The following is a 113,340-nucleotide window of genomic DNA, read 5'->3' as shown; positions in this document are numbered from 1 at the left end:
GCCGTCGGCCAGGGCCTGCTCCGCGGTGGGCGCGTAGTCGTCGGGGACCCTGGGCACGCCGGGTTCGCCGTAGGGGAGCGGCCTGCCGTACGCGTCGCGCGGCCTGGCGCTGCGCGGCCTGCCCTCGGGATCGCGGTCTCTCATCGGTCGGGCTCCGGATCGGCCAGCCAGCCGAGCAGCTCGGTGTCGAACACGTCGGGGATCTCCTCGTGAGGGAAGTGGCCGGCTCCTTCGAACAGCCGCCACCGGTACGGGGCCGCCACGTAGCGGCTCGAACCCTGCGCCGTACGCGGCAGGAGGCGCGGGTCGAGCGCCCCGTGCAGGTGCAGCGTGGGGGCCTGGATCTCGGTGCGCATGGCCCTGGCGTAGCGGCGGCCGTCGGGGCGCAGCTGGGAGCGGCCGAACCAGCGGTGGTACTCGAGAGCCGAGTGTGCCACGGCGGGGATGCGGAACGCCTCGCGATAGACCCGCGCGGTCTCGGGATCGGGCCACCCCGGGCGTGACCACTGGTCGAGCAGCCGGCCCACCAGAGCCGCGTCGCGGCGCCTGAGCCGGTGTTCCGGCAGCAGCGGCAGCTGGTGGCCGAACGTCTGCCCGCTGGCCTTGAGCTGGCCGAACGGATCGATGAGCAGCGCGTTGCGCAGCCGCAGCGGATGCGCGGCGGACACGGCGACCAGCCGGCGCACGCACTTGGGGTCGAGCACGGCCATCGTCCAGGCCAGCAGCCCGCCCCAGTCGTGCCCGACCACGATCGCCCCGGTCTCGCCCAGCGCCCTGATCAGCCCGGTCGCGTCGGCGGCCAGCGTGGGCAGGTCGTAGCCGCGCGGCGGCTTGTCGCTGCCGCCGTAGCCGCGCAGATCGGCCGCGACCGCCCGGTATCCGGCCTTCGGCAGCGAGACGAGCTGGTTGCGCCAGGTCCACCAGAACTGCGGGAACCCGTGCAGCAGCAGCACCAGCGGTCCCTCGCCGGCCTCGACGACGTGGAAGCGGGTGCCGCCGGCGTGGACCGCGCGGTGTGTCCAGGGCCCCTCGATCTGGACGACCGACTCGTCAGGTGCCATCGCGTGTCACCGGCTCGCGATTGGGGCGGACCGCGGGAAGCGTCTCGTCCTCGGGCGTGGCGATCTCCTTGAGCCCCTTGATCGATCTGGCGGTGCGCTTCATCCCGGCCAATCCCTTGAGCCGTCTGATCCCGTAGAACACCCCTGCACCTGCCAGCAGCAGGTAGATCACCGTCACGATGAGGAAGGCCAGCCAGATCGGCATCACGAGGGCCAGCGCGTAGGCGCCCGCGAAAGAGGCGAGGATCAGGCACAGGTGCGCCATGAAGGCGGCGGCGGCGAAGGCCCCGACTGCCGTCCCGACCCGCTTGGCGTCGAACCTGAACTCGGCCTTGGCGAGCTCGATCTCCGAGCGGACCAGGGACGAGATGTGACTGCTCGCCTGGGCGACCAGCGAGCCCAGGGATTCTTCCTCGGGAGTCTGCGGCATGAACGTCTCCTATCGAGGCCTGGTGGCCGTGTCAAACATCATCCAGCGCAATGCGATGCTTGCGCACCCTCACGTGAAGCAGCACCGCCGCCAGGATCGACGCGATGACGCTGGCCGCGAGGACCCCGGTGGTGACGGCTTCGGCTCGCTGCCGGTCGTCACCGTACGCCAGGTCGCCGATCAGCAGTGAAACCGTGAACCCGATCCCGGCCAGCAACGACACCGCCGTTATGTCCCGCCAATGGAGCTCTTCCGACAGTTTCGCCAGGCCGAGCCGCACCGACAGCCAGGCGCCGCCGAACTTACCGAGCACGAGTCCCGCTATCACTCCCAGAACTACCCGATCGGACAAGATAGCGCCCAGGCTGGATCCGTCCAGCTTCACCCCCGCCGACAGGAACGCGAACACGGGCACCGCCAGACCAGCCGAAATCGGCCGGAAGTAGTGGTCGGCCGCCTCGGCGTTCGCGGTCGTACGGGTCAGCAGGCCCAGTGCCACTCCCACCACGGTGGCGTGCACCCCGCCGGCCTCGACGGCGTACCAGGCGGCCACGCCCAGCGGCACGAGGGTGAGCTTCTGGTGCGGCAGCAGTGCGTACGCGGCCAGCAGGGCGGCGCCCAGGAGCAGCATGAGGACGTCCACGTGGCTCGTGTAGAAGACGGCGCCGTGCTCACCCCAGCTGACCAGCAGGTAGGCGATGGCGGGCACCACCATTCCGGACAGGGACGCGATGATCGGGAGTGCGGCCTTGCGGACGTTCGCCAGCTCGCCGTGGACCAGTTCCGCCTTGACCCCACAAAGGGCGCATATCCCTATATGGGGACATACGCCCTTTGTGTGGGGATCAGTCCTCGGACTTCGCCGACGGGAGCTTCTCCGAGATCAGGTTCATCACCGTACTGTCGGCCAGGGTGGTGACGTCGCCGATGCTGCGGTTCTCCGCCACGTCGCGCAGGAGGCGGCGCATGATCTTGCCGGAGCGGGTCTTGGGCAGCTCGGGCACGACCAGGATCTGGCGCGGCTTGGCGATCGGGCCCAGGGTCTTGGCCACGTGGTTGCGCAGGTCGGCGGCGATGTCGTCGCTCTCCTCCGCCGAGCCGCGCAGGATCACGAACGACACGATCGCCTGGCCCGTCACCGGGTCGGTCGCGCCGACCACGGCCGCCTCGGCCACCTTCGGGTGGCTGACCAGGGCGCTCTCCACCTCCGTGGTGGAGATGTTGTGGCCGGAGACGAGCATGACGTCGTCCACGCGGCCGAGCAGCCACAGGTCGCCGTCCTCGTCCTTCTTGGCGCCGTCGCCGGGGAAGTACATCCCCTCGAACCTGCTCCAGTACGTGTCGATGTAGCGCTGGTCGTCGCCCCAGATCGTGCGCAGCATCGACGGCCACGGGTCGCGGACCACGAGGAAGCCGCCGCCTCCGTCGGGGACGCTGTTGCCCTGGTCGTCGACCACGTCCGCAGTGATGCCCGGGAGCGGGCGCATCGCGGCGCCCGGCTTGCCCGCGGTGACGCCCGGGAGGGGGCTGATCATGATGGCGCCCGTCTCCGTCTGCCACCACGTGTCGACCACGGGGCAGCGGTCGTGGCCGATGTGCTCGCGGTACCAGACGTACGCCTCGGGGTTGATCGGCTCGCCGACGGAGCCCAGGATGCGCAGGCTGGACATGTCGAACTTGGCGGGGATGTCGTCCCCCCACTTCATGAACGTCCTGATCGCCGTGGGCGCCGTGTAGAGGATCGTGATCTTGTACTTCTGCACGATCTCCCAGAACCTGCCACGGTGCGGGGTGTCGGGGGTGCCCTCGTAGATGACGCTCGTGGCGCCGTTGGCCAGGGGGCCGTACACGATGTAGGAGTGGCCCGTCACCCAGCCGATGTCGGCAGTGCACCAGTAGATGTCGGTCTCGGGCTTGAGGTCGAAGACCGCGTTGTGGGTCCAGGCGGTCTGCGTCAGATAGCCGCCGGTGGTGTGCAGGATGCCCTTGGGCTTTCCGGTGGTGCCGCTGGTGTAGAGGATGTACAGCGGGTCCTCGGCGTCGTGGGGCTCGGCGGTGTGCTGGTCGCTCTGCCGGTCGACCACGTCGTGCCACCACACGTCCTTGTCGCCGGTGGCCACGTCCTGGCCGGTGCGGCGTACCACGAGGACGTGCTCGACCTGGGGACACTCGGCGACGGCCGCATCCACCGTGGGCTTGAGCGCCGACGGGTTGCCCCGGCGGTAGCCGCCGTCGGCGGTGATGACGAGCTTGGCGTCGGCGTCGTCGATCCGGCTCTTCAGCGCCGAGGCCGAGAACCCGCCGAACACCACCGAGTGGATCGCCCCGATGCGGGCGCAGGCCAGCATCGCGATCGGCAGCTCGGGGATCATCGGCATGTAGATGGCCACGCGGTCGCCCTTGGCGACGCCGAGCTCCTGGAGGGCGTTGGCGGCCTTGCTGACCTCGCGCTTGAGGTCGTGGTAGGTGAGGGTACGGGTGTCACCCTCGGGCTCGCCCTCCCAGTAGTAGGCGACCTTGTCGCCGCGGCCCTCTTCGACGTGGCGGTCGACGCAGTTGTAGGCCACGTTGAGCTCGCCGCCGATGAACCACTTGGCGAACGGGGGGTTCCACTCGAGCGTCTTCTCCCACCGTTTGGCCCAGGTCAGCCGCTCGGCTGCGCGCTCCCAGAAAGCGAGACGGTCGGCGGCGGCCTCGTCATATGCGGCGGCGGTCACGTTCGCGGCCGCCGCCAGGTCAGCCGGCGGTGCGAACCGGCGGTTCTCCTGCAGCAGGTTGGACAGCGCCTGGGTCTCGTTGCCAGGGGTCTCCGAGGCCACCTCGTGCTCCTTCTATGGCCAGATTGGATACGTCGTGTCCCACTTCACCAGCTCACAGGCTCCACACACAAGAGGTCTAGACAGGTCCGTACCGAGGGGCCCTGCTTATCAGGTCGCCTAACGAACGCTATTGAAATGTTGTCATCCCGAAATCGGGAGGGGACCCATAAAGGCTTGCGGATATTCGATTGGCGGGCTTTACCGGCCTCGCCGCGGCTGTCGGGACGCTGGTACGGTCGGGCCGTACCCGCGGGTAGGGTCGGTTCCCGTGAGTGACCCATTGGCTGTCATCGCGGAGTTGTCCGGCGTGGCCGAGGCCGTGGACTCGGCGCGGCAGGCCGTCGACAGGCTGTATCGCCACCGCGTCCTGCGCCGGGCCAGCCCGGCGGTGTCCGCGGAGTCGTCCCTGCGCGGCGCCCGTGCGTCGGCCTGTCTGGAGGGCGTGGACGTGTCCCTCGACGCCCTGCGCCGGGACGAGGTCCGCGACCCGCTGGTCCAGGGGGCGCTGCGCGCGTCGGCGGAGATGGGCCGGATGGGCTCGACCTGGCGTACGGCGCCCAGGCAGGTGCTCGCCCGCCTGCACGCGGTGGCGGCCGCCGGTCTCGCGCCGCACTCTTCCCTGGGCCGTCCGCGCTCGGCGTCCTTCGACGCGCCGGATCCGCTCGGCCTGGGCCCCGCGCCAGGGGCCGCTGCGGCGGCGGCACGCATGGACGGGCTGTTCGGCCTGCTGGAGGGGGCCGCCAAGGCGCCCGCGATCGTGCTGGCCGCCGTGGTGCACGCCGAGCTGGCCGTGCTGCGGCCCTTCGGCACGGCCGACGGGATCGTGGCGCGTGCGGCTGAGCGGCTGACCCTGGTCGAGTACGGGCTGGACCCGAAGTCGCTGGTGGCCGTAGAGGTAGGGCACCTGGAGGGGGCCTATGCCGATGGGTTGCGGGCGTACCTGAGCGGGACGCCGGAGGGCGTCGCGCAGTGGGTACAACAGTGTGCCTCCGCGGTAACCCTCGGGGTACGCGAGACGACCGCCATCTGCGAGGCCATGCAGAGGGGCTGAGCGCTCGGCGGGCGGGGTGCTCGGCGGGCGGGGTGCTGACATAGCTGACGGCGTCTCAGTCAAGAGACGCCGTCTGCCGGTGCATCACGCCGGGTTACCAAGCGTGCACCTCTATTCGTCGGAGCGGGTCAAGCCCGTCACGACGCGCCTCCCGCGGCTGGTCGCGCGTGGGTGCCCGGCTGATGCACCCGGACAAGGGGTCCGTGACTCCTTTCTATGCCGGATCCGGCCTGATGGGAACCCCTCAGAGCAAGACCTTTACCCGCCTATGAGGCCAGGCCCGGCATATGCCTCCTCCAGCACCTCCGGCCATCTGGTTATCAACCTGTGACGATCACGGAGAGTGATCTCCTTTATGTGATCGTTATGGCAGGGACAAAAAACTTGGCGAAAATGCGAGATTGCTCCTCGACGAAACTCGAGTCGATCGGGCAGCATACGTTGGTATCGCCCGAAACTGGAGCGACTGTGCACGGGGAAGCTTTGCCAGTCCCTTGCCAGGCTCTGGTGAAGTGATGAAAGCTTTCTTCTGAAACGGGACCGGCTCTACCCCCCCGGAGCCGGACCGATCGGCGACCCCCGCTCTCCCCCCCGGCGGGGGTCGCCCCATTTCCGCCCCCCCTCGGCCTTTCCTCCAAGCCGCCCTCGAGCCGGCCGCACCCTTCGCCGTAGCGGCGCCCGGCCACTCCAGCACGACCCGCCCCGCCATTGCACCCGGCTACTGCGGCAGGACCACAGTGGCGCTGCGCCATCGCTCCCGGCCACTGCGGCACCCATCGCAGCGGCGCCCGGCCAGTAGCTCATCGGTCGGCCTCAAAGCACATGGCGTTCCTCGGCCCCTCGGACCGGCAAGCGCGGTTATCCACAGCGGCACCCCACCATCCACCCACAATCCCCAGAACCCCGTTCACCCTCTCACCGCCTCCACCACCTCCAGCAACGTTGGCCTCCCAACCCCACCCCACCAGGGAGCCGGCAATGCACCGTCCGCTCGTCATCACCGAAGATCACGCCCTGCTCGACGACCTCGTCCGCATAGCGGCCGCAGCAGGCGCCCAACTTGACGTGGCGCACGTCCCGGCCCACGCCCGCCCGTTCTGGAACCTGGCCCCGCTGGTCGCGGTGGGCGCCGACCAAGCAGACGCCGTGGCCGCCACCTCACCGCCCACCCGAGACCAGGTCCTCCTCGTCACCCGGGCCGCCGAAGACCCCGACACCTGGCGAAAATGCGTGGCGGTCGGAGCCCAGGCCGTCGTGGCGCTCCCCGACGACGAGCGCCATCTGGTGCAGCGGTTCGCGGACGCCATGGAGCCCGACCCCCGCTCCGGGTCCGTGATCTGCGTGATCGGCGGCCGCGGCGGGGCTGGCGCAAGCGTCCTGTCGGCCTGCCTGGCCCTGCGCGCCTCGGGTGACCACCTCCGCACCCTCCTGGTGGACGCCGACCCGCTGGGCGGCGGCATCGACGCGCTGCTGGGCCAGGAGGAGGCAGCGGGCGCGCGCTGGGGAGATCTGGTGGCCCGCGAGGGCCGGATCAACTCCAGCGCGCTGCAGGCGGCCCTGCCGTCGTTCGGTGACCTGGCGGTCCTCTCGTTCCAGAGGGGCGACATTGCGGCGATCCCGGCCCAGGCCATGCGTTCAGTCCTGGAGGCAGGCCAGCGAGGCTTCGACCTGATCGTGGTCGACCTCCCACGCCATCTGGACGCCGCCGCGATCGAGGCTCTCACCAGGGCGAAAACCGCGTTGGTCGTGGCCACGGCGGACGTACGCGGCATCCTGTCGACCGTCCAGGTGCTGGGCGAAACACGCAAACACACCTCTGACATCCGTGCGGTGCTCAGGCCAGGAGTCCTGGACGACGACACCGCCGCGGGCTCGCTGGGCATCCCGTCCACCGGCACCCTGCCGGACCAGCCAAGGCTCACCGCCACTCTCAACCGTGGCGAGCTGCCCAGACTGGGCCCCCGCACCGTGCTGGGCGCCTTCTGCGCCGGCCTCCTACGAGAGCTTCTCCCGGCATGACCACCCTGCCCTCATCCCAAGGAGCCGTCTCGCCGGAGCTGGTGGAAGCGGTTCGTGTCCGCCTGGCCCGGGCGGGTGTGGAGCCCAGCGCCGCCCAGGTGGCAGTGGCCTTGAGAGCCGAGAAATCCGTGTACGGCGACGCGGAGATCCTCGCGGTGGCCAGAGCCCTCTGCGCCGATCTGATGGGCGCGGGCCCGCTGGAGCCGCTCCTGGCCCGGCCGGACGTGACAGACGTCCTGGTCAACGGACCACGCGAGGTGTGGATAGACGACGGCGGCGGCCTACGCCGCACCCAGGTCGCCTTCACGGACGACGGAGCCGTGCGCAGGCTGGCCCAGCGCCTCGCGGCCGCCGCCGGCAGGAGACTGGACGACGCCTCCCCGTACGTCGACGCCAGGCTCGCGGGAGGCGTCCGCCTGCACGCCGTGCTCCCGCCGGTGGCGTCGGGCGGCACCTGCGTGTCGCTGCGCCTGCCGCCGCGCCGCACGTTCACCCTGGAAGACCTGGTGTCGGCAGGGACAGTCACCCCGTCCGCGATTGAAGTGCTGACCGCCATGGTCACGGCCAGGCTGGCGTTCCTGGTGACGGGCGGCACCGGCACGGGCAAGACCACGCTCCTGTCGGCGTTGCTGTCGCTGGCCGACCCGGCAGAGCGCCTCCTCCTGGTGGAGGACTCCGCCGAGCTGCGCCCCCTCCACCCCCACGTGGTCCGCCTGGAAACCCGCCCGGCGAACCTGGAGGGCGCGGGCGGCGTGGGCCTCCGTGACCTGGTACGCCAAGCGCTGCGTATGCGCCCGGACCGCCTGGTGGTGGGAGAGGTGAGAGGCAGCGAGGTGGTCGACCTGCTGGCCGCGCTCAACACGGGCCACGAGGGCGGCTGCGGCACACTTCACGCGAACACCGCTGCCGACGTGCCACCTCGCCTGGAGGCACTGGGCTGCGCGGCGGGCCTGACCAGGGAAGCCGTGCACAGCCAACTGGCCGCGGCTCTCGACGCGGTCATCCACCTGACCCGCGGCCGCCCGGACGGCCGAAGGCGTATAGCCGAGATCTGCCTGCTCTCCAGAACGTCGACCGGCTTCGTCGAGTCCATCCCCGCCCTGACCTTCGACACACAGGGAAACTCCCGCCCCGGCCCGGGCTACGAGGCCCTGTCGCAAAGAGCACACCCATGAAGCCTCACGCAGCCGAGCCGGAGCACGGGGCCTCACCTGAACCGGACACCGTCCTTGGGGCGCCGACTGGTCCAGGCACCGTCCTCCGTGCGCCGACTGGACCAGACACCGCCCTCCGCGCGCCGACTGGACCGGACACCCACCGTGGCGCCCTCCTTTGGGCGCCGATGCCTAGGCGGCACCTCGGCGAGACCAGGGCGTCCTTGAAACACCTCCCATCGGGCACCACCACCACGCCGATCAGGATTACCCGGTCGGCCAGCTACAGTGCCTCATCCACTTCGAAGGCGGGGCGATGACTGGCGCCCTGGAAACCGCGTTGTGCATGTCGGAGGCGGCGCGATGACTGCCGCCCTTGTAGCCGCGCTGTCCACAGCCTGCGTCGTGTGGTTGTGGACAGCCCCTGACACCCCCACAACCCGCCTGGCCAAACTGACCGTGGGCGGGCAGAAGCCCCAATGGAGCTCCCTGAGCAGGCTGTTCACCCGTCCGACCCCGGCGCGCCGCGCAGAGTCCTGGCGCCGGGCGTCAATAGAGCTATGCCAGGCATTGTCGGCGGAGCTCTCGGCCGGCCGTACCCCCGGCGAGGCATTGACCAGGGCGATAGCCGCAGTGGACCTCCCGACCCCGGAAGCCCTGCGCCCCGTCATCGCGGCGGCAAGGGACGGCGGCGACGTCTCCGCGGCCCTGATCTCGTCAGTGCCACCCCAAGGAGGCGAGGGCCTACACCAACTGGCAGCCTGCTGGGAGGTAGGCGTCACGGTGGGCGCGGGCCTGGCCACGCTGGTCGAGCGGGTCGGTAGCACGTTACGCACAGCCCAAGCCCACCGCCAGGACGTCGCCGCCCAGCTGGCAGGCCCCCGCACCACGGCCAGACTCCTCGCCGTCCTCCCAGGCCTCGGCCTTGTGATGGCCGCGGCCCTGAACATGCACCCCCTGGACTTCCTGTTCGGCAGCCTGCCCGGCCTCATGTGCCTGGTAGCGGGCATCGCCCTGGACGCCTGCGGCCTGTGGTGGACCAACCGCATGGCAGCTCAGGCACAAGCCTGACCCACAGCCGAGTCACATACCGATCTTGATTGGACCTGGCCGATGCTCCAGCTGTTGTCCGCGTTGCTCGCCGGCACGGCCACCTGGCTGTGGTGCTCACCACTAACCCCCACAGAACGCCTGTCCCGACTACGCCCGCCAAACGGACTGCGCCCCGAAAACCAACGAGCGCACATCAGGAACGAAGAGCCACCTCACCCGACCTCGCTGGATCTCCCTCCACCCCGCATCACCCGCAAGACGATCATCATCGCCGGCTGCACAGGGCTGATCCTCGCCCTTCTGATCGGCGGCGTCATCGGAACCCTCGCAGGCATCCTGACCACTCCAGCGGTCGCGATCTTCCTCCACAAGAAGCAACCCCAGCGGCCTCACCACGAGCGCCGGCGAATCGCGGCCGACCTGCCGTTCGCCGCCGATCTGATGACCGCATGCCTCCTGGCCGGCCGCCCGGTGAGCGCCGCCACCGACATGGCCGCCGACGCGATCGGCGGCCCGCTCGGCCAGCGGTTGAAGTGGGTCAGCACCCAGCTACGTCTCGGCGCCGACCCCGAACCCACTTGGGGCGCCCTCGCCAAGGACCCGGCCACGGCCCAGCTCGCACGAGCCATGAGCCGGGCTGCTCAAAGCGGCGCCCCGGTGGCGGACGTCCTGACCCGCCTCGCCGACGACGCCCGCGAAGCCGCCAGAGCCGCCTCCGTGGCCGCGGCCAGAAGCGTCGGCGTCAAAGCAGTGGCCCCCTTGGGCCTGTGCTTCCTACCGGCATTCGTCCTGGTGGGCATCATTCCGGTAATAGCCGGCCTGGCCGCCACAATCGTCATCCCATAAATCCACAGGCTTGGGCGACGGCGACGGATCACCCGGAGAGGGCACTCCGAGCCGCCTCGGCTGCCGATGGCGGGCGGCGGCGGTGCAGCGTGACACGACCACCACAATCCGGGGGCGGTCGCGGGCGGGCGAGGGGGCGAGTGGCGGGCTACCCAAGCATGATCCCACTTCAAGATCAGTCCCGCGGCGTTCCGCCCGGCCGTGCCGGGCCAGCTTGATGTAGTTGGGAAGCTCGTCACACAGCGCGGGACCAGACAGTGGGATTCGACGCCTCGGGGTGAGCGCGCACGCGCGTGGCAAGGTGCGATCGTGGCATGCAGCAAGCCGTGACCCAGCATGGCAGGGCGGTGAGCAAGGCAGGGCCGGGACCCCTCCCGACGGGCGCATCGCACACTTGCGTCCGCTCAACGAGCCAGCTGGGAGGCGGAGAATGCCCAGAAGCGGCATGACCATCACGTCCCTGATCACCAGTCTTGTGCCGACGCTCGCGCTGCTCGCAGCAGGCGTGGGCGCTTTTGGTTCTGCTACGAGGCCGCGCTGGACGACTTTGACCCTTCGCCGGCCTGCGAACCGTCGCCGGATGAGAGCTGCCGCCTGTTCCTTAATGGACACGACGTAGGGCCTGCGCAGACCAGCAACGTGTTCTGGCATTACGGCGAAATGGGGTCCAGGCCGCGGCCGAGAACCCTTCCCGCCAGCAGTCCGGCCAGCCGACCACGAAACGCAACCAACCCAAGCGCCAGTCACGTGCACGACGAAAAAACCGCTTATGAAGGCTGCCAGGATTCAGCGCATGCGTATGGCCTGAGCTGGGATTCCTCCTGCTGAACCAGGCGGCTCGGCGGTACACGTTGATCGCTCCGCCGAGCACGATCCTGCTCCACGCCGCGCCCGCCTGGCTGCTCACCCCTGATTGTGGAAAACCCAACGTCCTCCACAGAACGCCGCTCGGTCCGGCGGCCACCACCCCGCTTCGGCCAACCTAGGGATCCCGCCGGACAAGGCCCCGGCTCCGAGCACCACCTGGAGGCACGATGCACAGTCCCGCCACCACGCCAGACGACATCAAAGCCGCCTCGAAACAGAGCCCCCACACCACGCCAGGCAGAGAGACAACCGGCAAGATCCCTCAGAGTCGCAGCCACGAGCCTCGAAACAACCCGGCAGCACCGCCCAACACGGCAGAATCCGCAAACCCAGCCACCAAGTCGCCAAAGGTGATCACCTCACCATCCAGCGCACGAGATGCATCGCCCACGATCGCTCCGTCCGGCCCCAGCCACGCGCGCAGCAACAAATGGCTCCACCATGCGGCCATCAACCGGCAGCGAGGCATGTCGACGGCTGAATACGCGGTGGGCACCATCGCGGCCTGTGCCTTCGCCGCGCTCCTGTTCAAGGTCGTGAGCAGCCCAGAGGTCCAGGAAATGTTGTCATCACTCATCGATCGAGCACTCAACACCGCCACCGGATGACCCTCCGCCACCCACGGACCTCCATGGGTGAGAAGCGGTCGGCATCGCGGGGGTCGGTCACGGCCGAGACCGCCGCGATGCTGCCCGCGCTCATGGTCGTCCTGGCAGCCGCATTGTGGGCCATCCAAGCCGTCGGCGCCCAGTTCGAATGCGTGGACGCGGCCCGTGCGGCAGCGCGGGCCGCGGCCAGAGGGGAGCCAATGGAGCAGGTCAGCGCGCGAGCCCGCTCAGCCAGCCGCGCGGACGCACAGGTGACCGTAACCCGCGAAACGGAGACCACAAGAGTTGAGATCACGGTAGAAGTACGACCGCCCTGGGCCCAGTCCCTGCCGGCGGTCCGCATATCCGCCACAGCCACAGCCGACACCGAGCCCGGATCTCCCCCTTAGAGCTACCGAGCCCCAAAACCCGATTAGAGCGGGGAAGTGGTGCAGTCCGTTCGCTCTGAGGGTGGTGGTGCAGAGCGTTTTGTCGTGAGAGGGGCGGTGATGCAGGGCGCTCGCACTTAGAGGTGCTGATGCAGTGCGCTCGTCCAGCTGGTGCTGCGGGAGCACAGCTTGGCTGCGGCATCGCACACCGTGCGACGCGGCCGGCCACGGCACGCGGCGTGTTGCGGCTGCGAAGGCGCCGGTGCCCGCTGGCGCCAGGCAGGGCGGCCCGAGGCCGCCGCCGTGTGAGGAGAGAGGCGGCGCGCTGGCGTATGGCGGCGGGCCATGAAGAAACGAGACCCAGGAGAGGGGGGGCACCGATCAATCTCAAGGAAAGAGGCTCAGCCACGATCTGGGGCGTGGCCCTCATGGGCCTCCTGATGACCGTAGCGACCGCGTTCGCCACGGTGGGCTCGGTACGCGTGGCGTCCCACCGGGTGAACAGCGCCGCCGACCTCAGCGCCCTGGCAGCGGCCAAGCTAGCGATGATCAACCCAGCGGACGCATGCGCCAGGGCCGCCGCCCTCGCCACGCAGAACGGCGTCGAGCTCACCCGATGCCAAATCACCAACGAGATCGCCGATGTCTGGACCGCATTGCCGATCTCGCTGCCGTTGTTAGGCAAACGCACGCTGACAGGCAGAGCCCGCGCCGGCCCAGCAGTGACAACACCGTGATCGAGTAACCGCCCAAGCCGCGCGCCGCGGCGCTGAAAGCTACGAGGAATCACCGGGCACGGCGTAGCGGCCCCAAAGCAGAAGAGCACTCATCCCCAAGTAACTCCGGCAACTGGCGTTCAACAGGACTTGTCCGATGGCCGCGTCGCCGCACCCGAGATCCAGCACCCGAAGCCCCGCGACCTTACCCAACTCCTCCAGGAGAGCCGGTTTCCTCCATCACGTGGTTGGGGCTGGGGACGCCGCTGTGCCGGTGCTCGAGATACCGCTCGAAGACCTGAGGCACGTCATAGAAGGAGCCACCACGTCCACTTCCAGTCACGGGCAGGAGTGTAGATGGACAAAATGCACCGCCGAGGTGCTCGCTCCCACAATCCGCTGGCCATGGCTAACCCGACATATGCCTCGAATGGTGTGCAAAAAGCGATGTGGTGGTTGAGGCTTACAGGGTTAGGTCGCGATCCAGTCACGACTACTTAGACGTGGTGTCAAGAGTTGTATATGTCCCGTAAGGTTCCGCTTACCCTCAGTCCATGCCGTATGCGACAGGACATCTGGGAGAGCCGGGACGAAGTCGCTAGGGTGCGGATCCGGGGGCGGTCGGTGACCGTATCGGCCGGGCGGACTGCACTTCCGGTCGTCGCGTGAACGCCCCAAGGCGGTCAGGCGGCGCGAGGCTCTCGATGGAGGAAGCGTCGTGACGGTAGTCGGCAGAGTGATGGCCGCAGGAGTCATCGTGGCGGGGTCCATCGCACTCGGCGGATCCGCTCAGGCTGCCGCGGTGACGTTGCGTGCCGACGGGCAGATCACCTCGCCCTCCGATGGTCAGGTGGTTTCGAACTCGCCTGTGACCGTTTCCGCGCATACGGGCGTGATGCAGCTGAACGTGGGCCTGTACGTCCAAGGCCCCTCCATGCCCAGTCAGAAGGTCGCCGGGGGCGGAGCGAACCAGACGATCTCCGGCACGTTCGACGCCGGCAGCGCCCCCAACGGCACCTTCACCGTGACCCTCAAGGGAGAGATCACCAGCACCACGTACGCGACCAGCACGTTCAAGCTGCAGCGGCCGCCCGAGGTGCCGGGCAACGTGAAGGCCACCAAGCAGGGCACCGCCAAGGTCCTCGTGACCTGGACCAAGGGCTCGGAGCCCGACCTGCAGTCTTACGAGGTCTCCAACAGCCAGTCCGGCATCGTGGGGAGGCTGCCCGTAGACAGCGCGTGCTCCGGATCCTCGTGCCAGGCGGCACTGTCCGTGCCGACCAAGGCCAAGGGGCAGAAGGTGGGGTTCGCGGTCAAGGCGTTCAGGGGTGACGGCGACGGCGGCTCGATCGGATCGGGCAATTCGGCCGCCGCGTACGTCGCCTTCCCGGCGGCGCGGAAACCCAGGAAGACCGCCGATGCCCGGACGCCCAAGACCACCAAGAACGTCGATCCGCTGCCCACCCTCCCGGCCAAGAGGCAGACCCTGCCGACGAGCAGGCCGACGACTCATAAGAGACCGGCCACCAAGCTGCCGGCGATACCCGACACCGACCCCAACGGCAACCTCCCGATCCCGACCGCAGACGCGACGGGAGGTCTCACACCAGCCGATACGAAGAACGGCACGCAGTTCGCTCCCGCGCAGCCCGTTGACGCGACGGCACAGTCGGGCGAGTCGCCGATCGGGAACCTCGGCCAGTACGGCGTCTACGTCGCGGCGGGCATTCTCCTGTTGCTGGTCGGCGCCCACGCGGGAGCCTGGGCGCGGCGGCGCGCGCTCGCCGCGGTCGCGGCAGGCGGCTCCGCGCCCGGTGCGACCGCTGCCGCCGCGACTGTGCCGTCGCCCGGCGGGGCGCAGGTCAAGCAGGGGAGCGACAGCGTTACTGCCGCCACAGCGGCGCCCCGGAGACGGCCCGCTGTGATCCTGGCGGTCGCCAAGACTCGCATCCCCGATCGGTCGGCACAGGCTCGGCAGCCGTTGTCAGCGGAGCGTCCTGACGCGGCGGATTCTGACCGGGCGCCGTCGTCGGCTCTGGATCAGAACCGGACGCCGTCGCCGGCTCTGGATCAGAAGCGCAAGGAAGTGCCCGCCGTGCTTCCGCTCCAGGCTGAGGCGGAGGAGGTGCGAGGCGTCGCGGAGAACCGTAAGGCTCCGGTTCGTATCGCCTTGCCCAGTTCCGCGGTCACGGACGTTCCCGAGTCGGATGCCTCCCCCGACCGGCCCGCCGTACGGATCGAGGATCGCTGGGACGACTACCTGCCGCCGTCGCCCAGGTCCATGGAGGACAGCGGGTTCTGGGAGCGTCCACAGCCGGGGTCTGCCGATTTCTGGTCCGCCGACGATGACAACGCCGACGATGGCAACAAGGAAGCGGCCGAGGAACGCGCTTACGCCGGTCGCCGGCACACGGGTGGCGAGAGCTAGATTTCATCTGATGAATCTTGTCCAGCTATGCCCCGGGGCCTTTATCGAAAGGCCCTGACATGGGCGTAGAGCGTGGTTGCCGGTCGTCCTGAGCCTGAGGGTGAGACGGGTGGTGTCCTCTCGGGTGACCGTGCGACGCTGCAGGTGAGGCAGGGATCTGAAGCTTCGGGGCGACGGGTTGTGCGCCTTGATGAAATGGATTCAGCGGATGGTGGGTGTGACCGTGGCTGGCGCACACGCAGCACGACAGTGGCTTTATTGAGGGTTCAGCAGCGTGTCGAGGAGGCGGACAGCTCCTCGTTTGTCCAGGGGATTGTTGCCGTTGCCGCATTTCGGGGACTGGATGCAGGAAGGGCAGCCGCGTTCGCATTCGCAGGACGTTATGGCTTCGCGCGTGGCGGTCAGCCAGTCCGTCGCGCGGGCGTAGCCGCGTTCGGCGAACCCCGCGCCGCCCTCGTGGCCGTCGTACACGAAGACCGTGAGCAGGCCCGTGTCGGCGTGGAGCTCGGTGGAGACGCCGCCGATGTCCCAGCGGTCGCAGGTGGCGAAGAGGGGGAGCAGGCCGATGGAGGCGTGCTCGGCGGCGTGGGCGGCTCCGCCGAGATCGATGCCCGCCTCTGCGAGGGGGCCACGGCCGAGGCGGGGAGCGTCCACCAGACGGCGCGGGTGCGGAGGGTGCGTGGCGGCAGGTCGAGGGGCTCGTCGCCGAGCATTTCGCCTGATTGGAGGCGTCTCTTGAGGTACGAGACCACTTGCCGGGTCACCTCCACCTCGCCGAAGTGCAGGGTGCCGGTACCCAGGGGGTGGGAGCGTTGGGTGGCGAGGATGGAAATGTCGGTTATGTCGCGAGCGAACGTCGTGAAGTCCGGGTTGGCGCTCGAGACCAGAGCCACTCCGGCCTCCAGATCAAGGAGCTCCACCAGGAATGTCTCGCCCTGATGGAGGTAGACCGCGCCTGTGTGCACCGTGGTGTGGGCGGACGGCTCGTCCACGCTGCCCAGGAGACGGCCGGTCGACGACTCCACGACCTGGATGGGGGCGCCTCCGCCGCCCCGGATGTCGGCGAGGTCGGTGGCGCGCTCCCGCCTGGTCCAGAACCAGCCCGCGGGACGCCTCCTGAGCAACCCCTGGGCGACCAGGTCGTCGAGGACGGTCGAGGTGGTGTCGCCGAAGATGGGCAGGTCGTCGTCGGTCAGCGGGATCTCGGCGGCCGCGGCGCAGAGGTGGGGGCCGAGCACGTACGGGTTGTCGGGATCGAGGACGATCGCCTCCACGGGCTGGCCGAACAGGGCCTGGGGGTGGTGTACGAGGTAGGTGTCCAAGGGGTCGTCCCTGGCGATCAGCACGGCGAGCGCGTCCTGGCCGTCGCGACCCGCCCGGCCCGCCTGCTGCCAGAGCGAGGCGCGGGTGCCCGGCCAGCCTGCGATCAGCACGGCGTCCAGGCCTGAGACGTCCACGCCCAGCTCGAGGGCGTTCGTGGAGGCCAGGCCCATGAGCGTGCCTGCGCGGAGAGCCTTCTCCAGGAGCCTGCGGTCTTCCGCGAGGTAGCCGGCCCGGTAGGCGGCGATCTTGTTGGGGAGGTCGGCCCAGTCCGGATGGGTGGGGGAGTCCGGGATCGCCCAGGTGAGAGAGCTCTCCGCGACCGGCCCGCTCGCTTCGTCGGTCTGGCCGGCGGCACGTCCTCCATGGCGAGTGGCACGTCCGTCCTGGCGCGTGGCGCGTCCGTCCTGGCGGGTGGCGCCCTGTTGCGCCGTGCCGGGCTGGTCGGCGGAAGCGCTCGTCGTTTCAGTCGCGTCGGCTGCGGCTGCCCTTGTGCTGGTGGTTCGGGTTGCGTCGGCTGCGGCTGCCCCTGTGCTTGTCGTCTGGGCTGCGCCAGACGCATGCGTTGAGGTGCCCACTGTCTGGGTGGCACCGGATACGTCGCCGGGAGCGTCCGCCGTCCGGGTGGCGCCGGGTGCGTTCGTCGGAGTCGGTGCCGTCTGGGGCCCGTCGGTTGTGGCAGGCGTCGGTGTGGCCGGCGTACTCGGGAACCGGGCCGAGAGGGAGAAGGCCACGTCGGCGAGTTTGGCGCGGGCCGTCAGGGCGACCGTCTCGGCGCCACGGCGGGAGCGGACGAAGGCGAGCGTGCGGACGTCCGCCAGGACGAGGTCCGCCAGCAGATCCGCCGCCTCCGCCGTAGCCGTACGCCGCACAGGTGCCCCTCCCTCGCCCCGTAGCTCCGTCAGAGGCGGCTCCCACAGCGCGATGGTGGTCGCACCCTTGGGCGAGGCGTCCACGGTCACCTCGTCCATCTCAAGCCCCGTCAGCCTCATCGCGAACGCTCCCGGCTCGCTGGCCGTCGCCGACGCGAGCAGGAACGTGGGGCGCGAGCCGTACCGGGCGCAGACGCGGCGCAGGCGGCGCAGGATCTGGGCGACGTGGGAGCCGAAGACGCCGCGGTAGCCGTGGCACTCGTCCACCACGATCAGGCGCAACCGGCGGAAGAACGACGACCATTGGGCGTGACGAGGGAGGACGCTCCGGTGCAGCATGTCCGGGTTCGTCAGGACGTAGTTGGCGTGCTGGCGCACCCACGTACGTTCCTCGAACGGCGTGTCGCCGTCGAAACAGGCGGCGCGCAGCTGGGTGATGCGCAGTTCGCGCAGGCTGCGCAGCTGGTCGGCGGCCAGGGCCTTGGTCGGCGTGAGGTACAGGATCGTGCCGCCGTCGAGGCAGGTGGCGACCGCGGGGGTCAGGTACGCCAGGGACTTTCCCGAGGCCGTGCCGGTTGAAATGATCACGTTTCGGCCACGAAATGCCAGGTCGGCGGCCTCGTACTGGTGGGGCCAGAGTCCTGTCACCCCGCGGTTCGCCAAGCGCGTAACAAGCACTTCTGGCGTCCATTTGGGCCATTCGGCTTGACCGGCCTGACGTGCTGGAACATGCTCCACATGGGTGACGCGCTCATGACGTGCGGGAACACCAAGCAGGTGGCGGAGGAGTGGACCTGCCTGTTGTGGGGAGGATGCGGAGGAAGTCACTGTTTCCAGTCTTGCATCTGTGGGCAAAGTCGCCGGGAATCGTGATTTCGTATAGACACAAGCCAGACGCATGGTTGAATGCCGCGCGTCAGGGTCGGACGATCTGGGGCCACGCTCCAGGTTGCCAGGCCCAAGAGAGTAGTTTCGCAGGCGAGGCGCTGGAGGATCTGTGGATCTGAAGTTGGATCACCGCACCGAAGACCGACTCACCATCGTGGAGGTCGAGGGTGAGATCGATGTCTACACGGCGCCGAGATTGCGTGAGCTCCTCATTGACCTGGTCAACAAGGGCAACTTCCACCTTCTCGTCAACATGGAGAAGGTGGACTTCCTCGACTCCACGGGCCTCGGTGTCCTGGTCGGGGGGCTCAAGCGGGTTCGTGCACACGACGGCTCGCTCGAGCTGGTGTGCACGCAGGAGCGCATCCTCAAGATCTTCCGGATCACCGGACTGACCAAGGTCTTCGGGATCTACGCTTCGGTCGACGAGGCCAAGGAAGCTCACGGCAAAGACAAGTAGCATGGCTACCGTCGAGCTGACGTTCAGCGCTCTCCCCGCGCATGTGCGGACCGCACGGTTGGTGGCGACGGCGATAGCTCGCCGCACCGGCGTGGCGGAGTCACTGCTGGACGAGGTCAGGCTCGCCGTGGGTGAGGCATGTTCCCGGGCAGTCGAGGCGCACCGCGTCCACTGTCCGGGCGAGCCCATCCGCATCGAGCTGCGTGACGACTCCGGGCGTTTCGAAGTCACGGTCAGCGACCACGCTCCCAGCGATGAGGTCAAGCAAGAGCAGCCCCTCGATCTGGGCATGCTCTCTGACTCGTTCATGTCGGGCTTCGGCATCGCGGTCATCGAAGGTCTGGCCGACGACGTCGAGGTCTTCCCGAGCCCGAAGGGCACGAACATCCGCATGAGCTGGCCCGCCGCCGGCCACGTGGGCTGAGCCGGTCGCCTCGCTTGCCGGGGCTGGGCGCCGCTTTTTGCCGCGCTCAGCCCTGCAAAGCCTTTCCAACTGCTACGGCGGAGCCAAGCCGGCGCCGCCCGTCGCACATGGCTGGGACCTCCAGAGAGACGCCCGCTGACCCGCGCGTGGCGGGCCGCCGTAACGGCGCTGAAGGGGCCGCCCGGGGTGGTGGTCGGTGGGGGTGCCGGTGTTGTGAGGGGGGCGTGGCTTGCCTGGTGGAGCCACTGGCGGCGACCCTTCGGACCACCTCCTCGTCATGGCAGGCGCGTAGCGTGTCCGGAAGTCGGGGAGCGAGATCGCGTAAGAATCCAACTTCCAGATATTGGGACAGGGCGTAAAGGATGCCCTAAACTGACGGCGAACGGGACGCATGAGCGCTGGGGTGCCGAATACCGATGTCCTCTGGGGCGGATGACGATCGCGAAATATTGGCCGCGATCCAGAGCAGGACCACGCAGATGATGCGGGAGCCCTTGGCAGCGCAGGCCCGGATCAGCGCGGTCGTCGGCGTCGGCCGGAGTGACGACGGGCTGCTGGTGGCGAAGGCCGACGCCGGCGGTGCGATTGTTTCGCTCACCCTCGATCCGCGCGTGATGCGACGCGACGCAGATCGCCTTGCCGAGGATGTGACCCTGGTAGCCAAGGCGGCACAGCGGGACTCCTGGCAACAGGCGCTGGAGATCCTGGACGGTGTTTCCTTGCCCCAGGTCACGCCGAAACCGCTCGGCGAGAGCCTGGCGTACGACGGGGCCGGACAGGCGGTGAGCGCGATCCTCCGCCGTGTCGAGGAAATGTACGGCGCTGTCGCCGGTGCGGATCGCGAAGAGCGGGGAATGCACGACTTCATCGAGACGAAGTACGGCGAGTTGGAAGGGATGGCCGGCACCGGCGCGAGCGCGTCAGGGCACGTGACGGCTGTTGCCGACGCGCAGGGAAAGGTCTCCGAGATAACCATCGAGCCCCGTGCCATGCGGCTGGACAGTCACGTGCTGGCGGATGAGATAGTGGCGGCCGTCCGCGACGCCCGGCGTGACGCCGTGTCGAAGGTCGAAGAGAAGATGTTGAACGCCTTCCCGGATCTCGATCCGGCGGCCGACGCAGAATTTCTGTTTCAGGACGGCACTCGGCAAACACGCCGGTGACCGGCCTGCGCCGGGTCTCCGAGAACGTCCCATGAGTCGGAGAGGCGTCGGCGATGCGTTCGGCCCGCATCGTGCGCGGCTTCACCGCGCCGGGTGCCCGGAACGAGGACGGCGCCTCACGCGTATGGCGGTGAGGCGCCGTTCTGCGTTCGCTCACGGGGTCTCATCCGTCTTTGCTGAGCTCCGGGATGATCAGCTGTGCGCCGGGTGACAAATTGCCCTGGTTGATTCCGTCGAGCTGCCAGTTGGCCTGCATGAGGAGTGATGCGTAACGTCCGTCGCCGTACTCCCGCTCGGCGATCCCCCACAGCGTGTCGCCGGACCGCACCGTGTGCGTGGTAGCGCCTACCGGCGGCGTGGCGCTGGACTGCGGCGGCTGAGGCTGGGGATTGTTGTCCCAGTTCCGGTAGTTGGGGACCGTGAGTTCGGGGGCCTCGCTCTGTCCTCGCGGGACCAAGGTGTAGTTGATCGTCCCTGGGAGGAGACCCAGGATACGGCCCTTCCAGAAGGGGTCCATGTTCAGGAAGGCATTAACCGGACCGATCTGCCTTGCCCGGTAGGTGATGCTGTTCTTCGGGACATAGATATCCGAACCGTCGGCCTTCATCTGAGCGAGGCGGGTCCCATTGGGGGTGGCGTAGCGGACGTTCGTCGCCGACATCGGGCGACTCGGGTCGGCGGGCCCGAGTTTCTTCACTCCCCACTTGTCCGCCTTGCGCCAGGCAAGGTGCTTCAGGCCGGTCCCGTTACGGAGAAGTCCGTAGTATCCGGCGCCGAAAACCGCGCTGGTGCCTCCGACGATGAGGCCGTCCTTGAGCGCGGCGTCGAAGCCCTTCTTCTCGAACATCATGCTCAGGGCAGTGGCGGCCCCGGCGTTGATGCCCAGCTCCACCGCCATGTTGAACGCCAGAGGATGACTCTGGGCCAACCTGGTGACCGCGCCGATCCGCTTCAGAAGCCCGAAAGAGCCACCGAGGCCGAACAGGAACAACAGGGTGCCCGCCATACTCGGGGAGATCGATGCGGGATCGTCCACGCCCCGGCCCCAGTTCGCCAGTGCGGAGTTGACGTAGTTCGCGCCGACGACGCCGAAGCCGTTGAAGTTGAACTCACCCAGCACGGGCCTGCGTCCGCCCACGGACTTCGCGAACGCTCGGGCGAGCAGCTTGAGCCTGGCGGCCAGGAGTTTGATCACCCTCACGGCGTGGGTCCGGAGCTGGGTGGCCAGGTTCCGGAGGTAGAGCCGTACCGCCGGGTTCAGCACCATCGCGCCCACCATGAGGGCGCCGATTACTGCGAGCACCTCAAGGGTCGCCTTGACGATGCCCTTGTACTTCTGGGTCTCCTCAACCGCGTTGCCGAGAATCTCGGCGGCCTGGTCCGACCGCCTGGCCCACATTTCCAAGGGCTGGGCCTCGTTCTCCCCCCCAGCCGGATTGATGTATCTCGTCCAGGCCGCGTGGTAGGTCTGGGCGGCGTCTCCGCCCCATCGCGCCTTCCTGACCTCACCTTCGACCGCGTCGACCTCGGGCTGCAGCTGGCGGAGCCGCCTCGCCGTATGCAGGCATGCCTCCTGCATCTCGGTGAGCCGGCGCTCGTAGTCGTCGGAGATGCCCAGCAGGTCCAGAGTCGCGTGGAACATCACGGATCCGGTCCACGGATCCGGCAGTTCGCCGTAGTTCGGACGAGAAGGCGGGTCGGCGGGCGGTTTGAGCTGGTCGGCCCAGCCGTAGTTCTCCGAGGCGTACCTGAGGTTCTTCCCACTGTTCTTCAGGGCGCTGGCCCGCCTGTACATGGAGTCGGACAGGTCGTGGAAGAATTCGTTGTAACTGCTGGCGAGCTCCGCTGCGCCGTCTGCGACCAGGGCATAGGCGTCCACGCTGCCCTCCGCATGGTCCACGAACGTCCTGCGGATCTTCGAGAGATCGTCGGCTGCGTCTTGAGATCTCAGACCCGCTTTCTTGAGATGCCCAAGACCTTCGGGGCCGGCGTAGGTGAAACCACTACTGGCCATGCACTTCCCCAATTGCTAGACGCGTGGCCGTGTGCCGGGATGCCCGTTCTGGCCTTGCGCCGGGCACGCCTCGCTCGACGAGCCGAATCCCTACGAGATCGGTCGTTCGATGCGTGAGCGACACACGAGCCTCCGCCTCTCGATCAGTGAGGCGAAACAAGCCTGGGGCCCGCGGAGGCACCTACAGGCGGCGTCCGCGGACGGCTCCGCTGAGTGGGAGCGGCTTGCTCGGCCCCTTAACCTGCTAGACATTAATTGATCACTAAAGATATGGTCAACATACGTTTGTCGGCACGTAGCGTCTTCTCTCGTGGCAGGCCAACGGACCAGAGGCGGTCCTCGGGCATCCGTTCACTTGCTGAGCGTCCTGCCGCCTGGAGACGTGTCGCCACGTCATGACGGGCCAGCGGATCGTGCAGGTCGGTGGGAGGGGCGACCGGCAGTCTGTCCGGGGTCGGCCGGCGGTTTGCTCGACATCGGGTCTGCGACTCCGCTGACGTCGGTCAGTGGCCACCTGATGGTTGGCTGGCGTGTCGTCCTGGGCCGCCAGGGTTACGGTCAGGATGTATTCAGAGGTTTTCGTGACCGTAAACCGGGGGAAATTTCACCTGCCAGGCCGCAAACCGGCTCGCTGTCAGGGGATTACTAGACGCGCACACAATTAGCCGCCTCGAGAGCCTTCATATCCGTTGAGTGCCTGCGTAGACTCCCGGCACCGGCCAAGGTGATCCGGCGGAACGCCGATTCAACCGGAAGCGGCACCCACAACCCGGATGGTGCCGCAACACCCGCCGAGGAAAACTGCAGCACCGCCCGGGCAGGACGACCGGTCTTGCCGAGGAGAACGATGAGCAGGCACATGCTGGCACTGGAGCCAGCGCCCAATCTGGCCCTGAGTGGAAACAATCTCACCATCGTGATCGTGGTCGCCGCGGTCGCACTGATCGCACTAGCCGTCGCCGGCGGCCTGGTGCGCGAAGTGCTGTCCGCCGGCCAGGGCACGGAGCGCATGCAGAACATCGCGCGCGCCGTACAAGAAGGCGCCGCCGCCTACCTCACACGTCAGTTCCGCACGTTGGCGATCTTCGTCGTCGTGATTCCCTTCCTGTTGCTCCTCCTACCTGCGGAAACGGACGTCCGAATAGGACGTTCGATCTTCTTCGTGGTCGGGGCGGTGTTCTCCGCGCTGACCGGGTTCATGGGCATGTGGCTGGCCGTCCGCGGAAATGTCCGTGTCGCCGCCGCGGCCAACGAAGCGGGAGAGAAGCGCGCCATGCGCATCGCGTTCCGTACCGGCGGCGTGGCCGGGATGTTCACCGTGGGCCTCGGCCTGTTCGGCGCGGCCGTGGTCGTCTTCATCTACCAGGGGAACGCGCCGGGCGTGCTCGAGGGCTTCGGGTTCGGGGCGGCGCTGCTGGCGATGTTCATGCGAGTCGGCGGCGGCATCTTCACCAAGGCCGCCGACGTCGGCGCCGACCTGGTCGGCAAGGTCGAGCAGGGCATCCCGGAGGACGACCCGCGTAACGCCGCGACCATCGCCGACAACGTGGGCGACAACGTCGGTGACTGCGCCGGCATGGCGGCCGACCTGTTCGAGTCGTACGCGGTCATGCTGGTCGCCAGCCTCATCCTGGGCAAGGTGGCCTTCGGCGAGCAGGGGCTGGTCTTCCCCCTGATCGTCCCGATGATCGGCGTGATCACGGCGATCATCGGCATCTTCGTCACCCGGATGCGCGACAGCGACCGCAGCGGCATGGCGGCGATCAACCGCAGCTTCTTCATCTCGGCCGCGATCTCCGCGGTGCTCGTCGCCGGGGCCGCGTACCTGTACCTGCCCAGCAGCTTCGGCGGCCTGACCGGCGGCACCGTGCAGTCCGACGCCGACCCGCGGCTGATCGCCATCGGCGCGGTGCTCATCGGCCTGGTGCTGGCCAGCGCCATCCAGCTGCTGACCGGCTACTTCACCGAGACCAACCGCCGCCCCGTACGCGAGATCGGCGAGAGCTCGGCCACCGGCCCGGCCACCGTCATCCTGTCCGGCATCAGCGTCGGCCTGGAGTCGGCCGTCTACTCCGCCCTGGTCATCGGCGGCGCGGTCTACGGCGCGTTCCTGCTCGGGTTCGGGAACGTGACGATCGCGCTGTTCGCGGTGGCCCTGGCCGGCACCGGCCTGCTGACCACGGTCGGCGTCATCGTGTCCATGGACACGTTCGGCCCGGTCTCCGACAACGCCCAGGGCATCGCCGAGATGTCGGGCGACGTCGAGGGCGAGGGCGCCCGCGTGCTCACCAGCCTGGACGCCGTCGGCAACACCACCAAGGCCATCACCAAGGGCATCGCCATCGCCACGGCCGTGCTGGCGGCGACCGCGCTGTTCGGCGCCTTCCGCACCGCGGTGGAGGGCGAGCTGGCCAAGGCGACCGCGGACATCAAGTCCGCGCTCGGCGGCTTCTCCACCTTCACCCTCGGCGTCGACCAGCCGAACGTCCTGGTGGGCCTGATCGTCGGGGCCGCGGTCGTGTTCCTCTTCGCAGGGCTCGCGATCATGGCGGTCGGACGGGCCGCGATGCGCGTGGTCTTCGAGGTACGCGACCAGTTCCGCAACAAGCCGGGCATCATGGACGGCTCGGAGACGCCGGAGTACGGCCGCGTCGTGGACATCTGCACCCGCGACTCGCTCCGTGAGCTGGCCACGCCCGGCCTGCTGGCGGTCATGACGCCGATCGCGGTCGGGTTCGCACTCGGGTACGCGCCGCTGGGCGCCTATCTCGCCGGCGCCATCGCGTGCGGCACGCTGATGGCCGTCTTCCTGGCGAACTCGGGTGGCGCCTGGGACAACGCCAAGAAGCTGGTGGAGGACGGTCACCACGGCGGCAAGGGCTCGGATGCCCACGCCGCCACGGTCATCGGCGACACGGTCGGCGACCCGTTCAAGGACACCGCCGGTCCTGCCATCAACCCGCTGATCAAGGTGATGAACCTGGTGGCGCTGCTGGTCGCCCCGGCCGTCGTGCTGTACGCGGGCAACCCGGCCATCCGCATCACCGTCACGGTGGTGGCGGTGGCCGTGGTGGTGGGGGCCATCGTGGTGTCGAAGCGGCGGTCCGTGACGACCGAACCGGCCAACAACGACAACCGGGAGCACGCCCCGGTCGCCTCATAGCCCGGCGAACATTTTCCAGACGCCCGCCCCACTGCGTAGGGGCGGGCGTCCCGCTTTCCCGGCTCCAGATTCCGCCCCTTGGCCCCGGCTTCCCACTGCCGATGGAGCTCTGGGCGTCCGGGCGGTGGTGGCGGTTGGACGTGGTGCGATGGTGTCCAGCGCGACGTGTACGGGGAGGCCGAGGTCGAAGGCGGGAGTGAAGGCGAGGCCCCTCGGTGGGAAACTGGGCGCGTGACAGGTGACAAGCAGCCCAGCGGCGGAAAGACCCTGGGTTTCATTCTGCTGGCGATGCTCGCCATCCTGGCCGTGATCGTCGTGCTGGCCGTCTGGGCCTCGAAGACAGGGTGATCTGGTGCGGACCTTGATTGTGCTGCGGCACGCGAAAGCCGACCACATCCCCGGGCTGGCCGATCGGGAACGGCCGCTGACCGGGCGGGGCGAGCGGGATGCCAAGCGGGCAGGCGACGAGATCAGGACGGCCGGGCTCAACCCGGACATCGTGCTCTGCTCACCGGCGCTCAGGACCAAGCGCACCGCCGAGATCGCCTTCCCCGAGGTGGAGATCAGCTACGAGCGGGACATCTACGAGGCGTACCCGGAGGAGCTGCTCGAGGTGGTCCGCCGGACGGATCCCGAGCTGAGCACCGTGGTGCTGTGCGGGCACAATCCGGGCGTGCACGAGCTGGCCCTGGGGCTGGCCGGAGGCGACTACGTCTTCCGGCCTGGGGCGTTCGCGGTGATCGAGGTGGAGTCCGCCTGGGAGGACCTCTGGCCGGGCGAGGGGCGCCTGGTCACGCACTGGGACCCCAAGGAGAGCTGACCAAGGGGGTCACATCGTCAGTGCGCCGTCCTCCGCGTCGGCCGCCTCGACCTCGTCCCGGGAGATCCCCAGCAGGTAGAGGATCGAGTCCAGGTAGGGCGTGTTGACCGCCGTGTCGGCCGCCTGCCGCACCACGGGCTTGGCGTTGAAGGCCACGCCCAGCCCGGCGGCCGCGATCATGTCCAGGTCGTTGGCGCCGTCACCGATGGCCACGGTCTGCGAGATCGGCAGGCCGGCCTCGCGCGCGAACCTCTCCAGCGCCCGCGCCTTCCCGGGCCGGTCCACGATCTCGCCCACGACCTTGCCGGTCAGCCGCCCGTCGATGACCTCGAGGACGTTCGCCGCCGAGTAGTCGATCCCGAGCTCCTCCACCAGCCCGTCGGTGATCTGCGTGAACCCCCCGCTGACGATGGCGAAGCGGTAGTCGAGCCGCTTCAGCGTACGCACCAGCGTGCGGGCGCCGGGCGTGAGCACGACCTCCTTGCGGACGTCCTCGAACACCTCGGCGGGCAGCCCTTCGAGCAGCGCCACCCGGCGCCGCAGGGACTCGGCGAAGTCCAGCTCGCCGCGCATGGCCTGCTCCGTGACCCTGGCCACCTCGTCCAGGCAGCCGGCGTGGGCCGCGAGCAGCTCGATGACCTCGCCCTGGATGAGCGTCGAGTCGACGTCCATGACGATCAGCCGCTTGGCCCGCCGCGACAGGCCGGTGCGCTGGACGGCCACGTCCACCTCTTGGATCGCCGCCTCCGCCGCCAGCTCGACCCGCAAGGAGTCGGGGTCGGCGCCGGACACGGACAGCTCGATGCAGGTGACGGGCCACTGGGCGAGGCGTTCGATGCGGTCGATGTTCGCGCCGGCGGCGGCGATGCGCCCGGCGATGCCCGCGATGGCCGCGGGCTGGAGCGTGGCGCCCAGCACGCTGACCGACAGGCGGCCGCGGCGGCGCTGCTCCTTGGCCTGGGAGCCGGTGGAGAGCTCCACCTCCATGCCGAGGTCCTCGGCCACGCGCTCGACGGCGGTCCACATGGCACCGAGGGTGGTGCCGGTGCCGGTCGAGGGGCCGCCCGCGTACGCGACGAGCACGCCGAGCGTGAGCCGACCACGGATGACGACCTGCTCGATGTCTGCCACTGTCACAGGAAAGCCGGACAAAACGGAGAAAAGACGCGAAGTAACGCCTGGCCGGTCGGGACCGGTCAGGGTGATGAGGAGGGTGCGCTGGTCCACATCGAGCCACGGTACTGCGCCCGGCCCGATGCTCGCGAAGCAGGTCGGGCATTCGGGCGCAGGTGTGGCGGTGAACATTCCGTAAACGCCCGGAGCCGCGGCGCCCCAGGTGAACGTCTGGTGAACGCAGTGGACCGCGTCCCCGGGGACGCGGCCCGAAACGTTCCAGAGCTAGCGGACGACCTTGGTCTTGACCGTCTTGGCGTAGCCGTGCTCGGGGACGCCGAGCCGCTCCAGCTCTTCCTTGCTCATGTTGTCCATGCCGGTCTGGAGGTCGTAGGAGACCACGCCGAGCGTGGCCTGCTGGGTGCCCGTGGCGGTCTTCTTCACCTTGGCCTCGAAGGTCATGGTGATGGAGTCACCCTTCTCCAGGATCACCGGCAGGAGGCAGAAGAACGCACGGCCTTCGAGACCGCACTCGGTGTCCTTGACACTCGTGGAGTACATGATCCGCTTGAGGTCGACGCCCTTGGGGAACGCGCCGCCGACGAACCAGGCGTCAGCCTCGTGGGGCCCCTTGTTGGTGGCGACGATGGAGTACTTGATCTTGCCGCCGGGCTTGACCGTCTTCGACGCCTTCACTTTGACGTCGAAGACCGAGAACGGTTCGTCGGCGACAGTCGTGGCGGAAGCGGGGACAGCCGGGGCGAGCAGGGCGCCTGCCAGCAATGCCAGCGACGCGACCTTGGTCAGATTACGCATTAAACGTCTCCGGTGAGGAAGTGGGCACGGGGACGCACACGCACAAAGCCCCCGTTAAATGCCCGCTGTTCCTATCACGACGGCAAAATCTATGTAAAGACTATTTCTTCAGAATCAGGTGGGTGTCACCGAACTCGTGCCACAGATATCCGTTCCGTAGCGCCTCCTCGTATGCCCGCGCCAGCGCTTTCTCGCCCGCTATCGCGGTCAGCATCAGCAGGTGGCTGGAGCGCGGCTCGTGCAGCCCGGTGATCAGCCCCGTGACGACCCGTACGCCGCTCTCAGGGGTGACGACGTGCCGGGTCCAGCCGGCCGCGGGGGCCACCCGCCCGTCCCCGCCCGCGGCCGTCTCCAGAGCCCGTACGGCGGTCGTCCCCGCGGCCACCACCCGGTTGCCGCTCTCGAGCGCCAGGTTGACCAGCCGCGCCGTGGTCGCCGGCACCTCGTACCGCTCGGCGTAGGGCGGCTCGTCCTTCTCCGGCGAGGCCACCCCCGTGTGCAGCGTGATCGGCGCGATCCCGACCCCGCGCGACACGAGCGCCGTCACCAGCTCCGTGGTGAACGGCCGCGCGGCGCTCGGCATCTCCGCGCTCCCCGGCACGGTCGCGAACACGGTCTGGTACGACTCGATCGGCCAGTCCCTGCTCACGTACGAGTAGCGGATCGGCACCCCGTGCACCCGCAGGTACGCCTCCACGTCCCGGTCGAGCGAGGCCCGCCACAACCGCGGCGTCTCCCGCTCGATCAGCCGCAACGTGGCCCGCCCCGGCAGCGGGAGCCACTCGCCCGGCTCGCCCCCGCCGTAGGGCTCGGAGGCCGCGGCGGTACGGCGGCGCAGCTCGACCAGCCAGGTGCCGTCCTCCCTGGCGGTGGAGAAGTGCACCGACAGCCGGTCGAGCCGGACGGCCGCGGGCAGGGTCGCCGAGTTGTTCACCACGATCAGGTCCCCGGGTTCGAGCAGCCCAGGCAGGTCGCTGAAGTGGTGGTGTGAGGGCTCCAGGTCGCCGCGCGAGACCATGAGGCGTACCGCGTCCCTGGACATCCCCCTCGCCTCGGGAGGCTCGCCCGCGGACAGCCCGGGCGGCAGCGCGAAGTCGAGCGCGAGACTCATTGCAGGCTCACTTTTCCGCTGGCCGGACGGGCCTTGACGAGGTCGTGCAGCGCCGCGGCCACCTTGGCGGGGTCCGCGGCGGCCGCGGCCTCCTCGGCGCCCACGGCGTCGGCGAGCATGCGGGTGTTCATCTCGCCCGGATCGACCCACCAGACCCGTACCTCGGGCTCCTCGGCCGACAGCACGTTGGAGAGCTGCTCCAGGGCGGCCTTGGTGGCGCCGTAGCCGCCCCAGCCCTCGTACGCGCCCGTGGCGGCGTCCGAGGTGATGTTGACGACGGCTCCGCGCGCCGTGCGCAGGGCGGGCAGTGTGGCCTGGACGAGGGCGAGCGGAGCGGTCACGTTGGTCTCCAGCAGCACCCTGAACGCCTCCAGCGGGTAGCCAGCCAGCGGCGGCACCGGCGTGACCCCGAGGTCGCCGGCGTTGTTCACCAGCAGGTCCAGCTCGGGCACCGCCTGGGCCAGCCGCTGAACGTGCTCGGGCTCGGTCACGTCGCCGGGGATCGCGGTCGCGCCCAGCTCGGCCGCGGCCCGTTCGAGGTCGTCCGCGCCGCGGGCGGTGAGGACGAGGTTCCAGCCCGCGCCTGCCAGCGACCTCGCCAGGGCGAGGCCGAGGCCGCGGGAAGCGCCGGTGATGAGTGCGGTGTTCGTCATGCTCCCGACGCTAGAAACGCGGCGGGCGGCGTACATCGGGCTGAGGGCCCGCCGCCGCATGGGCACATCGTCCTAGGACCATAAGCTGGGAGCCGTGTCCCCCGACCGAGACGAGATCCTGCAGGCGGTGAGCTCGGCGGTGCTCGCCGTCACCCGCCACCTGTCGGTCCGCGAGGTGCTGCAGGTCATCGTACGCTCGGCGCAGCGGCTCCTCGACGCCCGCTACGCCGCGCTGGGCGTGCCCGACGAGGACGGGTCGTTCGCCGAGTTCGTCGCCGAGGGCATCACCGACAAGCAGTGGGACGCGATCGGGCCGCTGCCCAGACAGCACGGCATGCTCGGCGCGATGCTCCGCGACGGCACCCCCGTCAGGCTGCCCGACGTGCGCAAGGACCCGAGGTTCGAGTGGTGGCCGAAGGCCCACCCGGTCATGAAGGACTTCCTCGGGGTGCCGATCCGCGATGGCGAGCAGGTGCTCGGCATCATCTTCCTGGCCAACAAACGCACGCTCGGCGGCTTCACCGAGGCGGACCAGGACCTGCTCACGCTGTTCGCCGCGCACGCCGCCATCGCGCTCACCAACGCCAGGCTGTACGAGCGCGGTCGCGAGCTGGCCATGCTGGAGGAGCGCAACCGGGTGGCACGGGAGCTGCACGACGCGGTGACGCAGAAGCTGTTCTCGCTCAGGCTCACCGCGCAGGCCGCCTCCGCGATGCTCGACCGGGCGCCCGAGAAGGCCGCTCAGGAGCTCGAACGTGTCCAGCGTCTGGCCGGGGAGGCCCTGTCCGAGCTGCGGGCCGTGATCGTCGAGCTGCGACCGGCCGAGCTCGACCGGCACGGCCTCGCCGAGACGCTGCGCAAGCACGTGCGCATGCTCGACCGGCTCCAGCCGTCCCTGGTCACGTTCGAGTGCGCGGAGCTGCCGGAGGTCGCCTCCGCGGTCGAGGTGGCGGTGCTGAGGGTGGCCCAGGAGGCGCTGCACAACGCGCTGAGACACTCGGAGGCCGGAAGCGTATCCGTGCGCCTGGCATACGAGAACGGCAAGCTGGCGTTGACCGTACGCGACGACGGCAGGGGTTTCGAGCAGGCGGAGTCACGCGGCCTGGGGCTGGTGTCGATGCGCGACAGGGCGGAGTCCGTCGGCGGGGTCATGACCGTCGAGTCGGCCCGGGGCAGCGGGACCACGGTACACATGGAGGTGGGCGTTTGATCCGGGTGCTGATCGCCGACGATCACCCAGTGGTACGGCAGGGGCTGCGTACGTTCCTCGACCTGCACGACGACATCACAGTCGTCGGCGAGGCGGGCGACGGGGCGCAGGCCGTCGAGCTGGTCGCGGAGCTGGCGCCCGACGTGCTGCTGCTGGATCTGAAGATGCCGGTGCTCGACGGGCTCGGCGCGCTCGAGCGCCTGACCGGGTCGGCGACCAAGGTGGTCGTGCTGACGTCGGTGAGCGACCGCTCCGACGTGGGCCCGGCGATGCGGGCTGGGGCTTCGGGATTCCTCTACAAGGACGTCGATCCGCCGGCGCTGGTCCAGGCCGTGCGGGCCGTGCACGGAGGGCAGGTGCTCCTGGCGCCGGAGGCGGCCGAGGCGATGTGGTCGCCGCAGAACGACCCGCCGGGGCCCGTGCAGCTGACCGAGCGCGAGCGTGAGGTGCTCGCGCTCATCGCGGCCGGCCGGTCCAACCGGGAGATCGCCAGGAGCCTCGCCGTCGCCGAGAAGACGGTCAAGACCCACGTCTCCAACGTGCTGATGAAGCTGGGCGTACAGGACCGCACCCAGGCCGCGCTCTATGCGGTGCGGCACGGCCTGGGGTAGTGGGGCTCAGGTGTCCTTCTTCTTGTTCGTTTCCTCGTGGCTGGCGGGCGGGTTGTACGTCTTGACCGGGGGAGGCGGCGTCCACGTCCGGCCCGGCCGCCGCGGCGGGGTGACGATCTGGGTCTTGACCGTCTTGAGCCACAGGTAGCCCTTGATGCCGAGGCGCTTGAGCTCTTCCTCGTCGATGTTCTCCATGCCCTGGTCGACGTCGAACGACATCACGCCGACCTTGGCCGCGACCGTGCCCCTGGTGCCCTTCTTCAGGGTCAGCTGGAAGTTGAGCCAGTCGGTCTTGCCCTTCTCAAGCCGCAGCGGTCCCCAGCACCAGAACCACTGGCCCTCCCAGGTGCACTTGGTGCCCTTCGGGCCGCCCCAGCGCAGGGTGGGCCGGACGCCCTTGGGCAGCTTGCCGCCCATCCAGTAATAGTCGGCGTAGTAGGGGCCCAGGTTCTTCGCCCGGACGTAATATGTGATCTTTCCGCCGCGCTTGGTGCGGGTGGTGTGCTTGACGGAGATCTTGAATTTCGAGAACGGCTTCGACTGCGTGACCGCCGCGGCGGTGGGCGCGGTGGTGGTGGCGGCGCTCGCCTGGGCGGGCACGGCCAGTGGCGCGGCGGCCAGACCACCGGCTAAGAACAAGCTGACGCTTCTGCGCATGGAACGGCTCCCCGTACGGTGCTGGAAATCCCCGATCATCTCCACGATTATTGCGAAGGGCAAATTTTTCGCAAAGAGCGTTGATCTTTCGTGACCTGGGATGGCTTGCGGGTGTTCGCCCGGGCCTATCACGCTTGATCGGGGGGTCTAGCACGACGGGGAGGGCCAGGTGCCGGAAACGCACCCCTTACAGCCGACCGATCCGCGGACACTGGGCGACTACCGGCTGATCGGCCGGCTGGGCAAGGGGGCGCAGGGGATCGTTTTCGCAGCCGAGTCGCCTGACGGGCGGCGGGTGGCGATCAAGTTGCTCAACACCCGGTTGGACAAGCCGGGCCTGGACTCCGAGCGGTTCATGCGCGAGGTGGCCGCCGCGCGCCGGGTCGCCCAGTTCTGCACCGCCCAGGTCCTCGGGGCGCACATGGACGGCGAGCAGCCGTACATCGTCAGCGAGCTGGTGGACGGGGTCTCGCTGCAGGCGGTGGTGCAGCGGGCGGGGCCGCGTACGGGCGGCGCGCTCTACCGCCTGGCCGTCGGCACGGTCACCGCCCTGGCCGCCATCCACCGCGCCGGGGTCGTGCACAGGGACTTCAAGCCCAGCAACGTGCTGCTCGGGACCGACGGGCCACGGGTGATCGACTTCGGCATCGCACGGGCGCTGGACTCGTCCATGACGCTCAGCAGCGGGATCGTGGGGACACCCGCGTACATGTCGCCCGAGCAAGTCTCGGGTGAGCGGGTGGGGCCGGCCAGCGACCTGTTCAGCTGGGCCCTGACCATGGTGTTCGCGGCCACGGGGCGGCCCGCGTTCGGCGAGGACAGCCTGCCCGCGGTCGTCTACCGGGTGATTCACGACGAGCCCGACCTCTCCGCGCTGCCGGACGATCTGCGGCCGATCGTGCAGGCGTGCCTTCGCAAGCGGGCCGGCGAGCGGCCCACGGCGGCGGAGGCCCTGTTCGCGCTGCTGGCGAACCAGGGGGAGTCGCCGGGGTCCGACGGCGAGGTCGCGCTCAACACGGGGTCCCAGCTCGCCGCCGGACGCACTCCTCCAGACCCGCCACCACTCGCGGTGAACTGGGGCACGCCCCCCTCCGGCCCGAACGCGTCTCCCGCGGGGAACGGCTGGGCGAGTCCCGACGGTCGGCCGTCCGGGTGGGCGCGTCCGTCGGGAAGCGGATATCCGCCCCCGCAGACGCCTTCGGCCGGGCCGCCTGCCACGCCGTACGTGCCGCCGCAACACGGACCCGCGCCCGGTCATGGTGCCATGCCGGGACAGCGGCAGGCGCCGCCGCCCTATCCGATGAACGCGGCGCCTCCATCAGCCGTGTCCCCTTCGGTGCCTCCGCCGGCCGCGCCCCCTTCGGCGGCGCCCCGGCAGAAAGCATCTGGGGCCGGGGCGCCGGTGGACAACGACGCGTTCTTCAGGCACGCGCCGGTCGAGGAGCAGCCAGGTGAGGCCAAGGCCAGGCGCAGGCGGGCGGCCATGGTGTCCGGCGCGCTCGTCGTGGCGCTCGCTCTGGCCGGAGGGGTGCTGTTCTTCGGGCCGACGATGTTCGGGACCGGTCAGCGAACCGGCGAGGACTGGCCGCAGCCGACCACCTCCGCCAGCGCGAACCCCGTACCGACCCAGACCCAGACCCAGGCCCAGCCCCAGAGCCAGACCCCGGCCCCGACCGAGACGGCGGCCCCCGTCACCACACCGACCCCCACCCCGACCGTCGCCCCCACGCAGGCGGTCGTCCCCGTGCTCGGCAAGCAGGACGGGAAGGCGTTCAAGGGCCACACCAAGGGTGTGCAGACGCTCTCCGCCCTGTCGGCGGGCGGCAAGACGTGGCTGGTCACCGGGGGTCAGGACGGCCGGGTGCGCCTGTGGGACCTGGCCAGGCACAAGTCGCTGGCCACGATGAAGGGCCACAGCGAGGAGGTGTACGCGGTCGCCTGCGTGATGGTGGGCAAGACCCCCATGGCCGTCTCCGGCGGCTACGACGGCAGCGTGCGCCTGTGGAACCTCAAGACCCACAAGGGCAAGGTCCTCGGCTGGCACGGCGAAGCCGTGTACGCGGTCGCGGTGACCAAGGTGAAGGGCAAGTACGTCGCGGTCACCGGCGACGCCGACGGCTACCTGAGGTTCTGGGACCTGAAGAAGCGCAAGGCCACCGGAAAGATCATCAGAGCCCACCGCAAGCCGGTCAACTGGCTCAACGCCACCCACATCGGCGACCGGGCCGTCGCCATCTCGGCCGGCGAGGACGAGACGGTCCGGATGTGGGACATGTCCAAGCACAAGGCGTACGGGAAGACGTACAAGGGTCATTCCAGGGGCGTCTACTCGGTCGCCGTCGGCAACGTGGACGGGAAGACGGTCCTAGCATCGGGCGGTAAAGACGGAAAAATCCGGATCTGGGATCCGAAGAGCCGCAAGACCATCGCCACCCTGTCCGGGCACAAGAAGATCGTTTACTCGCTCTCCTTCGGCACCCTCGACGGCCGGACGGTGCTGCTGTCCGGCAGCACCGACGGCACGATCAGGCTCTGGGACCCCGAGACCCGCAAGACACTCGGCAAGCCGGTCAAGGCGCACAAGAAGGGTGTGTACGCCGTGGCCATCGTCCCCTTCGACGAGGGCGCGGCCATCGTGTCCGCGGGCAAGGACAAGGTGGTCAGGCTGTGGAAGATCAGTTCCTGAGCGGCTCGAAGATCGCGTGATGGGCGGCCACGAGCGCACGGCGTACCGCGCGGTCCAGCTCGCGCAGGGCCGCGGCGCGGGCGGCGATCTGCCCCGACGTGAGGCCGCGCTCGTCGGCCAGCCGCAACATGCCGGCCAGGCGGGTGGCGAGGGCGGAGACGCGGCGCGCCCGCGCGGGATAGCCGGGCGCCAGCTCCCCGCCCCGGCGCTCCACGTCCGAGGGGCGGGCCTGCATGGGGCCCTCGACGGAGGACAGCGCCTCGGTGGCCGAGCGCATGGCCTCCGACAGCTCCCGTTCGGCCTCCGAGAGCGTCGGCAGATCATGGCGTACGGGCCCGGAGTCATGCACTTCCAGGCGTACCCCGACATAGGAGGACCCGCGAAGATCCGGCGTGGGCACCAGGCCGAGGTTGCGGTCCTCGAGCACCGCGATGGCGGCCTCACCGGCGTCCACCGCGGCCGAGTTGAACGGCGCGGGCCCCGACAGCCCCAGCGGATCGCCGGGGGCGGGCAGGGCGAGCCGGAGCTCCCGCAGCCCGTCGGAACGCAGGTTTGCGAGGTATTTACGCAACGGGACGTCCCCAGCGACGGCGGGGCCGCCGGTGGCTTCCACGTGGTCAGCCGCCTCGTCGAGGCCGACGTGACCGGCGAGCCACGCGTTGCCCCAGGCGACCAGGGAGGGACAGACAGGCGATTCAGGGCGCACCGATCCACGATAAGCGCTCGCCCTGCAATAGGTTTGTCCCGAGCGTGACTCCTAAGGAGGTATCGGGGATGGGTGGTCAGGTGCTGCGGCTACAGGACGTCGCCGTCAGGCGCGACGGAGCCGCCCTGCTGCGCGGCATCGACTGGACGGTCAACGCGGACGAACGATGGGTCGTCGTCGGGCCCAACGGTGCGGGCAAGACCACGTTGCTGCAGGTCGCGGGCACGTTGTTGTATCCGAGTGAAGGATTGGTCGAGGTTCTCGGGGAGCGGCTCGGGCAGGCGGACGTGTTCGACCTGCGGCCGCGGATCGGGCTGGCGAGCGCCGCGCTGGCCGAGCGCATCCCGCCCGAGGAGAAGGTCATCGACCTGGTGCTGACGGCCTCGTACGGCATCATGGGCCGCTGGACGGAGGAGTACGACTCCAACGACGTGACCAGGGCCGTCGAGCTGATCGACATGATGGGCGCGGCCCACCTGATCAGGCGGCGGTTCGGGACGCTGTCGGAGGGGGAGCGCAAGCGGGTGCAGATCGCCCGCGCGCTCATGCCCGACCCCGAGATGCTCCTGCTCGACGAGCCCGCGGCCGGGCTCGACCTGGGCGGGCGCGAAGACCTGGTGCGGCGGCTGTCGGTGCTGGCGGGCGACTACCGCTCGCCGACGCTCGTGCTGGTGACGCACCACGTCGAGGAGGTGCCGAGCGGGTTCACGCACGGGCTGCTGCTGCGGCACGGCTCGGTGGTGGCGCAGGGGCCGCTGGAGCACGTGATGACGCCCGACAACCTCTCGCAGACGTTCGGGGTGCCGCTCTCGCTGGAGCGCAGCGCCGAGGGCCGCTGGTACGCCCGCGCCTACTAGATCACCATTTATGCATATAAAAGCCGCCCTGGGCTGAAACGAAATAGGATCTACGGAGTCGGTTCCCTCGACTTCGGAGCGTCGCCATGTCCGTCGAGCAGCTCATCGTCGCCCTGGTCGTGGTCGCGGCGGTGGGCTTCGGGGTGGCCCGCACTGTGCGCATCATCCCGCAGGCCACGGCCGCCATCATCGAGCGGCTCGGCCGCTACCACAGGACGCTGAGCCCGGGGCTCAACCTCGTGGTGCCGTTCATCGACCGCATCAAGGACATGATCGACCTGCGGGAGCAGGTGGTGTCGTTCCCGCCGCAGCCGGTCATCACCTCCGACAACCTCGTCGTGTCCATCGACACCGTCATCTACTTCCAGGTGACCAATCCGAAGGCGGCCACGTACGAGATCGCGAACTTCCTGGTCGGCGTCGAGCAGCTCACGGTCACGACGCTGCGCAACGTGGTCGGCGGCATGGACCTGGAGCGCACGCTGACCTCGCGCGAGGACATCAACACCGCGCTGCGCGGCGTGCTCGACGAGGCGACCGGCAAGTGGGGCATCCGCGTCAACCGGGTCGAGCTCAAGGCCATCGACCCGCCCGCCTCCATCCAGGACTCGATGGAGAAGCAGATGCGCGCCGACCGCGACAAGCGCGCCGCCGTGCTGACCGCCGAGGGGCAGCGGCAGGCGGCGATCCTGCAGGCGGAGGGCGAGAAGCAGGCGTCGGTGCTGCGGGCCCGCGGTGAGGCGGAGGCGGCCGTGCTGCGTGCCCAGGCGGAGGCCGAGGCCCAGGCCATGCGTGCCAAGGGCCAGGCGGACGCGATCGGCATGGTGTTCAGGGCCATCCACGAGGGAAAGCCGGACCAGCAGCTGCTCGCCTACCAGTACCTGCAGACCCTGCCCGAGATCGCCAAGGGCGACGCCAATAAGATCTGGATCGTCCCGTCGGAGATGGGCAAGGTCCTGGAGAACCTCGGCGGCCTCTTCGCGCCCCCCAAGAGCCCGGACACGTAAGGAGGGTTCGTGACGGGGTGGGAGCTGGCCGCGGTCTGGGCGGCCGGTGCGATGGCCGGTGCGATCAACGCCGTCGTCGGGTCCGGCTCGCTGATCACGTTCCCCACGCTGATCGCCGTGGGCGTCGATCCCGTCACCGCCAACGTCTCCAACACCATCGGCCTCGTGCCGGGCTCGTTCACGGCCGCGCACGGCTACCGTCCCGAGCTCGAGGGGCAGCGCGAGCGCCTGCTGCGGCTGGGCCTGGCCTCGGGGCTCGGGGCGCTGATCGGCGGGATCCTGCTGCTGTTCCTGGATCCCGCCGTGTTCCGTGTGGTCGTCGTCGCGCTGATCGCGCTGGCCTGCGTGCTGGTCCTGGTGCAGCCCATGCTGAACCGGTGGCTGGCCGAGCGGCGCGAGCACGCGCACCCCCACGGGGGCGTGGCGCTGTGGCTCGGGGTGCTGGCCGCGGGTGTCTACGGCGGGTACTTCGGGGCGGCCCAGGGCGTGCTGCTGATCGGGCTGCTCGGCAGCTTCCTCGACGACCACCTCCAGCGGGTGAATGCCGCCAAGAACGTGCTCGCGCTGATCGTGAACGCCGTGGCCGCGGTGCTGTTCGTGCTGGTCGCGCACGTGGACTGGCCGGCCGTGGCCGGGGTCGCGCTGGGGGCGGTGACGGGCGGGTTCCTGGGCGCCAGGCTGGGCCGGCGCATCCCGGCGCCCTTGCTGCGAGGGATCATCGTCTGTGTGGGCATCGCGGCAATTTTCGTACTGGTGTACGGGTAATTCCAGACCTATATGGGTATGAATCCGTGCATGAAGGGTGATCGGGTGGAGATCGTCATCGATGCCGGTGGAACACCGCGTACTTACGAGATCAGGGCCACCCGCGCCGGCCGGCGGGTCGAGGTGACCACCCGGCGGGGGCTCGTCGAGGTGAGCGAGGTCACCCGCGGCGGGACGCCGGTGCGTACGGCCAGGTTCATGTCCAGCCGCATCCTCGCCCTCGTGGAGCACCCCGCGGGCGAGATCAACTGAAGTCCGCGGCGTGGTCCCGCGCCCACTCCCCGAACGTCAGCGCGGGCCTGCCGAGCAGCCGCTCCACGGTGTGGGTGACCTGCTCCGGAGCCGTCACGAGGCCCGCCCACGCCTGCAGCGCGCTGTCCACGAAGCCCGGGTCGCCCCAGGCCGCCAGGAGCTGCTCGCGGGCCACGTCCACCGGCAGCTCCGCCCAGCGCACCTCGCGCCCGACCGCCTCGCCGATCACGCGTACCTGCTCGGCCTGGGTCAGCTGTTCGGGGCCGCTGAGCACGTACGTGGCGCCGTTGTGGCCCGCCGAGGTGAGCACGTGCACGGCCACCGCCGCGATGTCCCTCTCGTGGATCAAGGACCTCGCGGCCTGCCCGTACGGCCAGCGCACCACGCCCTGCCTGATCTGGTCCGCCCAGCCCAGCGTGTTGGTCGCGAAGCCGCCGGGCCGCAGGAACGTCCAGCCCAGCCCCGAATGCCGGATCAGCCGCTCGATCTCGTGGTAGTGCATCACCGGCTCGTCCGGCACGTTCGCCGACAGATACACCACGCGCCGCGCGTGCCCGGCGACGGCCGTGACCACCTCTGCCGCATGGTCGGCCGTGAAGGACGGCCAGAGCAGGAACACACTTTCCACGTCTTTCAGCGCGGGTTCCAGCGTCTCGGGCGCGGTCAGGTCGCCGCGTACCACCTCGGCCCGTTCCGGCAACCGCGCGCGCTCCGGGTCCCTGACGAGTGCCCGCACCTCCAGCCCCGCCTGCGCGAGCTGGGAGACCACATGCCTGCCGACGTTGCCGGTCGCGCCGGTCACAAGAATTGTGCTCATGGGCCGACGGTAAAACCTCAAGCGAACTTCAGGTCAAGCCGGGCCGTACCTGGATCGTGCCGTCACGCCGGATCCGCGTCTCGAACATGGGCGCGGGCGCGGTTGCGGGGCCGTGCCGCACAGAGCCGTCGTCCAGCCTGAACGTGCTGCCGTGCCACGGGCAGACCACGCACGCCTCCCCGTTCTCGATGACCAGCCTGCCCTGGTGCAGCGGACCGGCCAGGTGGGGGCAGCGGTCGGCGAGCACGGTCACGGCCTCGCCCTGGCGCAGCACGAAGAGCTGGATGTAGCCGAGCCGCCGCGCCACGGGGCGGCCGTCCGGCAGGTCCCTGAGCAGGCACAGGTCGTGCCAGCCCAGCGGCACGAGGTGGGAGATCTGCGGGGCGTGGTTCGCCCCGGCCGCCTGCCGGTAGGCCATGTGGCCGCCGAGATAGCCGCCGAGCCCGGCCATCCCGAGCCCGGCCATGGTCAGGGCGCGGCCCGCCCGCTCGCGCCCGCGGAGCCGGGCCAGCAGGGAGGCGGAGAACAGGCCGAGCGCGGTCAGGTTGGACAGCATGTGGACGAAGCCCACCCGCTGCTGCTCGCGGTGGAGAGAGGACCAGTCGGTCAGCCCGGCCGCCGCCGTCGGCAGCGCGTTGGCGATACCCGTGGCCAGCAGCACGCGCGTGGCCTTGGTGTCGCCCTCGGCCACGTCGAGCACGGCCGCCGAGAGCCAGCAGCCCAGGCTGACATTGGCCAGGGGCGGGTGCAGCGGGCTGCCCATGGGGACGCCGTGCAGCAGATCGCGTAGCAGACCCGGGCGGATGCGCCGGCGCACGGCCTTGGCCAGGACTCTGACCGGCGTGTCGAAGGTCTTGGTCTTCTCGAGCTGATCTGCGAGGGCGACCGGCCCGGCAAGACCCCGCAGCTGCCGACGTTTCGCTCGCACTTCCTCTTTCACGACAAGTCCCCTACCCCGCCCATGTGGGGATCACTCGGACAGGTGTCCCCTGGCCACGGAGAGTTCGACCAGCTCCAGGGCGTACGCGCCGAGCGACGGCGAGCCCTCCTCGATGATCCGCACCTTCTCCCTGACCTGGGCGGCCTTGACCTTGAACAGCGGCCACGTGCCGCCCTCGGTGTGGTGGTTGGCCAGGATCGGGGCGAAGCGGTCGAGCGCCTTGGCGAATCTGGCCTCCGGTGTCTTCCTGGCCTCGAACTCGTCCCAGAGCTCCCGCACCCACATGCCCTGGTCGGGAGGCAGCAGGCCGAAAATGCGGTCGGCGGCGGCGCGCTCGGCCTCGGCCTGCGCGGCCACCTCCACCGGGTCGTAGATGAACGTGTCACCGGCGTCGATCTCGACCAGGTCGTGCACCAGCAACATGGCGACAACCCGCTGGAGATCGGTCCCCGGCGGGGCATGCTCGCCGAGGACCATCGCCAGCGTGCCCACATACCAGGAGTGCTCAGCGGTGTTCTCCCGCCGCGAGCCGTCTATCAGGTGGTTCCGGCGGATGATCCGCTTCAACTTGTCGATCTCGATGGCGAAGGCGATCTGGGCGTTCAGGCGGTCCTCTTCTGGCGCGATAGTCACGCGCGACACCTTAATGTGCGATGATCACCCCAGTTGGTGAAATCGTGACCGGAACTCCGTTGAACACCGCGTTACCACTTGGAACGTCGATGGCGGATTCGTCCGTGAGCGTGTTGACACTGACCCCGGCGTGCCCGGCGGCCACGCTCTGCGCGCTGCCCGCGTGACCCCATCCGTGCGGCAGGCTGACCACGCCCGGCATGATCGTGTCGGTCGGCTCGAGCGGCACCGTGATCTCCCCTGTGGCGGAGCGGACCACCGCCTCGCCGTCCAGCCCGAGCCTGGCCACGTCGGCCGGGTTGATCTGCAGCGTGCAGGCGTTGCTGCCGCCGACCAGCGGGCCGACGTTGTGCAGCCAGCTGTTGTTGGAGCGCAGGTGGCGCCGGCCGATCAGGACGATCTCCGGCGGCTCCTCGTCCAGCTTGCCGCGCAGCCGTTCGACGTCCTCGATGAGCTGCGGCGGCGCCAGCTCGATCAGCCCCGAGTGGGTCTTCAGCACCTCGCCGAGCCGGGGCTCCAGCGGGCCCAGGTCCAGGCCGTGCGGGTTGTCGAGCAGCTTGCGCAGCGACAGGTCTCCCTTGCCGGCCCACTCGCCGTAGGGGCCGAGCTTGAGCATGAGGTCGAGCCGGCGCTCGCTGCCCGTCTCGCCGTCCAGCGCGGCACGCAGCTCTGCCACGTCCCGCCCCTCGACGCCCGAGCCGGGCGTCTCGGTGGCCTTGCGCAGCGTCTCACCGATGACGAACTCGTCCAGGTCCCCTTCCAGCCCCGAGGCGATCATGGCCAGCCTGGCCAGGATCTCGGCCTCGGACGGCTGCCCGTCCAGCGGCAGCAGCGGCGGTGAGTAGCGCGCGTAGTTGCGTACCGCGAGCCCGAGCAGCGCGAAGTCGTAGTGGCCCGACTGCAGCATGCGCGGCGGCGGCAGGATGACGTTCGCGTGCTTGGTGGTCTCGTTGAGGTACGGGTCCACGCTCACCATGAAGTCGAGCCGGGCGAAGGCCGCGTCGAGCCTGTCCCCGTGGGGCGCCGACAGCACGGGGTTGCCCGCCACCGTGATCAGGGCCCTGACCTGCCCCTCGCCAGGCGTCTCGATCTCGTCGGCCAGTGTGGCCACGGGCAGCTCGCCGTTGGTCTCGGGCAGCCCCCTGACACGGCTCTTCCACCTTCCGACCGTGTACGGCCGCCGCCGGCCCCCCGACTCCGTCGCGGGCTTGGGGAACATGGCCCCGCCCGGCCGGTCGAGGTTGTCGGTGAGCACGTTCAGCACGTCCACGAGCCACTGGGCCAGCGTGCCGAACTCGGCCGTGCAGGTGCCGATCCTGGCGTAGACGGCCGCCGTACGCGCTCCCGCCAGCTCCCTGGCCAGCCGCACGATCACCGCGGCGGGCACCCCGGTGCGCCGGGAGACCGGCTCCGGCGGGAAGCGCTTGGCCGCCTCGCGGACCTCGGCCAGCCCGTTGACCTGGTGCCTGAGCGTCACAAGTTCCTCGGCGAACAGCACATTCACGATGCCGAACAGCAGGTAGGCGTCCGTCCCCGGGCGGACGAAGACGTGCTCGTCGGCCAGCGAGGCGGTCCGGGTGCGGCGCGGGTCGACCACCACGAGCCGGCCGCCGCGACGGCGCAGGGCCTTCAGCCGTCCGGGGAAGTCGGGTGCCGTGCACACGGAGCCGTTGGACTCCAGCGGGTTGGCCCCCAGCATCAGCAGGTAGTCGGTCCTGTCCAGGTCGGGGACCGCGATGGTCAGCGGATGCCCGAACATGAGCCCGCTCGCGACGTGCTTGGGCATCTGGTCGGCGGTGCTGGCGGTGTAGACGTTGCGGGTGCCGAGCGACTTGATCAGCGGCGCGCTGTACAGGGCGCCCGCCATGGTGTGCGCGTTCGGGTTGCCGAGGTAGACCGCGACCGAGCGGCGGTCGGCGACCCGGTCGAGGCCCGCCCTCACGGCGGCGAACGCCTCCTCCCAGCCGACCTCGCGCCACAGGTCGCCCTCCCTGATCAGCGGCTTGCGCAGCCGGTCGGGGTCCTCGTCGAGCCGGCCGAGGCTGGCGCCCTTCGGGCAGATGAACCCTTTGCTGAACGGATCGTCCTTGTCACCGCGGACGCTGGTCACGTGCCCGCCCTCGTCGAGGGTGAGCGTGAGGCCGCAGACTGCCTCGCAGAGGGGACAAGTCCGGTGGACGGTCGACGTCATCACGACTCCTGAGTTCGCCAGATGAACTCATCTTGGCCCGTACCGGGCACATGGGGAAGCCCCGGAGCCCCCGCGGTCTCCGGGGCTTCCCGCCCAGGGGAATGTCCCGGATTCCCCCAGGTCCCTAGCCGGCCTGCGGCAGCGCGACCTTTTCCCGCAGATCAGGCGGCTCCTCGAGATCGGGTCTCACCGAGACCCAGGCTCGTCTGCCGTACAGCCGGTCCAGGCCGGGAGAGACCGCGCCGGGGACCTCGTCGCGCCTGACGATCTCCACGATCACGAACTGGGCCCGGCGGCGGTGCCGGTAGACGTTCGCGCTCCTGGCCCAGCAGGCCGCCGCGATCTCCTCGCTGTACGCCTCGAACTCCTCGGCGCAGATGCCGGCCCTGGTCAGGATCAGCGCTTTCTCGCCCGCGGTCGTCGGCGTGATCCAGAGCACCAGCGGGATCCGCCCCGCCCTGGTGTGCATCGTGGTCTCCAGGCACACCCGGTGCAGGCGGTGCCTGGAGACCACGCACCAGAAGTGGGCGGCCACCCAGTTGCGTCCCGTCCTGGTGACGGCCGGCACCGAGACGGCGCTCGTCAGCAGGACGAACGGCCACCACCGGCCCTCCTGCGTGGCGCCGTGCAGAGTCAGCGCCAGCAGCGCCAGCGCGGAGAGCAGCATCAGCTCGGTACGGATGCGCCAGAGCCGGACCAGCGGCCCGCCGCGCCCGGCGCCGGGAAGCTCCTCGCCGGCGGGGTAGATCTGGTTGCGCGGGTTCCTCGGCACGTCAGGACACCTCCTCTGTCACGCGGTGTGGCACGCTGAGCTGGTCGAAGCGTGGGTCGCGGTAGCGCCGGGAGCCGAACCCCGTCCTGGTCACGGTCCAGCCGATGCGGTGCGCGAACTCATCCGGCTCCATGCAGATTTCGCGATCGGTCCATGCGATGAGTTCCCGGATTCGGGACTTGATTCGGGCGAGTCCCTTGGTACCTTGTGAGTACATGTAGAAGACCCCTTTCGCGGCATTTTCAGAGGTGGCTTCTTCGCCGGTCCGACGGCTGATGACCGGCATCACCGCAGGGTGGCAGCCCAAATGCGGTGCGCTGGTGATCAGCCGCGGCCCGGTTTTTTCATGCTCGAATGAGCGGACTGTCGCTGAGTTCTTCAGGCGATTCTGAGATCCTTCCGGCAAGTGGCCTCCCTGGCGCAGAGTTTCGTTTCCGGGACGGCGACGTTGCCGGCGAGGCGGCCCGCGCGGGGCCGCGCAATCATCGACGGAAGGCCCGATGCGTACGGCCGTGTCGTCATCCGCGGCCTCCTCACACCCGAGAACCCTCCTGGAACCGATCGTCCCCCGAGGTGAGCGATGCTGCAATACATTCAGCAAGGGAAGATTTAATTTTCTTCACGCTTGCCGTGCAACTTGCACCGGAACTGTCGCGTCGGCCCGCGGCGGGAGAAGTTCCGTCTTCACTCACCCCTACCTGGAGTTCATCTTGCCCCTAGGCCCTCCCCGTGAAAGCCTTCTGGGCAAGGCTGTGCGACACGCCACGTGCAACTTGCAGTGTAAGATTGGGCGCGAACGGCCCCAGAAAGCCGGGCCCTAAACGCCCCCTTCCCGCCACATCTTCATCCCGACAAGGAGAGTGGACGGTGCCATCGCAGCAGGGCAGTCCGACAGTACGCAGGCTCCGGCTAGGCCAGGAGCTGCGCCTTCTCCGGGAGCGAAGGGCGCTCACCGGGGCCAGAGCGGCCAAGGAGCTCGGCTGGTCCCCGAGCAAGGTCAGCCGGATCGAGGCGGCCAAGACCATGCCGAGCGCCGACGACATCAAGGCCATGGCGGAGCTCTACCACCTCGATGGACCAAAACTTGACGAGCTCTTCGGCCTGTTGCGGGACGCGGAGCAGCGGGGGTGGTGGGAAGATTACGAAGACGCCCTGCCTGAGGAGTACACAAGATTCCTCGGGCTGGAGGCAGAGGCCACGCATCAGCGCAACTGGGAACCCCAGGTCGTGCCCGGCCTGCTGCAGACCGAGGACTACGCCAGAGAAGTGATCCTGGCGACTCGCGGCATCTCGCGTATCACGCACAGCGGGGTCAGGAGCCGGGTCGAGGCCCGGCTCGACAGACAGCAGCGCGTGCTCCACAGGACCGACGCGTGCGCCATGAACGTGGTGCTCGACGAGTCGGCGCTGATGCGAAGGTTCGGCGAACCGGCGGTGATGCGCGAGCAGATGGAGCATCTCCTGGAGATCTCACTTCTGCCGCACGTCAGTGTCCAAGTCCTCACTTTGGACGCACTTCATCCGGTTAACACCGGTGCGTTTATCCACCTGAAGTTTGCCGCGTTTGATGATGTTGTGTACCTGGAACAGTTGTATACTGCTAACTTCGTCGAAGACCTCGAACGAGTGGCTGGATACGAGACGGCTTTCGATAACATCCGGTCGGAAGCCTTGGATGAGGACGAATCGCGAGTCCTTATACAAAGAAAAGCCATGCTATGGCGACGTTAGCGACGAAACCTCAAAAGGGGCAATGGAGCCCCTTTGCGCATTTGGGGAGAAAATGTACGACCACACTACGACGGCAGCCTGGCGGAAGAGCACTTTCTGCAACGGCGCATCGACGTGCGTTGAGGTTGCCCCCTTGGCCGACGGCAACGTCGCGCTGAGGGACAGCAAAGACCAGGACGGACCCGTCCTGGTCTTCACCCCGGCAGAGTGGGCCGCCTTCACCGCCGGGGTCCGTGAGGGTGAATTTGATGCGGACACACTAGCGGTCAGCGCGTGACGAACGGCCCTGGTGTCTTGTGCCAGCAAGTCGACCAGGGCCGCTCCCTTGATCGAGGCCACGCGTCCCATGCCGTCACATTTCCCTTATTGCTCTCCGGCTTTGACCAGGAGATGGCATGGAAAAATGGACTCTCCCCGACCGTGACTCGCAAATCGCTGCCTGCTCCAGATCGCGCGGTTTTTGAACACGGTGCCAGACGCGTCGTATGACGTGGAAATCGAAATCGATGGCCCACGGGTTATTCCGTGCGCGAATCTGCCCAGCGCTCTCGAGGACGACCAGGCGCGAAACGTCGTGCTGATATCGCGGCCGACGGACAATGGCCGCCCGGCCGCCGGTCAAGGGGTGGTGCGTTCCCCCGTGAAGGGGGACGCGCCGTTCAGGCACGTGCCGGTACGCGGCGCCGGACGAGGAAGATCGAGCTCAGCCCCGCGATCACGGCCAGGCCGGCCATGGCGATGGAGGCCATCAGGGAGGCGGAGACCGTGCCGTGGCCCTGGCTCAGCGTGATGAACAGCGTTCCCACCGTGGAGACGCCGATGACCTGCCCGAGCTGCATCACGGTGAGCAGCGCGCCACTCGCGTCCGCCGCGTACGCGCCGTCCACCTGCTCGGTCGCCATGTTGGTCACCGCGACCTGCACGCCGAGCCCGGCGCCGACGAGAGCGCTCATGATCGCGTACGGGAGACCGCCCCCGGCGGCGAGCCCGAGACCCAGGTAGGCGGGCGCGGCCACCACGTAGCCGAAGGGCACCAGCGGGCGCTGCAGGCGCACCGGCAGCTTGGGCCAGCCGAGCCCGACGAGGCCGAAGGCCAGCGCGCACGGCACCAGCATCATGCCGGAGGCCAGCGGCGTCAGGTGCAGCTCGCCCTGCAGGTGCAGGGCCGAGGTGAACAGGAACGCGCCCCAGGTCGCCGGACCGAACAGCAGGATCGCCAGCCCAGGCCGCATGCCGGGCGCGCGCAGCACCCGGGCGTCCACCAGCGGACGCCCGCCACGTACGGTCACCCACCGCTCGATGCGAACGAACGCCGCGAACGTCACCACGCTCAGCGCCATCGAGATCCAGCCCCACAGCGGCCACCCGAGCTCGCGGCCCAGCACCATCGGCACCACGAGCAGGAGCACGGCGGCCGACAGCGTCACCAGGCCCCACGGGTCGAGGCCCGTCCTGCCGCCGCCCTCGTCGGCCGGCAGCACCTTCAAACCGGCACCCAGCAGCAGCGCGCCGATCGGGACCAGCACCAGGAACACGATCCGCCAGCCCGCGCCCATGCCCAGCAGGATCCCGCCGAGCGCTTGGCCGATCACGATGCCACCGCTGATCACCAGCGACCACAGGCCGATCGCCCGGCCTCTGGCCGCGCCCTGGTAGTTACGCTGGATCAACGTCAGGACCTGCGGCATCATCATCGCCGCCCCGGCGCCCTGCAGCAGGCGGGCGGCCACCAGCCAGCCCGTCGAGGGCGCCAGGCCCGCGCCGAGCGTGGTGAGGGTGAAGAAGGCGAGCCCGCCCAGGAAGGCGTTGCGGTAGCCGAACAGGTCGCCGATCCGGGCTCCGGTGATGAGCAGGACGGCATAGACAATGGTGTATCCAGCGACGATCATCTGCAGCCCGGCGCCCGAAGAGTGCAGGTCGGACTCGATGGTCGGGGTGGCCACGTTGACGATGTTGACGTTCAGGATGGCCAGGAACTGCCCCACGAGGATGATCGCAAGGAGCAGGCCGCTGGCTCCGGTTCCTTCCGGTGGCTTTGTGGCCGCAGAAGGGGTGATAGCGGCAGTTTGCGTCATGTGGAGGAGTCTGCCGGGAATTCAGTACCAGTAACGAGAGCCCATTTATACTGGTACTGGCGGTAACTGGATAAGATCTGCCGCTCGCTCCATAGTGTGGAGGTATGAGCGTGACAGAAGCAAGGCGCACCGATCTGTCGGCGTTCCTGCGTACTCGTCGCGAGCGGATCACCCCGGAGATGGTCGACCTCGCGCCCGGCCCGCGCAGGCGGACTCCCGGTCTCCGGCGCGAGGAGGTCGCCCAGCTCGCGGGCGTGGGCGTGACCTGGTACACGTGGCTGGAGCAGGGCCGCCCGATCAACGCCAGCACCCAGGTGCTGGACGCCGTCGCCCGCACGCTACGGCTCGACAGCGCCGAACGGCAGCACCTCTACCGGCTGGCGGGGCACGCGGAGACGGCCGGCGGCGACACGGGGCACGTGACGCCCGAGATGCAGCAGATCCTCGACCGGCTCGGCGACATGCCCGCCGTCGTGGCCAACAGCCGGTGCGACGCCCTGGCCTGGAACGCCGCCTACGCCGCCCTGTTCCCTGAGCTGGTCGACGCGCCCCAGGGCGAGCGCAACTCGCTCTGGTACACGTGCCTCAATCCCGATCCCACGACCTTGCTGCTCAACCGCGACCCGGAGCTGGCCCGGGCTGTGGCGGTCTTCAGGGGCGCGTACAGCCGCCACGCGGACGACCCGTGCTGGCAGGACTTCGTACGCCGGCTCAGCGCGGAGAGCGCGGAGTTCGCTCGCCTGTGGGCCAGGCAGGACGTGGCCGAGCCCGGGCCGAGGGAGAAGGCGTTCAAGCACGTGGAGGTGGGGGAGCTGCGCTTCAGCACCACCAGCCTGACGGCCGTCCCCGAGGTCCGGCTGATCGTCTACACGCCGATGGACGACCGGACTTGTGATGCAATGCGTAGATTGATGGATAAGTAACCGCCTGCGCGGTGATCCGCCCTTCATGGCATGCTCGATCCCGGAATGACAGGATTCGAGCGGAAGTGGCGGCAGATGAGATTCCCCCGTGCCCTCCCGTTGTTCGCTGTCGCCGTGTCGCTGGCGGCCTGCTCCTCGGCACCCGAGAAGGAGCCGCAGAGCAAACAGGTGGACCACCAGGCGGCGGCGTCGCCGTCGGCCAAGCCGACGCGGGAGCGGCGGCCGTACACGATCTCCTTCGGCGGGGACGTGCACTTCGAGGGAATGTTGCGGGCGCGGCTGTCGAGTCCGGCCACGGCGCTCGGGCCGATCGCCGGCGTGCTGCGCAAGGCCGACTTATCGATGGTGAACCTCGAGACGGCGATCACCACAGGGGGGACGCCCGCGCCGGGGAAGCAGTTCACGTTCAGGGCGCCGCCGACCGCGTTCGGCGCGTTGAAGGCCGCCGGGGTCGATGTCGTGTCCATGGCCAACAACCACGGCATGGACTACATGGAGACCGGGCTGGCTGACTCGCTGGCGGCCATCAGGCGCAGCAGGTTCCCGGTGGTGGGGATTGGGAAGGACGCGGCGCAGGCGTACAAGCCGTTCCGCAAGATCGTGAACGGGAACCGGGTGGCGATCATCGGGGCCACTCAGGTGCTCGACGCGGAGTTCATCCAGTCGTGGACGGCCACCGCGGACAAGGGCGGGCTCGCCTCGGCCAAGGACGAGGTCAGCCTGCTGCGGGCGGTACGGCAGGCACGCAAGAACTCGGACACCGTGATCGTCCACCTGCACTGGGGCACCGAGATGCAGAAGTGCCCGAACCCGGCACAGCTCTCGCTGGCCCCCAAGCTGGTCCAGGCGGGCGCCGACGTGGTGGTCGGCGGACACGCGCACATCCTGCTCGGGTCCGGATATCTCGGCAAGGCGTACGTCAACTACGGCATGGGCAACTTCGTCTTCTACAACTCCACCCCTGGCACCACCGGCAGGACCGGCGTGCTGACGCTGACCATCAACGGGCGGAAGGTGCTGAAGGACAGCTGGACCCCGGCCACCATCCAGGGCGGCATTCCCATCCCGATGACGGGACCCGCGCGGACGCAGGCCATCACGGACTGGAAGGCGCTGCGCACCTGCGCCAGGCTGGCCGCGCGCCCCTGATCGATCTATGCTGCTGGACTAGACGTCCAATAGGAGGTCGCGATGCGGCGGGTTGAGTCAGGTGCGGCCTTCGAGGGGCGGCTGGTGGTCGTCACGGGGGCAGGGTCCGGGATCGGGCTGGCGACCGCGCGGGCGTTCGCGGCCCACGGGGCCGAGGTGGTGTGTGCGGACATCGACGCCGACGCCGCGGCGCGGGCTGCCGGCGCCGTCGCCAAGGACCTCGGGGGTACGGGGCACGCGGCGCAGGTCGACGTCTCCAACAGCGATCAAATGGGAGATTTTTCGCGAAATATCATCTCCGAATATGGCGTGCCGGACATTGTGGTGAACAATGCGGGGATCGCCGTCGCCGGGCCATTTCTTGATCATGCGGTGGACGACTGGCGCAGGACCATCGACGTCAATCTGTGGGGTGTCATCCACGGGTGCCGGCTGTTCGGCGCCGCCATGGTCGAGCGTGGCAAGGGTGGGCACATCGTCAACGTCGCCTCTCTGGCCGCGTTCGCGCCGTCGCGGCTGTTGCCCGCGTACTCGGTCTCCAAGGCGGCCGTGAAGATGCTCAGCGACTGCCTCAGGGCCGAGCTGGCCGGGCGCGGGATCGGGGTCAGCGTCATCTGTCCGGGGTTCGTCTCCACGCCGATCGCGAGCAACGCCACGTACGTGGGTCCGGACGTGCGCGAGGCGGCCGTGCGGGGGCTGGCGCGGCGCGGGTATCCGGCCGAGCGGGTGGCCGCCCACATTCTGCGGGCCGTACACAGAAATCAAGCGGTTGTTCCGGTCAACCTGGAAGGGAAAATCGGATATGTCCTATCCCGGATTTCGCCGGCGGCGATGCGCGGGCTCGCGCGATGGAGCGGGATCATGAGAAATCGAGGAATCGGGAGGTAAGGATCGTCCACACGGGAGAAGATGAATCCGTGTCCTCGCCGCAAATAGATGATGATTGCGCCCAGCCCAAAGCACTCAGGCGGCAGCCGGCGCAGCGCCGCAGCGCCCGGCGCGTGGAGCGGATGCTCGACGCGTGCGCGCAGCTGCTCGACGAGATCGGATACGACGCGCTGTCCACCACCCGCATAGCCGAGCGGGCCGGCGTGGCGATCGGGTCGATCTACCAGTTCTTCCCTGACAAGAGGGCCATCACCCAGGAGCTCACCCGGCGCAACGTCGAGGAGTTCGTCCGCAGGGTGGACCGCCGGTTCCTGGCGGAGGAATATCGCGGCTGGTGGGAGGCCATCGACGCGATCATCGACGAGTACGTCGACATGCACAGGACCGTTCCAGGCTTCAGGAGCCTCCGCTTCGGCGACGTCGTGGACCTCAACCTGCTCGACTCCGACTCCGACAACAACACGGTGATCGCGGGTCGGCTGCGCGGGCTGTTGCTGAAGGAGTTCGGGCTGGCCGACAGCCCGGAGCTGGACCTGGCCGTGCTGGTGGCGGTCGAGGCGGGCGACGCCGTGCTCAAGCTGGCCTTCCGCCGCGATCCCGACGGCTCAACGGAGATCATCGAAGCGGCGAAAAAGCTGATCCGAGGCTTCCTGTCCCGGCAGCTGAAAGCCTGGTCGCTGGCTAATCCCGCTCGAAGTCCCCGACTTCCCTGAGCAGCCCGGCCAGCCACTCCGGCAAGTGCCTCCGGTACTCGCCGAGTGCGGACGCGGGCACCTGCTGGAACCGCGGGGTGGCCGGCGTACGCAGGCATGGCCCGGGGAACGAGACGGGGCGCGTGTCTCGTGCCTCGCGGGTATGCAGCCGGGCCTCCAGGGCCTGCAGGTTGCGCTCGGCTGCTTCGATGGCCTCCAGGCGGGCCGACAGATAGCCCGCCACACCGGGAACAAGGGCCGACAACACGACGACACAGGCCAGTGTGAAGGTCATCTGCTTGGACATGCCCATCACAGCCCCCTTGCTCGCGTAGCAGCAAAGCGAGTCGTATATGCCCTGCCACCTGCATAGACACGCACATCGTGAGCAGTAATGGACGTGGGGTTACCGAATTTGTGACTGACCGGCGATACGCATTGACCGGGCAAAGGGCCGGGCGGCTCGGTAGTCTCGCGGTGTGGCGCATGTGACCCGAGAGCACCTTGATCGTCTGCTTGAGCAGGCCCTACTGGCCGACGACCACAGTTCCCTGGCCAGTCGGCTATACGACGTCGCGCTCGGCTACTCGTCCGGCGACGTCTCCCGGGCGTCCATCCTGGTCCTCGCCGCCGAGGAGTGGCGAGCGGCAGGCCAGCCGGCGCGCGCTATGGAGTGTTTCCAGCTCGCGGTCGAGGACGGCGGCGAGGCGGGCTTCGACCCGCGTGCCGGCATCGCAGACACGCTCTTCGAGCTGGACAGGCCCAATGAGGCGAGGGAGGTCATCGAGACGATACGCGCGGAGGGCGGCGTCTCCACGGCGACCGCTCACACGATCGCCGAGACGCTGGTCGCCTACGGGGACCTCCAGGGAGGGCTCGACTGGGCCACCCAGGCGGTCCTGGGATGCGACGAGAACGATCCCGAGCAGGTGGCGGTCCTACGCACCCGCTACCGCATCCGGGTCGACCTCGGGCTCCCTGAGGACGAACTGGACGAGCTCGTCCACTGACCCGCCCGGGTCCCGGTTCCTGACCCGTCCGGCTCCTGACCAGGCGCGGCCGCCAACGAGACGGTCCCTCTGACCTGAGGGCCCGTCTCGTGGCGGCCCGCTCTCACAGCGGCTCGCCACCCGGGCGGTGGCCGTCCGCGTGCGGCGGCGGCGCGGCGAAGAGGCCGCGGCCGCGGGTGGCCGCGGCCTCTTCGGTTAGGGAATGCCGGGCGCGGCAGGCACGGTCCGCGCCCGGACAAGGTGGCTCAGCGCAGCCCCAGCTCCGGCACCACCCCGGAGAAACCCGCCACCGTGGTCTCGCCGCCCGCCAGCACCGAGGCGTCGTTGAGGCTCTGCACCGTCTTGGGCAGCAGGACGTCGACCACCTCGGCCCTGACCTCCTCCACCGGCTTCCCCAGATCCGTCTGCGGCTGAATGCCGGAGCCCGCGACTCGGTTGCGGTAGGGGGAGTCCCCGAGCGAGATCTCGGGCAGCTTGGCCTCCAGCGGCCTCGGCGGCACCTGGGGGAGGGCGGGCAGCGCGGGGACCCGGGCCATGGTCGACAGATCCTGCATGTCCACCGTTCCGGGGAGCTTGGGGAGCAGCGCAGGGGAGGGCATGCCCCAGGTCGCCGCCACCCCGCCCATGTCGGCCGCGCCCAGCGCCTCGCGCGCGGTCGCGAGCCCGGTCAGGCCGAGCTGCGCGGCCATCGCGCCGGCCGCCATGGCCAGCTTGTCGCTCTCGTCGGTGACCATCCGGTCGCTGCCGAGCCCGCCGTCATCCACAGCGCTCTTACCGCAGTACGAGGTCGCCTGGTGCGAAAGGCCCTTGCAGGAGTCCGCCGCCGAGGGGGCCGCGGCGAGCCAGGTGACGCCCGCGGCCAGCGTCGCCACCGCGATGATGCTCCGGATCTTCTGAGATGACACTTCAGGTCCCCTGATCGAGTTCGGTGATCTGACGAACGCTGAACGTAGTCACACATCCGGCCGCGAGAGTGCGGCTTGTCCGAAGAGTGGGCCGGACCTTACCGAAGACCAGCAGGAATGACCGAGCCATGACATGCCGGGAGCCCGGAGACCGCGCGGATCCCCGGGCTCCCGATGCGTGGTCAGGCGCGCTGGATGAGGAGCTCGTCGTCCCCGAGCTCGACCTTGACCTTGTCGCCGTCCACGACCTCCCCCGACAGCACCGCCTTGGCGAGCTTGTCGCCGATGGCCGACTGGACCAAGCGGCGCAGCGGGCGGGCGCCGTACAGCGGGTCGTAGCCCGTCAACGCCAGCCACTCGCGGGCCGCGGCCGTGACCTCCAGCGTCAGCCGGCGGTCGGCCAGGCGCCGCGCCAGCCGCTCGACCTGCAGGTCGACGATCTGCGCCAGCTCCTCCGTGCCCAGCGCGTCGAAGAGGATCACCTCGTCGAGCCGGTTGAGGAACTCCGGCTTGAACGAGTTCCGCACCGCCGTCATGACGGCCTCGCGCTTGGCGCCGTTCTCCAGCTTGGGGTCGATGAGGAACTGCGACCCGATGTTGGAGGTGAGGATCAGGATCGTGTTGCGGAAGTCGACCGTGCGTCCCTGCCCGTCGGTCAGCCGCCCGTCGTCGAGCACCTGGAGGAGGATGTCGAAGACCTCGGGGTGGGCCTTCTCCACCTCGTCCAGCAGCACGACGGTGTACGGGCGCCGCCTGACGGCCTCGGTGAGCTGGCCGCCCTCCTCGTAGCCGACGTAGCCGGGAGGCGCGCCGACGAGCCTGGCCACGCTGTGCTTCTCGGAGTATTCGCTCATGTCGATCCGGGTCATCGCCCGTTCTTCGTCGAACAGGAACTCCGCCAGCGCCTTGGCCAGCTCGGTCTTGCCCACGCCCGTGGGCCCGAGGAAGAGGAACGAGCCCGTCGGCCGGTCGATGTCGGCGATGCCGGCCCGGCTCCGGCGTACGGCGTCGGAAACGGCCTGTACGGCCTGCTGCTGCCCGATCAGCCGCTTGCCCAGCTCCTGCTCCATGCGCAGCAGCTTGGCCGTCTCGGCCTCCAGGAGGCGCCCGGCGGGGATGCCGGTCCAGGACGAGATCACCTCGGCGATGTCGTCGGCGCCCACCTCCTCCTTGACCATGGCGTTGTCCGGCGGCGCGGCGTCGGAGGCGACCTTCAGCGCCTGCTCCAGCCTGGGCACCTCGGCGTACATGAGCCTGGACGCGCTCTCGAAGTCGCCGTCGCGCTGCGCCCGCTCGGCGGCGCCGCGCGCCTCGTCGAGCTGCTTCTTCAGCTCGCCGACCTTGTTGAGCCCGGCCTTCTCGTGCTCCCAGCGGCCGACGAGGGCGTTGAGCTCCTCCTGGCGGTCGGCCAGCTCCTGGCGGAGGCGTTCGAGCCGCTGGACGGAGGCTTCGTCGGTCTCCTTGGACAGAGCCAGCTCCTCCATCTTGAGCCGGTCGACGCTGCGCTGGAGCTGGTCGATCTCCACGGGACGGGAGTCGATCTCCATGCGCAGCCGCGAGGCGGCCTCGTCGACCAGGTCGATGGCCTTGTCGGGGAGGAAGCGGCTGGTGATGTAGCGGTCGGACAGCGCGGCGGCGGCCACCAGCGCGCTGTCGGCGATCTGCACCTGGTGGTGGGCCTCGTAGCGGCTCTTCAGCCCGCGCAGGATCGCGATGGTGTCCTCGACCGTGGGCTCGCCCACGTAGACCTGCTGGAAGCGCCGCTCGAGCGCGGGGTCCTTCTCGATGCGCTCGCGGTATTCGTCGAGCGTGGTCGCGCCGATCATGCGCAGCTCGCCGCGGGCCAGCATCGGCTTGAGCATGTTGCCCGCGTCCATCGCGCCCTCGGCGGCGCCCGCGCCGACGACGGTGTGCAGCTCGTCGATGAACGTCACGATCTGCCCGTTGCTCTCCTTGATCTCGGAGAGCACGGCCTTGAGCCGTTCCTCGAACTCGCCGCGGTATTTCGCGCCGGCCACCATCGCGCCCAGATCGAGCGAGATCAGCCGCTTGTTGCGCAGCGACTCGGGCACGTCGCCGGCCACGATGCGCTGGGCCAGGCCCTCGACCACCGCGGTCTTGCCGACGCCGGGCTCGCCGATGAGCACGGGGTTGTTCTTGGTGCGCCGGCTGAGCACCTGGACGACGCGGCGGATCTCGGAGTCGCGGCCGATGACCGGGTCGAGCTGGCCGGAGCGGGCCCGCTCGGTCAGGTCGACGCCGTACTTCTGCAGCGCCTGGTAGGTGTCTTCAGGGGTCTCGCTGGTGACGCGGGCGTGGCCGCGTACCTTCTCGAACGCGTCGAGCAGCGCCTGCGGCGTCGCGCCCTGCGACTTGAGCAGCTCGGCCACCTGGCCGCCGTCGGCGGCCAGGCCGACCAACAGGTGCTCGGTCGAGACGTAGAGGTCTTCGAGCCGGTTGGCGTGCTGGGCGGCGGTGTTCATCACCGTGAGGAGCTGGCGGGAGCTGGAGGGCGCCCCCACCGTCGCGCCCTGCGCCTTGGGCAGCGCCGCGAGCAGCTCCTCCGCCCTGGCCCGCAGCGTGCGCCAGTCGGCGCCGACGGCCTCCAGCAGGGGCACGGCGGTGCCGCCCGTCTGCGAGAGCAACGTGGTCAGCAGGTGAGCCGGAGAGATCTCCGGGTTGCCCTCCGCGGCGGCACGCCGCATGGCACCCGAGAGCGCTTCCTGGCTCTTCTGGGTGAGCTTGTAGTCCATTCTTTCTAGGCCCCCGGTGGCAGCTCGTAGCGGATCAGCGCTCTGACCATGCGCATCTCGGCGCGCAGGCGGTGAACCTCCTCACGCAGCCGCAGAGCTTCGTTCTCGAGCTCGAGGATCCGCTTGATGCCCGCGAGGTTGATGCCCTCCTCCTGGGAGAGCCGCTGCACCTCGCGGAGCTGGATGATGTCTCTCGTGGAGTAGAGGCGGCCGCGCCCGGCCGTCCGGCCAGGACTGACCAGGCCCAGCCGGTCGTACTGGCGCAGGGTCTGCGGGTGCAGCCCCGACAGCTGCGCGGCCACCGAGATCACATAGACCGGTGTGTCGTCTGACAGGTCGAAGTAGTTGGCGTCCATCGGCTACTCGCTTCTGGCTCGCTGTATTAGCTCAGCGCGCGGGTCCTCACCCGCGGTCGCCGTGTTGAACTCGCTGAGGAGCTCCCGTGACTTGTCGTCGAGCGTCTTCGGCACCACGACCTCGACGGTGGCGAGCAGGTCGCCCTTGGTGCCGTCTTTGCGGGTGGCGCCCCTGCCGCGCACGCGGAACGTGCGCCCGTTGGGCGTGCCCGCGGGGATGCGCAGCGTGACCGGCATGCCCTTGAGGATCGGCACCTTGATCTCAGCGCCGAGCGCGGCCTCCGTGAACGTCACCGGAACGGTGATCGTCAGGTTGTCGCCCGACCTGCCGAAGACGGCGTGTGGTTTGACGTGCGTCAGGATGTAGAGGTCTCCCGCGGGGCCGCCGTTCTCACCCGGCGCCCCCTTGGCCTTGAGCTTGACCCGCTGGCCGTCGGCCACGCCGGCGGGGATGCGGGCCTGGATGGTACGGGTGCTCTTGGCCCGGCCGCTGCCCTCGCACACGGGGCAGGGGTCGTCCACGATCAGCCCGCGGCCCTTGCAGTCGCGGCAGGGCTCGGAGAAGGCGAAATTACCCAGGTTTCGGCTGGCTGCGCCGGTGCCGTCGCAGGTGGGGCAGACCCTGGGGGTCGTGCCCGCCCTGGCGCCGGTGCCGGTGCACGCGGCGCAGGCGGCAGAGCTGGTCAGCCTGAGCGACACCGTGGTGCCCTCAGCCGCTTCGGTGAACGTCAGCGTGACCTCGGACTCGATGTCCTGGCCGCGCCTCGGCCTGGACGTGGTGGTGGTGCGGCCGGCGCCGCCCCCACGGTTGAACAGCCCGCCGAACAGGTCGCCGAGCCGCTCGCCCGCACCGCCGCCCGTGCTCTGCCCGGTGCCGCCGAACAGGTCACCGAAGTCGAACGAGAAACCGCCACCACCGGGGCGCTGGCCGCCCACCCCGGACCCGAACAACGTGCGCGCCTCGTCGTACTCCTTGCGGCGCTTGGTGTCGGACAGGACGTCGTACGCCTCGGAGACCTCCTTGAACTTGGCCTCCTTGGACGGGTCGCCCTGGTTGCTGTCGGGGTGGTACTGCCTGGCCAGCTTCCGATATGCCTTCTTGATCTCTTCGGCGGTGGCGGTCTTGGGCACACCAAGGACGGCGTAGTAGTCCTTCTCCAGGTAGTCCTTGGTGCTCATCTACGGCCCTTCGTCCTCGTGTCAGTTTTCGTCGTCGTCATTGGACGCGGGAGTGGCGTCCCCGGGCTCCGCGACGGCCACCCGCGCCGGACGCAGCACCCTGTCACCCAACCGGTATCCAGGCTGCAGCACCTCGATCGCGGTCGGCTCGGTCACGTCCGGCGAGTAGCTGTGCATCAGCGCCTCGTGGACGGTCGGGTCGAACGGCTCGCCCTTCTGTCCGAAGGAGCTGAGGCCCAGCTTGGTGAGCGCCGACTCCAGCGACTCCGCCACCTTCGCGAAGCCCCCGGTCAGCTCGCCGTGGTCGCGGGCCCTGCCGATGTCGTCGAGCACGGGCAGCAGCTCTGTCAGTGTCCCGGCGACGGCCTGCTCGCGAACCGCGACGCGGTCGCGCTCGACCCGCTTGCGATAGTTCACGTATTCGGCCTGGAGCCGCTGCAGGTCTGCGGTCCGCTCGGCGAGCTGGGCCGCCAGCTCGCCGTCGGGGCCGGCCGCCGCCGCAGGCGGCTGCTCGGCCACCTGGTCGGCGACGGCGGCATCCCTGACCTGCCCCGTCTCCGGGTCGATCTTGCGGTTGTCGCGGATCACCGGCTGCTCTTGCCCGTTTTCACGCGGCGGCATCACTTGTCCTTCTTCGGCTCGTCGTCGACGATCTCGGCCTCGACCACGTCCTCGTCGGCCTTCTGGCCGTCACCGGCGGCGGCGTCCTGCGGAGCGCCCTGGTCACCGGCCTGCTGGCCCTGGCTCGCGGCGTAGATCGCCGAACCCATCTTCTGGCTGACGGTGGCGAGCTTCTCCGCCGAGGTGCGGATGACGTCGGTGTCGGTGCCCTCCAGAGCCTTCTTCAGCTCGGACAGGGCGTCGTTGACCTCGGTCTTGATCTCGCCGGGGACCTTGTCGTCGTTCTCGCGGAGGAACTTCTCCGTCTGGTAGGCCAGACCGTCCGCGTTGTTGCGGACCTCGGCCTCCTCGCGGCGCTTCTTGTCCTCCTCGGCGTACGACTCGGCCTCGCGCATCATGCGCTCGATGTCGTCCTTCGGCAGCGCGGAGCCGCCGGTGATCGTCATCGTCTGCTCCTTGCCCGTGCCCAGGTCCTTGGCGGAGACGTTGACGATGCCGTTGGCGTCGATGTCGAAGGTGACCTCGATCTGCGGGATGCCGCGCGGAGCCGGCGCGATGCCGGTCAGCTCGAAGGTCGCCAGCTTCTTGTTGTACGAGGCGATCTCGCGCTCGCCCTGGAAGACCTGGATCTGCACCGACGGCTGGTTGTCCTCGGCCGTGGTGAAGACCTCGGAGCGCTTGGTCGGGATCGTCGTGTTGCGCTCGATGATCTTGGTGAAGATGCCGCCCTTGGTCTCGATGCCCAGCGACAGCGGGGTCACGTCGAGCAGCAGGACGTCCTTGACCTCACCCTTGAGCACACCGGCCTGCAGGGCGGCGCCGATGGCGACGACCTCGTCCGGGTTGACGCCCTTGTTGGGCTCCTTGCCGCCGGTCAGCTCGCGGACGAGCTCGGTCACGGCGGGCATACGGGTCGAGCCGCCGACGAGCACCACGTGGGCGATGTCGGAGACCTTGATGCCGGCGTCCTTGATGACCTGGTGGAACGGGCCCTTCGTCCGCTCGAGCAGGTCGGCCGTCAGCCGCTGGAACTCGGAGCGGGTCAGCTTCTCGTCGAGGTGCAGCGGGCCCTCGGACGAGGCCGTGATGTAGGGCAGGTTGATGTTGGTCTCGGACTGGCTGGACAGCTCGATCTTGGCCTTCTCGGCCGCCTCGCGCAGGCGCTGGAGCGCCATCTTGTCCTTGGACAGGTCGACGCCGTGCGCGTTCTGGAAGCGCTTGACGAGCTCGTCGACGATGCGCTGGTCCCAGTCGTCACCACCGAGGTGGTTGTCACCGGAGGTGGCCTTGACCTCGACGAAGCCGTGGCCGTCCTCCTGGCCGACGTCGAGCAGCGACACGTCGAAGGTGCCGCCACCGAGGTCGAAGACCAGGATGGTCTGGTCCTGCTCCTTGTCGAGCCCGTAGGCGAGGGCCGCCGCGGTCGGCTCGTTGATGATGCGGAGCACGTTGAGACCCGCCACCGTGCCGGCCTCCTTGGTGGCCTGGCGCTGGGCGTCGTTGAAGTAGGCCGGGACCGTGACCACCGCGTCGGTGATCTTCTCGCCGAGGTAGGCCTCCGCGTCCTGCTTGAGCTTCTGCAGGACGAAGGCGCTGATCTGCTGGGGCGAGAACTTCTTGCCGTCGATCTCCTGGGACCAGTTGGTGCCCATCTCCCGCTTGACTGAGCGGATCGTGCGGTCCACATTGGTGACGGCCTGCCGCTTGGCCACCTCACCGACGAGAACCTCGCCGTTCTTCGCGAAGGCGACCACGGACGGCGTGGTCCGCGAGCCCTGCGCGTTGGCGATGACGGTGGGCTCACCGCCCTCGAGGATCGAGACGACGGAGTTGGTCGTCCCCAGGTCGATACCTACCGCACGTGCCATGAGTACGTCCTTGTAGTCAAAGTTGAGTCTGCTGGACTCAAGCTACGAATGCCAGTCGGCTTTGTCAAACGACTTGAGCCTACTCGACTCAACCCTCGTGAGCGCGCAGGCATTCCCTCTAACGGAGGCGACTCCCAGGAAGGTTCCTGGCGCAGAGCGGACCCCGGCACGGTGGGCACGCGCCGGGGTCCACGTGGGTGATGGCCGTCAACTGACGGGCGCGTTCATGTCGTTCTGGATCTCGGCGGCAGTGAGTGCGCGGTTGTAGACGCGGACGTCGTCGATGAGGCCGTTGAAGTACTCGCCCCAGAGGCTGCTGCCGCCGATGCGCAGGGGTTGGGTGTCGCCGCGGATGCTGCCGGTGACGGCTTTGGAGGCGACTTGGGTGCCGTTGGTGTAGAGGCGCAGGGTGGTGCCGTCGTAGGTGGCCGTCACGTGGGTCCACGTGTTCAACGGGAGACTCGCGGTGCCAAGGAGGCCCTGGTCGCTACTCGTGACGATTTCGGTGTAAGGGCGGTTGTCGTCGGCGTTGGCCCACAGGGCGTAGGCGATGCCGCTGGCGTGCTGTTTGATCAGGGCAGTGCGGTAGCCGGTGCCCGTGGCGGGGTTGAGCCAGGCTTCGAGGGTCATGCCGGTGGTCAGGCGCAGTGTCGTCGAGTCGGGGATGTTGACGTAGGCGTCGGTGCCGTTGAAGGAGAGCGCCTTGCCGTACTTGCCGGAGTTGCTCCAGGTCGCATTGGACAGGGTGCCGGTGTTCGACTTGCCGGAGGAGTCGGCGACGGTGGCGCCGGTGCCCTCGTTCATCCCGTACGCCGCCACGAGACCCGTGTTCGGCGGCGGCGCGGTGACGGCGGCCGTGGCCTCGTTCGAGGCCGGGCCCGACAGGTTGGCCGCGTCGAAGGCGATCACCTTGTAGTGGTACGTGCCCGCGGGCACGCCCGAGTCCGTGAACGAGGTGCCGGTCGTCGAGCCGACCTGGTTGGCTCCCGACGGGGTGAAGCCCGCCGTGGTGGCGCGGTGGACGTTGTAGCCGACGACGCCCACGTTGTCGGTCGAGGCCGTCCAGGAGAGCTGGGCGCTGCCCTGGCCGCCGGTCGCGGTGAGCGAGCCCGGCGCCGTCGGCGGCTGCGTGTCGGGCGGGCCGGCCGGGCCGACCGGGGTGTTCATGTCGTTCTGGATCTCGGCGGCGGTGAGTGCGCGGTTGTAGACGCGGACGTCGTCGATGAGGCCGTTGAAGTACTCGCCCCAGAGGCTGCTGCCGCCGATGCGCAGGGGTTGGGCGTCGGCGCGGATGCTGCCGGTGACGGCTTTGGAGGCGACTTGGGTGCCGTTGGTGTAGAGGCGCAGGGTGGTGCCGTCGTAGGTGGCCGTCAGGTGGGTCCAGGTGTTGACCGGCAGGCTCGCCGTGCCAAGGAGGCCCTGGTCGGTGCCGGTGACGATCTCGGTGTAAGGGCGGTTGTTGTCGGCGTTGGCCCACAGGGCGTAGGCGATGCCGCTGGCGTGCTGCTTGATCAGGGCGGTGCGGTAGCCGGTGCCCGTGGCGGGGTTGAGCCACGCCTCCAGGGTCATGCCGGTGGTCAGGCGGAGGGTGCTGGAGTCAGGAACGTTGACGTAGGCGTCGGTGCCGTTGAACGACAGCGCCTTGCCGTACTTGCCGGAGTTGCTCCAGGTCGGGCCGGACAGGGTGCCGGTGTTCGACTTGCCCGAAGCGTCGCCGACCGTGATGCCGGCGCCCTCGTTCATGCCGTACCCGGCCACCAGGCCCGTATCGGCCGGTGTCTGCGTGAAGGCCGCCGTGTACGTGGTCGCCGTCGCGGGCGCCGCGACGTTGTGACTGGCCGCGCCCCCGTCCGACCAGGAGCCGAACGAGTAGCTCTGGCCCGACGAGGTCTGCGGCGACGGGGCCGAGATCGAGTTCCCCGACCCGGCGATGACCGTACGCGTGAACGGCGTGGTCGTCTGCTCGCTGTTGAACCCCACCTGCAGGCCCGGCGGCGAGGACTGGAACGTCAGGTTCACCGTGCGCGGCTGCAGCACCACGCTCTTGGTGTCCGTCAGGCCCTGGGCGTCCGTCACCGTCAGGCGGAGCTCCAGATGTGACGGGTAGTCGTGGTCAGGCGCCTGGAAGGAGCCGCTCGCGCCCGTGAACGTGGTGATCTCGTGCTCGTGGCACGTGCTCGGGCAGTGCTGCAGGATCAGGGTCCACTTCATGCGCGTGCCCGGGACCGTGCCGTCCTGGGCGTCCGTGCCCGTGCCGGAGAAGTTGATCGTCTGGCCCACGGCCCAGGTCGTCGCGGCGGTGGGGGAGTTGATCGTGGCGGTGGGCGGGGTGTTGTTCACGTTGACCGTGACCGAGGCGTCGCCCTGGCCGCCCCGGCCGTCGCCGACCCGCAGCCGCACGACGTACGAGCCGCCCTGCGCGTAGGTGAACGACGGGGTGGCCGAGGTGGAGTCGTCCAGCTCACCGTCGCCGTCGAGGTCCCAGGCGTACGTGAGGGGGTCGCGGTCGGCGTCCGTGGACGAGGCGCCGGAGAACGTCACGGCCAGCGGCGCGTTGCCGGACGTGGCGCTCGGGTTGATCACGGCCGTGGGCGGGGTGTTGTCGTAGATGTAGCGGACGATCGTGCCGTGCTCGTAGTCCACCGCGAACAGGTCGCCGCCCGGGCCGATCTCCAGCTCCACCGCGGGCATGCCGGAGTCGAAGTTCTGGATGGTAGCCGGGTCGGGCAGGCCGTTCGCGCCCTTGGTCATCACCCACACGCACTGGCGGCTGAAGTCGGAGAAGAACAGCGCGCCGTCGTACGCGTCCGGGTACGCGCCGCCGTTGTAGAACGCCACACCGCTGGACGACGAGCCGCCCGACGGGCACGGGTCGTTCGGGGCGGGGCGGGAGTTGTGGTTCCAGGCGTAGTACGGCTGGGCGTGCGCCGAGGCGCCCTGCGCGTAGAGGTTCTCGCACAGGGTGAGGTTGAGGTTGTCGTAGCCGCCCTGCCTGCCGGTGCCCTCGTAGCAGGGCCAGCCGAAGTTCGACACGCCCGAGGTCGGGGCGGCGACCCTGTTGATCTCCTCGAACGTGTTCCAGCCGACCTCGCCGAGCCAGATCTCCTGCGTGCCCGGCCTGTTGGTGATGCGGAACGGGTTGCGCAGGCCGTTCGCGACGATCCTGGCGGCGTTGGGGTCGGTGCTGCCGGCGTTCGGGTTGCCGGCGGCGGCCGCCCCCGTGTCCGGATTTATCCGGATCAAGGTTCCGTCGAGGCCGGCCGGGTCTGCGCTGGTCCGCACGTCCTGCGAGCGCAGCGCGCCGCCCTCCGCGCCGGGCGGCGTCAGCGCGGTGCCGACCTGTGCCGGCGGGTCGCCGCACGGGTTGTCGGGGGTCACGTCGGAGCTGGTCAGGTTGTCCTGGCCGTAGTCGGCGAAGTTGAAGCTGGCGCCGTCGCCGCCGGTGGCGTACAGCATGCCGTCGGGGCCGAACTGCAGGTCGCCGACGGAGTGGCTGGGGTGCTGCTGGCACCAGTCGGTGATCAGCGGGGTCTCGGCGCCGGTCGGGGAGATCACCGACAGGCGCCCGGTGATGAGGCAGCCGTCGCCGGTCGCGCCGGGCGGCGTGGGGCAGGGGTCGTCGGTGCCTCCCGCCGTGCCCCAGCGCGGCGCCGTCCCGCCGGGCACGGCGTCGTGGGCGTACAGGACGTAGATGCGCGGGTCGGCGGGGAAGTTCGGGTGCAGGGCCAGCCCGAGCAGGCCGCGGTCCCAGAAGTTGTGCACCTTGGTGCGCAGGTCCGCGTACGTCGACGGCGTCGTGTCCGTGAGCGAGTCGAAGACCTTGATCAGCCCGCTCTTCTCCGCCACGAACACGCGCCCGTCCGAGGCGAACTCGATGTTCGCCGGATGGTTCAGCCCGCTTAACACGGTCTGTTTCTGGAACGCCGCGGGCAGGGCCTGGGCGCTCGGGCCGGCCAGGGCCACCAGGCCGGCGCAGATGAGCAGGATCGAGGACAAGGCGCGGCTCAGCCGTCTCAACGGAACCCCCAGTGATGCGCAGCGTCACCCTCGACGCCCCCGCGCCCTCGGTGCCTGATCGATGTATCGCGCCAAATCGATCAGTTGTCACCAGGGGTGTCCGTTGTTGGACACGCTATTTTGCGCCGTCCACGATCTTCCGCTTGCCGAGCGGGTTCTTGAGCTTGACCGTCGTGGTCTTCTCGATCGCGATCATGATGCACGACACGTTCCTGGCCTTGGGCGAGGTGCCCTCGTACAGGGTGATCGTGACGCGCTTGGCCGTCTCCTTGACCTTCACCCGGTCGAGGACCGTGCACGGGGCGACGCCCGACCACCAGGTGAGCTGGATCTTCCTGCCCTTGGACACCGGCTTGGCCTTGGTCCAGCGGACCTTGTGGACGTTGATGGCGTCGCCGGTCGGTTTGGTCGGCTCGGGCCCCTTCGTGGGAGAGGTGGTGACCGGGTTCGCCACGACGGGTGGCTGTTGCGGGACCGTGGAGCCGGCCCGCTCGGCGGTCGGGGCCGCACCACAGCTCGTCGCGAGCACGAGACATCCGGCCAGGGCAGTCGCTGTCATTGCACGCATACCTATTCGACGGATGGAGCGGGTCCCCGGTTCATCTGTCGGAAGTTAGTGTGGTTCGCGTGCTCCGTCAGGCTCTGCTCGGGATCTCCAAGAGCGAACGCGCCGAGCGCGTCATCTCCACCTCGCGGCTGACCGCCGACGTGGTCAGGCGCTATGTCGCGGACGACGTCGCCGCCGTGATCGGGGAGCTGACCCGCAAGGGGCTGCTCGTCACCGTAGACCATCTCGGCGAGGAGGTGACGGAGCAGGCGCAGGCCGAGGCGGCGGTCACCGAATACCTGCGGCTGCTCGGGCTGCTGCCCGCGGGCGCCGACGTGTCGGTCAAGCTCACCGCGCTCGGGCTGCGGCTGTCGGAGGGGCTCGCGCTCGACCACGCCGCCGCGATCTGCCGGGCCGCCGCGGCCAGGGACGTCACGGTGACGCTCGACGCCGAGGAGCACGACACGATCCCCGGGCTGCACTCCGTGCACGCCGCCCTGCGCAGGCGGCATCCCGACGTGGGCGTGGTGGTGCAGGCGTACCTGCCGGACGCGCTGGAGCGCTGTGAGAGCCTCGGCGGGGCCCGCGTGCGCCTGTGCAAGGGCGCGTACACCGCGCCTGGGGCCTACACCAGGCCGGCCGACATCGACCGCTCGTTCGTACGGTGCCTGAGGGTCCTGATGGCGGGCACCGCGTACCCCATGGTCGCCACCCACGACCCCAGGATGGTGCGCATCGCCTCCACGCTGGCCGTGCTCGAGGGCCGCGACGCGACCGGATACGAGCACCAGATGCTGTACGGCGTGCGCCCCGACGAGCAGCTCCGCCTGGCGGGCCAGGGCGCGAGGATGCGCGTCTACGTCCCCTACGGCTCCGACTGGTACGCCTACCTCATGCGCCGCCTGGCCGAGCGCCCCCGTAACCTGGCCTTCTTCCTCAGGTCACTGGTGTCGCGACGATAGGCTGCTGGCGTGATTGCGATTCTGGGCACGGGAAAGATGGGCGAGGCCCTGCTGTCCGGGCTGCTGCGCGCCGGGCTCAAGCCGGGCGACATCATGGTGACCACCCGCAGGGCCGAGCGGGCGCAGGCGCTGCGCGAGACGTACGGCGTGCGCACCGTCTCCAACTCCGAGGCCGCCAAGGCCGCCGACACGCTCATCCTGGCCGTCAAGCCGCAGGACATGGCCACGCTGCTGGCCGAGATCGCCCCCTACGTGCCCGCGGACCGCCTGGTGATCACGGCCGCGGCCGGCATCACGACGGCGTTCGTGGAGCAGCGGCTCGGCGTGGACGTGCCCGTGGTGCGGGTGATGTCCAACACGCCGATCAGGTTCGACGAGGCGATGAGCGTGATCTCGGCGGGCGCGCACGCGGGCGAGGAGCACCTCGAGCTCACCGAGGGTCTGCTCAGCCCGGTCGGCAAGGTGCTGCGCATCCCCGAGTCCCAGCAGGACGCCGCCACCGCGCTCTCCGGCAGCGGCCCGGCCTACTTCTTCTACCTGGTCGAGGCCATGGTCGACGCGGGCATCCTGCTCGGCATGCCGCGCGCCGCCGCGCTCGACATGGTCATCCAGTCCATCGTCGGGGCCGCCGTGATGCTGCGCGACTCCGGCGAGCACCCGGTGATCCTGCGCGAGGCCGTCACCTCGCCGGGCGGCACGACGATCGCCGCCATCGCCGAGCTGGAGCGGCACAGCGTGCGTGCCGCGTTCCTGGCCGCCATCGAGGCCGCCCGCGACCGGGGGCGCCAGCTCGCCTCCGGCTGAGGTCGGGCGAGACCGTACGCGTCGGCAGGGTCGAGGCGTTCGTCACGGTGATCGGCACCGACCAGAACCTCGTCAACATCTTCGACCGTCCCCTGGGCAAGGGGCGCCCGCTGAGCGAGACCGACGTGGACACCCGGCGCAGGGTGGCGGTGCTGGGATCGCAGGTGGCCGACCGGCTGTTCGGCGACCTGGACCCGATCGGGCGGCAGGTGACGGTGGCCGGGGCCAGGTTCCGGGTGGTGGGCGTGTACGCCGAGGTCGGGCAGACGTTCGGGCTCTCGCGCGACCAGGAGATCCACATCCCGGTGACGACGGCTCAGCGGCTGCTCGGAATCGAGCGGATCAACGGGCTCGCGGTTGGCGCGTCCGGGCCCGACGAGATCGACCCGCTCTCGGAGAGGGTGACGGCGGCGCTGCGGGCGCGCTATCCGGGCGAGCAGTTCTCGGCGGTCACGCAGACCGCGCTGCTCGGCACGATCGGCAGCGTGCTCGGCATGCTCACCGGCGTGCTGGCCGCCATCGCGGGCATCTCGCTGCTGGTCGGCGGCGTCGGCGTGTCGAACATCATGCTGGTCAGCGTGCGCGAGCGCACCCGTGAGATCGGGCTGCGCGAGGCGCTGGGGGCCAGGCAGCGCGACATCCTGGCCCAGTTCCTCATCGAGGCGGTGCTGCTGACCACGATCGGCGGGCTCGTCGGGATCGCGCTCGGGGTGGGCGGTGCGGTGGCCGTCGAGGCGTTCACGGAGGTGCCCGCGTCGATCACGTGGTGGTCGATCGTGCTGGCGTTCGGGGTGTCGGCGGCGGTCGGGGTGTTCTTCGGTGTGGCCCCGGCGCGGAGGGCGGGCAGACTGGACCCCGTCATCGCCCTCCGCGCCGAGTGACCTCAGGCGTCCCGCTTCTGCATCAGCACGGCGCCCGCGATCATGGCGATGGCGACCCAGGCGAGGTAGACGCCGAACCCGCTCCACGGATCGAGCGAGTTGTCCCCTCTGTCCATCACGATCAGCGAGCCCGCGTTGGTGGTGAAGTAGTCGGACACGGTCTTGCCCCACTGCCCGGGCAGCGCGGTGGTCAGCTGGGGCAGCACCAGCATCAGCGCGATGGCCGAGACGATCGCGCCCGGCGTGTGCCGGACGAGCGTGCCGAGCCCGAGCCCGAACAGGCCGCACGCGGTCAGGTACAGGCCGCCCCCGGCCACCGCCTGCACCACCGCGCCCGTCTCGAGCGACGGCGGCTGCGTGATCACCAGGCTGACGAGGAGCGAGGCGGCGGACGCGACCGTGCAGACGATCAGGGACACCGCCGTGAACACCGTGATCTTGCCGGTCAGCAGGTTCATGCGCTTGGGCACGGCCATCAGCGACGTGCGGATGCCGCCCGTGCGGTACTCGCTGGAGATCACCAGGACGCCCAGCGTGGCCATGGACAACGCGGCGAACATGGTGCCGATCAGGCCCATCGCGATCGCGTTGTCGGCGGGGACGGGCCCGTCGGCCGAGCCCTTGGCGGAGGCGCTGATGAGCGTGGCGATGCCGAGCATCAGCAGCGCGGTGACGCCCAGCGTCCACATGGTGGAGCGGACAGAGCGGATCTTGGTCCATTCGGACCTCAGGATGTCGATCATGACGAGAACTCCAGGCTGTCCTTGGTCAGCTCCATGTAGGCCGCTTCGAGCGACGGCTGCACGAACGTCAGCTCCTCCAGCGGGATCCCGGCGCGAGCGGTGAGCGTGCCGATCTCGAGCGTGCTCAGCGCGGTGACACGCAGGTGGTCGGGGTGCAGCTCGCCCACCTTGACCAGCTCCGCCACCTCGGCCAGCCGGGGCGAGCGCACCCGTACGTACCCTTGCGAGCTGCGCCCGATGAACTCCTGCACGCTCGTGTCGGCGATGAGCCGTCCCTTGCCGATCACGATCAGGTGGTCGGCGGTCTGCGCCATCTCGCTCATCAGGTGGCTGGAGACGAACACCGTCCGGCCCTCCGCGGCCAGCTTGCGCATGAGCGTGCGGATCCACAGGATGCCGTCGGGGTCGAGCCCGTTGACGGGCTCGTCGAAGATCAGGATCCCGGGGTCTCCCAGCAGCGCGGCGGCGATGCCGAGCCGCTGCGACATGCCCAGCGAGAAGCCGCCGACCCGCCGCTTGCGCACCTCGCGCAGGCCCACGGTCTCCAGCACCTCGCCCACGCGGCTCGCGGGGATGCCGTTGCTCTGCGCGATGGCCAGCAGGTGGTTGTACGCGCTGCGCCCGCCGTGCACGGCCTTGGCGTCCAGCAGCGCGCCGACCTTGCGCAGGGGATGCCGCAACTCCGCGTACGGCCGGCCGTCCACCAGAACGGAGCCGCCGGACGGCCGGTCGAGGCCGAGGATCATGCGCATGGTCGTGGATTTGCCGGCTCCGTTCGGGCCCAGGAAGCCGGTCACCTGACCGGGCTCGACGTCGAACGACAGGTCTGACACGGCGGGGGTGGCGCCGTAGCGTTTGCTCAGGTTCGTTGCGCGGATCGCGGTCATGAGCTCAGCGTGCCGCCGGCCGCGCCCGGTTTCTTCCTGCCCGGGGACCGTTTCCCGGGAGGCGATCTAGGAGCCTGGTCCTACTCTCCTGGGCGGATCAGCCCCGCCTCGTAGGCCACGATCACCGCCTGCGCCCGGTCCCTGGCGCCGATCTTGGCGAACAGGTTGGTCACGTGGTTCTTGACGGTCGAGGGGGAGACGGACAGCTCCGCGGCGATCTCGGTGTTCGACCGGCCGCGGGCGATGAGCACGAGGATCTCCCGCTCGCGCCCGGTCAGCCCGGCCAGCTCGGCGGGCACGGAGCTTGTGCGGGAGTCCCGTACGAACGTGCCGATCAGCCGGCTCAGCAGGCGCGGCGCGACGGCGGACTCGCCCCGGTGCACCACGCGCACGCCCTCGATCAGCTCCTCGGGGGAGACGTCCTTGGGCAGGAACCCGCCGGCGCCCGCCCTGAGCGCCGCGACCACGTTCTCGTCCAGGTCGAACGTGCTCAGCGCGAGCACCCGCACCTCCGGCAGCTCCGCGGTGATCAGCTCGGTCGCCCGCACCCCGTCGAGGCCCGGCATGTGCAGGTCCATCAGCACCACGTCGGGCCGCAGGCGCCTGCTCAGCTCCACCGCCTCCACGCCGTCCCCGGCCTCGCCGACCACCCGGAGGTCCGGCTGCGCGTCGAGCATCAGCTTGAATCCCTTGCGGACCAGCTCGTGATCGTCCGCCAGCAACACCTTGATCACGTCGCCGCCAAGGGGATGCGGGCGTGCACGCGGAAACCGCCTTCTGGGCGCGGGCCGGTCGAGAGCTGGCCGCCGCATAACGCCACCCGTTCGGCCATGCCGCCCAGCCCGAACCCCGGCGCGCCGCCCCCTGCCGCCAGCCCGTCGTCCACCACCTCGACCTCCACGGCCGAGGGCTCGTACGTCAGCCGCACGCTCGCCCTGGCACTGACCGCGTGCTTACGGGTGTTCGTGAGCGCCTCCTGCACGATCCGGTAGACGGCGTGGTCCACGGCAGCGGGCAGCTCGACGGGCTCTCCCGTCACGGTCAGGCTGGCCGGCAGCCCCGCCGACTTCGCCTCTTTGATCAGCGTGGGTAGCCGGTCCGCGCCCACCCCCGTCGCGGCGTCGGGTCCCTCGCTGCCGTCGGCCCTGAGCACGTCGAGCAGGCGGCGCATCTCGGACATGGCCTGGCGGGCGGTCTGCTCGGCGCTCTCCAGCGCGTCCCTGGTGACCTCCTGCCCGGGCGGCAGCGTGGCGCGCGCGCCGCCGACCAGGGCGTTGATGACGGTGATGTGGTGGGCGACCACGTCGTGCAGCTCCCTGGCGATGCGCCGCCGCTCGGCGCGCACGGCGGCGTCGGCGATCTCGCGCCTGCCGCGCTCGGCCAGTTCGGCCCTGAGCCGCACGATCAGGCCGATGCCCACGGGCACGCCGACGAGGAACACCGCCGCTACCCAATTGTTGGTGTCCGGCCTGCTCAGCTGCAGTGTCACCGCGTACGCCACGCACGCCGCGCTCGTCGTGATCGCGGTCGTGCGCCCCGCCGTGTAGCGGCCCACGCTGTACAACGCGATGGCCGCGGGCACATTGGCGGTCGCCGCCAGCCCCGTCGGGATGCTCGCGGCGTCGATCGCGGCCACCAGTCCGATGGTCAAGATGGGCCGCCGACGGCGCATGAGCAGGGCCGCCATGCCTGCCAGGTAGGGCACCGAGCTCAGGGCCGCCGACGTGTCGCCCACCACGATCATGACCGGTACCGCGAACAAGGCGGGGAGGGAGAGCACGATCACAAACGTCGTGTCGAAGACCCTGGGGCGTCTGAAGAAGCGCACGGTCTTGAGGAAGGTTCGCCGCACGCTCAAGACACTAAGCCACGAAATTTGCGGATCACCGCCTACAACGACGCGTGTGCGCTGCGGTAACGTCGGCGCCAAGGCGAGGGCACGTGGAGGGGTTGGGGATGAGTCGGTCGGCACGGGTGATCTGGGACGACGCTCTCACCTCCTACAACTTCGGTCCGAGCCATCCGCTCGCCCCCGTGCGGGTGGAGCTGACCATGGCACTCGCCCGCGCGCTCGGCGTGCTCGACAAGGTCGAGATGGCCGGCTGCGTGCCCGCGAGCGACGCCGAGCTGTCCATGGTCCACGACCCGGGCTACATCGAGGCCGTCAAACGCGTCTCCGTCTCCGGGGCGCCCGACCTCGCCTGCGGGCTCGGCACGCCGGACAACCCCGCGTTCAAGGGCGTGCACGAGGCCTCCGCGCTGATCGCCGGAGCGTCGCTGGCCGCCGCCCGCTCGGTCTGGGAGGGCACGGCCGAGCACGCGGTCAATGTCGCCGGCGGCCTGCACCACGCGATGTCCGCCACGGCCAGCGGGTTCTGCGTCTACAACGATCCCGCGCTGGCCATCGCGTGGCTGCTGAGGCAGGGGGCGGGCCGCATCGCGTACGTGGACGTGGACGTCCACCACGGCGACGGCGTGCAGGCGGCCTTCTTCGACGACCCCAGGGTCCTGACGATCAGCCTGCACGAGAGCCCGCGCACGCTCTTCCCCGGCACCGGGTTTCCCGAGGAGACCGGCGCGGAGGGCACGGCCGTCAACGTCGCGCTCCCGGCGGAGACCGGCGACGCCGGGTGGCTGCGGGCCTTCCACGCGGTCGTGCCGCCGCTGCTGCACGAGTTCAGGCCGGAGATCCTGGTCACCCAGCACGGTTGTGACAGCCACGCGCTCGACCCGCTGGCCAACCTGATGCTCAGCGTCGACGGCCAGCGGGCCGCGTACGCCGCCCTGCACCGCCTGGCCCACGAGACGGCCGGCGGCCGGTGGATCGCGACCGGCGGCGGGGGCTACGAGCTGGTGCAGGTGGTGCCGCGGGCGTGGACCCATCTCATCGCCGAGCTGGCGGGCCATCCGGTCGATCCGGACACCCCCACGAGCCAGAGCTGGCGCCAGTTCGTCAGGGAACGTACGGGCGAGACGCCGCCGCTGACGATGACAGATGGTCGCAATCCGGAATTTCGCGACCTATCTGGTGGTTATGACCCAGCGGACCCCATTGACCGTGCGATCATGGCGACCCGACATGCGGTCTTCCCCCTGCACGGCCTCGATCCAATGCCCTAACGAGGAAGAAGCTGTGCTGAGCCGCGACGAACTCCGAGAGCATCTTGTCCACACGCGAATAGCCGGCGACGTCGCGACTCCACGAGAGAACAATCTCGACCACTACAGCTCGCTCGCCAACGGCGACCCGTACTACAGGCTGGGCCTGACCTTCGACCAGCCGTGGTCGTACCGCGACATCCTGGCGCTGATGGCCAAGTCGGCGGGCGTGGTGCCCGATCCCGACCACCGCTGGGGCCAGGACACCATCGACCCCGACCTGACGATCGACGCGCTCGACGACATGGCCGAGTCCATCGCCGCCGTCCTGTCGCGGGAGAGCCCGCGCGTCCTGTTCGCCACCGGCCACCCGACCGGGCTGCTCGCCGTGCACCTGCCGCTGGCGCGCCTGTGCGCCGAGCGCGGGGCCGAACTGCTCACGCCGGGCGAGGGATGGACCTATTCCGGATCGAATTTCGGACGCCGGCGCAAGATCCGTTATCTCCAGGACATCGCAATGCTCGACGACCGGGGCGCATTCGTGCACACCCACGACGCGGTCCCCATGCGCCACATGATCGAGCAGCTCGGTGGGGAGCTTCCCGACCTCGTGATCGCCGACCACGGCTGGGCGGGAGCGGCGGGAGAGGCGGGTGCGCACACCGTGGCGTTCGCCGACTGCAACGACCCCGGTCTGTTCCTCGGCGAGGCCGAGGGCAAGATTGACGTGGTCGTGCCGCTTGATGACAATGTGCTACCACGCTTTTACGCTCCGCTGACGGAGCGGCTCGTCACTCAGGTCTCACGAGCCCTTTGAGTCGAATTCGGCCCTCCCGATACCGTCTTTTCGCGCCTGCATTCCAAGGGGCTCGCTGTCCCTTTGCCAACTTTTGATGGCGCTCCGGCGACTCTTATGTGTGGCAACTTGGACAGTTCCAACGTCCAAGTGAGGTGCTCGGCCCGGCTGCTGGCCAGCGATTTCGCTGGTTCGGCTGACAGGTGGCTCCGGCAACTGAGAAACTAGGGGGTTTGCGCACCCGGAGTCCCGACTTACGCTGACGGCAGTACACGTGCGTGAGCAATGGCACCAGTGGGGATAACCCGGAAACACGTGCGGAAGAGGCGTCCGATGGCTGCAGGCGAAAGACCTCTCAGCGAGGTGAAGTTCCTGACCGTGGCGGAAGTGGCGACGGTCATGAGGGTGTCCAAGATGACGGTGTACCGGCTCGTCCACTCCGGCGAGTTGCCGGCCATCCGTGTCGGCCGCTCGTTCAGGGTGCCTGAGCAGGCGGTACACGACTATCTACGGGAGGCCTACATCGAGGCAGGTTGAAGTAGCGACGTGACCAGTCATGTCGTGAATGCTGTCGAGGGGGGCCCGGCCGTCAAAACGACGCGACCGGGCTCTCACCCCCCGGTGGGGCGATCTACCGTCCATCGCCGGTAGTCTGTGAGCCGGTGTGCGCTCGCACTCCGTCAAGACTTGCTACCAGCACCTGGGGGTCCCGTGGGCTCTGTGATCAAGAAGCGCCGCAAGCGGATGGCTAAGAAGAAGCACCGCAAGCTGCTGAAGAAGACGCGCATCCAGCGGCGTAACAAGAAGTAACGTACGCAGCTGCGAGGCGCTGATGACCCACACCGTGCTTGTCACCGGGGTCTCGCGCCACATAGGCGCCCGGGTGGCGAGCGTTCTGTCTTCCGACCCGGACATCAGCCGCGTCATTGGAGTTGACACCGTGCCGCCCCCCTCGCTGACGCGGGACGGTGGCATCTCTCTCGGCCGGACTGAGTTCGTCCGGGTGGATCTGCGCAGCCCTGACATCGCTCAGGTGATCGCGGCTGCGGACATCGACACCGTTGTGCACATGAGCCTGGTCAGTGCTCCTTCGCGGAGCAGTGGCAGGGCCGCGATGAAAGAGCACAACGTCATCGGCACCATGCAGCTGCTTGGTGCCTGCCAGCGGTCGGCGACCGTGCGGCGCGTGGTGGTGCGCTCCACCACCGCCGTCTACGGCTCGTCGCCCCGGGATCCCGCGGTGTTCACCGAGGACCTGGAGCCGCAGGACGGCCCGACCCACGGCTACGCCAAGGACGCGGCCGAGGTCGAGGGCTATGTGCGGGGCTTCGCGCGGCGCCGCCCCGACGTGACTGTGTCGATGCTGCGTTTCGTCAACTTCATGGGGCCCGGCGTCGACTCACCGCTGACGCGTTACTTCACCCAACCGGTGCTGCCGACCGTGTTCGGCTTCGACCCCCGGCTGCAGTTCGTCCATGAGGACGACGCGGTCGAGGTGCTGCGCCGGATGGCGACCGAAGACCACCCCGGCACGTTCAACGTGGCCGGGGCAGGCGTGCTGCTGCTGTCGCAGTGCGCCAGGCGGGCGGGGCGGCTGTCGCTGCCGCTGTTCTCACCCGCCTTCAAGGTGCTGGGCAACACCGCACGCAGGATCGGGCTGGTCGAATACTCGCCCGAGCAGGTCAGGCTGCTGTGCCATGGCCGCGCGGTCGACACCTCCGCGCTGGAGGCTGCGCTCGGCTGGAAGCCCAAGTTCACGACAGGGGCGGCGTTCGACGACTTCCTGCGATCGCGCGGCCTCCACTCGTTCGGAGGTGTGCGGAGTTGAGCGTTGCGCATGAGGACGCCCGCGTGATCCCGATCAGCGCGGCGCCGTCCTACGAGGAGCCCGACCGGGTGGCCAGCATGCTGGCCTTCCTTCGCCGGCGTGTCGAGGGCGACTACGAGGTCGACGAGTTCGGCTATGACGCCGAGCTGACCGACAAGGTGATCCTCGAGCTGATCAGGCCGCTCTACAACGACTGGTTCAGGGTCGAGACGGTCGGGCTGAAGAACATCTCCGACGAGGGCGGGGCGCTGGTCGTCGCCAACCACTCGGGCACGCTGCCGCTCGACGCGCTGATGCTGCAGGTGGCCATGCACGACGAGGCCGGCAGGCCGCTGCGGCTGCTCGGCGCCGACCTGGTCTACCAGCTCCCGGTGCTCAGCCACCTGGCCAGAAAGACCGGCCACACGCTGGCCTGCCGCGAGGACGCCGACCGGCTGCTGCGCAAGGGCGAGCTGGTCGGGGTGTTCCCCGAGGGCTTCAAGGGCGTGGGCAAGCCGTTCTCCGACCGCTACAAGCTGCAGCGGTTCGGCCGCGGCGGCTTCGTGGCCTCGGCGATCCGCGCCGGGGTGCCGATCGTGCCCATCGCGATCGTGGGGGCGGAGGAGATCTATCCCAAGATCGGCGATCTGAAGTCCCTGGCCAGGCTGCTCGGGCTGCCCTACCTGCCGATCACGCCGTTCTTCCCGCTGCTGGGGCCGCTCGGGCTGGTGCCGCTGCCGTCCAAGTGGATGATCGAGTTCGGCGAGCCGATCCGCACCGACGAGTACGAACCGTCGGCGGCCGACGACCCCATGCTGGTGTTCAACCTCACCGACCACGTACGCGAGGTCATCCAGCAGATGCTGAACGAGCTGCGGCTGCGCAGAGGACACGCCTTCCCGCCCCTCCTGTGAAACCGGCGCGGGGCCTTCGGTGTTCAAAGGGCGATTCGCTTGCCGAACACCGAAAGGAATCCCCATGGATCTTCAGCTCTCCGGCCGCGTCGCCGTCGTCACCGGCGCGTCCAAGGGCATCGGACTCGCCGTCGCGCGCACCCTGGCCGAGGAGGGCGCGCACGTCGTGGCCGTCTCGCGGACCCGTACGGACGAATGGCCCGACAAGGTCGTGCACGCCGCCGCCGACCTGATGGACCCCGAGGCGCCCGCGCGGGTCGTGGCCCGGGCCGTGGCGGAGTTCGGCGGGGTGGACATCCTGGTCAACAACGCCGGCGGCCCGCCGCCCGGGGTGACGCTGCCGCGGGTGGGTTTCATGACTCCCGGCGACGGCGACTGGCGCGCGATGTTCGAGTTCAACCTCTTCTCCGCCGTACGCATGATCCGTGCCGCCGTGCCCCTCATGCTCGAGCGGGGCGGCGGCTCGATCGTCAACGTCTCCTCCACCATGGGCAGGCAGCCCGGCGCCATGAACGTCGACTACGGGGCCGCGAAGGCGGCCCTGAGCCATGTCGGCAAGGCCGTCTCCGAGGAGTACGGCTCCCAGGGCGTCAGGGTCAACACGGTGACGCCCGGCGCGGTGCTCACCGACTGGTGGACCAAGGAGGGCGGCGCGGCCGAGGTCATGGCGGGCATGGTCGGCTCCGACAAGGAGAGCGTGATCTCCGAGGTCGCCCCTGCCATGATGAAGCTCGCCACCGGGCGGCTCATCCACCCGCAGGAGATCGCCGACGCGGTCGCCCTGCTCGTGTCGCCCCGCTCGGGCAGCACGACCGGCGCCGAGTTCGTGATCGACGGAGGCCAGCTCAAGGAGCTCTGACGCCTCCCGCGTGAACCCTGACGGCGGGTTGCGGCAAGACATCCGTGACCGATCCCCCACAGAAGGGCGGAGATGATCACGCAACCCGCCACCAGGGGTGCGGACTCGGAGCTTGTGAGCGCCTCGTGGACCGAACCCGAGGCGTTCGCTGAGCTCTTCGACCGCTACTCCGCCATGCTCTACCGGTACGTCTCCAAACGGCTCGGCCCGGAGCCCGCCGAGGACCTCGTCGGAGAGACGTTCCTGGTCGCGTTCTCGCGCAGGAAGAGCTACGACCTGGCGTACCCGGACGCCCGGCCGTGGCTCTTTGGCATTCTCACCAAGCTCATCTCCCGGCACCACCGCAAGGAGGCCGCCCGCTACCGCGCCCTCCTGCGTGCCCCTGTCGACTCCGACGTCGAGTCGCCCGCCGACCGGGTGGCCGCCGGGGTCACCGCCCAGGCCGTCCGGTCGGAGCTGGCCGGCGCTCTCGCGGCGCTGCCCGCCAAGGACCGCGACGTGCTGCTGCTGATCGCCTGGGGCGATCTCACGTATGAGGAGGTCGGGCGGGCGCTCGGCATCCCCGTCGGAACCGTGCGCTCCCGCCTCAACAGGGGCAGGCGGAAGGTACGGGCCGCGCTCGGCGACACCAACCCCATGGAGGAGGAGTGACGATGGACGACCTGAAGCTGCTCCGGGACCTCGGAGGGGAGCTGGGGCACGAGCCGCCCGCGACGCTCGTCCGCCAGCGCGAGCGCCTGCTGCGCGCCCGTCCGCGGCGCCGGTGGACGGGCTGGTGGACGGCCGGCCTGGTGGCCGTCGCCACGGCCGCCGCGGTCGCCGTGCCCACCGTCCTGATCGCCGACCGCCACACGGCCGCGCCACCCGCCGGGTCCCAGACCGTGGACATGAGCGGGGCCAGGAACGTGCTGGTGATCGGCTCTGACACCCGGGAGGGGGCGGGGAACGCCAAGTACGGGCCCATGCTGGCCAGGCAGGGAGTGGGGCAGCGCTCCGACACGATCCTGATCGTCCACGTCCCCGCCGACCGCGGGAAGGCCACCGCGGTCAGCGTCCCGCGCGACTCCATGGTCGAGATCCCGGCGTGCGGCTCGTCGCCCGCCAGGCGCGACATGATCAATTCGGCGTACAACACCGGCGGGGCCGACTGCCTCAAGCGGACGTTGGAGTCCCTGACCGGGCTGCGGATCCAGCACTCGGTGGAGGTGGACTTCACCGGCTTCAAGGGCATGGTCGACGCGCTCGGGGGCGTGGAGGTCATGCTGCCCGCGCCCGTGGACGACAACAAGTCCAAGCTCAAGCTGCCCGCGGGGAAGAGCATGCTGAACGGGGAGGCCGCGTTGGGGTACGTGCGGCTGCGCCATTACGGCGACGGATCTGACGTCCAGCGGATCAAGCGGCAGCAGGGGCTCGTGCTGGCGATGCTCAAGAAGGCCCGGTCGGGGTTGTCCTCGCCCGACCGGCTCAAGTCCTTCCTGGGCGAGGTGCGCAAGTCGGTCAAGACGGATTTGAGCCTGGAATCCATGTACGAGCTGGCCACGGAGCTGTCCCGGACCAAGCTGTCCTTCGTAACGGTGCCGTGGATGCCGGACCCGGAGGACAAGAACCGGGTGAAGTGGAAGCAACCGCAGGCCGGCCAGCTGTTCAAACGCCTCCGCTGACGACCTGGGGTCACGCCTGGCCGCGATAGTGGCGGCGCAGGGCGATGCCGGCCGCGACGCCCCCCGCGACCGCGCCCACGCCGGCGGCGATGGGCAGGGCGGTGAGGGTGGCCTTGCGGCCGGTGCGGAAGTCCTTGATCGGCCACTCGTGCTTCCTCGCGTGCTCGCGCAGCTCGCTGTCCGGGTTGATGGCCACCGCCTGCCCCACCAGCGAGAGCATGGGCAGGTCGTTGGCCGAGTCGCTGTAGGCCGCGCAGCGGGTCAGGTCGAGGCCCTCGCGGCGGGCCAGCGCGCGCACCGCCTCGGCCTTGGCCGGCCCGTGCAGCAGGTCGCCCACCAGTCGCCCCGTGTAGACCCCGTCCTGGGTCTCCGCGACCGTCCCGAGCGCGCCCGTCAGGCCGAGCCGCTGCGCGATGACCCGGGCCAGCTCCACGGGCGTGGCGGTCACGAGCCAGACGCGCTGGCCCGCGTCCAGGTGGCTCTGGGCGAGCGCTCTGGTGCCGCCCCAGATGCGGTCGGCCATGACCTCGTCGTAGATCTCCTCGCCGAGGTGTACGACGTCGTCGACCTTGGCCCCCGCGACGAACGCCAGCGCCGTCTCCCTGGCCACCGCGATGTGCTCGGGGTTCTCGTTGCCCCGCAGCCTGAACACCGCCTGCCCGACCGCGAACTTCAGCAGGTCGGACGTCGTGAACATGCCACGCGTGGCCAGCCCCCTGGCGAAGTGGTAGATCGAGGCCCCGCGCATCATCGTGTTGTCGACGTCGAAGAAGGCCGCCGCCTGGAGGTCCGGCTCGACAGGGGCGACCGTGACCGCCGCCCGCGCCGCGGCCTCGCCGGCGGCCTCTGGCTCCACCTGGTGTCGTCGAAATAGCCGCCACATGGGCCTCAGCTTACTTACCTACTCAGGGGCGGCCAGACCCTCGATGTAGTCAAGGTATCCCTCTGCTTGGGCCAGTTGAGAGTCGTCGAGCTCCTTGACCATGGGCCCGACCACCTTCTTCTGGTCTTGCGCGAAAGTCTTGATCTTCGACGAGCGCGGCTCCGCCCGTTCGAGGCGGCTGATGCCCGAGCGCGTGGACGCCTCCATGTCCTTCAGCGTCTTGCTGACGAGCGGGCCGTCCTCGGCCGAGCCGAGCAGGCTGGCGACCTCCCTGGCCCGGGTCTTGGCCAGGTCGAGCTCGCGCTCGCCGCGTTCGGCGTCGTCGCTGCTGAGACGTACGAGCGTGCTCTCCGCGGCGCGCTTGAGCGGGTAGAGGGAGTCTCCCGGCATCGACTCGTACGTGGCGAACGCGGAGACCATCATGGCCGCCGCCAGCCCTACCGCGGCCAGCTGCGACAGCAGCGGCCGGTGGCGACGCGTGTGCTCGGCGGCCTTCGGCTCCTCGGCGGGGAGCACGCCGGAGACGAGCTGCGCCCGCAGGCGCTCGCGGAAGGCGGGCTCGGGGGCGCCCCCGAGAGGCAGGCTGCGCAGCTCCGCGAGGTGCTCGAGCACGCGCTCCCGCCGAATGCGCGCCCTACCCATGACAGCTCCCTGACGGATCCGGTAGTGACATCTGCTTAACGAGGTGCGGATGGGGGAGGTTACGCCAGGTCGTGCTTGAGTGCCCTGGCCAGCGCCCGAACGGCACGGAACTGCAGCGCTTTGATCGCTCCACTCTTCTTCCCCATGATCAGCGCGGTTTCCGCGAGCGAGAGACCGTGCAGGAAGCGCAGCACGACGCATTCCTGCTGTTCGGGATTGAGATCTCGGACGGCGCGCAGCACACGGTCGTTGATGATGGCGTTGACCACGGCGTTCTCGGGAATGTGCGAGCCGTCGAGCGGGACGTCGATGATCTCGCCCGTCGGGATCTCCAGCCGGTAGCGCCCTGACTTGAAGTGGTCGGTGACGAGGTTTCTCGCGATGGTCACGAGCCATGCGCCGAAGTCGCGCCCCTGCCACGTGAAGTCGCCGATCCTGCGCAACGCCCGCAGGAAGGTCTCGCTGGTGAGGTCCTCGGCTAATTGGTGCGATCCCACCCGGAAATAGATGTAGCGGTAGACGAGGTCCACGTAGCGGTCGTAGAGCGTGCCAAAAGAATCCGTGGATCCGCTCTTGGCTTCCAGCACCAGCGTACGGATGTCGTCTGGCACTTCTTCGCGCACGGCGGGCTCGCCCGTCCGGGCAGGCGCAGCGATCGCTGGCGCAAGCAGCCCGGCGAACGGCGACGAGTCAGGCATCCGGTATCCCTAGGGGTAAGGGGTGCGGCGTGCTCGAACACTCTAGAAATCAACCGGAAATTCCACAATCCACAGCTTGCTGGCATGACTAGGCGTAATCGCCGGATACGGTGTCATCCGGCCCCTTCCCTCTTCGGCTACCGGCTTGGAGGCATAGTCCGGCAGCATTGGAGTCACCATGGAGATCCTCGTTGCTGTCATAGCTTTCGCCGGTGCGCTCATGGCGGCGGTCGCCGCCGGCGCCCTGATCCAACGGCTTCGCGACGAGTCCGAGGGGTGGTTGATCGCCTGGACCGTTTCAGTCGCGTCGCTGTGCCTTTCACTGGGTGTGATCGGCATCGGATACATCTTCGGGTTCGGCGAGGTGACGTTCCGCCTCTACCAGGTGACGGGGTCGCTGCTGGTGCCGCTCTGGCTGGCGGTCGGCCTGGTCCAGCTGCTGGTGGAGCAGGTGCCGCCGAGGTTCCTGTCGTGGTTGTTCGGCATCGCGCTGACCATCGTCGCCGGCACGATCATGATCTTCGACCCGCTCAAGACCGAGGTGGCGGGCAAGACGCTGCCCGCGGGCGCGAACTTCTGGGGGATCTTCCCGAGCTACCTGCTGATCGGCGTGCACTCCGTCGCCGTGCTGGTCATGCTGGCCATGCTCGTGGTCGCCGGGCTCAAGTGGCGTGAGGGCGACGAGTACGACACCGACAACCTGCACGCGGCCGCGGTCATCGTCCCCTCGGGGCTGGCGCTCGTGGGCGCGATGAGGTTCACGGTGGCCGCGCTGTTCACCACCGCGCTGCTCGTCGTCGCCGGGGCGGCCGTCTGGTACACCGTGCTGCGGCCCCTGGCGCCGTACGAGGACGACGACGAGGACGACTTCGGCCCTGACCGCGACCAGAGCGCCCCGCGCCGGGACGATCGCTCTCAGCGCCGCGAGGAGCGTGCGCAGCATCGCGACGAGCGCGCGCAGCATCGCGAGGAGCGGCCCATGCCCCGCGAGCAAGGACCCGCGCAGCCTCAGCCGGTCCCCAGGGGCATGCCGGAGCCCGTGCCCGGCGCTCCCGGCCTGCCGCCCTCGCCGCCGCGCAGGTCGTCGGGGCTCGGCGATCTGGTGGCCGAATATCGCGCGGGCGACCAGGAGGTCGACTACGCCGCGCGCATGGCGCCGCCGCCCGACTCAGGACCCGCGACCGGCTACATCATGAACGGCGGGTCGCCCGCCGGACCGGCGCAGGCCCAGCGTCCCGACCACGCCATGCCGGCGACGGGGGCGGTCTATCCGGGCGCCGAGATGTTCTCGCCCGCGCAGCAGCAGCAGCCGGGCTCCGGCAAGCCGTCCCCGAACATCTACGGCCTGCTCACCGTCTTCACGCTCATGGACGGCGCCGGGGAGGCGTTCGACCGGCTGGCCGAGGCGACCGTCGAGGCCGTCCGCCGCGGCGAGCCCGACACCCTCGTGTACGCCTGCCACGCGGTGAAGTCGGCGCCCCTGCAGCGCATCGTCTACGAGCTCTACCGCGACGAGGTCGCCTACCGCGACCACCAGCGCCAGCCGCACGTCGAGAGATTCATCAACGAGCGGCAGTCGATGGTGCTGGCCACCAACGTCATCGAGCTCAACGTCAACGCCGCGAAGGTGGTGCCGCTGCCGACGGCTATGTACTGAGGGCCTTCCTCAGCCGGGCCTCGTCCACCCGCCAGAAGTCGTGCTGCACACCGTCGATCAGCGTGACGGGGATCATCTCCCAGTACTTCTCCTGGAGCTCCTCGGAGGACTCGATGCTGACCTCCTCCCAGGGCACGCCGAGCTCGCCCGCCACCCTGGCGATGACCTCACGCGCGTCCTCACAGAGGTGACAGCCGGGCTTGCCGAGCAAGGTGATGCGATGCATACCGCACAAGGTACCCCTGCATACGCGGACAGCACCCCTACGACTTTGTGCATCGGTTCACAAAGGGATTAACCTGAAAGACGGTTCGATTCCGTTCACGCGGCCCCCACGCCGCCCGTCCCCTGGAGCTCCGGCACGTGAAGAGCCCGTCCCAATCCCGTGACCGCGGCATCCCCGAGGCGACGGTCGCCAGGCTTCCGTTGTACCTCCGGGCGCTGCACGGGATGGCCGAGCGGGGCATCGCGACCGTCAGCTCCGAGGACCTCGCCGTGGCGGCGGGGGTCAATTCCGCTAAATTGCGCAAAGACCTGTCACACCTGGGCTCATACGGCACCCGGGGCGTAGGGTATGACGTCGAGTACCTCGTCTACCAGATCTCCCGTGAGCTCGGCCTGACGCAAGACTGGGCGGTCGCGATCGTCGGAGTCGGTAACCTCGGCCGCGCGCTGGCCAACTACGGCGGTTTCGTCTCCCGAGGCTTCCGGGTCGCGGCGCTCGTGGACGCCGACCCCGAAGTCGTGGGCGACACCATCGCGGGGTTGAATGTTGAACACATCGACGAACTGGAAGCCGTCATCAAGCGGCGTGGAGTCTCGATCGTGGTTCTGGCGACACCGGCGGCAGCGGCGCAGGAAGTGTGCGATCGCGTGATTTCCGTGGGCGTGACCAGCATCCTAAACTTCGCCCCGGTTGTGCTTTCCGTGCCGGAAGGCGTCGATGTCCGTAAGGTCGACCTATCTATCGAACTGCAGATTCTCGCGTTCCACGAGCAACGCAAGGCTGGGGGGCCACTCATGGCGATGGACAGTCAATGAGTGTTCTGGCTATCGGACTCAGCCACCGGACAGCTCCGGTGGCCCTGCTGGAGCGCGTCTCGGTGTCGGGCGACGCGCTCGCCAAGCTGCTGCACGACGTGCAGCAGGATCCCTGCGTCGCGGAGGCCATGGTGGTCTCGACCTGCAACAGGGTCGAGGTCTACGTCACGGTCGACCGCTTCCACGCCGCCGTCACCGCTGTGACCGGCCTGCTGGGCGTCCACTCGGGCGTACCGGTCGAGGAGCTGACGCCGCACCTCTACGTGCACTACGAGGAGCAGGCCGTCGAGCACCTGTTCTCCGTGGTGTGCGGGCTCGACTCCATGGTCGTGGGCGAGGGCCAGATCCTCGGCCAGGTCCGCCAGGCGCTCAAGCTGGCGCAGCGCCACGGCACCGTCGGCGCCACCCTCAACGAGCTGGTCCAGCAGGCGCTGCGGGTCGGCAAGCGGGCGCACCACGAGACCGGCATCGACCAGGCCGGCGCCTCCCTCGTCTCCGCCGGGCTGGCCCTGGCGGGCGACCTGGCCGGCCGGCGGGCGCTGGTGGTCGGCGCGGGCTCCATGAGCTCGCTGGCCGCCGTCACGCTGGCGCGCGCCGGCGTCACCGACATCGTGGTCGCCAACCGTACGTTCGAGCGCGGCGCCCGGCTCGCCGAGTCGGTCGGCGGCAGAGCCGTGGCCTTCTCCGCCGTGGCCGACGAACTCCCCGGCGCCGACATCGTCATCACCTGCACCGGCGCAGGCCGCCACATCATCACCCCCGGCATGCTGAACGGGCCCGCCTTCCTCCTGGACCTGGCGCTGCCCCACGACATCGACCCGGCCGTGCGCGCCGTGCCCGGCGTCACGCTGGTGGACCTGGAGACGATCAAGGAGTCCGGCATCGGCGCCCGCGAGGGCGACTCCGTGGCCTCCGTACGCGGGCTCGTCACCGAGGAGCTGCGGGCCTACCTCGACGCCGAGCGGGCCGCCAAGGTCACCCCGACCGTGGTGGCGCTGCGCACCAAGGCGGCGAGCGTGGTCGAGTCGGAGCTCGGGCGCCTCCTCATGCGCGTGCCGAACCTCGACGAGCGGGCGCGGGACGAGGTCGCCATGACCGTGCAGCGAGTCGTCGACAAACTGCTTCACGAGCCCACTGTGCGTGTCAAGCAGCTCGCCACCTGCCCAGGAGGCGATCATTATGCGGAAGCGCTGCGTGAGCTGTTCAATCTCGATCCCAAGATGCCCGAGGCCGTGAGGGAGGTGGAGCTGTGACGTCGGGAGCTCTGCGGCTGGGGACCCGCCGCAGCCTGCTGGCGACCACGCAGTCGCAGATGGTGGCCGACGCCTACATCAAGCGCACAGGACGCGCGGTCGAACTGGTCGGCGTCACGACGTTCGGCGACGTCACCAAGGCCCACCTCGCGCAGCTCGGCGGGACGGGCGTGTTCGTCACCGCGCTGCGCGACAAGCTCATCGAGGACGAGGTCGACTTCGCCGTCCACTCGCTGAAGGACCTGCCGACCACGCAGGACCCCCGCTTCACGCTGGCCGCCATCCCCGCCCGCCACGACCACCGTGACGCGCTGGTCGGCCCGCACAAGTTCGCCGACCTGGCGCCGGGGGCCAGGGTCGGCACCGGCTCGCCGCGCAGGATCGCCATGCTCAGGGCGCTCCGCCCCGACCTGGAGTACGTCCCGATCCGCGGCAACGCCGACACCCGTATCGGCAAGGTAACCTCAGGTGAGCTCGACGCGGTCGTGCTGGCCTCGGCCGGCCTGACCAGGATCGGTCGCGAGGCCGACATCGCGCAGATCTTCGAGGTGGAGGAGCTGCTGCCCGCTCCCGGTCAGGGCGCGCTGGCCGTGGAGTGCAGGTCCGACAGGACCGACCTCATCGAGTTCCTGAGTGTGCTTGACGACCCGCGCACGCGCTCCGCGGTGACCGCCGAGCGAGCCGTGCTGTCGGCTCTCGAGGCTGGTTGCGCAGCTCCGGTGGGTGCTTTCGCGGCCGATGACGGGCACACTCTGAACCTGACCGCCGTGGTCGTCTCCATCGACGGCCGCGAGGCGGTCCGCAAGTCCGCCGCCGGCTCTCCTTCGGAGGCTGTAAACCTAGGTCGCCGCCTGGCGGCCGAGATGATCGCCGAAGGAGCCGACAGATTGATGGGGGAGCATTCCCATTGAGCTCCGATAGTCCAACCTCCGGTTTCGTCGCATTCGTGGGCGCGGGGCCCGGCGATCCCAACCTGCTCACGCTCCGTGCCGCCGAGTTGCTCTCCAAAGCCGACGCCGTGCTGCTCGGCGACGAAACGCACCGCCCGCTGCTGCGCCACTGCCGCGAAGGCGTCGAGGTCGTCGAGGACGACCTGGTCAAGCGCGCCAAGCACGGGCAGCTCGTGGTGCGCCTGTGCGAGGGCGACCCGATGCTGTTCTCCTCGATCACCGAGGAGGTCGCGGCCTGCGCCGCGGCGGAGGTGGACTTCGAGATCGTGCCCGGCGTGCCGCCCGCGACCGCCGTGCTCACGTACGCGGGCATCCCCGCGGCGACCGCCGTGCCCGAGTTCCGCGTCGTGGACGCCGCACAGGAGCAGGACTGGCCCGCCCACGCCGCCTGCCGCGGCACGCTGGTGATCTACAACGGCATCTCCGACGCCGTGGCCATCGGCAAGGCGCTCATCGCGGGCGGCAAGCCCGACAGCACGCCCGTCGCGGTCAGCAGCGGCGGCACCACCACCGAGCAGTACACCGTGGTGTCCTCGCTCGGCCGGCTCCAGGCCGACCTCAAGCACGCCGGGTTCACCGAGCCGGCGCTCATCGTGGTCGGCGAGGCCGTGGGGCTGCGTGACAAGTTGTCGTGGTTCGAGACCAAGCCGCTGTTCGGGTGGCGGGTGCTGGTGCCCCGTACCAAGGAGCAGTCCCGCAGCCTGTCCGAGCAGCTCATCGCGTACGGCGCGGTGCCCGAGGAGGTGCCGACCATCTCGGTCGAGCCGCCCCGCACGCCGCAGCAGATGGACCGCGCCATCAAGGGGCTCGTCACCGGCCGCTACGAGTGGGTGGCCTTCACCAGCGCCAACGCGGTCAAGGCCGTGCGCGAGAAGTTCGAGGAGTACGGGCTCGACGCGCGGGCCTTCGCCGGGCTCAAGGTGGCGGCCGTGGGCGACGCGACCGCGCGGGCCCTGGTCGAGTTCGGGGTCAAGCCAGACCTGTTGCCGTCGGGGGAGCAGTCCTCCGAAGGGCTGGTGGCCGAGTGGCCGCCCTATGACTCGATGCTCGACCCGATCAACCGCGTGCTGCTGCCACGGGCCGACATCTCCACGGACACGCTGGTGGCCGGGCTCACCGAGCTGGGCTGGGAGTGCGACGACGTCACCGCGTACCGCACCGTGCGGGCCGCGCCGCCGCCCGCGCCCATCCGCGAGGCGATCAAGGGCGGCGGCTTCGACGCCGTGCTCTTCACGTCCTCGTCCACCGTGCGCAACCTGGTGGGCATCGCCGGCAAACCGCACAACGTGACAGTGATCGCGGTCATCGGGCCGCAGACCGCGAAGACGGCCGAGGAGTTCGGGCTCCGCGTGGACGTCATGGCCGACAAGCCGTCCGCGTCCGCCCTGGCGGCCGCGGTGGCCGAGTACGGAGCCAAGCAGCGCCAGGCGGCACTGGCGGCGGGCGACACTCCGCGCAAGCCCTCACAGAACCGCCGGGGCGCCAGGAGGAGAGGCAAATGAGCGCTGAATACCCCATCGCGCGGCCGCGGCGGCTGCGGCGCAGCCCCGCCCTGCGGCGGATGGTGGCGGGCACCAGGCTGCACGCCGCCGACCTGATCCTGCCCCTGTTCGTCAAGGAAGGCATCACCGAGCCGCAGCCCGTGGCCTCGATGCCGGGCGTCGTCCAGCACACCCGCGACTCGCTGCGCAAGGCCGCGCATGAGGCGGCGGAGGCGGGCGTGGGCGGGCTCATCCTGTTCGGCATCCCCGCGGTGAAGGACGCGCGCGGCTCGGCCGCCGACGATCCCGACGGCATCCTGCAGGTGGCGCTGCGCGACGTGAACGCCGAGGTCGGCGACGCGATCGTGGTCATGGCCGACACATGCCTCGACGAGTTCACCGACCACGGGCACTGCGGGATCCTCACCCCGTCCGGCGACGTCGACAACGACGCCACGCTGGAGCGGTACGCCTCGATCGCGGTGGCCCAGGCCGCCGCCGGGTCGCAGATGGTGGCGCCGAGCGGGATGATGGACGGCCAGGTCGGGGCCATCCGGTCGGCTCTGGACGGGGCCGGTTACGGCAACGTCCCGATCTTGGCCTATTCGGTGAAATACGCGTCCGCCTTCTTCGGGCCCTTCCGCGAGGCCGCCGAGTGCGCGCCGCAGTTCGGCGACCGCAGCACCCACCAGCAGGACCCCGCGGGGCCGCTGAACGAGGCGCTGCGCGAGGTCCGGCTCGACCTCGCCGAGGGCGCCGACGCCGTCATGGTCAAGCCGGCGCTGGCCTACCTCGACGTCATCACCCGCGTCCGCGACGAGGTGGACGTGCCGGTGGCGGCCTACCAGGTGAGCGGCGAGTACGCCATGATCGAGGCGGCCGCGGCCAACGGGTGGGTCGACCGGGATCGGATGATCATGGAATCGCTGGTCGCGATCAAGCGCGCCGGGGCCGATCTGATCCTCACGTACTGGGCAACGGAAGTGGCACGAGGTCTCTAACCTTGGGGTTTCCCGTCGACTCCTGAGGCGTGTGCGTTAGAGTGCGATAACAAGTGCTGGTGTGTCCCGCGTGGTGCGTACTGCTGCCCCGGAGCCGGGATCTCCTCAGGCGCTGGACTCGACGGGAGACACCATGGTGGGGGTACCACTGGCTCGGCGTACCAGAAAACGGTCGCGGCCGACACGCATCGGCGCCGTGCTCGAATACGCCGCCATGGGCTGGCCCGTCGTGCCGGGCGCCTACCCGCTGCGCCACGGCGCGCGCGCCTGTTCCTGTGACCGCCTCGGCTGTCCCGACCCGGGTGCCCATCCGCTGTCGCCTGCCTGGCACATGCAGGCCACGACGGACAGCGCGCAGCTGACGCGCTGGTGGCGGGCCGAGCCAGAGGCCAACGTGATTCTGCCCACCGGACGCGTGTTCGACGTCTTCGACGTACCGCTCGCCCTCGGCCTGTCGGCCCTCACCAGGATCGACAACGCCGGAGCGGACCCCGGCCCGGTCGCCGCCAACGGCGACCGGGTCTTGTTTTACGTGGCCACCCGCGGCAATCCCGAGGACGAGGACGAATGGTGGTCGTGTCACCTCGACTGCGACCCGGGAACGATCGAGGACACGCCCGGGCTGCGGTGGCACTGCCGCGACAGCTACGTGCTCGCGCCGCCTTCGACCTTGCCCACCGGCCAACCCGTCTCCTGGCTCCGCCCCCCGAACGGCCGGCCGCTGCCCGACCCGCTGCGCATCCTGGAGTGGCTGGCCGACTGACGGCCCTTCGGCCCGCCTTTCGCGGCTCCGGCGTTCCTATATCGGCGCCAGCGCCCGGCTGGGCGCCGTTGATGAGCGCCGGGCTCCGGTACTGCGTCTCGCCGTTGCGGCGCTTTGGGGTTCGGGGCGGGGCGGGGGCGTTAGACGCGCCTTCGTGTCTGGGTCTCTTGTGACATCGCCTACGAACGGGTCAAACCCTCTACGCCACCCAGCAGCAGCAAACCAGGCCCACCTCCGCGAGAAACTCGGCCGGCCCGGCACGGCGCCTGGGCAACGGCCCGTTCGCCTGGCCCCTCGTGATCGCCGTCGCCTGTCTAGCTGCCGCCATCACCCTGCTGGCCGTAGCGCCTGCTCGACGGCGGTGCCCTCCCACACCGTCCTGGGAGCCACCTGGACCGTAGTGGCCGCCTGGTTCGCCACCACACGCGATCTCCTCCGGCATCACCCCCAAGGGGTGGAGTTTCACATCTTCAGTTTGGCGGCGATGTCCCCGGTCGGGGGAACCTCGCCGGCTCGGTGGTTGTACTGCCAGGAGCGCGCGAACGGTAGCGCGTAGACCGCGGTGGAGGCGGGGGGAGCCAGGTAGTTCGTTTTCGCGTTGGTCTGGCCGTCGCGGTCCGTATATGAGTACATCGAAATACCGATCCTCTGTTTCCCGTCCGGATACAGCTTGCCGTGCTTGTCGGCCCGGTAGCCCACGAAGCCGAACGAAACGAGCGTGTTGGTCAACGGGAGCTGCCTTGCCTGCCTTCGGAAGCTGGCGGCGTAGTGACGCCAGGTGAGCTGCACCCCGTCCGCCACCCCGGCGTCCTGTCGGACAATTCCCAGGGAGTACCTTGCGCCGTAGGGGTACTGAATGTTCTTCTGGCCCCAGGACGAGCCCTGTAGCAAGGTGAACGCCCGCCGCTTGCTGTCGACGAGCGCGGCGATGGCCCGCCTCATCAGCACGGCCAGCCGCCTGAAGAGCGCCGTCGCGTTGTCGATCATCGCTCCCACTCGGGAGGCGGAGTCGGCCGAGGCCGCGCTGATCTCCCTGGCGGCGACCACCATGGATTGGCCGCCGGTCGGACCTGCCAGCATCGAGGCGTAAAACCAGTTCTTGACCGCCCAGGTGATGAGGCCGTTGACCGTCTCCCGGATGATGCCTTCGACGGTGCCGATGATCGCGGATGCTAGCTGGAGCTTCGCGGCGACCTTGTCGGCCAGATCGCCGGTCTCCGCGATCCCCTCGTGGAACGCCGTGAGTCGCGCCCGCGCCGCCTCGCTTACGGCGCCCTGCCACTCGCCTTCCTTGAAGGCGGCGTCGAGCGCCTGTTCGAAGCCTCGGGCAAGGCCGCGAAGGCTCGTGGCCATGCTGTCGAAGTTGTATGCGGCCTGCCCGGTGGCGATCGGGTCTCCAGTGACCCAGTCCACTGCCCACTTCACCCAGTACATGGCGTTGATCAGGAACTTGGCGCCATTGTTCAGGAGGTACCCGAGCGGATCGGCTCTGATCGTCGACGGCCCGGTTCGCAGGCCGAAGAAGGTGCTGATGGCGCTCTGCGTCAACAGGGCGATGTCGGAGCCGAGGTTGAACCGGTCGTCGCTGGTGGCATCGCCGTAGGTACGCACGCCGAGCAGGGCAGTCATGCCGAGCTGTCCCAAGGGATAGGGCAGGGCCTCGATGATGCCGTTGAGCAGGCGGTGGTCCCGGTAGAAGCGGGAGGCGGGGTTGAGCTCGCGGATGGCCTCCGGCTCGACCTCCTTCCTGGCTGCGGCCGCGGCCAGGACTCTCAGCAGGGCCTCATCGTCCTCGGCATAGTTGATCGAAGTGTTGCGCAGGCGTTCGCCCACGTCATCGAGAGACTTTCTCATGGTGTCCAACAACCCCGAGAACTCTGTCATCAGGGCCGTGCAGTCACCGCGCAACTCGATCTCGCCGAGCATGCCCCACGGGTGAAAGCGGAACAGCTCGGCATTGGCCTGGTCGGCGAGTTTCCGGATCCCGTCCACCCGGTCAGTCAGCGAGGCCACCCCTTGAGAGGCATGAGCGACCCTCTCCGCCCGCACCCCGAATCCGGTCGCGGTTTCACCCAGCCACTGGCTCATCGGGTGGGGCGCCGGTTGACGTCCACGAACGGCGCATCCGCGAACGGCGCCATGATCTCACGCATCCGGCCAGCCGTCTGATCGGCGGCGGAGTTCGCCGCCTCCATGATCGCCGCTGCCAGCGCGTGGGAGCCGAGCCGCAGCGCCCGCGGGTCGAGACGCAGATCGAGCAGCCGGCCATCGGCCCCCACGCGCACAGTCACCAGACCCTTGGCGCCCTCGCCCCGGCCGTCGACCTCCGCCAGCTTGGCCTGAACGTCGTCTAACTCCTGGTTGACCTTGGCCAGCTCGGCATCGATGTCGATTCCCGCGTCCCACGCCTGGTCTTCCACGCCCTCTCCGTCCAGCAAAGTAGTGATCGAGGTATACGGCTCAACAGTAACCCTCCGACTTTGCTCGTAAACCTACCTAAAAGCTCAGTGATCAAGAAGCGGCGACATGCGGCTGCTACGGCGACGCGGTGCCGCAGGCGGACCTTGGACGGCCACGCAGACCGGGCCGCGTCACGAATGGGTGATGGCCTTGCGGGGATAAACGGCAGCCAGACCTCCCGGACCGGCGACGGAGCCCCCGCCGGCACGACCTTGCGCACCGGCAGGACGCTTGGTGTCAGGCTGAAACCCCATAGGTTAGGCGCGCCTCTCGTGATGGAGCCTCTGACGGCGTTCCCGTGACGGCGGTGACGGCGGCTGGGTGGCGGTGGCGGCTGGAAGGGCGTGTGCTCGCGAGTGCGACGCGGAGTGCGGGCAGGGACGCCTGTGGAGGGGGCCGCTTGCACCCCGTGCCCGGTGGGGGATGCGCCTCGGCGGCGTTGATGTGCCCGTGTGGAAAGGGGCGGGTGGGGGTGGGACTAACCTGGGTCGGGTGAGCCGTACACAGAACTCCGAGGACCTGTTCGCCCGCGCCCGCCGGATCGTGCCCGGGGGCGTCAACTCTCCGGTGCGTGCGTTCGGCGCGGTCGGCGGGACGCCGCGTTTCATGGTCTCCGGCCAGGGGCCCTACATCACCGACGCGGACGGCAACCGGTACGTCGACCTGGTGTGCTCCTGGGGGCCCATGATCCTCGGGCACCGCCACCCCGCGGTCGTCGAGGCCGTGTCAGGGGCGGTCGCCAACGGGTTCTCCTACGGCACCGCCACGCCGGGCGAGGTGGAGCTGGCAGAGGAGATCGTCGCCAGGGTCGCCCCGGTCGAGAAGGTGCGCCTGGTCAGCTCGGGCACCGAGGCGACGATGAGCGCCGTGCGCCTGGCCAGGGGGTTCACCGGGCGGTCAAAGGTGATCAAGTTCGCGGGGTGCTACCACGGGCACGTCGACGCGTTGCTGGCCGCGGCCGGGTCCGGGGTGGCGACGTTCGGGCTGCCCGACACGCCGGGCGTGACGGGAGCGTCGGCGGCGGACACGATCGTGCTGCCGTACAACTCCATCGAGGCCGTCGAGGCGGCCTTCGCGGAGGTCGAGGTCGCGTGCGTGATCACCGAGGCCTGCCCCGCGAACATGGGGATCGTCCCGCCGAAGGACGGCTTCAACACGCGGCTGCGCGAGCTGTGCACGGCCAACGGCGCGCTGCTCATCCTCGACGAGGTGCTGACGGGCTTCCGCGTCTCGTCCGCGGGCTGGTACGGCCTGGACCCGGTGGACGCCGACCTGATGACGTTCGGGAAGGTCATGGGCGGCGGCCTGCCTGCCGCGGCCTTCGGCGGACGGGCCGACGTCATGGCCCAGCTCGCGCCCGAGGGGCCGGTCTACCAGGCGGGGACGCTGTCCGGTAACCCGCTGGCCTGCGCGGCCGGGCTGGCCACGCTGCGTGCCCTGGACGCCGAGGCGTACGAGCGGGTGGACGCCGCCGCGCTCGCCGTCGGCGACGCCGCCGCAGAGGCGCTCTCCGCGGCGGGGGTGCCGCACCGGCTGCAGCGGGCGGGCAGCCTGTTCTCGATCTTCTTCACGGACGCAGAGGTGACGAACTTCGCCGAGGCCAAGGCGCAGGACACGGCCGTGTTCACCGCCTTCTTCCACGCCATGCTCGACCAGGGCGTCTACCTGCCGCCCTCGGCGTACGAGGCCTGGTTCCTGTCGGCGGCCCACGACGACGAGGCGCTCAACCGCGTCGCCGACGCTCTTCCGGCTGCCGCGAAGGCGGCCGCGGCCGTTCTCTGACCCCGTCTCCCGCACATGCCGCCGCGGCTCAGCGGCCGGCCGTGGAGAGCGGGGCCGGTGCGCGGCGGGGCTTGGTGCCCGCGTACAGGACGCCCGAGACGATCAGGGCCGCCGCCACCAGCTTCAGCCAGGAGATCGGCTCGCCGGTCATCAGCGCGGCCGACGACATGCCGAACACCGGGATCAGCAGCGTGTACGGCGCCACCGTCGAAGCGTCGTACCGGCGCAGGAGCAGGCCCCAGACGCCGAAGCCGCCGAGCGTGGAGATGAACGCCACGTACACCAGTGACAGCCAGCCCTCCACGGACGGGCTCAAGGCGGGCACGCCCTCCAGCCAGAGCGACAGGAGCAGGAGCGGGGGCGCGGAGAAGGCGCTGACCCAGACCATGAAACGCAGCGAGTCGGGCGGCGCGGCCCTGCGCTGGATCACGTTGCCGAGGCCCCAGGCGGCCGCGGCGCCCAGGCAGAGGACGAAGGCGCCGAGCGGGCCCGACACCCCGAAGTCGAGTGTGACCAGGGCCAGGCCGCCGAGGGCGACGGCCAGTCCGAGCACGCGGCGGGCGGTGAGCCGCTCCTTGAGCAGCGTCACCGCGAACAACACGGTGAACAGCACCTGCGTCTGCAGGACGAGAGAGGCCAGCCCGGCCGGTACGCCCGCTCGCATGCCCACGAGCAGGAGACCGAACTGGCCGACCCCGACAGCGGCCGCCACCCCGGCGACCCACCGCCACGGGACCCCTGGACGCCCCACGAACAGCAGGGCGGGGAACGCGGCCATCGTGAACCTGATGCCCGCGTACAGGAGGGGCGGGAAGTGCCGCAGCCCGACCTGCATGACCAGGAAGTTGAAGCCCCATACGGCCGCGAGGCCGACGGCTAGGGCGAGGTGGCGGGGCCGCACTCAGCGAGCGGGCTTCTGGTAGCGGATGCGCTGCTCGCGAGCCTGCTCGGCGAGCACCTTCAGGTACGAAACCGAACCGGACTGCTGCTTCTTCGTCTTAAGGATTCTCATGCATCTATTTTCAAACGCTACAGATTGAAGGACAAGCGAGACTTTCTACGCTAAACCGTTTAGGCTGGCTTACATGTTGGACTTGAACCGGCTCAAGGCCCTTCACGCAGTTCACGTCTACGGGTCGGTCGGAGCGGCGGCCGACGCGCTCATGGTCACCCCGTCGGCGGTGTCCCAGCAGATCGCCAAGCTGGAGCGGGAGACCGGGGCCAGGCTCATGGAGCGCAACGGGCGCGGCGTGCGGCTGACGGACGCGGCCGGGCTGCTCGCCGAGCACGCCGAGCGCATCCTCGCCCTGGTCGAGACCGCGGAGGCGGACTTCGAGGCGCTGCGCGGCGAGGTCGTCGGCCGCCTGAACATCGCCGCCTTCCCCACCGCCGTGCGCGGCCTCATGCCCGGCGCGCTCGTCGCGCTCCGGGATCGCCATCCCGACCTGTGGATCACGCTCAACGAGCGCGAGCCGGAGCGGGTGGTACGCGAGGTGGCCAGGGGCGAGCTGGACCTGGGCGTGATCCAGGACTGGCTCAACCGGCCCATGGCCCTGCCCGACGGCCTGTCCAGGGCCACGCTGCTCGACGACGTGGCCGACGTCGCGGTGCCCGCCGACCACCCGCTGGCGGACAGCAAGGAACTGGAGCTGGCGCAGTTGCGCGGCGAGCGGTGGATCAGCGGGAGTCCCGGCACGGTCTGCCACGACTGGCTTGTCTTCACGCTGCGCAACGCCTCGGTGGAGCCCGAGATCGCGTGCATGGCCGACGAGTACCCGACCCAGCTCGCGCTGGTGGCGGGCGGGCTGGGCTGCGCGATCGTGCCGCGGCTCGGCCGGGACTGCGTGCCGGGCGGCGTGCGGCTCGTGCCGATCAGGCCACGCCAGACGCGGCGCATCTACGCGGTGTGGCGAGCGGACGCGGCCCGCCGCCCGGCGATCAGGGCCACGGTGGAGGCGCTGGCCGAAGCGAGCAGGACGCAGGAGAACGCCTGGGCCGTCAACTGAGCCTCCGCCGGGTCCCAGCCGGGTGGTGAAGTGGAGCGGATAAGCTGTGCCACACCATGGCTGAAACCACCGTCGTCCACCTGCTGCGCCACGGAGAGGTGCACAATCCCGCCGGCGTCCTGTACGGCCGGCTGCCCGGTTACCACCTGTCCGAGACGGGTCAGCTCATGGCCGAGACGGTCGCCAAGACCGTGGGCGGCCGTGACATCGTCGCGCTCTACAGCTCGCCGCTGGAGCGCGCGCTGGAGACCGCGGCGCCCCTCGCCGACAAGCTCGGCCTCGGCGTCGTCCAGGACGAGCGGCTGATCGAGGCGGGCAACCTGTTCGAAGGCCGCGCGGTGGGCCAGGGCCTGACAATCCTGCGAAACCCGCGTAACTACCGCTATTTCTGGAATCCGCTGCGCCCGTCCTGGGGCGAGCCGTACCCGGCCATCGTCCGGCGCATGAAGTCGATGATCGACGACGCCAGGGCCGCGGCACGCGGGCACGAGACGGTGCTCGTCAGCCACCAGCTCCCGATCTGGACGATCAGGATGGCCGCCGAGGGCCGCAGGCTCTGGCACGACCCGCGGCGCAGGCAGTGCGCGCTGGCCAGCCTCACCTCGTTCACCTTCAACGGCGACCGCCTGGTCAGCGTCGGCTACAGCGAGCCCGCGGGATCGGTTGAGACGGGTCCGTCCATTCCCGGGGCCTGATGTCCGGAGCGCGCGGCCTCACCGGTAGAGTTGCAAGCTCTACCGGTTGTAGTACAAGGAGATCTTCCTCCGTGCGCGCCAAGTCCATCTTCCTCGTTCTCCTGGGCCTGCTGGTCGCGGGCTGCGCCGGCAACCAGGGCGGCCAGCCGCAGGCGGGCGACACCCGGTTCGTCGCGGGCGACGGGAAGATGCAGGTGTTCGGCGCGAGCGAGCGCAAGCCGGCGCCCGCGATCCAGGGGCCGACCCTCGACGGGGCCACCGCCTCGCTCGCCGCGCACAAGGGCAAGGTCGTGGTGCTCAACTTCTGGGCGTCGTGGTGCGGCCCGTGCCGCGCCGAGGCGCCGGTGCTCAAGGAGGTCGCGGCCCAGACCAAGGCCAGCGGCGTGGAGTTCATCGGCATCGACTTCAAGGACCGCCAGGCCGACGCGCTGGCGTTCGAGCGCAACGAGAAGACCGGCTACCCGCACATCTTCGACCAGCCGGGCAAGGTGGCGCTGGCCTTCCAGGGCACGGTGCCGCCCGCGGCCATCCCGTCCACGCTGATCATCGACAAGCAGGGCAGGGTCGCCGCCAGAGCGCTCGGCGCGGTCAAGTACACCGACCTGATGAACACCGTGACCAAGGTGCGCGATGAGTGACGTCGTGGCCTCGGGCTCGCTGCTGCTCGCCGTGCCGATTGCGGTGCTGGCCGGGGTCGTGTCGTTCCTGTCGCCGTGCGTGCTGCCGCTGGTGCCCGGCTACCTGTCGTATGTGACCGGCATGAGCGCCGACCCCAGGCGGGGGCGGCTGGTGCTGGGCACGGCGCTGTTCGTGAGCGGGTTCGGGCTGGTGTTCGTGCTCAGCGGCGCGCTGTTCGGTGGGCTCGGCTCGGTCATGCTGGGCCACGCCGAGATCATCACGCGGGTGCTCGGCGTGCTGACCATCCTGCTCGGGCTGGCGTTCCTGGGCGCCGTCCCCGGGCTGATGCGTGACGTGCGCATCCACAAGGTGCCGGCCGCGGGACTGGCGGGCGCGCCGCTGCTCGGGGTGGTGTTCGGGCTGGGGTGGACGCCGTGCATCGGGCCCACGCTCGCCGTGGTGCTGGCGCTCGGGCTCAACGAGGGCAGCGCCGCGCGTGGCGCCCTCCTGGCCGTCGCGTACGCCCTGGGCCTCGGGCTGCCGTTCGTGGGCGCGGCGCTCGCGTACAGCAAGGCCCTGCGCACGTTCCGGGCCATCCGTAAGCACTCGCGCCTGATCACCAGGATCGGCGGCGGCCTGATGGTGGCCGTCGGAGTGCTGCTCGTGACCGGGCTGTGGGGACAGATGATCGCTGCCATGCAGGGTCTGATCGGCGCTTTCGAGCCGGTGATCTGATGACTGTTCAGGAGCTGGCGACGGAGCAGGAGCCCAAGCACGTCAAGCTCGGGCTGGTCGGCTGGCTGCGGTGGGGCTGGCGCACGCTCACCTCGATGAAGACGGCGCTGATCCTGCTCTTCCTGCTGGCGCTCGCCTCGGTGCCCGGCTCGCTCGTCCCGCAGCGCGGTGTCGACCCCGACAAGGTGGCCCGGCTCTACGAGCAGAGCCCCACGCTGGCCGAGTGGTACGACAGGTTCCAGCTCTTCGAGGTGTTCACCTCGGTCTGGTTCGCGGCGATCTACCTGCTGCTGTTCACCTCGCTGGTCGGCTGCATCATCCCGCGCGTCACGACGTACGCGCGCGAGCTGCGCCGCAAGCCGCCTGACGCGCCCAAGCGCCTGACGCGCCTGCCCCAGTCCGCCTCCTTCGAGGGCGACCTCGACGTCGGTGAGGCCGCGCGGCGGCTGCGCAAGCTGCGCTTCCGCGTCGTGACCGGCGACGGCTGGGTCTCCGCGGAGAAGGGCTACCTGCGCGAGACCGGCAACCTGCTCTTCCACGTCGCCCTGCTGGGCATCCTGCTCGCGGTGGGCTTCGGCTCCCTGTTCGGCTACCGCGGCAACGTCCTGGTCGTGGAGGGCGACGGGTTCGCCAACACGGTGGCCGCCTACGACCGGTTCATCCCCGGCAGCCAGGTCTCGGCCGAGTCGCTGGAGCCGTTCTCCTTCCAGCTCGCCGACTTCAAGGTCGCCTACCAGGTCACGGGCGACAAGAAGGGTCAGGCGCTCGACTACACCGCCCACCTGAAGGTCAACGACTCGCCCGGCTCGCCCACCCGCGACTACGACCTCAAGGTCAACGACCCGTTGGAGATCGACGGCACGCAGACCTACCTGATCGGCAACGGCTACGCCCCCGTCTTCAAGGTCACCGACGGCAAGGGGCAGGTGGCCTTCGAGGGCCCGGTGCCGTGCCTGATCGAGTCCAAGGCCACGATGGCCTCGGGATGCGTGGTCAAGGTGCCCGACGCGCAGCCGGCGCAGCTCGGGTTCCTGCTGCAGTTCCTGCCCACCAGCGTGCCGCTGACCGACGGCACGTACGCCTCCGCCTTCCCCGGCGAGCTCAACCCCGAGGTGCAGCTCATCGGTGCCTTCACCGGCGACCTCGGCCTGCGCTCCGGCCAGCCCCAGTCGGTCTACGAGCTGGCGCCGCCCGAGGTACTGAAGAAGCTCACCCCGCTCGTCATGGGCACGAACGTGCCCAAGCCGCTCGCGGTCGGCCAGTCGATCGAGCTGCCGAAGGGTGCGGGCAAGCTGGAGTTCACCGGGGTCAAGGAGTGGATCACGCTGCAGACCGCCTACGACCCCGGCCGCGTGCCCGCGCTGATCGCCGCCGCCGCGGCGGTCGTGGGCATCGCGCTGTCGCTGCAGATCCGCCGGCGCAGGGTGTTCGTACGGGTCGACAAGGGCGTGGTCGAGGTGGGCGGGCTGACCCGCACAGAGGGCTCCGCGGCGGGCTTCGCCGAGGAGTTCGCCGACATCGTCAAGGTTCTATCAGCAGGAGAAAAGGATGTCCGCTGAGCAACTCGCCGGGCTGAGCGACCTTTTCGTCGTCGCCGCCGTCCTCCTCTACGTCTTCGCCATGGTCGCCTTCGCGATCGAGCTCGCCTTCGGAAAGGGCGTCCCCGGCACGGCGGCCGTCGCCGAGCGGTCGGAGGCCAAACAGCCTGTGGCGGTCGGAGCGGCCGCCGGCGGCGTGGTCGGGACGCCTCCCGGCGAAGGCGGCGTGGTCGGGACGCCTCCCGGCGAAGGCGCCGTGGAAGCCGGGAAGCCCGCTGCCAAGGGCCTCGGGGCGGTCTGGGCCGGCAGGGCGGCTCTGGTGCTCGCCTGGGTGGGCTGGGCCGCCCACCTCACCGCCATCGCCACCCGCGGCCTGGCGGTGGACCGGTGGCCGTGGGGCAACATGTACGAGTTCGTGGTGGCGATCTGCTTCGCCGCCGTGACCGCGTTCCTCGGCAGCCAGCTCCGCTACAACGTGCGGTTCCTCGGCGCCTTCGTGATGGTCGCGGCCGCCCTCGGCCTCGGCCTGGCGGTCAAGTTCTTCTACACGGCCGCGGGGCCGGTGGTGCCCGCGCTGGACTCGTACTGGATCGCCATCCACGTCACCGCCGCGATCGTCGCCAGCGGCCTGTTCACGATGGCGGGCGTGTCCGGCATCCTCTACCTGGTGCGCGGCGACGGGGTGTCGCGTCTACCGTCCCGCGCCGACCTGGAGCGGGTGGCGCACCGGGCGATCGTGTTCGCGTTCCCGGTGTGGACGTTCGCGGTGATCGCGGGGGCGCTCTGGGCGGACCGGGCGTGGGGCCGCTACTGGGGCTGGGACCCCAAGGAGGTCTGGTCGTTCATCACCTGGGTGGCCTACGCCGCCTACCTGCACGCCAAGGTGACGGCCGGATGGCGGGGCAGGGCCGCGACGATCGTGCAGCTCGTGGCGTTCGCCTGCCTGCTGTTCAACCTGATCGGCGTCAACATCCTCATCAGCGGGCTGCACAGCTACGCCGACGTCTGATCGGCTCAGGCGTCGTCGCCGCGCATGCGGCGGTCGAGGTCGCGCAGGAAGTCGGGGTCGTCGTCCGGCCCCTTCGGCGCACCCGGACCCGGGGGCACGGGCCAGGCGGCGCGCGGAGCACGTGGTCGCCCGCGCGCCATCCAGACGAGACCGCCGAGCAGCGGGATCAGGACGACGATCAGGATCCACAGGGCTTTTGGTACGTTCCGAACCTCATCCTCCGGTGTGGTTACCACGTCGAACAGCGAGAAGAGCCAGAAGGCCAGCAGCGCCAGGCCGATCAGTACACCTGCCATGCCCGAACTGTAAGCCATCCGCGACGTGATCGTGCTTCCCGTTGTCCCATTTCGGGTGACTAGGGGAAGATCCGCGTCGTACCGTGGAAGCCGATGCGGCGCTCTCGCCGGACTCCACAGGCGTTGAGAGGTGCGATGGCCTTTTCTAACTCCAAGGTGTCTGGCGACAAGGGGAGACACCGGCGCGGTCGTTGGTGGCGGCGCGGGTCGTACCTGTTCTCGCGCCGCGGCGAGGCGCCCCCCGACGCCGACCGCTCGTTCTGGTCCAACGTCTCCGAGAAGCACAAGGAGGCCCGTCCAGACGCCAAGGCACGCAAGGACCGCCGGGCGGCCACAGACGCGCCCAGCGGGCGTCCTGAGCGGATGACATGGCCGGGCGAGGAGGCAGGGCGCCCCTGGGACGGGTTCGCGGTGCGCGAACGCCGCGAGAGGCTGCCCGCCGCCGTGGTCGAGCGCCCCCGCTACACCTGGTACGACTTCGAGCTCGACGAGCAGCCAAGGGCCCAGCCCAACCGGCCCGGCGTGCCGTCCATGGGCGACGGCCTGCGCCACTGCGGCAAGCTGGAGAGCATCCTGCACCGCCAGTGGGACGCCAGGCAGGGCCCGCCCTCGGCCGACGTCGTACGCGCCGTGGAGAGCCTTGCCAGGCTGCCCGACCGCCTCAAGGAGAAGCTCGCGGCCGGCCTGGAGGGCATCTACGTCGGCCGCGGCGGCGTCCCCGACCTCGACGACATGGGCTACTTACGCGGCGCCCCGCTCCCGTCGGGCCGCGCGACGTGGGACATCTGCGCGGGCGCGTACGGCGACCGCAAGATCGTCGTGGGCGACCGTCCCTCGCCCACCCCGGACGTGATGATGCACGAGGTCGGCCACGCCATCGACGACATCGACTCGCCTTACGGCGACTGGGTCTCCGATTCGCCGGAGTTCGTCCGCCTCTACAACACGGCCCTGCCGCTGCTGTCCTCCACCTTCCACCGCCAGGGAGGGGGGCTGGGCCGCAAGGAGTTCTTCGCCGACGCCTTCGCCGCCATCGCCTCCCGCCAGCGTCCGGCCCTCGTGGACATGCTCGGGGGAGACACGCGGATGGCGCTCGACATCATGCTCTTCTTCAACCGGCGCTACGGAATCTAGGTGATCGGACATGTACGTCATCCGGCTCGCGGACGGGACCCTGTGCGTGCCGCAGAGCCTGACCAGCGAAGACGGGCGTCTGATCGGCAACGCGTACGTGGAGGTGCGGCCCGGTGACCCCGACTACGAACAGTGGTTGCCCGAGGCGCTGACGGAGGAGGAGGCGGCTGAGCGCCGCAAGCGCTGGGAAGCGGAGAACGACGACCTCGAGCGGGAGTTCCTGGCGTTCAAGGCGGCGCAGGAGGAAGCCTGAACAGGTAGCAGCCGGACAGGCGCCAGCCACGATCGGCGGTTGGCGCCGCTCCATGCTTGCCGTGCGGAAATATGGCCGGGAAGCACGCGAACAGTGCGTTGCGCCGGCGGTGATCCTGCCGTCGCAGGATCACCGTCTGCACGGTCAGACGCGCGGGGACTCACCTGCCGGCCTGTCGGCCGTCAAAACGTCCTCGCCTCGGAGAAGGGCGTGGACTTCCGACTCGCGGAAGCGCCGGTGCCCTCCGGGGGTGCGGATACTGCTGATGCGGCCTGCCGCAGCCCAGCGCGTAACCGTCTTTGGGTCTACCCGGAAGAGGGCGGCAACCTCTCCTGGGGTCAGCAGACGCTCGCTGCTACTCTCCACCAATCTCTCCCCCTCGCATCCCGCTTCCTGCCAGCGGGCGGACAGGTAACCAGTGTGTCGAGCGAAGCCTGATTTATCCGTGGTTTTCGACAAAGATCACGGGTTGTTATCAGCTGACTGCCCGATTGTTATATGATAGAGCCTCTTTGGGGCTCTCGTGGGTGTTTCTTTACGAAACTCCCTGACTGGGAACAGTAGCAGCGCTCGCGTCCGATGCGAAGAGCGACCGGTCCACGGGTCCGAGTAACCTCGAACCTGTGCGTCCCGTTCTCGTTTACACCTTGTCGCGGATCGGCCTGTTTGCGGTGACCCTCGTGGTGCTCTTGCTGCTCGGCCTGCAAAACCCGCTGGTGCTGATCGTCGTGTCTTTCTTGATCAGCGGCATAGCCAGCTACGTCCTGCTCAGCAAGCAGCGCGACGCCATGAGCGAACGTATCAGCAACAAGATCGACCGGCCGAAGCCCGAGGACGACTAGGGCTGAGGGAACATGCCAATCCGGGCATGGTACTCCCGTCCGAGTCGGGTTGTGTCGCTACCGACAAGTAGTCCGCTGGGATGCGCGTAAAACGCCTTCACGCCGATGCCCCGCTCCCGCGTCGGATTCCAACTCAGGGCCTTACCCGTGGTCGGATGAATGGCCCCAATGCCGGGCCGTGACACCGCCCCCGGGCCTGCCGAGTCGCGGCCCCGCGGATTGTCCAACCAGCGCTGATGCCCGCCGACGTAGACCGCCGCGCCCGTCACGCAAACCGAGTAGAGCGAGTCGCCGCCCGTGCTGTTGACCCAGGTGGGCTTGACCCGGGTGCCCTTAGCGTACGTCTCGAATCTGGCGGTCGTGTCGCACATGCCGCCCTTGGGGCCCCCTGTGGTGACGACCGCGAAATAACGCCCGTCGGGCGAGAAATCCAGGCCGCGCACGTACGAGGGGAATGCCGCCATGCACCGGGCCGCGTACGCCTCGGTCCGCCAGGGGGCGACCTTGGCGGTGGGGCCGCTGATGTCGATCAGCCCGAGCTGCGGCCTGGAGTGGCCGCCGAGCGTGGTGAACGAGCCGTCCACGGCGAGCCGATGACGGGTGGCGGCGATCGCGTGGACCTTGACGCTGTCCGCGAGCGGCCCGCCCGGTGTGATGGCGAACGCCGGGTCGGCCGCGCCCGTGGTCGCGTCGAGCCTGGCCAGCGCGGTGCGCGGGCTGATGAAGTCGCCGCCGACGTAAAGCTGCGAGCCCTGTCTGACCAGCGCGTTCACCATGCCGCCGCCGATGCGGGGCGCGAACCCGGTCACGAGCGCGCCGTCGGAGAGCTTGAGCCTGGCCAGCGACCTGGACCGCGTGTTGTTGACGCCGGTGAACTCGCCGCCGACGTAGACGGTGCCGCTGTCGCCGGCGGCCAGGCCGTACACGGGGCCCGGGACGATCGGCGCGAAATCCTGCAGGACGCGGCCTGTGGTCAGGTCGTAGGCGAACAGGTTGGCGCGCGGGTACGTCGTGGTGCGCGCGGCGTCGCTCACCTCGCTGAACGAGCCGCCGACCACGACGGTCCGGCCCACGACCGTGATGGCGTTGACGATGCCGTCGAGTACGTGCGGGGTGCTGTCGACCGGGTCGGCGGAGACCACGTGAACATGCGGCGTGGGGGCCGAGGCGAGAATCGCGGCAAGGGCGACACGGGCAAGCATTCGCCAATTGTTAGCAGACATTCGGTAGTCGGGTGACTACTTTTTGTGTCTGCGGCCTCCACCTGCTGGTGGATGTGGCCTCCCAATAGGCTTTGCCTATGACGCGCGCTCAATTGGACAAACAGCCGGACGAGGTCGCCGCGATGTTCGATCGCACCGCCCGGCGCTACGACCTGGTCAATGACGTGATCTCCCTCGGGCAGGTCAGGCTCTGGCGCAAGGCGGTGGCCGCGGCCATCGACGCGGGGCCGGGCGAGCTCGTGCTCGACCTGGGAGCCGGCACCGGCACGTCCACCGACGCGTTCACCACGCTGGGCGCGCGGGCCATCGCGTCCGACTTCTCGCTCGGCATGCTGCGCACCGGCGTACGGCGCCACGGCGGCAACGCGCTGTCGGGCGACGGGGTGCCGTTCATCGCGGGCGACGCGATGCGGCTGCCGTTCGCCGACGACTCCTTCGACGCGGTGACGATCTCGGTGGCGCTGCGCAACGTGCACGACACCGCGCAGGCGCTGCGCGAGATGCTGCGCGTGACGAAGCCCGGCGGCCGGCTGGTGGTGCTGGAGTTCTCGCATGTCGCCTTCGCGCCGTTCGATCTGGTCTATCGCGAATATCTGATGAGGCTGCTGCCGAAAGTGGCCAAGGTGTTCGGGTCCAATGACGATTCCTACGAATATCTGGCGGAGTCGATCAGGGATTGGCCCGACCAGCGAACGCTGGCCCGGACGATTCAGGAGGCCGGCTGGGAGCGGGTGGCGTGGCGCAATCTCACGATGGGGATCGTGGCCATGCACAGAGGGTTCAAGCCGCAGTGAGACCACATGCGACACGCCGTTCCTCTTGGATCACGGAACGGCCCCCCGACTGCCACTATGTACTGGAAAAGCAGTAGACTGCAGGCCGACAAGTTTGTGAAGGGGTTCACAAAGGAACGAAGGCGGCACACCCCCGAGGCCTTCGAAGGACAGGACAGTCCAGTGACGGTGCCATCAGCCAAGCAGGTAGACGCCGACGTCATCGTCGTCGGCGCCGGTCCCGCAGGTTCCGCAACCGCCTTTTACCTCGCTCGATCCGGGCTAGACGTGCTGCTCCTGGAGAAGACCAGGTTCCCCCGTGAGAAGGTCTGCGGCGACGGCCTCACCCCGCGCGCGGTCAAGCAGCTGCTCAACATGGGCGTCGACGTCGACGCGCCCGGCTGGGTCAGGAACAAGGGCCTGCGCGTCGTCGGCGGTGGCCTGCGGTTCGACCTCGACTGGCCCCAGCTCGAGCGCTTCCCCGACTTCGGGCTCGTACGCACCCGCCAGGACTTCGACGAGATCCTCGCCGCCAACGCGGTCAAGAACGGCGTGCGGATGATGGAGGGCGTCACCGTGACGGGGCCCATCCTCGACGACCGCAGCGGCCACATCGTCGGCGTGACGACCAAGGACGGGCGCGAATACCGCAGCCGCCTGGTGGTGGCCGCCGACGGCAACAGCACCCGTCTCGCCGTGGGCATGGGGCTGCACAAGCGGGAAGACCGGCCGATGGGCGTGGCCGTGCGGACGTACTTCGAGAGCCCGCGCCACGACGACGACTACCTCGAGATCTGGCTGGAGCTGTGGGCGGAGGACAAGCTGCTGCCCGGCTACGGCTGGATCTTCGGCGTCGGCGACGGCACCGCCAACGTGGGGCTCGGGCTGCTCAACACGAGCGCCGAGTTCAAGAACATCGACTACCGGGACCTGCTGCGGCGCTGGTGCAAGGCCATGCCCGCCGAGTGGGAGTTCACCGAGGAGAACATGACGGCCCCCATCCGCGGCGCCGCGCTCCCGATGGCCTTCAACCGGCAGCCGCACTACTCGCGCGGCCTGATGCTCGTGGGCGACTCGGGCGGGTCGATCAACCCGTTCAACGGCGAGGGCATCGCCTACGCCATGGAGACCGGCGAGATCGCCGCCGAGGTCATCGTGAAGGCCCTCAAGGGCACCACCCCCGCGCAGCGCGAACGCACCCTGCGGACCTATCCTCAGGTGCTGAAGGACGCGTACGGCGGATATTTCACGCTCGGCAGGTTGTTCGTCGAGGCAATTGGGAAGCCGGGTGTGATGAGCTTTGGCACCAGGCACGGGCTCCCTCACCCGAGGCTGATGCGCTTCGCCATCAAACTCCTTGGTAATCTCACCGACCGGCGAGGCGATGCGTCCGACATGATCATTAACGCACTCTCAAAGGTCGCCCCACCAGCATGAATCTCAGAACTAACAGATCCGGCTGCGCGCCCGCGCGCGCGGCGACTCCGGAGGAGGCGTAGCGATGGACCTTTACGTGCCCATCCTGGTGCTCGCCGTTCTCGCGGGGGGCTTCGCGATCTTCTCGGTCGCCATCGCTCCCTTCACCGGTCCCAAGCGCTGGAACCGCGCCAAGCTCGACGCCTATGAATGCGGTATCGAGCCGACGCCCCAGCCTGTCGGTGGTGGACGGTTCCCGCTCAAATACATGATCACCGCGATGCTCTTCATCGTGTTCGACATCGAGATCATCTTCCTTTACCCGTGGGCGGTCTCGTTCACGCCGCAGACGAACGACGCGGGCCAGGTGCTCTCCTCAGGCCTGGGGCTGTTCGCGCTCGTGGAGATGCTGCTGTTCATCGTCACCGTGCTCGTGGCCTACGCGTACGTGTGGCGCCGCAAGGGTCTGGACTGGGACTGAAAATGGGACTTGAAGAGAAACTCCCCAGCGGGTTCATCCTCAGCACGGTCGAGGCGGCCGCCGGATGGGCGCGTAAAAACTCCGTGTGGCCGGCCACGTTCGGGCTCGCCTGTTGCGCCATCGAGCTGATGGCCACCGGTGGCCCCCACTACGACCTCGCGCGCTTCGGCATGGAGCGCGCTTCGGCGTCTCCCCGGCAGGCCGACCTGATGATCGTCGCCGGGCGCGTCTCGCAGAAGATGGCCCCCGTGCTGCGGCAGATCTACGACCAGATGGCCGAGCCGAAGTGGGTCATCTCCATGGGCGTGTGCGCCTCCAGCGGCGGCATGTTCAACAACTACGCGATCGTCCAGGGCGTCGACCACGTCGTGCCCGTCGACATCTACCTGCCGGGCTGCCCGCCGCGGCCCGAGATGCTGATCGACGCGATCGTGAAGCTGCACGACAAGATCCAGAACATGAAGTTCGGCGCGCACCGGGCCAAGCAGATCGAGGAGCTCGAGCTCCAGGCGCTGCGCCCGCTGCCGCTGATCGACCAGGGGGCCGCGAAGTGACTTCGCCCGACAACCTCCCCGGCAGCCCGGACAGCGGCGAGACCCCCGAGGTCCCGGTTCCCGCAGTGCCGGAATCGCCGATCGCCAGGCACGGCATGTTCGGCGCCCAGGACTCCGGCGACACCTCCGGCTACGGCGGCCTCGTCGTGCGCCGGGCGCCGCAGCTGTCCACGCCCCGCCCGTACGGCGGCTACTTCGACGAGATCGTCGACGCCCTCGGGCTCGACGACGCCATCGAGCGCGTGGTGGTCGACCGCGGTGAGTTGACCCTGCACGTCAAGCGCGAGCGGCTGGTCGAGGTCTGCCAGAAGCTGCGCGACGACCCCGCGCTGCGTTTCGAGCTCTCGCTCGGCGTGTCCGGCGTGCACTACCCGCACCTGGCGGGCGAGGAGCTGCGCGCGGTCATCCACCTGTGCTCGGTCACCTACAACCGGCGCGTGCGCGTCGAGGCCAGCGCACCCGACGCCGACCCGCACATTCCATCGACCGTCGGCGTTTACCCTGGTCACGACTGGCATGAGCGCGAGACGTACGACTTCTTCGGGATCATCTTCGACGGTCACCCCGCGCTCACCCGGATCATGATGCCGGACGACTGGGACGGACACCCCCAGCGGAAGGACTACCCGCTCGGCGGCATCCCGGTCGAATACCGGGGCGCCACCATTCCCTCGCCGGACCAGAGGAGGTCTTACTCGTGAGCACGGCTTACGACGAGGCGACCGAGGGCAAGGTCTACTCGGTCAACGGCGGCGACTGGGACCAGGTCGTCACCGGGGCGCGCGACACCGAGGAAGAGCGCCTGGTCGTCAACATGGGCCCCCAGCATCCGTCCACGCACGGCGTGCTCCGCCTGGTCCTGACGCTCGACGGTGAGACGGTGACCGAGGCGCGCAGCGTCATCGGCTACCTGCACACCGGCATCGAGAAGAACATGGAGTTCCGGACGTGGACGCAGGGCACCACGTTCGTGACCCGCATGGACTACCTCTCGCCGATCTTCAACGAGACGGCGTACTGCCTGGGCGTGGAGAAGCTGCTCGGCATCGAGGACCGCATCCCGGACCGGGCGCAGGCCATCCGCGTGATGATGATGGAGCTCAACCGCATCTCCTCGCACCTGGTCGCGATGGGCACGTTCGGCATGGAGCTGGGCGCGACCACGCCGTTCCTGTTCGGCTACCGCGACCGTGAAATGATCATGGACCTGTTCGAGTACATCACAGGTCTGCGCATGAACCACGCCTACATCCGGCCGGGCGGCGTGAGCGTCGACCTGCCCGCGGGCGCGGTCGACAAGATCGGTGAGTTCCTCAAGGAGATGCCCAAGCGGATCAAGGACATCCGCAAGCTCCTCGACGAGAACCCCGTCTACCTGCGCCGCACCAGGGACGTGGGCTACCTCGACCTGACCGGCTGCATGGCCCTGGGCATCACCGGGCCGATCCTGCGCGCCGCCGGTCTGCCGTGGGACCTGCGCAAGTCGCAGCCGTACTGCGGCTACGAGACGTACGAGTTCGACGTCGCCACCGAGCGCGGCTGTGACGTCTACTCGCGCTACCTCGTGCGCATGAAGGAGATGGAAGAGTCCCTCAAGATCGTCGAGCAGGCCCTGGACCGCATCGCGGGTCCGCTCAAGGGTGACCCGGTGATGATCGAGGACAAGAAGATCGGCTGGCCCGCGCAGCTCGCGCTCGGCCCCGACGGGTTCGGCAACTCGCCCGACCACATCGCCCACATCATGGGCACCTCGATGGAGGCGCTCATCCACCACTTCAAGCTGGTGACCGAGGGCTTCCGGGTGCCGGCCGGGCAGGCGTACGCCAGCATCGAGTCGCCCAAGGGCGAGCTCGGCGCCCACGTGGTCAGCGACGGCGGCACCCGCCCCTACCGCGTGCACTTCCGCGAGCCGTCCTTCTGCAACCTGCAGGGCTTCCCCGCGATGGCCGAGGGCGGCCAGGTCGCCGACGTGATCGCCGCGGTGGCTTCTATCGACCCCGTCATGGGAGGTGTGGACCGGTGACCTACTCACCGGATGTCCGTGAGCGTCTTGAGAAGGACGCCAAGGAGATCATCGGGCGCTACCCGAAGACGCGGTCCGCCCTGCTGCCGCTGCTCCACCTCGTGCAGTCGGAGGACGGCTACGTCTCCGACGACGGGCAGGAGTTCTGTGCGGAGCTGCTCGGCATCAGCAAGGCCGAGGTCACGGGCGTCGCGACCTTCTACACCATGTACAAGCGCAAGCCCGCCGGCGACTATCACGTCGGCGTGTGCATCAACGCGCTGTGCGCGGTCATGGGCGGCGACCAGATCTGGGACGAGCTGTCCGAGCACGTCGGCGTCGGTCACGAGGAGACGACCTCCGACGGCAAGGTCTCGCTGGAGCGCCTCGAGTGCAACGCGGCCTGCGACTTCGCCCCGGTCATGATGGTCAACTGGGAGTTCTTCGACAACCAGACCCCCGAGTCGGCCAAGCAGCTCATCGACGACCTGCGTGACGGCAAGGACGTGCGGCCGACCCGCGGCCCGAAGAAGCTGTGCACCTTCAAGGAGGCCTCGCGCGTGCTCGCCGGCCTGCCCGACGAGCTGGCGGGCGACGGCCCGTCGGCCGCCGGCGCCTCGCTCGAGGGCCTGAAGGTCGCCAAGGCCAACGGATGGAAGGCCCCCGAGGCATGAGCACGACTTTGACACCGGTCCTGACAGCGAACTGGGACCAGCCCAACTCCTTCAGCATCGACGTCTACGGCGAGTACGAGGCGGCGAAGAAGGCGCTGGGCATGGACCCCGACGCCGTCATCCAGGCCGTCAAGGACTCCGGCCTGCGCGGCCGCGGCGGCGCGGGCTTCCCGACCGGCATGAAGTGGGGCTTCATCCCGCAGGGCGACGGCAAGCCGCACTATCTCGTCGTCAACGCCGACGAGTCGGAGCCGGGCACCTGCAAGGACATCCCGCTGATGATGGCCAACCCGCACGCGCTGGTCGAGGGCATCATCATCACCTCGTACGCGATCCGGGCCAACCACGCCTTCATCTACGTGCGCGGCGAGGTGCTCCACGTCATCCGGCGGCTGCACGCGGCCGTGCGGGAGGCGTACGAGAAGGGCTACCTCGGCACCGACATCTTCGGCTCCGGCTTCGACCTCGAACTGGTCGTGCACAGCGGCGCGGGCGCCTACATCTGCGGCGAGGAGACGGCGCTGCTCGACTCGCTCGAGGGCTTCAGAGGTCAACCGCGACTCAAGCCCCCGTTCCCCGCCGTGGCGGGCCTGTACGCCTCGCCTACTGTCGTGAACAACGTCGAGTCGATCGCCAGTGTTCCCTCGATCATCGGCAACGGCGCGGACTGGTTCGCCGGGATGGGCACCGAGAAGTCCAAGGGCTTCGGCATCTTCTCGCTGAGCGGCCACGTCACCAGGCCCGGCCAGTACGAGGCGCCGCTCGGCATCACGCTGCGCGAGCTCCTCGACATGGCGGGCGGCATCAGGGCCGGCCACCAGATCAAGTTCTGGACCCCGGGCGGCTCCTCCACGCCGATCTTCACCGACGAGCACCTCGACGTGCCGCTCGACTTCGAGGCGGTCGGCGCCAAGGGCTCCATGCTCGGCACCCGCGCCCTGCAGATCTTCGACGAGACCACCTGCGTGGTCCGCACGGTGCTGCGCTGGACCGAGTTCTACGCCCACGAGTCCTGCGGCAAGTGCACGCCCTGCCGCGAGGGCACGTACTGGCTCAAGCAGGTGCTCAAGCGCCTGGAGAAGGGCCAGGGCACCGAGGATGACCTGGCCACGATCACCGACATCGCGGACAACATCCTGGGCCGCTCGTTCTGCGCCCTGGGCGACGGCGCGACCAGCCCGATCCACTCCTCCGTGAAGTACTTCCGCGACGAGTACCTCAAGCACTTCGAGATCGGCGGCTGTCCGTTCGACCCGAAGAAGTCCACTCTCTGGGGTGAGCAGTGACAGTCGTAGAGACCGAGACGAACCTGGTGACCCTGACCATCGACGGGTTCCAGGTCAGTGTCCCCAAGGGCACGTTGATCATCAGGGCAGCCGAGCTGCTGGGCATCCAGATCCCCAGGTTCTGTGACCACCCGCTGCTCGACCCGGCGGCCAACTGCCGCCAGTGCCTCGTCGACATCCCCGACGCGGGCAACGGCCGCGGCTTCCCCAAGCCGCAGCCGTCGTGCGCGATCGAGGTGGCCGAGGGCATGGTCGTGCAGACGCAGCTCACCTCGCCGGTCGCCGAGAAGGCGCAGCGCGGGGCCATGGAGCTGCTGCTGATGAACCACCCGCTCGACTGCCCGGTCTGCGACAAGGGCGGCGAGTGCCCCCTGCAGAACCAGGCCATGTCCAACGGCCAGGGCGAGTCCAGGTTCCAGGAGCAGAAGCGGACCTTCCCCAAGCCGCTGCCGCTGTCCACGCAGGTGCTGCTCGACCGCGAGCGCTGCGTCCAGTGCGCCCGGTGCATCCGCTTCTCCGACCAGATCGCCGGTGACCCGCTCATCGAGTTCTTCGAGCGCGGGGCCAAGGAGCAGGTGCGGGTCGCCGACGGCAAGCCGTTCAACTCCTACTTCTCCGGCAACACGGTGCAGATCTGCCCGGTCGGCGCGCTGACCGGCGCCGCCTACCGGTTCAGGGCCCGCCCGTTCGACCTCGTCTCCACGCCGAGCGCGTGCGAGCACTGCGCCTCCGGCTGCGCCCAGCGCACCGACCACCGGCGCGGCCGGGTCACCCGCCGCCTGGCGGGCAACGACCCGCAGGTGAACGAGGAGTGGAACTGTGACAAGGGCCGCTGGGCCTTCACCTACGCCCAGCAGCCCGACCGGCTCAAGACGCCGCTGGTCCGCAACGAGGAGGGCGTGCTGGTGCCGGCCTCGTGGCCGGAGGCGCTGACGGTGGCGGCCGAGGGCCTGGCCAAGGCGCGCGGCAAGGCCGGCGTGCTGGTCGGCGGCCGGGTCACGGTCGAGGACGCGTACGCGTACGCGAAGTTCGCCCGGATCGCCCTGCACAGCAACGACATCGACTTCCGCGCCAGGCCGCACTCCACGGAGGAGGCGCAGTTCCTGGCCCACGCGGTGGCCGGCAAGGGCATCGAGATCAGCTACACCGACCTCGAGAAGGCGCCCCACGTGCTGCTCGTCGGGTTCGAGCCCGAGGAGGAGTCGCCGATCGTCTTCCTGCGTCTTCGCAAGGCGTGGAAGAAGAAGGGGCTCAAGGTCACCTCGATCGCCCCGTTCGCCTCCCCCGGGCTGGAGAAGATGGGCGGCACGCTCATCCGCACCGCGCCGGGCGGCGAGGCGGACGCCATCGGGGACCTGGTCGGCACGCTGGCCGAGGGCACGGTCGTGCTCGCGGGAGAGCGCCTCGCCACCGTGCCGGGCGCCCTGTCCGCCCTCGTACGGCTCGCCAACGCCTCCGACGCCAGGCTCGCCTGGATCCCGCGCAGGGCGGGCGAGCGCGGCGCCGTCGAGGCCGGCGCGCTGCCCAACCTGCTGCCGATCGGCCGCCCGGTCGACGACGAGACCGCCAGGGCCGAGGTCGCCAGGGCGTGGGACGTGGCCTCGCTGCCCGCCACGCCGGGCCGCGACACCTCCGGCATCCTGGCGGCCGCCCGCGCCGGCGAGCTGGACGCCCTGGTCGTGGCCGGTGTCGACCCGTACGACCTGGCCCATCCGGCGGCGGCGCTCGAGGCCCTCGAGCACACGCCGTTCATCGTCAGCCTGGAGATCCGCGCCAGCGCCGTCACCGACCGCGCCGACGTGGTCCTGCCCGTCGCCGCGGTTCAGGAGAAGGGCGGCACGTTCGTCAACTGGGAGGGCAGGGGCCGCTCGTTCGAGGCGCCGCTCAAGGTGCCGGGCCTGCAGAGCGACCTGGCCGTGATCGGCAACCTGGCCGACCGGATGGACGTCCACCTGGGCCTGCCGGACGCCAAGGCCGCCAGGCGCGAGCTGTCCAGCCTGGGTGCGTGGCGCGGCAGCCGCGTCACCGCGCCGCACACCGCCACCCGCGCCCAGGTCGCCCCGGCGGCCGGCGAGGCGCTGCTGGCGACCTGGCACCTGCTGCTCGACGAGGGCAGGCTGCAGGACGGCGAGCCGTACCTCGCGGGCACCGCCCGCGCCGCCGAAGCACTGGTCTCCGAGAGCACGGCAGCCGAGCTCGGCGTCGCCGACGGCGACAAGCTCGTCGTGGGCGGCCGCGGAGCCGACACCGTGACGCTGCCCGTGCGCGTCGCCGACCTGCCGGACCGCGTGGTCTGGGTGCCGACCAACTCCGGCGGCTGCTCGGTCACGCGCGACCTGCGCGCGGTGGCCGGCGACATCGTCACCATCGGGAGCGCCTCATGACCCACGTTCTCGCGGCCGATCCCACCCTCGCCGACTTCGGCAAGGACCCGCTGTGGATCACGATCATCAAGGCCGTGCTGCTCTTCGCCTTCCTGATGCTGGGCATCCTGTTCGGCGTCTGGTTCGAGCGGAAACTCATCTCCAGGATGCAGAACCGGTACGGCCCCAACCGGGCCGGCAAGTTCGGCCTGCTGCAGTCGGTCGCCGACGGCCTGAAGATGGGGCTGAAGGAGGACCTCTTCCCGCGGACCGTGGACAAGGTGCTCTACCTGCTGGCCCCGGTCATCATGGTGGTGCCGGCGTTCCTGGCCTTCTCGATCGTGCCGTTCGGGCCGATGGTCA

108 protein-coding genes and 3 pseudogenes (1 of these 111 only partly in view) are annotated in these 113,340 nt (G+C 69.4%); 67 read left to right on the top strand and 44 right to left on the bottom strand.

The genetic code is table 11. The features are described from left to right. The 5 genes from ABN273_RS31315 to acs all read right to left on the bottom strand — a co-directional run. Positions 1-144, bottom strand: the 5' end (the start) of a protein-coding gene (locus ABN273_RS31315) for a DUF309 domain-containing protein (RefSeq protein WP_349452655.1). 300 nt of this gene lie to the left of the window's left edge; only the first 144 of its 444 coding nucleotides appear in the window; it begins with the start codon at positions 142-144; its stop codon lies beyond the left edge, outside the window. After that, positions 141-1,061 carry an alpha/beta fold hydrolase gene (locus ABN273_RS31310; protein ID WP_349452654.1) on the bottom strand — a complete coding sequence of 307 codons (921 nt, stop codon included), beginning with the start codon at positions 1,059-1,061 and terminating at the stop codon, positions 141-143. The genes ABN273_RS31315 and ABN273_RS31310 overlap by 4 nt, the downstream gene beginning before the upstream one ends. Then, entirely contained in the window at positions 1,051-1,491 is a 441-nt protein-coding gene (locus ABN273_RS31305; RefSeq protein ID WP_349452653.1) for a phage holin family protein, read from the bottom strand. The genes ABN273_RS31310 and ABN273_RS31305 overlap by 11 nt, the downstream gene beginning before the upstream one ends. A 31-nt stretch (positions 1,492-1,522) precedes the next feature. Next, positions 1,523-2,272 (bottom strand): Na+/H+ antiporter NhaA, encoded by a 750-nt coding sequence (locus ABN273_RS31300; RefSeq protein WP_349452737.1) that lies wholly within the window; start codon positions 2,270-2,272, stop codon positions 1,523-1,525. 64 nt (positions 2,273-2,336) lie between these two features. Next, positions 2,337-4,310 (bottom strand): acetate--CoA ligase, encoded by a 1,974-nt coding sequence (acs, locus tag ABN273_RS31295; RefSeq protein WP_349452652.1) that lies wholly within the window; start codon positions 4,308-4,310, stop codon positions 2,337-2,339. Between the two features lie 268 nt (positions 4,311-4,578). Between acs and ABN273_RS31290 the strand changes: the two genes are divergently transcribed. The 9 genes from ABN273_RS31290 to ABN273_RS31250 all read left to right on the top strand — a co-directional run bounded on the left by ABN273_RS31290 (position 4,579) and on the right by ABN273_RS31250 (position 15,420). After that, a complete protein-coding gene (locus ABN273_RS31290; protein ID WP_349452651.1) occupies positions 4,579-5,361 on the top strand; it encodes a Fic family protein in 783 nt (260 codons plus the stop codon). A 978-nt stretch (positions 5,362-6,339) separates the two neighbouring features. Then, a complete protein-coding gene (ssd, locus tag ABN273_RS31285; protein ID WP_349452650.1) occupies positions 6,340-7,380 on the top strand; it encodes a septum site-determining protein Ssd in 1,041 nt (346 codons plus the stop codon). Further along, positions 7,377-8,555, top strand: a complete 1,179-nt coding sequence (locus tag ABN273_RS31280; RefSeq protein ID WP_349452649.1) for a TadA family conjugal transfer-associated ATPase — start codon at positions 7,377-7,379, stop codon at positions 8,553-8,555. The genes ssd and ABN273_RS31280 overlap by 4 nt, the downstream gene beginning before the upstream one ends. Before the next feature lie 342 nt (positions 8,556-8,897). Continuing rightward, entirely contained in the window at positions 8,898-9,605 is a 708-nt protein-coding gene (locus ABN273_RS31275; RefSeq protein WP_349452648.1) for a type II secretion system F family protein, read from the top strand. Between the two features lie 42 nt (positions 9,606-9,647). Next, complete coding sequence (locus ABN273_RS31270) at positions 9,648-10,433, top strand: type II secretion system F family protein (protein WP_349452647.1); 786 nt, start codon at positions 9,648-9,650, stop codon at positions 10,431-10,433. 1,034 nt (positions 10,434-11,467) lie between these two features. Then, positions 11,468-11,908 carry a DUF4244 domain-containing protein gene (locus ABN273_RS31265; protein ID WP_349452646.1) on the top strand — a complete coding sequence of 147 codons (441 nt, stop codon included), beginning with the start codon at positions 11,468-11,470 and terminating at the stop codon, positions 11,906-11,908. Then, positions 11,905-12,297: a TadE family type IV pilus minor pilin gene (locus ABN273_RS31260; RefSeq protein WP_349452645.1), complete on the top strand. Its 393-nt coding sequence runs from the start codon at positions 11,905-11,907 to the stop codon at positions 12,295-12,297. The genes ABN273_RS31265 and ABN273_RS31260 overlap by 4 nt, the downstream gene beginning before the upstream one ends. Positions 12,298-12,425: 128 nt before the next feature. Beyond that, the gene (locus ABN273_RS31255) at positions 12,426-13,013 is read left to right on the top strand and encodes an Rv3654c family TadE-like protein (RefSeq protein ID WP_349452736.1); all 588 of its coding nucleotides are present in this window, start codon (positions 12,426-12,428) and stop codon (positions 13,011-13,013) included. A gap of 697 nt (positions 13,014-13,710) precedes the next feature. Further along, positions 13,711-15,420 (top strand): hypothetical protein, encoded by a 1,710-nt coding sequence (locus tag ABN273_RS31250; RefSeq protein ID WP_349452644.1) that lies wholly within the window; start codon positions 13,711-13,713, stop codon positions 15,418-15,420. Between the two features lie 255 nt (positions 15,421-15,675). Here ABN273_RS31250 and ABN273_RS59685 read toward each other — a convergent pair. Together ABN273_RS59685 and ABN273_RS59680 are read right to left on the bottom strand one after the other, a co-directional pair. Continuing rightward, positions 15,676-17,003, bottom strand: a pseudogene (locus ABN273_RS59685) (Zn-binding domain-containing protein); the annotation flags it as partial. A gap of 807 nt (positions 17,004-17,810) precedes the next feature. Further along, positions 17,811-18,512, bottom strand: a pseudogene (locus ABN273_RS59680) (DEAD/DEAH box helicase); the annotation flags it as partial. A 97-nt stretch (positions 18,513-18,609) separates the two neighbouring features. Between ABN273_RS59680 and ABN273_RS31240 the strand changes: the two are divergent. From ABN273_RS31240 to ABN273_RS31230, 3 genes are all read left to right on the top strand, one after another. Beyond that, positions 18,610-18,960 (top strand): STAS domain-containing protein, encoded by a 351-nt coding sequence (locus tag ABN273_RS31240; protein WP_043629845.1) that lies wholly within the window; start codon positions 18,610-18,612, stop codon positions 18,958-18,960. Between the two features lies 1 nt (position 18,961). Continuing rightward, entirely contained in the window at positions 18,962-19,384 is a 423-nt protein-coding gene (locus tag ABN273_RS31235) for an ATP-binding protein (protein WP_349452643.1), read from the top strand. A gap of 416 nt (positions 19,385-19,800) precedes the next feature. After that, complete coding sequence (locus tag ABN273_RS31230; protein ID WP_349452642.1) at positions 19,801-20,547, top strand: YbaB/EbfC family nucleoid-associated protein; 747 nt, start codon at positions 19,801-19,803, stop codon at positions 20,545-20,547. Between the two features lie 163 nt (positions 20,548-20,710). Here ABN273_RS31230 and ABN273_RS31225 read toward each other — a convergent pair whose 3' ends face one another. Next, complete coding sequence (locus ABN273_RS31225; RefSeq protein ID WP_349452641.1) at positions 20,711-22,447, bottom strand: LysM peptidoglycan-binding domain-containing protein; 1,737 nt, start codon at positions 22,445-22,447, stop codon at positions 20,711-20,713. Between the two features lie 961 nt (positions 22,448-23,408). On the opposite strand from ABN273_RS31225, the gene ABN273_RS31220 reads away from it, so the two are divergent. Together ABN273_RS31220 and ABN273_RS31215 are read left to right on the top strand one after the other, a co-directional pair. Then, positions 23,409-25,724, top strand: coding sequence for a sodium-translocating pyrophosphatase (locus tag ABN273_RS31220; RefSeq protein ID WP_349452640.1), 2,316 nt, complete (start codon positions 23,409-23,411; stop codon positions 25,722-25,724). Positions 25,725-26,076: 352 nt separating this feature from the next. Beyond that, entirely contained in the window at positions 26,077-26,544 is a 468-nt protein-coding gene (locus ABN273_RS31215; RefSeq protein WP_349452639.1) for a SixA phosphatase family protein, read from the top strand. A 9-nt stretch (positions 26,545-26,553) separates the two neighbouring features. Here ABN273_RS31215 and serB read toward each other — a convergent pair whose 3' ends face one another. The 4 genes from serB to ABN273_RS31195 all read right to left on the bottom strand — a co-directional run bounded on the left by serB (position 26,554) and on the right by ABN273_RS31195 (position 30,237). After that, positions 26,554-27,771: a phosphoserine phosphatase SerB gene (gene serB / locus ABN273_RS31210; protein ID WP_349452638.1), complete on the bottom strand. Its 1,218-nt coding sequence runs from the start codon at positions 27,769-27,771 to the stop codon at positions 26,554-26,556. Between the two features lie 171 nt (positions 27,772-27,942). Beyond that, on the bottom strand, positions 27,943-28,473 hold the full coding sequence (locus ABN273_RS31205) for a hypothetical protein (RefSeq protein ID WP_349452637.1): 531 nt from the start codon (positions 28,471-28,473) through the stop codon (positions 27,943-27,945). Between the two features lie 100 nt (positions 28,474-28,573). After that, entirely contained in the window at positions 28,574-29,584 is a 1,011-nt protein-coding gene (locus ABN273_RS31200) for an S-adenosylmethionine:tRNA ribosyltransferase-isomerase (RefSeq protein ID WP_349452636.1), read from the bottom strand. After that, positions 29,581-30,237 (bottom strand): SDR family oxidoreductase, encoded by a 657-nt coding sequence (locus ABN273_RS31195; RefSeq protein WP_349452635.1) that lies wholly within the window; start codon positions 30,235-30,237, stop codon positions 29,581-29,583. Before ABN273_RS31195 ends, ABN273_RS31200 begins: the two co-directional genes overlap by 4 nt. A gap of 94 nt (positions 30,238-30,331) precedes the next feature. Between ABN273_RS31195 and ABN273_RS31190 the strand changes: the two genes are divergently transcribed. Beyond that, a complete protein-coding gene (locus ABN273_RS31190; RefSeq protein WP_349452634.1) occupies positions 30,332-31,447 on the top strand; it encodes a GAF domain-containing sensor histidine kinase in 1,116 nt (371 codons plus the stop codon). Next, positions 31,444-32,058: a response regulator gene (locus ABN273_RS31185; protein WP_349452633.1), complete on the top strand. Its 615-nt coding sequence runs from the start codon at positions 31,444-31,446 to the stop codon at positions 32,056-32,058. Before ABN273_RS31190 ends, ABN273_RS31185 begins: the two co-directional genes overlap by 4 nt. Positions 32,059-32,064: 6 nt before the next feature. On the opposite strand, the gene ABN273_RS31180 is transcribed toward ABN273_RS31185, so the two are convergent. After that, positions 32,065-32,715, bottom strand: a complete 651-nt coding sequence (locus ABN273_RS31180; RefSeq protein WP_349452632.1) for a hypothetical protein — start codon at positions 32,713-32,715, stop codon at positions 32,065-32,067. Positions 32,716-32,884: 169 nt separating this feature from the next. On the opposite strand from ABN273_RS31180, the gene ABN273_RS31175 reads away from it, so the two are divergent. After that, positions 32,885-35,401, top strand: coding sequence for a protein kinase domain-containing protein (locus ABN273_RS31175; RefSeq protein ID WP_349452631.1), 2,517 nt, complete (start codon positions 32,885-32,887; stop codon positions 35,399-35,401). Here ABN273_RS31175 and ABN273_RS31170 read toward each other — a convergent pair. Then, positions 35,391-36,107, bottom strand: coding sequence for an Rv1486c family protein (locus tag ABN273_RS31170; RefSeq protein WP_349452630.1), 717 nt, complete (start codon positions 36,105-36,107; stop codon positions 35,391-35,393). The genes ABN273_RS31175 and ABN273_RS31170 overlap by 11 nt on opposite strands. A 68-nt stretch (positions 36,108-36,175) precedes the next feature. On the opposite strand from ABN273_RS31170, the gene ABN273_RS31165 reads away from it, so the two are divergent. From ABN273_RS31165 to ABN273_RS31150, 4 genes are all read left to right on the top strand, one after another. Beyond that, on the top strand, positions 36,176-36,964 hold the full coding sequence (locus tag ABN273_RS31165; RefSeq protein WP_349452629.1) for an ABC transporter ATP-binding protein: 789 nt from the start codon (positions 36,176-36,178) through the stop codon (positions 36,962-36,964). 86 nt (positions 36,965-37,050) lie between these two features. Further along, complete coding sequence (locus ABN273_RS31160) at positions 37,051-37,971, top strand: SPFH domain-containing protein (protein WP_349452628.1); 921 nt, start codon at positions 37,051-37,053, stop codon at positions 37,969-37,971. Between the two features lie 9 nt (positions 37,972-37,980). Further along, positions 37,981-38,736: a sulfite exporter TauE/SafE family protein gene (locus ABN273_RS31155; RefSeq protein WP_349452627.1), complete on the top strand. Its 756-nt coding sequence runs from the start codon at positions 37,981-37,983 to the stop codon at positions 38,734-38,736. Positions 38,737-38,766: 30 nt separating this feature from the next. After that, entirely contained in the window at positions 38,767-38,988 is a 222-nt protein-coding gene (locus tag ABN273_RS31150; RefSeq protein WP_349452626.1) for a DUF8836 family protein, read from the top strand. On the opposite strand, the gene ABN273_RS31145 is transcribed toward ABN273_RS31150, so the two are convergent. From ABN273_RS31145 to ABN273_RS31120, 6 genes are all read right to left on the bottom strand, one after another. Then, the gene (locus ABN273_RS31145) at positions 38,981-39,805 is read right to left on the bottom strand and encodes an NAD(P)H-binding protein (protein WP_349452625.1); all 825 of its coding nucleotides are present in this window, start codon (positions 39,803-39,805) and stop codon (positions 38,981-38,983) included. The genes ABN273_RS31150 and ABN273_RS31145 overlap by 8 nt on opposite strands. Positions 39,806-39,833: 28 nt before the next feature. Continuing rightward, positions 39,834-40,745 (bottom strand): Rieske (2Fe-2S) protein, encoded by a 912-nt coding sequence (locus ABN273_RS31140; RefSeq protein ID WP_349452624.1) that lies wholly within the window; start codon positions 40,743-40,745, stop codon positions 39,834-39,836. A gap of 30 nt (positions 40,746-40,775) precedes the next feature. Continuing rightward, positions 40,776-41,387, bottom strand: a complete 612-nt coding sequence (locus tag ABN273_RS31135; protein WP_349452623.1) for an HD domain-containing protein — start codon at positions 41,385-41,387, stop codon at positions 40,776-40,778. Between the two features lies 1 nt (position 41,388). Continuing rightward, complete coding sequence (locus tag ABN273_RS31130; RefSeq protein WP_349452622.1) at positions 41,389-43,569, bottom strand: molybdopterin-dependent oxidoreductase; 2,181 nt, start codon at positions 43,567-43,569, stop codon at positions 41,389-41,391. A 124-nt stretch (positions 43,570-43,693) separates the two neighbouring features. Beyond that, entirely contained in the window at positions 43,694-44,341 is a 648-nt protein-coding gene (locus tag ABN273_RS31125; protein WP_349452621.1) for a hypothetical protein, read from the bottom strand. A gap of 1 nt (position 44,342) precedes the next feature. After that, positions 44,343-44,747 carry a hypothetical protein gene (locus ABN273_RS31120; RefSeq protein WP_349452620.1) on the bottom strand — a complete coding sequence of 135 codons (405 nt, stop codon included), beginning with the start codon at positions 44,745-44,747 and terminating at the stop codon, positions 44,343-44,345. A gap of 461 nt (positions 44,748-45,208) precedes the next feature. On the opposite strand from ABN273_RS31120, the gene ABN273_RS31115 reads away from it, so the two are divergent. Then, positions 45,209-46,072 (top strand): helix-turn-helix domain-containing protein, encoded by an 864-nt coding sequence (locus tag ABN273_RS31115; protein WP_349452619.1) that lies wholly within the window; start codon positions 45,209-45,211, stop codon positions 46,070-46,072. After that, a complete protein-coding gene (locus tag ABN273_RS31110; protein WP_502911158.1) occupies positions 46,017-46,349 on the top strand; it encodes a DUF397 domain-containing protein in 333 nt (110 codons plus the stop codon). The genes ABN273_RS31115 and ABN273_RS31110 overlap by 56 nt, the downstream gene beginning before the upstream one ends. 382 nt (positions 46,350-46,731) lie before the next feature. Here the strand turns inward: ABN273_RS31110 and ABN273_RS31105 are convergent, their stop codons facing one another. Further along, complete coding sequence (locus tag ABN273_RS31105) at positions 46,732-48,057, bottom strand: MFS transporter (protein WP_349452617.1); 1,326 nt, start codon at positions 48,055-48,057, stop codon at positions 46,732-46,734. Between the two features lie 200 nt (positions 48,058-48,257). Between ABN273_RS31105 and ABN273_RS31100 the strand changes: the two genes are divergently transcribed. From ABN273_RS31100 to ABN273_RS31085, 4 genes are all read left to right on the top strand, one after another. Continuing rightward, positions 48,258-49,070 carry a helix-turn-helix transcriptional regulator gene (locus ABN273_RS31100; RefSeq protein WP_349452616.1) on the top strand — a complete coding sequence of 271 codons (813 nt, stop codon included), beginning with the start codon at positions 48,258-48,260 and terminating at the stop codon, positions 49,068-49,070. A 75-nt stretch (positions 49,071-49,145) separates the two neighbouring features. After that, a complete protein-coding gene (locus ABN273_RS31095; RefSeq protein ID WP_349452615.1) occupies positions 49,146-50,219 on the top strand; it encodes a CapA family protein in 1,074 nt (357 codons plus the stop codon). A 42-nt stretch (positions 50,220-50,261) separates the two neighbouring features. Continuing rightward, complete coding sequence (locus tag ABN273_RS31090) at positions 50,262-51,107, top strand: SDR family NAD(P)-dependent oxidoreductase (protein WP_349452614.1); 846 nt, start codon at positions 50,262-50,264, stop codon at positions 51,105-51,107. Positions 51,108-51,136: 29 nt separating this feature from the next. Then, positions 51,137-51,820, top strand: coding sequence for a TetR/AcrR family transcriptional regulator (locus ABN273_RS31085; protein ID WP_349452613.1), 684 nt, complete (start codon positions 51,137-51,139; stop codon positions 51,818-51,820). On the opposite strand, the gene ABN273_RS31080 is transcribed toward ABN273_RS31085, so the two are convergent. Beyond that, the gene (locus ABN273_RS31080) at positions 51,789-52,112 is read right to left on the bottom strand and encodes a hypothetical protein (RefSeq protein ID WP_349452612.1); all 324 of its coding nucleotides are present in this window, start codon (positions 52,110-52,112) and stop codon (positions 51,789-51,791) included. The two genes, ABN273_RS31085 and ABN273_RS31080, sit on opposite strands and share 32 nt — an antisense overlap. 166 nt (positions 52,113-52,278) lie before the next feature. Here ABN273_RS31080 and ABN273_RS31075 point away from each other — a divergent pair, with 166 nt between their 5' ends. Next, positions 52,279-52,809: a hypothetical protein gene (locus tag ABN273_RS31075; protein ID WP_349452611.1), complete on the top strand. Its 531-nt coding sequence runs from the start codon at positions 52,279-52,281 to the stop codon at positions 52,807-52,809. Positions 52,810-53,054: 245 nt separating this feature from the next. Here the strand turns inward: ABN273_RS31075 and ABN273_RS31070 are convergent, their stop codons facing one another. From ABN273_RS31070 to ABN273_RS31035, 8 genes and pseudogenes are all read right to left on the bottom strand, one after another. Then, positions 53,055-53,714 (bottom strand): hypothetical protein, encoded by a 660-nt coding sequence (locus ABN273_RS31070; protein WP_349452610.1) that lies wholly within the window; start codon positions 53,712-53,714, stop codon positions 53,055-53,057. A gap of 182 nt (positions 53,715-53,896) precedes the next feature. Continuing rightward, on the bottom strand, positions 53,897-56,467 hold the full coding sequence (gene clpB / locus ABN273_RS31065) for an ATP-dependent chaperone ClpB (protein WP_349452609.1): 2,571 nt from the start codon (positions 56,465-56,467) through the stop codon (positions 53,897-53,899). A 32-nt stretch (positions 56,468-56,499) separates the two neighbouring features. Then, positions 56,500-56,823: pseudogene (locus ABN273_RS31060) on the bottom strand (heat shock protein transcriptional repressor HspR); the annotation flags it as partial. Between the two features lie 3 nt (positions 56,824-56,826). Further along, positions 56,827-58,002: a molecular chaperone DnaJ gene (gene dnaJ / locus ABN273_RS31055; RefSeq protein ID WP_349452608.1), complete on the bottom strand. Its 1,176-nt coding sequence runs from the start codon at positions 58,000-58,002 to the stop codon at positions 56,827-56,829. A gap of 21 nt (positions 58,003-58,023) precedes the next feature. After that, positions 58,024-58,623: a nucleotide exchange factor GrpE gene (grpE, locus tag ABN273_RS31050; RefSeq protein ID WP_349452607.1), complete on the bottom strand. Its 600-nt coding sequence runs from the start codon at positions 58,621-58,623 to the stop codon at positions 58,024-58,026. Then, a complete protein-coding gene (gene dnaK / locus ABN273_RS31045; RefSeq protein ID WP_349452606.1) occupies positions 58,623-60,491 on the bottom strand; it encodes a molecular chaperone DnaK in 1,869 nt (622 codons plus the stop codon). The genes grpE and dnaK overlap by 1 nt, the downstream gene beginning before the upstream one ends. A gap of 207 nt (positions 60,492-60,698) precedes the next feature. After that, complete coding sequence (locus ABN273_RS31040; protein ID WP_349452605.1) at positions 60,699-64,508, bottom strand: LamG-like jellyroll fold domain-containing protein; 3,810 nt, start codon at positions 64,506-64,508, stop codon at positions 60,699-60,701. A 115-nt stretch (positions 64,509-64,623) separates the two neighbouring features. After that, positions 64,624-65,067 (bottom strand): hypothetical protein, encoded by a 444-nt coding sequence (locus ABN273_RS31035; protein ID WP_349452604.1) that lies wholly within the window; start codon positions 65,065-65,067, stop codon positions 64,624-64,626. 68 nt (positions 65,068-65,135) lie between these two features. On the opposite strand from ABN273_RS31035, the gene ABN273_RS31030 reads away from it, so the two are divergent. From ABN273_RS31030 to ABN273_RS31020, 3 genes are read left to right on the top strand one after another with little or no spacing between them, the layout of a single operon-like run. Next, entirely contained in the window at positions 65,136-66,017 is an 882-nt protein-coding gene (locus ABN273_RS31030; RefSeq protein WP_349452603.1) for a proline dehydrogenase family protein, read from the top strand. Between the two features lie 9 nt (positions 66,018-66,026). Continuing rightward, positions 66,027-66,821: a pyrroline-5-carboxylate reductase gene (gene proC / locus ABN273_RS31025; protein WP_349452602.1), complete on the top strand. Its 795-nt coding sequence runs from the start codon at positions 66,027-66,029 to the stop codon at positions 66,819-66,821. Between the two features lie 47 nt (positions 66,822-66,868). Continuing rightward, positions 66,869-67,702, top strand: a complete 834-nt coding sequence (locus tag ABN273_RS31020) for an ABC transporter permease (protein ID WP_502911157.1) — start codon at positions 66,869-66,871, stop codon at positions 67,700-67,702. Positions 67,703-67,704: 2 nt separating this feature from the next. On the opposite strand, the gene ABN273_RS31015 is transcribed toward ABN273_RS31020, so the two are convergent. The 4 genes from ABN273_RS31015 to ABN273_RS31000 form a co-directional block, all read right to left on the bottom strand. Next, positions 67,705-68,445 carry an ABC transporter permease gene (locus ABN273_RS31015; RefSeq protein WP_349452601.1) on the bottom strand — a complete coding sequence of 247 codons (741 nt, stop codon included), beginning with the start codon at positions 68,443-68,445 and terminating at the stop codon, positions 67,705-67,707. Then, positions 68,442-69,332, bottom strand: coding sequence for an ABC transporter ATP-binding protein (locus tag ABN273_RS31010; RefSeq protein ID WP_349452600.1), 891 nt, complete (start codon positions 69,330-69,332; stop codon positions 68,442-68,444). The genes ABN273_RS31015 and ABN273_RS31010 overlap by 4 nt, the downstream gene beginning before the upstream one ends. A gap of 80 nt (positions 69,333-69,412) precedes the next feature. Beyond that, entirely contained in the window at positions 69,413-70,066 is a 654-nt protein-coding gene (locus ABN273_RS31005; protein ID WP_349452599.1) for a response regulator, read from the bottom strand. Next, positions 70,063-71,184 carry a sensor histidine kinase gene (locus ABN273_RS31000; RefSeq protein ID WP_349452598.1) on the bottom strand — a complete coding sequence of 374 codons (1,122 nt, stop codon included), beginning with the start codon at positions 71,182-71,184 and terminating at the stop codon, positions 70,063-70,065. The genes ABN273_RS31005 and ABN273_RS31000 overlap by 4 nt, the downstream gene beginning before the upstream one ends. Before the next feature lie 104 nt (positions 71,185-71,288). Between ABN273_RS31000 and ABN273_RS30995 the strand changes: the two genes are divergently transcribed. The 9 genes from ABN273_RS30995 to ABN273_RS30955 all read left to right on the top strand — a co-directional run bounded on the left by ABN273_RS30995 (position 71,289) and on the right by ABN273_RS30955 (position 78,468). After that, entirely contained in the window at positions 71,289-72,452 is a 1,164-nt protein-coding gene (locus tag ABN273_RS30995) for an acetoin utilization protein AcuC (protein ID WP_349452597.1), read from the top strand. A 13-nt stretch (positions 72,453-72,465) separates the two neighbouring features. Continuing rightward, positions 72,466-73,248: a phosphatase gene (locus tag ABN273_RS30990; RefSeq protein ID WP_349452596.1), complete on the top strand. Its 783-nt coding sequence runs from the start codon at positions 72,466-72,468 to the stop codon at positions 73,246-73,248. Positions 73,249-73,560: 312 nt separating this feature from the next. Further along, on the top strand, positions 73,561-73,764 hold the full coding sequence (locus ABN273_RS30985; RefSeq protein ID WP_043629748.1) for a helix-turn-helix domain-containing protein: 204 nt from the start codon (positions 73,561-73,563) through the stop codon (positions 73,762-73,764). A gap of 174 nt (positions 73,765-73,938) precedes the next feature. Then, entirely contained in the window at positions 73,939-74,037 is a 99-nt protein-coding gene (locus ABN273_RS30980) for a 30S ribosomal protein bS22 (protein ID WP_018654693.1), read from the top strand. A 22-nt stretch (positions 74,038-74,059) separates the two neighbouring features. After that, positions 74,060-75,055, top strand: a complete 996-nt coding sequence (locus ABN273_RS30975; protein WP_349452595.1) for an NAD-dependent epimerase/dehydratase family protein — start codon at positions 74,060-74,062, stop codon at positions 75,053-75,055. Next, complete coding sequence (locus ABN273_RS30970) at positions 75,052-75,948, top strand: lysophospholipid acyltransferase family protein (RefSeq protein WP_502911156.1); 897 nt, start codon at positions 75,052-75,054, stop codon at positions 75,946-75,948. Before ABN273_RS30975 ends, ABN273_RS30970 begins: the two co-directional genes overlap by 4 nt. Before the next feature lie 64 nt (positions 75,949-76,012). After that, a complete protein-coding gene (locus tag ABN273_RS30965; RefSeq protein WP_349452594.1) occupies positions 76,013-76,807 on the top strand; it encodes an SDR family NAD(P)-dependent oxidoreductase in 795 nt (264 codons plus the stop codon). Between the two features lie 72 nt (positions 76,808-76,879). Continuing rightward, positions 76,880-77,458, top strand: a complete 579-nt coding sequence (locus ABN273_RS30960) for an RNA polymerase sigma factor (protein ID WP_349452593.1) — start codon at positions 76,880-76,882, stop codon at positions 77,456-77,458. A gap of 2 nt (positions 77,459-77,460) precedes the next feature. After that, complete coding sequence (locus ABN273_RS30955; RefSeq protein WP_349452592.1) at positions 77,461-78,468, top strand: LCP family protein; 1,008 nt, start codon at positions 77,461-77,463, stop codon at positions 78,466-78,468. A gap of 10 nt (positions 78,469-78,478) precedes the next feature. Here the strand turns inward: ABN273_RS30955 and ABN273_RS30950 are convergent, their stop codons facing one another. The 3 genes from ABN273_RS30950 to ABN273_RS30940 are packed head-to-tail and all read right to left on the bottom strand — an operon-like array spanning position 78,479 to position 80,691. Beyond that, on the bottom strand, positions 78,479-79,351 hold the full coding sequence (locus ABN273_RS30950; protein WP_349452591.1) for an HAD family hydrolase: 873 nt from the start codon (positions 79,349-79,351) through the stop codon (positions 78,479-78,481). A gap of 18 nt (positions 79,352-79,369) precedes the next feature. After that, the gene (locus tag ABN273_RS30945; RefSeq protein ID WP_349452590.1) at positions 79,370-79,993 is read right to left on the bottom strand and encodes a DUF5667 domain-containing protein; all 624 of its coding nucleotides are present in this window, start codon (positions 79,991-79,993) and stop codon (positions 79,370-79,372) included. Between the two features lie 59 nt (positions 79,994-80,052). Then, complete coding sequence (locus tag ABN273_RS30940) at positions 80,053-80,691, bottom strand: sigma-70 family RNA polymerase sigma factor (protein WP_349452589.1); 639 nt, start codon at positions 80,689-80,691, stop codon at positions 80,053-80,055. 178 nt (positions 80,692-80,869) lie between these two features. Here ABN273_RS30940 and ABN273_RS30935 point away from each other — a divergent pair, with 178 nt between their 5' ends. After that, on the top strand, positions 80,870-82,348 hold the full coding sequence (locus ABN273_RS30935; protein ID WP_349452588.1) for an antibiotic biosynthesis monooxygenase: 1,479 nt from the start codon (positions 80,870-80,872) through the stop codon (positions 82,346-82,348). Here ABN273_RS30935 and ABN273_RS30930 read toward each other — a convergent pair. Next, positions 82,338-82,574, bottom strand: a complete 237-nt coding sequence (locus tag ABN273_RS30930; RefSeq protein ID WP_349452587.1) for a glutaredoxin family protein — start codon at positions 82,572-82,574, stop codon at positions 82,338-82,340. The genes ABN273_RS30935 and ABN273_RS30930 overlap by 11 nt on opposite strands. 137 nt (positions 82,575-82,711) lie before the next feature. Between ABN273_RS30930 and ABN273_RS30925 the strand changes: the two genes are divergently transcribed. The 6 genes from ABN273_RS30925 (at position 82,712) to ABN273_RS30900 (ending at position 88,837) form a co-directional block, all read left to right on the top strand. Next, a complete protein-coding gene (locus ABN273_RS30925) occupies positions 82,712-83,389 on the top strand; it encodes a redox-sensing transcriptional repressor Rex (RefSeq protein WP_349452586.1) in 678 nt (225 codons plus the stop codon). Further along, positions 83,386-84,642 (top strand): glutamyl-tRNA reductase, encoded by a 1,257-nt coding sequence (locus ABN273_RS30920; RefSeq protein ID WP_349452585.1) that lies wholly within the window; start codon positions 83,386-83,388, stop codon positions 84,640-84,642. The genes ABN273_RS30925 and ABN273_RS30920 overlap by 4 nt, the downstream gene beginning before the upstream one ends. Next, positions 84,639-85,553, top strand: a complete 915-nt coding sequence (gene hemC / locus ABN273_RS30915) for a hydroxymethylbilane synthase (RefSeq protein ID WP_349452584.1) — start codon at positions 84,639-84,641, stop codon at positions 85,551-85,553. Before ABN273_RS30920 ends, hemC begins: the two co-directional genes overlap by 4 nt. Before the next feature lie 35 nt (positions 85,554-85,588). Further along, entirely contained in the window at positions 85,589-87,094 is a 1,506-nt protein-coding gene (locus ABN273_RS30910; RefSeq protein WP_349452583.1) for a bifunctional uroporphyrinogen-III C-methyltransferase/uroporphyrinogen-III synthase, read from the top strand. Beyond that, on the top strand, positions 87,091-88,074 hold the full coding sequence (hemB, locus tag ABN273_RS30905) for a porphobilinogen synthase (RefSeq protein ID WP_349452582.1): 984 nt from the start codon (positions 87,091-87,093) through the stop codon (positions 88,072-88,074). The genes ABN273_RS30910 and hemB overlap by 4 nt, the downstream gene beginning before the upstream one ends. 133 nt (positions 88,075-88,207) lie before the next feature. Continuing rightward, positions 88,208-88,837, top strand: a complete 630-nt coding sequence (locus tag ABN273_RS30900) for a bifunctional DNA primase/polymerase (protein ID WP_349452581.1) — start codon at positions 88,208-88,210, stop codon at positions 88,835-88,837. A 462-nt stretch (positions 88,838-89,299) separates the two neighbouring features. Here the strand turns inward: ABN273_RS30900 and ABN273_RS30895 are convergent, their stop codons facing one another. Both ABN273_RS30895 and ABN273_RS30890 read right to left on the bottom strand, forming a co-directional pair. Further along, the gene (locus ABN273_RS30895) at positions 89,300-90,850 is read right to left on the bottom strand and encodes a hypothetical protein (RefSeq protein WP_349452580.1); all 1,551 of its coding nucleotides are present in this window, start codon (positions 90,848-90,850) and stop codon (positions 89,300-89,302) included. Positions 90,851-90,921: 71 nt separating this feature from the next. After that, on the bottom strand, positions 90,922-91,257 hold the full coding sequence (locus ABN273_RS30890) for a YbaB/EbfC family nucleoid-associated protein (RefSeq protein WP_349452579.1): 336 nt from the start codon (positions 91,255-91,257) through the stop codon (positions 90,922-90,924). A 532-nt stretch (positions 91,258-91,789) separates the two neighbouring features. Here ABN273_RS30890 and hemL point away from each other — a divergent pair. Beyond that, on the top strand, positions 91,790-93,079 hold the full coding sequence (gene hemL, locus ABN273_RS30885) for a glutamate-1-semialdehyde 2,1-aminomutase (RefSeq protein ID WP_349452578.1): 1,290 nt from the start codon (positions 91,790-91,792) through the stop codon (positions 93,077-93,079). Between the two features lie 28 nt (positions 93,080-93,107). On the opposite strand, the gene ABN273_RS30880 is transcribed toward hemL, so the two are convergent. Continuing rightward, a complete protein-coding gene (locus ABN273_RS30880; RefSeq protein ID WP_349452577.1) occupies positions 93,108-93,980 on the bottom strand; it encodes an EamA family transporter in 873 nt (290 codons plus the stop codon). A 184-nt stretch (positions 93,981-94,164) separates the two neighbouring features. Between ABN273_RS30880 and ABN273_RS30875 the strand changes: the two genes are divergently transcribed. From ABN273_RS30875 to ccsB, 6 genes are all read left to right on the top strand, one after another. Then, positions 94,165-95,085, top strand: coding sequence for a LysR family transcriptional regulator (locus ABN273_RS30875; RefSeq protein WP_349452576.1), 921 nt, complete (start codon positions 94,165-94,167; stop codon positions 95,083-95,085). Between the two features lie 56 nt (positions 95,086-95,141). After that, positions 95,142-95,780 (top strand): histidine phosphatase family protein, encoded by a 639-nt coding sequence (locus tag ABN273_RS30870; RefSeq protein WP_349452575.1) that lies wholly within the window; start codon positions 95,142-95,144, stop codon positions 95,778-95,780. Between the two features lie 71 nt (positions 95,781-95,851). Next, positions 95,852-96,418 carry a TlpA family protein disulfide reductase gene (locus ABN273_RS30865; protein WP_349452574.1) on the top strand — a complete coding sequence of 189 codons (567 nt, stop codon included), beginning with the start codon at positions 95,852-95,854 and terminating at the stop codon, positions 96,416-96,418. Then, positions 96,411-97,133 carry a cytochrome c biogenesis CcdA family protein gene (locus tag ABN273_RS30860; protein WP_349452573.1) on the top strand — a complete coding sequence of 241 codons (723 nt, stop codon included), beginning with the start codon at positions 96,411-96,413 and terminating at the stop codon, positions 97,131-97,133. Before ABN273_RS30865 ends, ABN273_RS30860 begins: the two co-directional genes overlap by 8 nt. After that, positions 97,133-98,692, top strand: coding sequence for a cytochrome c biogenesis protein ResB (resB, locus tag ABN273_RS30855; protein WP_349452572.1), 1,560 nt, complete (start codon positions 97,133-97,135; stop codon positions 98,690-98,692). The genes ABN273_RS30860 and resB overlap by 1 nt, the downstream gene beginning before the upstream one ends. Beyond that, positions 98,682-99,680, top strand: a complete 999-nt coding sequence (ccsB, locus tag ABN273_RS30850) for a c-type cytochrome biogenesis protein CcsB (RefSeq protein WP_349452571.1) — start codon at positions 98,682-98,684, stop codon at positions 99,678-99,680. The genes resB and ccsB overlap by 11 nt, the downstream gene beginning before the upstream one ends. A 5-nt stretch (positions 99,681-99,685) precedes the next feature. On the opposite strand, the gene ABN273_RS30845 is transcribed toward ccsB, so the two are convergent. Further along, a complete protein-coding gene (locus tag ABN273_RS30845; protein ID WP_349452570.1) occupies positions 99,686-99,976 on the bottom strand; it encodes a PLD nuclease N-terminal domain-containing protein in 291 nt (96 codons plus the stop codon). 135 nt (positions 99,977-100,111) lie between these two features. Here ABN273_RS30845 and ABN273_RS30840 point away from each other — a divergent pair, with 135 nt between their 5' ends. Beyond that, positions 100,112-101,110, top strand: coding sequence for a hypothetical protein (locus tag ABN273_RS30840; RefSeq protein WP_349452569.1), 999 nt, complete (start codon positions 100,112-100,114; stop codon positions 101,108-101,110). Positions 101,111-101,120: 10 nt separating this feature from the next. Then, complete coding sequence (locus tag ABN273_RS30835) at positions 101,121-101,363, top strand: hypothetical protein (RefSeq protein ID WP_349452568.1); 243 nt, start codon at positions 101,121-101,123, stop codon at positions 101,361-101,363. Positions 101,364-101,507: 144 nt separating this feature from the next. Here ABN273_RS30835 and ABN273_RS30830 read toward each other — a convergent pair whose 3' ends face one another. After that, positions 101,508-101,729, bottom strand: a complete 222-nt coding sequence (locus ABN273_RS30830; protein WP_026214226.1) for a BldC family transcriptional regulator — start codon at positions 101,727-101,729, stop codon at positions 101,508-101,510. A 257-nt stretch (positions 101,730-101,986) separates the two neighbouring features. Between ABN273_RS30830 and ABN273_RS30825 the strand changes: the two genes are divergently transcribed. Continuing rightward, complete coding sequence (locus tag ABN273_RS30825; RefSeq protein ID WP_349452567.1) at positions 101,987-102,205, top strand: DUF4229 domain-containing protein; 219 nt, start codon at positions 101,987-101,989, stop codon at positions 102,203-102,205. On the opposite strand, the gene ABN273_RS30820 is transcribed toward ABN273_RS30825, so the two are convergent. Then, positions 102,202-103,407 carry a hypothetical protein gene (locus ABN273_RS30820; protein WP_349452566.1) on the bottom strand — a complete coding sequence of 402 codons (1,206 nt, stop codon included), beginning with the start codon at positions 103,405-103,407 and terminating at the stop codon, positions 102,202-102,204. The two genes, ABN273_RS30825 and ABN273_RS30820, sit on opposite strands and share 4 nt — an antisense overlap. A gap of 98 nt (positions 103,408-103,505) precedes the next feature. Between ABN273_RS30820 and ABN273_RS30815 the strand changes: the two genes are divergently transcribed. The 10 genes from ABN273_RS30815 to ABN273_RS30770 form a co-directional block, all read left to right on the top strand. Continuing rightward, positions 103,506-104,222 carry a demethylmenaquinone methyltransferase gene (locus tag ABN273_RS30815; RefSeq protein WP_349452565.1) on the top strand — a complete coding sequence of 239 codons (717 nt, stop codon included), beginning with the start codon at positions 103,506-103,508 and terminating at the stop codon, positions 104,220-104,222. Positions 104,223-104,384: 162 nt separating this feature from the next. Beyond that, positions 104,385-105,638, top strand: a complete 1,254-nt coding sequence (locus tag ABN273_RS30810; RefSeq protein ID WP_349452564.1) for a geranylgeranyl reductase family protein — start codon at positions 104,385-104,387, stop codon at positions 105,636-105,638. Positions 105,639-105,702: 64 nt separating this feature from the next. After that, complete coding sequence (locus ABN273_RS30805) at positions 105,703-106,098, top strand: NADH-quinone oxidoreductase subunit A (RefSeq protein WP_349452563.1); 396 nt, start codon at positions 105,703-105,705, stop codon at positions 106,096-106,098. 2 nt (positions 106,099-106,100) lie between these two features. After that, positions 106,101-106,652 carry a NuoB/complex I 20 kDa subunit family protein gene (locus ABN273_RS30800; protein ID WP_349452562.1) on the top strand — a complete coding sequence of 184 codons (552 nt, stop codon included), beginning with the start codon at positions 106,101-106,103 and terminating at the stop codon, positions 106,650-106,652. Next, positions 106,649-107,353, top strand: coding sequence for an NADH-quinone oxidoreductase subunit C (locus ABN273_RS30795; protein ID WP_502911155.1), 705 nt, complete (start codon positions 106,649-106,651; stop codon positions 107,351-107,353). Before ABN273_RS30800 ends, ABN273_RS30795 begins: the two co-directional genes overlap by 4 nt. After that, on the top strand, positions 107,350-108,675 hold the full coding sequence (locus ABN273_RS30790) for an NADH-quinone oxidoreductase subunit D (protein ID WP_349452561.1): 1,326 nt from the start codon (positions 107,350-107,352) through the stop codon (positions 108,673-108,675). The genes ABN273_RS30795 and ABN273_RS30790 overlap by 4 nt, the downstream gene beginning before the upstream one ends. Continuing rightward, positions 108,672-109,328 (top strand): NADH-quinone oxidoreductase subunit NuoE, encoded by a 657-nt coding sequence (nuoE, locus tag ABN273_RS30785; RefSeq protein ID WP_349452560.1) that lies wholly within the window; start codon positions 108,672-108,674, stop codon positions 109,326-109,328. Before ABN273_RS30790 ends, nuoE begins: the two co-directional genes overlap by 4 nt. Continuing rightward, entirely contained in the window at positions 109,325-110,614 is a 1,290-nt protein-coding gene (gene nuoF, locus ABN273_RS30780; RefSeq protein ID WP_349452559.1) for an NADH-quinone oxidoreductase subunit NuoF, read from the top strand. The genes nuoE and nuoF overlap by 4 nt, the downstream gene beginning before the upstream one ends. Then, a complete protein-coding gene (locus tag ABN273_RS30775) occupies positions 110,611-112,998 on the top strand; it encodes an NADH-quinone oxidoreductase subunit G (protein WP_349452558.1) in 2,388 nt (795 codons plus the stop codon). The genes nuoF and ABN273_RS30775 overlap by 4 nt, the downstream gene beginning before the upstream one ends. Then, a partial coding sequence (locus ABN273_RS30770) for an NADH-quinone oxidoreductase subunit H (RefSeq protein WP_349452557.1) occupies positions 112,995-113,340 on the top strand: 346 nt, incomplete at its 3' end. The genes ABN273_RS30775 and ABN273_RS30770, both read left to right, overlap by 4 nt.

The organism is Nonomuraea sp. B19D2, from assembly GCF_040137845.1.
Lineage (GTDB): Bacteria > Actinomycetota > Actinomycetes > Streptosporangiales > Streptosporangiaceae > Nonomuraea.
The sequence above is the reverse complement of the archived record's forward strand: the minus strand, read 5'-3'. Positions and strand labels throughout refer to the sequence as shown.

What these genes read in the sequence shown, in the direction of transcription:
- hemB (WP_349452582.1), top strand. Translation starts at nt 87,091, where the DNA reads ATGAGCGCTGAATACCCCATCGCGCGGCCGCGGCGGCTGCGGCGCAGC.
- ABN273_RS31195 (WP_349452635.1), bottom strand. Translation starts at nt 30,237, where the DNA reads ATGACGAACACCGCACTCATCACCGGCGCTTCCCGCGGCCTCGGCCTC.
- ABN273_RS30935 (WP_349452588.1), top strand. Translation starts at nt 80,870, where the DNA reads ATGGAGATCCTCGTTGCTGTCATAGCTTTCGCCGGTGCGCTCATGGCG.
- ABN273_RS31220 (WP_349452640.1), top strand. Translation starts at nt 23,409, where the DNA reads ATGAGCAGGCACATGCTGGCACTGGAGCCAGCGCCCAATCTGGCCCTG.
- ABN273_RS30950 (WP_349452591.1), bottom strand. Translation starts at nt 79,351, where the DNA reads ATGTGGCGGCTATTTCGACGACACCAGGTGGAGCCAGAGGCCGCCGGC.
- ABN273_RS31080 (WP_349452612.1), bottom strand. Translation starts at nt 52,112, where the DNA reads ATGGGCATGTCCAAGCAGATGACCTTCACACTGGCCTGTGTCGTCGTG.
- ABN273_RS31035 (WP_349452604.1), bottom strand. Translation starts at nt 65,067, where the DNA reads ATGACAGCGACTGCCCTGGCCGGATGTCTCGTGCTCGCGACGAGCTGT.
- ABN273_RS30805 (WP_349452563.1), top strand. Translation starts at nt 105,703, where the DNA reads ATGGACCTTTACGTGCCCATCCTGGTGCTCGCCGTTCTCGCGGGGGGC.
- resB (WP_349452572.1), top strand. Translation starts at nt 97,133, where the DNA reads ATGACTGTTCAGGAGCTGGCGACGGAGCAGGAGCCCAAGCACGTCAAG.
- ABN273_RS30920 (WP_349452585.1), top strand. Translation starts at nt 83,386, where the DNA reads ATGAGTGTTCTGGCTATCGGACTCAGCCACCGGACAGCTCCGGTGGCC.
- ABN273_RS31165 (WP_349452629.1), top strand. Translation starts at nt 36,176, where the DNA reads ATGGGTGGTCAGGTGCTGCGGCTACAGGACGTCGCCGTCAGGCGCGAC.
- nuoF (WP_349452559.1), top strand. Translation starts at nt 109,325, where the DNA reads ATGAGCACGACTTTGACACCGGTCCTGACAGCGAACTGGGACCAGCCC.
- ABN273_RS30975 (WP_349452595.1), top strand. Translation starts at nt 74,060, where the DNA reads ATGACCCACACCGTGCTTGTCACCGGGGTCTCGCGCCACATAGGCGCC.
- ABN273_RS30875 (WP_349452576.1), top strand. Translation starts at nt 94,165, where the DNA reads ATGTTGGACTTGAACCGGCTCAAGGCCCTTCACGCAGTTCACGTCTAC.
- ABN273_RS30800 (WP_349452562.1), top strand. Translation starts at nt 106,101, where the DNA reads ATGGGACTTGAAGAGAAACTCCCCAGCGGGTTCATCCTCAGCACGGTC.
- ABN273_RS31310 (WP_349452654.1), bottom strand. Translation starts at nt 1,061, where the DNA reads ATGGCACCTGACGAGTCGGTCGTCCAGATCGAGGGGCCCTGGACACAC.
- ABN273_RS31145 (WP_349452625.1), bottom strand. Translation starts at nt 39,805, where the DNA reads ATGAGCACAATTCTTGTGACCGGCGCGACCGGCAACGTCGGCAGGCAT.
- ABN273_RS31010 (WP_349452600.1), bottom strand. Translation starts at nt 69,332, where the DNA reads ATGACCGCGATCCGCGCAACGAACCTGAGCAAACGCTACGGCGCCACC.
- ABN273_RS30860 (WP_349452573.1), top strand. Translation starts at nt 96,411, where the DNA reads ATGAGTGACGTCGTGGCCTCGGGCTCGCTGCTGCTCGCCGTGCCGATT.
- ABN273_RS30960 (WP_349452593.1), top strand. Translation starts at nt 76,880, where the DNA reads ATGATCACGCAACCCGCCACCAGGGGTGCGGACTCGGAGCTTGTGAGC.
- grpE (WP_349452607.1), bottom strand. Translation starts at nt 58,623, where the DNA reads ATGCCGCCGCGTGAAAACGGGCAAGAGCAGCCGGTGATCCGCGACAAC.
- ABN273_RS30870 (WP_349452575.1), top strand. Translation starts at nt 95,142, where the DNA reads ATGGCTGAAACCACCGTCGTCCACCTGCTGCGCCACGGAGAGGTGCAC.
- ABN273_RS30815 (WP_349452565.1), top strand. Translation starts at nt 103,506, where the DNA reads ATGACGCGCGCTCAATTGGACAAACAGCCGGACGAGGTCGCCGCGATG.
- ABN273_RS31160 (WP_349452628.1), top strand. Translation starts at nt 37,051, where the DNA reads ATGTCCGTCGAGCAGCTCATCGTCGCCCTGGTCGTGGTCGCGGCGGTG.
- ccsB (WP_349452571.1), top strand. Translation starts at nt 98,682, where the DNA reads ATGTCCGCTGAGCAACTCGCCGGGCTGAGCGACCTTTTCGTCGTCGCC.
- ABN273_RS31255 (WP_349452736.1), top strand. Translation starts at nt 12,426, where the DNA reads ATGCAGTGCGCTCGTCCAGCTGGTGCTGCGGGAGCACAGCTTGGCTGC.
- ABN273_RS30940 (WP_349452589.1), bottom strand. Translation starts at nt 80,691, where the DNA reads ATGCCTGACTCGTCGCCGTTCGCCGGGCTGCTTGCGCCAGCGATCGCT.
- ABN273_RS31205 (WP_349452637.1), bottom strand. Translation starts at nt 28,473, where the DNA reads ATGCGTAATCTGACCAAGGTCGCGTCGCTGGCATTGCTGGCAGGCGCC.
- ABN273_RS31260 (WP_349452645.1), top strand. Translation starts at nt 11,905, where the DNA reads ATGACCCTCCGCCACCCACGGACCTCCATGGGTGAGAAGCGGTCGGCA.
- ABN273_RS31150 (WP_349452626.1), top strand. Translation starts at nt 38,767, where the DNA reads ATGAAGGGTGATCGGGTGGAGATCGTCATCGATGCCGGTGGAACACCG.
- dnaK (WP_349452606.1), bottom strand. Translation starts at nt 60,491, where the DNA reads ATGGCACGTGCGGTAGGTATCGACCTGGGGACGACCAACTCCGTCGTC.
- ABN273_RS30820 (WP_349452566.1), bottom strand. Translation starts at nt 103,407, where the DNA reads ATGCTTGCCCGTGTCGCCCTTGCCGCGATTCTCGCCTCGGCCCCCACG.
- ABN273_RS31305 (WP_349452653.1), bottom strand. Translation starts at nt 1,491, where the DNA reads ATGCCGCAGACTCCCGAGGAAGAATCCCTGGGCTCGCTGGTCGCCCAG.
- ABN273_RS31090 (WP_349452614.1), top strand. Translation starts at nt 50,262, where the DNA reads ATGCGGCGGGTTGAGTCAGGTGCGGCCTTCGAGGGGCGGCTGGTGGTC.
- ABN273_RS30930 (WP_349452587.1), bottom strand. Translation starts at nt 82,574, where the DNA reads ATGCATCGCATCACCTTGCTCGGCAAGCCCGGCTGTCACCTCTGTGAG.
- ABN273_RS31015 (WP_349452601.1), bottom strand. Translation starts at nt 68,445, where the DNA reads ATGATCGACATCCTGAGGTCCGAATGGACCAAGATCCGCTCTGTCCGC.
- ABN273_RS30835 (WP_349452568.1), top strand. Translation starts at nt 101,121, where the DNA reads ATGTACGTCATCCGGCTCGCGGACGGGACCCTGTGCGTGCCGCAGAGC.
- ABN273_RS30900 (WP_349452581.1), top strand. Translation starts at nt 88,208, where the DNA reads ATGGTGGGGGTACCACTGGCTCGGCGTACCAGAAAACGGTCGCGGCCG.
- ABN273_RS30965 (WP_349452594.1), top strand. Translation starts at nt 76,013, where the DNA reads ATGGATCTTCAGCTCTCCGGCCGCGTCGCCGTCGTCACCGGCGCGTCC.
- ABN273_RS31265 (WP_349452646.1), top strand. Translation starts at nt 11,468, where the DNA reads ATGCACAGTCCCGCCACCACGCCAGACGACATCAAAGCCGCCTCGAAA.
- ABN273_RS31235 (WP_349452643.1), top strand. Translation starts at nt 18,962, where the DNA reads ATGGCTACCGTCGAGCTGACGTTCAGCGCTCTCCCCGCGCATGTGCGG.
- clpB (WP_349452609.1), bottom strand. Translation starts at nt 56,467, where the DNA reads ATGGACTACAAGCTCACCCAGAAGAGCCAGGAAGCGCTCTCGGGTGCC.
- ABN273_RS30840 (WP_349452569.1), top strand. Translation starts at nt 100,112, where the DNA reads ATGGCCTTTTCTAACTCCAAGGTGTCTGGCGACAAGGGGAGACACCGG.
- ABN273_RS31280 (WP_349452649.1), top strand. Translation starts at nt 7,377, where the DNA reads ATGACCACCCTGCCCTCATCCCAAGGAGCCGTCTCGCCGGAGCTGGTG.
- ABN273_RS31180 (WP_349452632.1), bottom strand. Translation starts at nt 32,715, where the DNA reads ATGCGCAGAAGCGTCAGCTTGTTCTTAGCCGGTGGTCTGGCCGCCGCG.
- ABN273_RS30995 (WP_349452597.1), top strand. Translation starts at nt 71,289, where the DNA reads ATGAGTCGGTCGGCACGGGTGATCTGGGACGACGCTCTCACCTCCTAC.
- ABN273_RS30845 (WP_349452570.1), bottom strand. Translation starts at nt 99,976, where the DNA reads ATGGCAGGTGTACTGATCGGCCTGGCGCTGCTGGCCTTCTGGCTCTTC.
- ABN273_RS30945 (WP_349452590.1), bottom strand. Translation starts at nt 79,993, where the DNA reads ATGGGTAGGGCGCGCATTCGGCGGGAGCGCGTGCTCGAGCACCTCGCG.
- ABN273_RS30955 (WP_349452592.1), top strand. Translation starts at nt 77,461, where the DNA reads ATGGACGACCTGAAGCTGCTCCGGGACCTCGGAGGGGAGCTGGGGCAC.
- ssd (WP_349452650.1), top strand. Translation starts at nt 6,340, where the DNA reads ATGCACCGTCCGCTCGTCATCACCGAAGATCACGCCCTGCTCGACGAC.
- ABN273_RS30985 (WP_043629748.1), top strand. Translation starts at nt 73,561, where the DNA reads ATGGCTGCAGGCGAAAGACCTCTCAGCGAGGTGAAGTTCCTGACCGTG.
- dnaJ (WP_349452608.1), bottom strand. Translation starts at nt 58,002, where the DNA reads ATGAGCACCAAGGACTACCTGGAGAAGGACTACTACGCCGTCCTTGGT.
- ABN273_RS31200 (WP_349452636.1), bottom strand. Translation starts at nt 29,584, where the DNA reads ATGAGTCTCGCGCTCGACTTCGCGCTGCCGCCCGGGCTGTCCGCGGGC.
- ABN273_RS31270 (WP_349452647.1), top strand. Translation starts at nt 9,648, where the DNA reads ATGCTCCAGCTGTTGTCCGCGTTGCTCGCCGGCACGGCCACCTGGCTG.
- ABN273_RS31110 (WP_502911158.1), top strand. Translation starts at nt 46,017, where the DNA reads ATGAGGACGAATCGCGAGTCCTTATACAAAGAAAAGCCATGCTATGGC.
- ABN273_RS31095 (WP_349452615.1), top strand. Translation starts at nt 49,146, where the DNA reads ATGAGATTCCCCCGTGCCCTCCCGTTGTTCGCTGTCGCCGTGTCGCTG.
- ABN273_RS31130 (WP_349452622.1), bottom strand. Translation starts at nt 43,569, where the DNA reads ATGACGTCGACCGTCCACCGGACTTGTCCCCTCTGCGAGGCAGTCTGC.
- ABN273_RS31275 (WP_349452648.1), top strand. Translation starts at nt 8,898, where the DNA reads ATGACTGCCGCCCTTGTAGCCGCGCTGTCCACAGCCTGCGTCGTGTGG.
- ABN273_RS31230 (WP_349452642.1), top strand. Translation starts at nt 19,801, where the DNA reads ATGTCCTCTGGGGCGGATGACGATCGCGAAATATTGGCCGCGATCCAG.